Here is a 115,343-nt window from a genome sequence, read left to right on the forward strand (position 1 = left end):
GCCTTCGACGATCACTTTGTTCTGATCATCCTCGGAGATTTGCAACATATGCTCATTGAGCAGCGGCTTGCTGAACAGAATCGACACGTATCCGCTGTAATTACGGTTCTGGCCGACGGCCGGTACGATAAGCGCGAGATACGATTCGCCTTGAACGCCGTGATCGAAAAATTGCAGGTATGGCGTGCTACCTTGGTTTTTTATCGCGTGCAGAATGGACGGGTCGTAGAAATCCTGCGGCGTATAGAGGCTCGCTTCGGAGGAGGAGTAAATTTGATCGATATTGAAGTTGAACAGGCAGATGCTTTGGATGAAAGGCTCGCTGCTCACGAATTCCCGCACGCTCATGGCCGCCTTGTACAACGTCATGGGGGAGTAGTCGTCCTGGTTCATGTTCAGCCAAAGCGCGATATTTTCTTCCGAATAAACCCTTAACGCATACTGGCGTAATTTCTGCAGCGTAAATTCCGACGTTTGCACGGCCTGCCGTAATTTATCCTGATTGGCTGCATGGATTTCCTCCATCGCGCTTTGCACGAACAGACGGCTTAAATACATCGTGAACACTATAGTAAGCAGGCACACTGCTAGGGAGGAGTATAAAAATAGACGGGCATACATCTTCCTCGGCCTCATCCGGCTCCACATTCCCCTCCCCCCTTCCCGCGTTCCGTTTGTTAGGAATAAATCTAGTTTCTCGACTTGTCCAGTATAAAATTTTATTCCTATCCTACGGCTGCTAGTACAGACCACGCTGACCGTCATGCGGCCGATGGTTCTCATATGCGGGCATGCGACCGTCACGTTCATTCCGAATTGAAATTCTGAATAAACAATAACGACAAAAAGCCATGCGTCATGATGCACGCACGGCTTTTGCAAGCTCCCCAATCGCTATACAGCCTTTTTTAAAACGGCTTAGTTTCGAGCGGCGCTCCTCATCGATGTCCGTTGTCGGTCATACCTCGCGCGTCCGAGGAAAAGCCCTCCCAAGGCAATGACAACCGATAGCCAGATTCCAGCCTGACTCGTCGCGATAAAGGAAGGAAATAATATATTCAGTGCGACCTTGACAGCAACAAGCAATACAATAGTTCCTACGATATAGACGATCCTCTTACCCGATCCGATTCTTCCCTGTTCTTTCTGGTCGATTGCCCACCCTTGGATAAATCCTGCCACAATGCCAATGACGATTCCCACGAATAATAACAGCCACGCAGTCGTCCCCATGTGCTTCGTCGCAATCGCCCATACGATGCCCGCGATGAGCAGAAAAGCTCCAATGAAAAATAAATGATTCTTTTTTTGCACGAATGCTCAGTCCTTTCTTAATTGAAATGAATAATCTTTCTTCGACAGTTCAATTTCGCAATATTGTGTATACCGTATATGCACAATATATCACCGAAGATACGTTAACGTCAACCGCTCGTTGGAAAATAGAGATCGACTTGCCTCCATGCCAGCGATAACGCAAACCAACGGCGCCAAGTTTTCGACCGCACCTTAAACAGCCGTTGCCTTTATTAGTTATTAACGGCGCAGTAATAGCAAAAAAGCCCGCGGTTTCCGCGGACTTACAAATTGTAGAGAAACCGACCGCTTCTCGAAACGGTTGAATGTTGAGTTTACTGGTTCAACTTTGGGAGGTCGGAGTATGCTTTGCATTCAGCAGGCGGAATAACTGCAAATCTGCACTTATTTCTGCACGCTTACCTGAATGAATCGAAAATAACTGCCAGAAATAAATGTATGTTTACACTTATTTATGCTGGGGGGATCATGAAGAAAAACTTGCCGCTCGCAGGAACGGCATTACGTAGTTGCAGGTTCTGCCGATACGCCTTCAGATCTTTTACCGCTTCGTATGGCGAGAAGGAACGTAGCCAGAGCAAGCACGGCTATAATGACGGACATCAGCCCGATCGCGGTGCTGAAGCCTAGCGCGGTAGAGGCAACTCCCCCGCCGTACGCGCTGGAGCCTTGGAACAAGTAGGCGCCGACTAGAACGGCCGACAGAAACTGAACGCGGGTTTGGGCGGTCGAATGGATCGCGGCGATGCCGATGCCGCCGGATGCGGAGAACCCGTACGCAAGTCCGCCCAGAATGGACGAGCTCATGAAGATCGCGAAAGAATGGGTCTCTGCCGCCGTAAAGAGCAGGATAGCTGCCAGAACGATCATGGCCATGCCGATGCGAATCGACAGGATTGGTCTTAGTCGTCCGGCGATCGTGGCGCTGACCGACGCCAGCAGATACGAGATGGACAGTACCGTGCCAATGACAAGGATGTCCTGCGTACCGATTACGTCGCGAGCGATTTGAGCGCCCAGCGACAACAATAACGCCCCGTTCGCGAAGCCCGTTCCTATGGCTAAAGCCGCCAATACATAAATGCCCCATTGCCCTTTCGGAATTTTGACCCCTTGAAGTCTAAGCTTAAATGCCGCCTTAGGCGCGGACGCGGATCGTGCAGGCAGAAATAAGCAGAGGACGATGCTTGCAAGCACGAGGACGGCCAATACCCAATAGCTGAAATATAGCGGTGCCGGTGCATACTTGATTAATGCCGCTCCGACGATCGTCGCCAGGAACAGGCCGAACGCTTGCGTGATGGTGTTGATGGATCCCGGCAGTTTCTTGTTAGAAGAAGGATTATATTCCACGAGCGCCGCCGCTCCCGAGCCCGCGGTTAATCCAACCCCTAGACCTTGGAATATGCGGCCGACGAACAGCCAGATAACGTTCTGGGCGGTTGCGAATACCACCGCTCCGATAAGCAGGAAGATGAGTCCGGACAGCAGCGCATTCCTGCGGCCGATGTAATCCGAAATGTTGCCTAACAGGAATAGAACCAGAATCAGGACGATGGGATAAATCGAGAAGATGCCTGTCGTTACCGACTTGGACAGATGCCACTGCAGCGCATAGACAGGGAATACGATCGACGGTGCCGTGCTTGACCACAAGCTGACGGTAAGAACCCAGGCAACGATCCAGAACGATGCTTTCGATGAAATAGTTCTCATTGGTTTGGGACCCCTCTCCGTTCGTTATAGGATGACCGAAAATGACTATTGCAATTAAGGAATGATCATTCTTTAATAATTAAAAAAAATCCACGTTCCTTTCGATTCATATTGAAATCCAATAACCGAACAACATTGGCCGATCTAATGGTTATTCCATTTCGGAATGTTCATTCTTAAACTAACGTGCGCCATCGCTGCTTCCTTATAAGAGTATATTCATTTAAGAACGATTAGTCAAGAATGAAGATAACCAAGTCAGACAACGATCGACATGGCTACCTTCGCGGCATCCTCCAGCACGCTGCGGTCCGTTGCGATTTTGGCCATCACATATAGACCGTTACGCGTATTCAATAGGAATCTGGCTGCCTCCAACACCGTATGTTTGGTTTTCAATTCTCCCCGCTGTTGGGCGCGCATCAGAAATTTCTTAAAGTACGTTTCCATATCGAGCGTATGCGCTTCGATACGGAAAGCCACGACGGGATCCAGCTTGCCCATTTCCATTGCAGTATTCGCGATCAAGCACCCGCGGCGCCCGTTCTCGTCGCTCATCGCCACCTCGATTAGCCTTTGAAAATAGCGCCATAATACGTCTTTAGCCGGTCCGTCTTCCTCCAGAATCGCGTAAGCATGCCCCCTGTTCCCTTCACGGAACCGATCCAGGCAGGTTAAGAAGAACTGACTCTTATCCCCGAACGTATCGTATAAGCTGCCTCGATGCACGCCGGTATGCTCGACCAGATCTTGAATCGATGTCCGTTCATACCCTTTCTCCCAGAACAATTCCATTGCCTTCTGCAGTACGGCATCTTGGTCAAATTCACGCGGTCTCGCCATGTTCATTCCTCCCTTATGCTATATCATAGCTGTTTAAGAACGGTCAGTAAAGAATTATCGTGTTGAATCCTTTTCTGTCGAGGTTACCCAAGACACCGGATTGACATCCATCTTCGTAACTTCATTCATAACGGGATTGGCAATATCCACCATGTCTTCGGGAGGATGAAGGAAACGGAGCTCTATGGCGGCCCGCTTCCGTTCATCCGGTCGGCATGTCCCTCAATTCCGTGCTTCATAACAGCGAATCGATAACGTTTGTCTTAAAGGGGTGACGCTATTAATCGTCAACCGGAGCACATCCGGATTCGGCTTTTCATTGCGCATCACGACCTCCCGATGCTTCTTCTCTCCCGGTCCGATCGCGATGCAATCCCCTCCGTGCTCGTAGACGGCATACCCTTGTACGAGCTGCTGTAACCCCGGAAAGTCCGTCGACCGTACCCCATCGCCGTCGATCTTGCCTTTCGGATCGAATTGGAACACATGCTGGAAGTAGATACCGGGCAAGTTATCGGACATAAGCATGATAGTCAAACCGTCGTCCAGCAGTTCGAACTCCACCGCGGCCTGTAGCTTCGAGACATGGGTCTTCGTCCGCTCCTGATTAGGCATATCGACAAAAGATCCGTTCAAGCCTTGCACCTTCTCTTGCGGCAGATAATCGAAATAACAGCCTTCCAGCTCGATTTCCATGCGGTAGCGATAATCCCCGACCTGTTTGATCGAGGGAAAGGTCACGTTCGCAATCCCGAACCAGCCGAGCCCGAGCTTATAACCCACCATCCGGGAATGGCCGTATTGAATATAGAGCAGTTCAGGCTGCCCCGACATGACCGTCACGCTGAGCTTTCCGCGACGATGCCGCACGAGCGGTGCGCCATAGGGATGTTTTCTAATCCGATTTCCGTAGGGAACGTCGACAGGAACGCTCACTCGGTTTCCTTCGCCGAGCAATACCGTATAGTTCTCGGACATGCGTTTAATCTTACCTTCCGGCAACGCCATCTTCTTGGGGTATAACATCCAATACATCAACGCATTGGACCCGACCTGCGCGGTCTCTTGCGCTAGCGCGGCCATGGCGAGAAGCACGGGATTGCCGTCCTTCGTCGCCATCAGATGCAGGGATGTATAATACCAGTCATTCATCGTAGCGAGCTGACCCAGATCCTGCCGCCCGGAATACTCGGTCACAATATGGTGATCCGGATGGAACATGTATTGCATCATGAGTAAATTACGTCGAACGGCTTCGTACGAAGGCGCATGCTCGAACACTTCGGCGACGTCAATCAAGTGAATGGCAAGCGCAGAATTATACACCGCGTTACTGCGTTCCGTCCATTCACCGTAATCCGTGATGTCGAGACCCTCTTCGAGGAACTGGAAGGCACGGCGTTTGAAGGCTTCGTCGCCGAAAATTTCATACATGTTGGCCAAGGCGCCGCACATCACCCAGCGATGATTCGGCGTATGGATGCCACCGGTCAGCAAACAAGGCTTCGCCCGTTCCAGAAACAACATAATCCCCTCGATCGCAACTGACAGCTCAGGGAAACCGCTTCGCTCCAATACGTGAAGCGCGATCGCTGTGCCGTGCACTTGAAAAGCCGTGTCGGGCGGCGAGTCGATGTTGCAATTCACCAACGAGATGCATCCGCTGTCCAATTGATCCTTCAGAAGGCATTCCACGCCCTGTTCGATCCAAGGAAGCAGCGCCGCATCTCTGTAATAATTGGATTCGGAATGGCAGTAGAGAGGCGACAATAGATTGATTAACCCTCTTGTGACCAGAGCTTCCTTCTCCAATTCATCATCGGCCCGTTCGATTTTGCTCAAGTGCTGCTCCCAATGGTCTTCCACCATGCGGAGGATCCGCAAAACCTCGCTCATCTTCTTCATCTCCTATCCATTGGCGTACTTTCAGTCCGATCCATGATGATCGATTCGGTTCCTGAGTTCATTAAACCAAGGATTGAAAACGTATTCCATGCGAAAAAATAAACAATATATTAGAAATTTTGTCATTCCAAATTCGACGAGGAAGTGCCGCAAGTCCTTGTCTCCTTGTATCCCTGACCGTCGGCCCCCGACACATAGCCGCTTGAAAAAAATAATCATGAACCGAACCTTTTTTCGATCGAGAGACAATATAGGGTGTACGCTGCTTAGGAGGGCCCTCTGAATGCAAAATGAAGATATGTACCACCTACTCAAAAAAATGAAAGATGGTGATCAACAGGCGTTTCATGCGATGTACGATGCCACCTATCAAGACATCTACCGGACTGTCTCCTTTCTGGTGGATCACCCGCAGGATCGGGAAGATGTCATGAATGAGATCTATATGCAAATGTGGACCTCGCTTGCTAACTACGATACGAACCGTCCTTTCCACTTCTGGCTGCACGGCTTGGTCATTCGTCAAGCGCAGCGATTTCGGGTCAAGAGCTGGAGGAGATTCCGAATTTTCGAACGTATCTGTGCCTTCGCTCGGGAAGAGTCTCATTGGGATCAACCTGCTGCAATCATGGATGAGACGAACCAAATGGTTTCGCAGTCCATACGCAAGCTAACCGACAAACAGCGGACGGTGATTATCTTTCGCTTTTTCCACGACTACACGCTTGAGGAAATCGCGACTTTGCTCGATATTCCGCTGGGTACGGTCAAGTCCAGGTATCACGCTGGTCTCCAGGCGCTTCGAAAAATTCATGGCATCTCCGCTCCGGAAAGGATGGAAAAAATCAATGACTATTGAACGAAAAATTCGCGAACAACTGCGCAAAGAAGCAGAAACGATGGAATGTCCCCCGGCCATTTCCAAACGCATCGAACATTCCTATGCTCAATATACGCAATCCAAAAGGAGCGAAAAAAACATGAAAAAACGATTAATCGGCGGAATAGTTGCCGCTGCGCTTTTGATTCCAACCGCCGCATTTGCGGCCCCTACCCTGCTTGATATGCTTACTAGAACACCGATGACTGCTGAACAGGTCAAAGCGGATCAGGTTGGCCATGCAACGCTTCAGAAGATTTACAGCGCATTTCCCGAAACGAAATCGTTTGAGATTATCGATGCCAGCAGCGTTCAAGGCGTTCAAACGAGCATCATCCTGCAGGAAAAAGGAGGCTCCGGCAAAAAGCTCACCCTACATACAAACAGCGTTACGGGTGAAATTGAACACGTGATTCAAGAAAATTGGGAGCCTAAGGCGAAGCCGCTCATTGGTTTAAGCGATCAGGAAATCAAGGCCAAGGCAGATGATCTCATTGATAATTTGTATGGCCCAGTCGACGAGTACGAGTTTGCCATGGAGCAGATGGAGAATCCGGATCAAAAAACGCTGCTGTTGAATTACGCCAAAAAGGGATCACAAACGCCGTTCTACCAGGTATTCGTTCAGGGCAATACGATCAGTCTTGATCGGATCGGGGGAGAGCCTTCACCTTCCGACGACAAAGTAGAAGGTTTATTCTCGCGGGACGGTAAGCCGGATTATTTTGCCGATGCCTATTTGAATGACGCCAACCTGCTTTCTTTGCTTGAAGTGAGCCCTACCGAATTAAAAGCAGAATTAGCCCAAGGTAAATCTGTCGCGGAGATTGCAGCATCCAAAAATATCTCCAAACAACAAGTGATCGATGTCATTGCTAAAACACAAGCTGAATTACAAAGCGGACATAATGATGCTCCTAAAAACAATCTATCGACCGAGCAACTGTCAAAAGCGGTTGAACCCAAAGTACTGCAAGTTATCGAACACAAGACGGAAACGCCATTGAAGAAATAACAAGTCAAGGCGAGGCGCATGAGGTTGGTTGCTGCACTCGAAAAGGACAAGGAAACAACGAAACGGTTTTATTAGACCAATGTCGAGCATTAATTTGAACAGCCTGCCGGAACACGCCGGCAGGCTGTTTAATTAAGGGCGTCCCCCGTAATAACGGAACACCTTGTTGGTGCGACTATTTCTCCAACTCATAGCGGGTCGCGATAACGCCCGACTCGAGCGTGCGGCTGGACAGCAGCTTGAGCCTGATTTTCTCGGCACCGTCGAATACCGATTTTCCGCTGCCCAGGACGACCGGACAAATCGTCAGCAGGAATTCGTCGATCAGGCCGAGCTCAAGCAGCGTCTTCGCAGCCCCCGGGCTCCCGAAGATCACGAGATCTTTGCCAGGCTGCTCTTTGAGCGCCTTGATTTCCTCCGCGATTTTCTCCTTGATCAGCATCGTATTGTTCCACTCCGCCTTGTCCATCGTGCCGGAAATGACGATCTTCTTCACGTCCTGCACCCATTGCGCATGCTCCATATCGTGCTTCGACGCATTCGGATCATCCAGTATTGTGGGCCAGTAGCTCTCCATCAACTGATACGTCGCGCGTCCGTATACGGGAGAGCCGACTTCGGCCACGACCTGGTCGGCGTAGTTCTGTAATTCCTCGTTGTACGGAATCCAACCCAGTCCTCCGTTCGAATCTGACGCATACCCGTCCAGCGACACATGCATGAACAATACGAGTTTTCTCATGTCCGTTATTCCTCCGGTTTCGAATTTATCTTGTCCGTTTTTTTGGCGTTGTCCTGTGTGTTTTGTTGCCCTGCTGATGTATTCACTATAATTCATTACGTTACGTAAGGGTCAAGGGGGAAAGCCGATTTTTTTTCAAGCGAGTCCGCGACGCCCGACTGGTTCTTCACTTCGAAATGAAATCGGGACGCTCTGGCGATTGCTCTCTCAGTAGGTTTAGTAGAAATTGTCATTCACGATGCGCTAATAATCCGAGCACGCGATGAGTAATCTAACTTTTATTGCACGCCTGTTTGGTGCTCTTCTTACACAAGACCTTGGGGCGGCGCCGTCAGGACCGCCTCTCTTTATTTGCCGGCACTGCCCTATTCATTCACCGAGGAGATGGATTATGAACGAAGGTATCAATAACAAGGTCGTGCTGATTACGGGTGGCGGCACCGGTATCGGAGCGGAGGCTGCGCGCCTTCTCGCATCCAAAGGGGCGATCGTAGCCGTGTCCGCGCGCCGAAAGGACAAACTCGACGAAGTGGTTGCTCAGATCACGGAGGCTGGCGGCAAGGGAAAAGCTTACCCGCTCGATGTAACCGACAAGGTTCAATTCAAAGCTGTCGTCGATACGGTCATTGCCGATTTCGGCAAACTGGACGTGCTCGTCAATAACGCCGGCCTTATGCCGATCAGACCCATGGCCGAGGTAAACACCGACGAGTGGGACGCGATGATCGACATCAACATCAAAGGGGTATTGTATGGCATAGCCTCTGCCTTGCCGGGCTTCCTTGCACAGGAAAGCGGGCACTTCATCAACATCAGCTCGGTTGCCGGAATTAAGGTCTTCTCGCCGGGCGGCACCGTGTATTCGGGCACGAAATTCGCGGTGCGCGCGATTTCCGAAGGGCTGCGTCATGAAGTAGGCAGCAAGGTGCGCGTGACGTCCATCGAACCCGGAGCCGTGGAAAGCGACTTGAAGTTCAACACTACGGGCACGGCGCAGTCCACCGTGTTGGAATTCTACAAATCCGCCATTCCCGCGGACTCGGTGGCGCGGGCTATCGCTTTTGCCATCGAGCAGCCGGTGCAGGTCGATATCAACGAAATCGTGCTGCGACCGACCTCGCAGGAGTTCTGATCGCGCCAAGCACGCGGAACAATAAGTCCAGGAAGCCGAGACGACCTTATCTAGGTCTTACATTGGCTTCCTTTTCTTGCGTAATGAAACGACCTTATGGATTGGAAATAAAGTCGATTAACTGTTTGTTTACGGATACATCCCGCGATATCGCCGAGATTTGGCGAGTCAGCCCAAAATCCGAAATGCGAATCGTTTTTATCGCGTCGTTCATCTGGTAGAAGAAAATGGCGGGAAGAATGGATATGCCCAAATTTGCGTGGATGAAACCAAGAATGCTTTGTCCCAGCTCGATTTCTAACGCAACATTCAGCTTTTCTCCCCTTGCGATAAACTCCTCTTCAACCAAACTCCGCGCATCGCAGCCTTCGGACAGCATAACAAAAGTTTCGTTCCTTATTTCATCGAACGTTACTTCCGTCTTGTTTCCGAAAACATGGTGATAGACGTTAACAAACAGGAAGAATTCTTCCGTAAACGCAGGAATCGTGTAGTAAGCGTGATTCACGCTTCTGTCATCGAAGAACACCGCATCCAGCGTGCCGTTCTCCAGATTCGTCAATAACTCGGAATAACAATAAAAAACGCGAATTTTTATCGCTATTTTTTTGGTTTTGGCCTGCTGATTCTCTGCTATGAGTCTGGGGAGATAGATGGTTGCAACGCTGGGCCAAGAACCTATCGTCAGATCGATATTTCCATCATCTTGAAGAAGCGCGATCTCCCGTCGCATCGCATTTAATTCGATTTCTATATTTTTGCTGCTCTTAAGCAAAATTTGCCCAGCCGGCGTTAGCGTGACTCCGACGGATGAACGCATCAATAATTGCGCGCCCAATTCGGTTTCCAAATTGCGAATTTGTTTGCTTAACGCAGGTTGACTGATATGCAGGGTTTCGCTGGCTTTCGTTAAACTCTTTAGCTCCGCCGTTTGCCGAAAGGCATCCAGCCATTCCGTCCTCATGCTTTCCCCTCCTGTCGTTCGAATGAATTGAAAAAAATGACCGGTTAGAACCGGTCATTTTTTTGGATAAGCGTATGCAAATGGTTATACGGCTAAGTCCACATAAAAAGGCGGAGCAACGCCAAGCATGCGGGCATAAACATAGAGCTGGCCTTTGTGATGTGCCTCGTGTCCGACTAGACGATGAAGAACTTCGACGATCGGTTCCGTGACTTTAAACGATTCGATGGTGGCATGCTTTTGCAAATCCGCTTCCGTATACGAAGCAAGCTTTTTTTCGTGTTCATCGGTCAGCTGGATAAGAAGCTCGCGGGCTTCGGATACCGTGGACGGAACAGGCGGAATAATCATATCTCGAGCCTCGATTGCGGAAAAGAAGAAGTCGGGCGTCCAGGCAAGGTGGTGCACCAGTTCGTTCGTTGTAAATGCACCCTCCCAAGGACGGTATTCTCCGCTTGTTTCAGGTAATATCGCAGCTAGCTCAAGCAACGCGTTACGATGCATTTTCCAGCGTTTCAGCACTTGTTGCACGGTAGTCAATTCAGCAAGTTCAGTAGTCATTGATTTTGGCCTCCTAAGTTTGTTCGAATCGCATATAATGGAAAATCATAAGTTTCATGATTAATTGAATTGTCGGATGACTGCTTCGGCCGCGCTTTCCGCCGATTGCGGATTCTGACCCGTTATAAGATTCCCGTCCACTTGAACATTATTCGCCCAGTTAGGAGCCGATACGACATTCGCTCCTATTTCGCGAAGCCGCGTTTCCAATAGGAAAGGCATGAATTTGTCTAAGGTTGTTTCTCTTTCTTCCTGGTCGGTAAAGGCGGCTACTTTCTTCCCGGCTACCAAATAACTGCCGTCGGACAGTTTCACATCAACGAGTGCTGCGGGTCCGTGACAGACGGCCGCGACTACTTTCCCGGCTTCGTACAGGGTACGGATCATGGATTGAAGCCATTCGTTGCCGGGCAAATCAAACATGGTTCCGTGCCCGCCAGGAATAAAAATGGCGTCATACGCGCTGATATCGGTCACCGCGTCGAGTTTCACGGTATGCTCTAAATACGGCGCGGTGTCGAGCATTTTCTGAGGCGCGCCATTCAAGCTCCTATGATCTACCGGCACTTGTCCTCCCAAAATACTTGCGATCGTAAGATCGTATCCCTGCTTCGTAAAGGCGGTGAAAGGTTCGCCGAATTCGGATAACCATATTCCCGTTTGCTCATTTTCAGTTATTTTATCAGCGCTCGTATTCACCATCAGAATGCGTTTCGTCATTCCCTTACCTCCAGAAAGTGGATTTCAAATCTTAAAACCCATGCCGTAAACGCCTGGAATCTGAGTATCCTGACCAAGCTTTGTCGCAGCTTCCAACGCCCAATAGGGATTGCGCAGCATGCCCCTGCCCACGGCAACCAGATCGGCGTCCTCATTGCCGACGACAGCATCGGCGAGCTTAGGTTCGTCCAATCTTCCGACTGCAATGACGGGGACGTGCAAAGCTTCCTTGATAGCCCGTGCCATCGGTACCTGATAGGCTACGTGCGTACCCGGCTTTCCATGCGCAAGAATCGGCCCTTCACCGCCTGAACTGACGTGGAACATGTCCACGCCGGCCGCCTGATACGTTTTTGAGAAAGCGATGCTTTCTTCGATGTCATAGCCGCCATCGACGTACTCTTTCGCCGTAATCCGCAAGATCAGCGGCATTTCCTCAGGCATAACTCCTTTTACGGCATGAATGACTTCCTTGCCAAACAACGTCAGGTCTTTCCCGTATTCATCCGTACGTTTGTTCGTATAGGAGGATTGGAACTGATGAATCAAATAACCGTGAGCTGCGTGAATCTCGATCGTGTCGACGCCTGCTTTAATCGCGCGTTCAGCGGCTTTACGGAATTTTTCCACGATGGACTTGATCTCTTCCGTCGACAACGCTTTTGGCGTTTTTGATCGTTCATCGAAAGGTATCGCGGAAGGCGCAACCGGCGCGTTGGCATGCTCGGCTTTTCGGCCGGCATGGGCGATTTGAATGCCTACTTTGGCGCCGTATTGATGACAAGCGTCTACGATTCGTTTTAGCGGAGCGATTTGATCGTCCGACCATAGTCCCAGATCAAAGTCCGTAATGCGGCCATCCGGTTCTATGTCCGTCATCTCGATAATAATCAGCCCCGCCCCGCCGATTGCGCGAGCGACATAGTGCATGTAATGCCACTCCGTTGCGATACCGTCTCTGTTCGTGACCGCATATTGACACATAGGCGGCATAACGACACGGTTTTTTAGATCCAAGGCTTTTATTTTAAACGAATCAAACAAATGCATGCTCTGCTATCTCCTTTGCGATTGCTGGAATGTCGTTTTGTGCATGTCCATACAGTAACATCACGAAGCCGCGGTTTGAATTCGCTTTTTATTAGGAGGGGGATAACCATTCGTTATGATGGTGAGGCTGCGAGCGATTTGCCTCGAATCAGACTAACGAGCAGGAAAACAATCGGTAACCCGACGATGAAAATAGGGAAAATGTAGGTAATCCAGACGAGATTCGCATAATCCAGCATCCCGAAGACGTTTGCGGGGATCAAAGAAATCGCGAAAATGACGGGAGCGGTCAACGCGATCATTCGCCGCCAGTTCTTGACGCCGAACAGTTGAGCCGTCCCATAGCTGTTGATGAACATATAAATGGCCAATTTCACGAATACGCTAAAGATCCAGATGAACATGATCCAAACATCCATGTTTTGAATGAACTCCAAGTAATTAATGAATCGCACCATCGTAAAATACGGAAAAAACAGCGACGATCCGATATTGTTCCCAAAGGTCGAAATCACCATAACGGTCACCGCGACCGCGAGCACGGATGGAACGCAAATGGCCAATAGCACAGGCTTGAGCAGCTTTTGCGGCTTCGCGATGAAAGGCGTCAGCATCATGATCATCATGGATTCCCCGAGAAAGGACGCATTGACGAGCGATCCCTTCAATATGGCGATGGCGCCGGAGTCCGCATATACGGGCAGAAGGAGCGAAGGTTGCAAATTGGGAATGTTCAATCCGAACGTAATGAGGATGCCTAGCAACAGCAACGGCCCCGCCATTTCGCTGAAGCGGGCAATGGCTTCGACGCTTCCCGCGTAGTTGATATACACCATTGCCGCGACCATCAGGGCGGCGATGATCCAGATCGGCGTATCATGGAACAGATATTGCTTTATAAATAATGAAAATATGCGCAATATATCAGACGAAACCGAAAACCATACCGCGATATACAACGCCCCGATCAGTTTTCCGATCCACTTTCCAAACAGCTTCTGGGTAAATTCAACCAGCGTTTGCGACGAATGCCGCTGACTGACGATGACTAAAATCAGCGTGACGGCAAGTCCGATGACGCCTGCCACCGCAATGGAAAGCCAGGCGTCCTGTCTGGCGATTTCGATCGTCGGCGATATGGTCAGCCATATGCTCATCGATATCTCCAACGTCGTGAACATCCAAAACAATTGCCAAACCGATATTTTCATCTTGAGTCCCCTATTCCCGGAATGCGCTTGCCGATATCGCCTGTATTTTGGATTCTTAATTTAACCGTGACCGCTACTTCCACGGTCGGGAATAGTTGATCCCATTTGCTTCGCAATTCCTTCCATTTGTATGGATGCTCTCGGTGAAACTCTTCTCCGATTCCGAATGCGTCTTGTCCGTATTTCTGTTGAAGCTTCTTGATCGTGGCTTCGACTTGCTTGGCTTTCATCGCATTCAGTTTGCGTTCCAACGTGACGCGCTCGGACGAAGAGGAAATATCGGCATTCGTGTTGTTCTCAAGCACTCTCCCGCTTCCCTCCAGCTTCACGTAGGCTTTAAGATGATTTCCGACGATTTCGGTCCGGATGGATTTCTTCAAGCTGGATTCATACAAGGATACGGTGCCTTCTTCCGTTTCTTCCGTAATGAATAGATTTTGCAGCACGCCTTTGACCCAGAACAATTCCAAGGACTCTCTGCCGCTCACTTCGCCGACCATCTGCAAATGTTTATTAAAGATCGCGGCGGACCTCACGTCGAACACCTGATGCTTCTCTTGCTTGTTCCTTGGTGAAATTTCAACCATCGGCATCGAAGGTCGAACGCCGTCCCGTCCGACGTCGAGCAAGAGATCCCGCAATGCCGTATCCCCCAGGCGACAAAACCGATCTTGATCGACGGCCACGATCGACGAGAATTGATTGAACGGGCTGTTGACGTCCAATACGTCCTTTCCTTCCCCGTTGTTCACGACAAAGATATCCGTGCGCATCCGCGTATCCGAATTTCGCGTGAATTGATCCATGATATCGGCTATTCCCTTGCGTGCCAGCTTCTCGCCGATGAAGATCGATCTGCGATGTCCGAGAAACACCTTGCGCGGCAGCTTGTCCTGAACTTTCTGCGTCAAATTAATGATCGACGAACCGGTTACGGATACGACGATGTTCGCCCTTTGCTGGCCGCCTCCCCCTCCTCCGTTCATGCCCTTGAAGCCGGCGGGAACCGCGATTTGAGCGCTCTTCTGCAACTGTCCGTCCTCGGTCAAGTCTAACGCGTCTCCGATCCAGAACGCATAATCGTTGATTTCATTTCTGTCCCAGCATCCGGAGAGCATTAGCGCCTGCAGCGTAAGCAGGACAACACAACCGATTTTCTTCATTGTTTTCGCAGAGCCGATATGTATCGTTTATTCATGCGTATTAGCGAATCCTTCCAGAAATTCACCCCGATGGGAGCAACCGGTTTTAAATACGGCATCCCGAAAGACTTGAGCGTCACCAAATGAATCATGATGAACATGATTCCGATCGCAACGCCGTACAAACCGAGAACGCCGCCCATTATCAGAAGCGGAAACCGCAATATTCGAAACGGCAATGCCAGGCTATAGCTGGGAAAGGCGAACGACGCAATCCCGGTGCCGGCTACGATCATCACGATGGGAGCCGAGATGAACCCGGCTTGGACGGCGGCTTCCCCGATGACCAGCGCGCCGACGATGCTCACGGCCGATCCGATCGCTTTCGGCAGCCGCAGGCCGGCTTCCCGCAATCCTTCGAACATCAGCTCCATCAGCAGCGTTTCGATGACGGTCGGGAACGGAATGCCTTCTCTGGATGCCGAAATGCTCAGCATCAGCGCAAGCGGGATCATCTGAGGATGGAAAGTCGTGAGCGCGACATAGATGGAAGGAAGCAGACAGGACATCACGGCCAGCAGAAGCCGCAATATTCGGACGGACGAGACGTAGATGAAGCGTTCGTAATGGTCTTCCGCCGCTTGGAATCCAGACCAGAACGTCATGGGCAGCAATAGGGCATTCGGGGACCCGTCGACGATAATGGCCACTCTTCCGGCCAATAAACTTGCGGACACGGTGTCCGGACGCTCCGTATTTTGAATTTGCGGAAACAGGGATAAGGATTTGTCCTCGATAAATTCCTCGATATAGCCCGAATCCAGCAGTTGGTTCGTCTGAAAGGCTTGAAGTCTTCGCTTTACTTCTTCCAGCAATTCTGGTTTGGCTTTATCTTCTATGTACGCGACGACGAACGTCGTATTCGTCAGCTCGCCGGCTTGATGATTTTCGAATTTAAGCTTCGGGCTGCTAATGATTCTTCGAATCATGCTTAGATTCGTTTTGAGATCTTCGGTGAATCCTTCCCGCGGACCGCGGATGGATGCCTCGTTCGAAGGTTCGTTGATTGCTCGTTGTTTGAAATCCGCAAGCTCCGCCAAATAAGCGAACGGCTTGCCGTCCATGAAGACGGCCGTACTTCCCTTCAGGACCTTTGCCACGATTTCCGAGAAGCGGCTCGCGATCTTATACTGCGTCAGCCGGTCGAAATCGCCGCCTATCATGCAGGCCGATATAATCTGCTCCAATTTATTCGAATCCGTTAATTCCTCAATATAAACGAGAAGAAGGCTCGAGCGATCCGATAGTTTCAACGGTCTGTACACGACATCGGCACAATTACGAAAAATGTCCTGCATCGCGTTTTGATTGACCGTTAAGCTCTCGCTCACATCCACTGGATTGCTCGATACCATGCCGCTCCCGCCTTTTCCCTGAAATTCATCGCCTATTATTTGCGGAGGCGGGCTTTATTATTCGATTGAACAGGGTGAGAGATACTTTTGTGGAAGGTTATTCCTTGTCCGATGGCTATTTGCATCCTAGAAACTTGGCATCAAAATAGGCGCGGACGAAAGCGAGCGGGATAGGACCCTCCGTATTTACAAAAATAAGGAAGCATGTTATATTTTCACTTATTGGATCTATTTTTGAAACCTTGTTTTGTACAATGAAACATTGAGGAGTGATGAAATGGACAAAAAGGAACAGGTGAAAGCCCAATTTGGAGCTAATGCTGCTAAGTATGTTGCTAGCCCACGTCATGCATCCGGGCAAGATTTGAACCAATTAATCGAGTGGTCCCAAGCAGAGAATGCCGCGCAGGCGCTCGATATCGCTACCGGAGGCGGACATTGCGCCTTGGCGTTGTCCTCCTGTGTCGATGAAGTGACCACGCTGGATATTACGGCCGAGATGCTGGAAGAAGCGGAAGCTTTTCTTGCCGGGAAGGGATGCCTGAATATCAAGTACGTTGTTGGGGACGCGGAGAACCTTCCTTTTGCCCAAGAACAATTCGATCTGGTCACGTGCCGCATCGCCGCTCATCACTTTCCTGATCCCGACCGGTTCGTACAGGAATCATGGCGCGTATTGAAGCGCGGCGGATGCTTTATTCTGATGGACAACATCGCCCCGGAAGCGGATCGGATCGACAACCTCTATAATGATATCGAACAACGACGGGACCCCAGCCACTTCCGCGCTTGGAAGAAAACGGAGTGGATACGCCGGATCGAACTGGCCGGCTTCCGGGTGGAACAGCTGCTGCAGACCGGCAAACCGTTCGAGTTTGCTGCCTGGTGTGCCCGAATGAATGTATCCGAGCAGATTCAGCAAGAGTTAGAGACGGATATGCTGAACTGGCCCAATGCGGATCAGCAGCAGCTTAAGGTCCGCAGCGAGAACGGCAAGCTGCTCAGCTTCGAGGGAAGTTACATGATGTTGAAGGCGCGGAGAACATAACGCATAGGCAGTCGGACATTCCGGCTGCAATAAAAAATGGCGATGCCGGGAGCGTTCCCGGTGCATCGCCATTCTATCTTAAAACCTGCCGATAACCGATTATTTCTTCGCCACCGTCAGGCTAACGTCGTCGAAATAAAGAGTCGAAATCCCTTCGAATCCGGAATCGGTACCGATCAACAGGAAGAGCTCGCCTTTGGCGTTCGTCTTCGCGGCAGCTTTATATTCGAACTTGACGGGCTGATAGCCCGGTTTGCCCGAATCCGGTTTTGCGACATTCCCGACGATTTTGGCGTCGGCCCCTTCGGTTGCCTGGTTACCTTTGTCGATGTTCATGCGGAAGAATTCCGAGCCCGCATCGCCTGTTTTTACCGCTTGAGGTTCTGTTCCGGTAATCCCCGCCTTAACGTACACGGACTCCGCGGGAGCCCCGCCGACGCCCATGCCGCCGCCGTCTTGGTCGGTGTACATCGTGAACGTAAAGTTCCCGCTGTATGCCGTATTCGGCTCGAGCCCCTCCACTTTCTTCGTCAGGAACATGAACAAGTCGTCGCTGCGGTTGCTGCCGTGGAGTTTCAATCCATAATTCGTCTTGTTCGTGCCATCTTGGAGAGGCAGCAATTCGCGGGCGTATTTCAATTCGTAAATAGCCGGATCGTAATCGACCGGAAGATCGGCGAAGCCGCCCTTCCATCCATCTTCACCTTGGCTAAAGTCGTATCGGAAGGTTTGTCCGAGATTCTTGTGCGAGAGCGTAACCGTGTGCGAAGCGTTATTCCATTCGACCGCGGCTCCCATCTGGCCGGCGATGGTTCTGACCGGAACGAACAATACGCCGCCTTTGTTCTCGAACGAGGAGATCGTGAGCGTCCCGAACGGAGAACCCGTCACCGTGGCCGTATGCTTCGCCTGGTTCCAGACGACGCCGGCGGATAACGATTCCGCGAGGGCCCGAAGGGGAACCATCGTCAAACCGCCTGCATTCACGTAAGGCGCCGTCGCCAGAGCGTGTTTGCCTGCGTGATCGGTATAAAATTTTGATCCAAGCTGGAATTGAACGCTCGTTTGCGCCGAAGGAGCCGGAGTCTCCGCGTGCGCCTGAGCCAATGGAAGGGCGGGAACGAGCGTTAATGCCGCAAGGAGTCCCGTCCGGATATGTTTGTGTCGTATCATCGTATTAACACCGTCCTATTGTAATTTGGTAGCGTACGATAGAATAGACGCATGTGCCGCTTGATAGGTTGCAGCAGCCCTTTGCGTCATAAAAGGCCAACGGAAATCGGGATCATGCCCGATTTCCGTTGGCCTTTATTTTGCATCGGCGCTGGTTTCGACGATTAACGGGATCCGGTTAGAACGCCGCGGCTACCGCGGCAGTCTCCTTCAAGCCGTTCTCGATAATATCCTTCGCGCGATCCGCATACTGCGCGTGACCTTCGATGACGACGACCTCCGGCTGATGGACTCCCCAGAATCGAAGGATCGTTTGCATGTAATTTTGTGCCATTTCGAGCGATTGCATGGCCTCCGACGAATAATCGCCGCCGCGGGCGGTGAGCAGTACGACTTTTTTGTCGCCGACCAAGCCGACCGGGCCATCCGACGTGTACTTGAACGTTTTCCCAGCCTGCGAGAGATAAGATACGTAGTTGATCAATGGAGCCGGAACCGTGAAATTCCATAGCGGGAACGCGAATACGATTTTATCCGAACTCAGGAACTGATTCATATAGGCATTAGCGGCATCCACGGCGATTCTTTCTTCGTCCGTCACTTCGATCCCTTTGGACTCTTTATACAGTCCCGTTAATACAACGTTTCCGAAATAAGGAAGGTTCTTCTCGAACAAATCCAATTCCGTGATGGTATCGTTCGGGTTCGCTGCTTGATAGCTGGTCAGAAACTGATGATACATTTGGTTGCTGATTGCTACGTCAGACGGGCGATCGTTCGATTTTACAAATAATACGTTAGCCATGTTAGTTGCCTCCGAAGTGTGTTGGTATTCGGCGGAATAAGCGGCATTCGGCCATTCCGGAATGACCGATCCAGCTTTTCCGCCAGTAAGTAGTGTTTTGGTCGGACACTGCAAGGAGTGTCTACATGAAGTATAAGTTCGAATCCGTTCGTCGTGAAGACGTTACATTTTTATAGACTAAGTCACTTTTAGGTAACCTTTGGCGTTAAAAACAAGAAAGCTGTCTTGATGCGCCTTCGCGGCGTCAAGACAGCTTCTATGACAAAAGTGTTCGCTATTTCGCTATTAGGATGGCTTGACGACTTCCCTGCTCCGTTTGCGCCTCAAGTGCTCTTCGTGTTTTTTTCCCCATTGATGCATCGATTCGAGAATCGGGTCCAGACTTTGACCGGCTTCGGTAAGCGAATATTCCACTCGCGGCGGAACGCTGGGATACACGATGCGCTGAATAATATCTTGCTCCTCCAGATCACGCAAATGTGAAATCAACATTTTTTTCGTTACGCCGGGAATGCTTTTTTGCAGCTCGCTGAATCGCTTGGTGCCTTGAAACAATGCAAAGAGAATGGAAGTTTTCCATTTGCCGAAGAGCACGTCCAGCGCGGAATCAACTGCGCAAGCTTCATGATTTGGATCCGTGGTCATCATCTAACTCCTTCCATGGGGTATCCATAAAGTGTGGTTGACACTCGAGAGTGTCTCCTTCCCCCATTCAAACGTGTACTTATAATAGCATATGTAACGACATTAAGCTTTTCCGGAAGGGAGAATGTTCCGGTCAGCTTATCATAGATCAGGTCTATAGCAAATCTAAAATATATGAATTACATGTATAGAACCTTTTCGTATTATAGTGTAACTATCGGAACACGATGTTTCAAGCGAAGGAGAGAATCAGCATGGAATATAACTATAAAAAAGCCCACATTTTTTGGGATGACGTCATTGAATCGGTAGTCATTCGTTGGCATTCCTTTGCCAAAGGGGATGAACTCCGCGAACCTTTGGATAAATTGATCGAATTAGCCGTCATCAAGAAGGCGAAGAAGGCTTTGTTCGATAATAGTCATATCTTGGTTTTGGATCAAGACATGAAGTGGTTGTCCGAAGAGTGGCTTCCTAGATTATTGAATGCGGGCATTCAATACTCGGCTACCGTTAATTCTAAGAGCTCGGCTGCCAACAACGATTTGCATAGAGAAGCTAGTGAAGAAAAGGTCACGCAAATGCAGCATTACGAATTCGACGGCATTCACAATGCGGTTGTATGGTTATCCGAAATAGCTGCTTGATCACCTGAAGAAGAAATCCCGCCTTCCGGCGAAACTGAAACGAAAACAGCGCGCACCGATTGAATATCGATGCACGCCGTTTTCGTTGTTCATTTCCACTTACAAATATGCTACATTCAATCCTTTAGCATAAAAAGCCGAGTAAAAACGTGGCCTTTTATGTTCGGCTATGAAAGTTTTCCTTATTTCCTCAGCGGTTGTAATGCTCCGGACCAAGCTACCACCTGTTCCAACATGCTGTCCACGGTCGCTTCGTGATACGGTGACGGTTTGAACACGCTGTAATTCTCGAAATCATCGCGAAGTGAAAGAGCGACTTGCGCGCGAACGTCCGCGATCTGCAGCTCTCCCATAATAAGCCGTAAGTTTTCTACTGCCCGAGCTCCCCCAAGACTGCCGTACCCGACGAAACCCGCCGCTTTATTGTTCCATTCCTGAAATAAGAAATCGATCGCGTTTTTGAGCGCTCCCGATGTGGCATGGTTGTATTCGGGAGTTACGAATACGTAGCCATCGAACGAGGCAATTTTTTCCGACCAGGCTTTTGTATGTTGTTTTGAATACGGTTGCCCCATAGCCGGTGGAATCGGCTCATCGTAAATCGGTAAATTGAAGTCGGCGATATCCACCAGTTCATACTCGGCGTCATTTCTCTTTTTAGCGATATCGTAAGTCCAGCGAGCTACCGCCTCTCCGTTGCGGCCGGGACGCGTGCTTCCAATAATAATGCCAATTTTAATCATAACAATAGTTCCTCCATCTTCTGGTTATTTCTAAACTAAGATGCGCGATGTTCATCTTAATTATTCCCGGAGCACGGAGCACTTAATATTCCGGGTCCTGTGATACACGTTTTGTATAAGCAAAACCGGATTTATGAGAAAACAAAAACGACCGCTTCCCGGTAGAATACCGAGAAGCAGTCGCAGCTTATTGAGCTATCTTAAGAAAGACTGGGTGGTTCGATGTGCGTTCCTGTTCACGACGAAGCGTAGTCTGATGCCAGCAACGCCAACAGCTCGTCGAGTCGATTCACGATCGCATCGGGCGTATCCGGTCCGTCCGGAATCGGCTGATCGCGCGCATCGCCTTGCCGGATAAGGATCGCCCGCATGCCTAATCGTTTGGCCGGAACGATATCATTATCGATGCGATCGCCGATCATGACCGCCTGCTCCGGCTTGCAGCCGGCCTGCTCCAACGCGAGTTGGAAAAAGCGCGGATCCGGCTTCGCCAATCCCGCCTCGGCCGACGCACAGCAGACGTCGATGAACGGAGCGAAGCCGTACGAGTCGATTCTTTCGCGCGTTCCAGGTCCTTGATTGGCGATAATGCCGAGCCGATATCGGGAGGCAAGCGTCCGAAGGAGCGGAATAGCTCCGGCATACGGACGTTCCAGCTCCTTGCGGTATTTCATGCTTTTCCAGATCTGGGAGCGCTGGACGTCATCCGGCACCCACTGTTCCATGAGTACCCGCATCGGAGACGCCTCGAACCGGCGATAACCGTCTCGAATGGCTTGGCGCACTTGTTCTGGCGCAAAGCGCAGCCCAACTGCTTCCGCCCCCTTCACGAACTGGCCGATAATGTCGCGCATGGCTTCCGACTCGTCGATCAGCGTCTCGCCGAGATCCAAAAATAGCCAACGAATTCCGTTGGCCCAAGACTTCATGGCTGTCATGATGACCCTTCCTTTCCCGCGTTTTCAATCCATCAGCCTCCCGGCCGCGCGGTCGACTCTCTAACTGCGAGCTCGGGCAGCAACCGAATGCGCTGCTTCGACATGTCGCCGCCGTCGATACGGCGAATCAATAGCTCCATGACCCGGTTCCCCAGCTCCTTCGTCGGCATCGAGACCGACGTAAGCTTCGGTTCCATGATCTCGCACAGAATCGTATTGTCATACCCGATGACCGACAGCTCCGCAGGCATGCGGATGCCGCGCGTTCTTGCCGCCAGCATGGAGCCTACGGCGGAGACATCGTTGTAGCCGAAGATCGCCGTCGGGCGCTCCGCCCGGTCGAGCAGGATGCCGGCCTGCACGGCCGCCCCGTCGATCGTATGGCCGCCGACGCGGATGAGGCTATTATCTACATGGAAGCCGCGGTCTTGCAGCGCCTGCCTGTAGCCTCGAATTCGCTCGTGGCTGCTGAGCGTGTCTTCGCCCACCATGCCGATGCGAACGTGACCCAGTTCCAGCAAATATTCGGTAGCCCGGTAGCCGCCCAGATAGTCGTCGGCGGTCACGCTGTCCACGGAGAGCTCGTCGCGCTCATGGGCGAAGAGGACGACCGGCACGCCGTCTTCGGTCAGCTCCTGCAAGAGACCGATATTGTTGAAACGCGCCGCGATAATGTAACCGTCCACCTTGCGCCGGAGCAGGGAGATATGGCGCTCCTCTTTCTCGGAATCCCGCTCCGTAGTCGCCATGACGATCGTATAGCCCAGCTCGTGGCCCCTCGCTTCGATTCGCTTCAAATATTCGGCATAGACCGGGTTGTCGATGTCCGGAATAATCAGCGCGATCGTGCGCGTCCCCTTACCCTTCATGGCGGATGCCATCACGCTCGGTTCATAGCGCTGCTCGTTCATGATTTGTTTGATCTTATTTCGCGTCTTCTCGCTGATTTTACCTTTATCGTTGATCACCTTGGATACGGTGGCCGTCGATACGCCCGCCGCTCTGGCAATATCGTAAATCGTCGATTTCATCGCAGCACGCTCTCATCTCTTCTCGTTTTGTCCAGTATAGCGAATCGGCCGAGATATGGGAAGGACGCCAAGCCGTTCGCCCGCCTGGCGTCCCCTCCTTATCCTATTGCGTTCGCTGCCTTGTCTTCAGCATGTTTACGATAGAACGACGGACGCTCCGGCATCGAAATCGGCACGATGGCGCCCGAGTCGCGCGCTTCCAGGCAGGCGTCGGAAGCGATGGCCGCCGCGTAGCCGTCCCAGGCAGACGGACCGTTCATTTCCCCGCGCAAAGTCGAGTCGATCCAGTCCTGGAGCTCAATATCGTACGCTTCGATGAAACGTTCCTTCCAATCGGTCAGCAGGCCGGTGGACAGCTTCGCTCCGCTGCGCATCGTCACGCTCATCGGCTCGGGCAGGCTGGCGATGCCCGTTTCGCCGACGAGCTGGCATTGGATGTCGTAGCCGTAGTTGCAGTTGACGAAGATCTCGCCGTTGATCCGGACGCCCTTTGCCGTCTCCATGTAGACGAGCAGCGGGTCTTGCAGATGGCTGCCCGCCAGACGCGACTGGCGAGGCCGAACCACTTGGACGGATACGTAATCGTCGTCCAACAGCCACCGGTGAACATCCAGCTCGTGGATGAACGTATCGACGATGGACATATCCCGCGTATAGAATTCCGGCACCGACACGTTGCGATGCGCGCAGTTCAGAATGAGCGGCTCGCCGATCGCGCCGCTGACCAGCGTCTCTTTCAACGCGCGGTAACCCCGGTCGTAACGGCGCATGTAGCCCACCTGCACCAGCTGCCTGCCGCACGCCGCTTCCGCTTCGACGATGGACCTGCAGCCTTCCGCCGTCAAGGCCAACGGCTTCTCGCAGAACACCGGTTTGCCCGCCGCGATCGACGCCAGCACGAATTCCTCGTGCGTCGCTCCCCAGGACGTAACCATGACCGCGTCCACGTCTTGCGCGCGGATCAGCTCCTGCCCGTTCTCATAGACGGCGGCCCGCAGCTTTAATGTATCCACGACATCTTGCACCTGTGCCGCGTTGACGTCCGTCACGGCGACAACCTCCGCTCCCTTCAACACCTGCGTCATTCGGCGAATATGCTCCCGGCCGATCGCGCCGGTTCCGATTACGCCTACCCGTAATGTCATATGTCCTTATGCTCCCCTCGAATCGTCTGTCGTGCCTCGCGCTACCAGCGTGCCGTCACCATTTTCTTCCGCGTATAAAATTCCACGCCGTCCGATCCGCAGGCATGAAGATCGCCGTAGAACGATTTCTTCCAACCGGAGAACGGGAAGAACGCCATCGGCGCCGGAACGCCCAGGTTGACGCCCAGCATGCCGGCATCGATCTCTTCGCGGAACTTGCGCACGTTACTGCCATCCTGCGTGAAGATACAAGCGCCGTTCGCGAATTCGGATCGATTGGCCATGGCGATCGCATCGTCTAGCGAGGCTGCTTGAGCAATGGACAATACCGGAGCGAAAATCTCGTCCTTCCAAATTTTCATCTCCGTCGTGACCTGGTCGAAGATCGTCGGACCGACAAAATAGCCCTTGCCGTTCACCGCCGAATCCGAGCGGCCGTCTCGAACCAGAAGCGCGCCTTCCTTCTCGCCGGTCTCGATGTAGCTCAGCGTTCGCTCCTTGTGCGGGCCGCGGATGACCGGACCTAGAAACACGTCATCGTCCAGGCCGTCTCCGATCTTGATGGCGTCGGCCGCTTCTCGGAGCTTCGCCAAGAACGGTGCATGCGCTTCGCCGACGGCCACGACGACCGAAGCGGCCATGCAGCGTTCGCCCGCGGAGCCGAATGCCGCGTTCAGCACCTGATTCACGGCGTAATCGAGATCGGCGTCGGGCATGACGATCGTGTGATTCTTGGCGCCGGCAAGCGCCTGCACGCGCTTGTCATGCGACGTACCTTTCCGGTACACGTACTCCGCTACAGGCTGGGAGCCGACGAACGAAATCGCCTTGACGTCCTTGTGCTCCAGCAGTCCGTTGACGACGTCATGCGCGCCGTGCACGATATTCAGGACGCCGTCCGGCAGGCCTGCATCCTTCATCAGCTGGCCGAGCCGGTTCGCCAGCTGCGGCGTGCGCTCCGAAGGTTTCAAGATGAAGGCGTTGCCGCAGGCGATGGCGAGCGGGAACATCCAGCACGGGCACATCATCGGGAAATTGAACGGCGTGATTCCGCCGACGACGCCGATCGGATAACGGTACATGCCCGATTCCAGGTTGGTGGCTATGTCCGGCAGCTGCTTGCCCATCATGAGCGTAGGCGCGCCGGCCGCGAATTCCACGCATTCGATGCCGCGCTGCACTTCGCCGTATGCTTCTTTATAGCTCTTGCCGTTCTCGAGCGTAATGAGGCGCGCCAGCTCTTCCCAATGCTCCACCAGCAGCTGCTGGTAACGGAATAGAACGCGTGCACGGCGAGGCACTGCCGTCGCGCTCCAGGATTTGAACGCTTCGCTCGCCGTCCGGACGGCCACATCCAGATCTTCGCGGCTGGACAACGGAACGCGGGCCAGGATCTCTTCGGTTGCCGGATTGTACACGGGCTCCGATTTATCCGACGTGGAAGCGACCCACTGGCCGCCAATGAAATTGGGGAGCGTCTGTACTTCGATTGCTGTCATCTGTGTACCTCCTTGGATTATGACCGACTCACGAACCGACCGCTTTTGCACAGCTCGATGTAAGCTTCGATGGCCGCCAGCGTCGGCATCGCGTCCGAGCAGCTATGGCTCGAAATGACGATCGAGGCGGCCGCGGCGCCGTATTCCATCGACTTGGCGACGTTCCAGCCTTTCATCAGGCCGTGAATGAAGCCCGCCGCGTAAGAATCGCCAGCTCCGAACGTTTTGACCACGTTGGCCGGGAATATCGCGCCTTCGACCCGCTCGCCTTCCTTCGTAAACGCGAACGAGCCGTCTTTGCCGTGCTTGATGACGACGATGCTCGCATTACGCGCGAACCACTTGCCGGCCGTATACGCGTCGTCCCGTCCCGCGTTTCGTTCAAACGTCTCCATGGCGTCGAACTCTTCGCGCGTGCCGATGATGACGTCGCATTGCGAGGCAGCGAGGTTATAATAGACTGCCGTCTCCTCGGGCGAAGCCCACGTATAGGGCCGGTAGTCGAGGTCGAACAGCACGACGGTGCCATGCTTGCGCGCGTAGTCGAGGGCGACGAATACCGCCTCCCTCGAGGGGCTCTTCGCCAATGCCGTACCCGAGATCAGCAAGGCCTTGGCCTTCGCGATGTATTCCTCCTTGACGTCGTGCGGCTCAAGCTTCAGATCGGCCGCATTGTCGCGGTACATGAGGATGCTGCAGTCGGTCGGGCTCATGATCTCCGTGAAAGCGAGCCCGGTCACGCTCCCCGACCGGTCCGTTATCATGCCGGAAGTATCGATGCCGTTGCGCTCGAAATAGCGGACGATGAATCGGCCCATTTGGTCGTCGGACACCCGACCGATGAAGCCGGCCCGCATCCCGAGCCTCGCCATGCCGATCGTGATATTGGCCGGCGAGCCGCCTACGTATTTGGTGAACGTGACCGTGTCCTCCATGGGACGGTGAATTTCATTGGCGTTCAGATCGACGCATGCGCGCCCCAGCGCGACGAAATCCAACTCCCTGCCCTCCGAGAACGAAAGGTTGTTCATGCCTGCTTCACTCCCTCCTCGCTGTTTTCGGCAAGCGCCGCCTCCGCCAGTTTGCGCTCCATGACCCAAGCATGGTTCGGATCGTTATGGAACACCCATGTTCGGACCGGACCGGCCATCACGTTAAGGTAATAGACCTCATAACCGGGCGGAGCCGACACCGGGTGATAACCCTCAGGCACCAGCACCGCATCGCCATCCTTTACGACCATCGTCTCGTTCAGCGAACCCTCGTCGTTGTACACGCGCTGGAGCGCAAAGCCATGCCCCGGGTTGACCCGGTGATAGTACGTTTCTTCGAGATAAGACTCGTGGGGCAGATTATCGTTGTCGTGCTTGTGCGGCGGATAGCTGGACCAATGGCCCTCCGGCGTAAATACCTCCACCACGAGCAGGCTGTCTGCTTCCTTCTGCTCCGGGAGAATGTTGTGAATCCGACGTCCGACATTGCCCGCCCCTCTTTGCTCGATGCCGACGTCTTCCGGCCCGATCAGGCGGGCGGGATAATTTCCCTTTCCCGGTGCCAGGCATACGGCCAATTCCAACGGGGTCAGCGCTTCCACCTCGAATGAATCGCCGTTCGGCACGTAGACCGAATAAGGCGGGATGTGCTCGAACACGCTCATCCGCTCTCCGATATCGTCCCACTTGGCATGCCGCGTGCCGACCGTCGCCCTGCCCGACAGCAGGACGAGGCAAGCTTCCCGGTCTCCCGTCTCCCGTTTCAGCGACTGGCCGGGGTCCAGCCGATACACCTCGAAACCTACGTACGTCCAGCCTGCCGTCGCGGGCGAAATGCTCAGTACTTTTCCATTTTGATCCGGCGCTTGCGAAGGAACGATTAAATCCGCCATGCCGTTCTTCCCTCCTCTTGATCGTCTGCGGAGTACCGGTTTACAAGCCGGTCTGCTCGCGGATGTAGCGGCGGGCTTTCACCGCGTATTCGAACGGGTTCGCTTCGGCGGGATCCTGCTCGGCCTCCACGACGAACCAGCCTGCGTAGTTCATGTCGTCAAGCTTGGCAAACACCGGCGGGAAGTCCACCGCGCCGTCGCCGGGCACCGTGAACGCGCCCGCCTTGACCGCCTGCAAGAAGCTCAGCCGCTCCCGCCGGACCTGCTCGACCACGTCCGCCCGGATATCCTTCAGATGCACATGCTTGACGCGATCTGCATGTTTCGCAAGAATCGCTTGCGGATCTTCGCCGGAGAAGGACAGATGCCCGGTATCGAACAGCAGCGAGACGAGTGCCGGATCCGTGAGTTCCATCAGCTTGTCGATCTCCTCTGCCGTCTGTACGCCCGTGCCCATATGGTGGTGATAGACGACGTCCATTCCCTTCTCTTGCGCCAGCTCGCCCAGCCGATGAAGGCCGAACGCGAGCGATTGCCACTCTTCCTCCGCGAACGTCGGCTTGCCGTCGAAGACCGGCACATCCTGCATGCCTTGAATGCTATGTCCCTGTTCCGCGACCACGATGACCTTCGCGCCTATGGCATGGAGAAAATCGCGGTGCCGGATGAAGGCGTCCTCAGTCTCCTGCAGCGGCTTCGTCACGAGGAACGCGCTGAACCACGCGCTCGCGATCGACAGGCCGCGCGCCTCGAGGTAGTTTCGCAGCACATCCGGATCCCGCGGGTATTTGTTGCCGACCTCGCTGCCTTCGAAGCCGGCGAGCGCCATTTCGCTGATGCATTGCTCGAACGTATTTTCACCGCCCAGCTCCGGCAGATCGTCGTTCGTCCATGCGATGGGAGCGATGCCTAGCTTGATTTTCGATCGATTCAGCATGCTGATTCCTCCTAGGGATGTTGTGGGATCAATACCGCCGGGCTTCTTTCCTCGCCTCTTCCTTCCTCGCGTAAGCCTGCTCGGTCGCCGGACTTCCCGAAACCTCCGCGACGCCGAAATGCCACCACTGGTCGTAATCGTGCGTCATCGTCTTCGGCAGCACCTTGATGTCGATCAGCGTGGAAACCGTCTGTTTCTTCGCGTCGGCGAGCGCCTCCCGAAGCTGCTCCAGCGTGTGGACGGCATACGTCTTCACCCCGTAGCCCGCCGCGCTCTGCGCAAAGTCGATCCGCATCAGCTCGCCGTCCAGCCGGCCGGTGTCCGGATTCCGGTAACGGAACTCCGTGCCGAAGCTTCCCATGCCATTGCCCATCTGCAGGTTGTTGATGCAGCCGAACGCCGCGTTGTCGAACAGAAGAACGTTGATTTTCTTCCGCTCCTGCAGGCTAGTCACCAGCTCCGAGTGCAGCATCAAATAGCTGCCGTCGCCGGTCATCGCATAGACTTCCTTGCCCGGCTCAGCGAGCTTCACGCCAAGCGCGCCGGAAACCTCGTACCCCATGCAGGAGTAACCGTACTCCATGTGGTAGGTTTCCGGCCGTCTGTTCTTCCACATCCGCTGCAGGTCGCCGGGCAGGCTTCCCGACGCGCCGATGACGATCGCGTCCTCGTCGACGAGCCGATTCACCTCGCCGATGACGCTCGTCTGCGTCAGGCCGGTCTCGAACCGGCCGCTGAATTCGGGCAGCACGTGATCGAGGTGGCCCGGCACCTCCGGCACGAACGGAGCCCCTTCGCGGTAACCGGTGCCGATCAGCCGTTCGAGCTCCGCGTTCCAGTCCGCCTTCGCAGCTGCGATTTCGCCGTCGTACGCGGCGCGATACCCGGCTGCAGAGAGCTCGCGCTCCAGCGCTTCGAGCGCCAGCTTCGCGTCGGCCGTCAGCTTGACCGCGTCGAGCTTGTAGCCGTCGTGCACCGAGACGTTGATCGTCAGTACGTCGGCTTGCGCGTGCCGGAACAGCCATTTCGACGCCGTCGTGAAATCGGTGTAGCGCGTGCCGACGCCGATAATCAGGTCTGCCTCCTGCGCCAGCCGGTTGGCCGCGAGGTTGCCCGTTACGCCGATGCCGCCAAGGTTATACGGATGGTCGCTCTCGACAGCGCTTTTGCCCGCCTGCGTCTCCGCGAACGGAATATGGAAGCGCTCGGCGAAACGCTTCAGCGCCTCCGCCGCTTCCGAATAACGGACGCCTCCGCCGCATATAATCAGCGGTTTGCGTTTGCTGCCGATCAGCGCCGCGGCTTCCGTCAGCTCCTCCGCGTTCGGGATGCGCCGTTCGATGCGATGGACGCGCTCCTTGAAGAAGGCGACCGGAAAGCCGTACGCTTCGGTCTGCACGTCCTGCGGCAGCGCGATCGTCACGGCCCCCGTGTTCGCCGGATCGGTCAACACGCGCATGGCGTGAATGAGGGATGACATCAGCTGTTCCGGCCGATTGATCCGGTCCCAGAATTTGCTCACGGCACGGAAGGCGTCGTTGGTCGTCAACGTCAGGTCGTACGGCTGCTCGATCTGCTGCAGCACCGGATCCGGCTGCCGGGTTGCGAACGTATCGCCGACGAGCAATAGCACGGGAATTTGATTGGCGGACGCGGTCGCCGCAGCCGTGATCATGTTGGCCGAACCCGGTCCGACCGACGTCGTGCAAGCCATGATTTGTTTGCGTCGCTTCTGCTTCGCGAACGCGACGGCGGCGTGAGCCATCCCTTGCTCGCTGCGTCCCTGGTACACTTCGAGGCCGCCCGCTTCAGCCTCCAGCGCCTGACCGATGCCAAGCACGTTGCCGTGGCCGAAGATGGTGAATACGCCTTTGATCAGCCGCTGCCGCGCGCCGTCGAATTCAACGAACTGACTGTTCAAGAATCGAATAAGTGCCTGTGCCGTCGTCAAACGGACCGTTTCCATCGTTCTACATCACTCCTCTTGAGTTAGGGATAACGATTACCCTATATCGATAAAAAATGGATGATATGTTGCTCATATCATCCCACTCATCTTCAGGGTAATCGGTTTCCTTAATAATTCGAGTATAAGGAATTTCTCTCGGTATGACAACGCTTTCTTTGTTAAAGAATCGTAACATCCGATATTGTGCTCGATACGAGATTCCTCTGATCGTCGCTCGCTCTGCCACCCTTCGTTCGTTAACTCTACGTTTGCGCTAACTCTTCCAGCCAGCGAAGCATAGCGAAGAAAATCGAGGAACAGCGATCCATAAATCAACAAACCTTATTCTGCCTGTTCAATGCGCAATCCTTGCCCTGCATCGACGCGAAGCTCTTCGATCGCCGTTGCATGCGCGAATACGATCGGGGCTGGCGTTCCTTCGACAGCGATGGAATTATCGGCGATCGTCACCTCACTGCAGGCGGTCAGCCGGATAAGGCTTGCCGCCCTTCTCGAATGATGCAGGCTGCCATGGCTTTCGTCTCCTGAAGCGGAGACGATCGTATTATTCGCGAAGCGGAGTCCCCGAACGCTCTTGGCATCCAGCGCCGCCGCTTCGGACGTCTCGATCCGATTGCCTTCGATAACGATTCCGCCGTGCACGGGTTTCCCGGCATCGACGAGGCGATTCTCGGGCGCGACGTATATGACCGGATGCTCGGCGTTCCCGCAAGCGATAAACCGGTTGCCGCGAATCGTCAGGTCGCGGACCGGACCGGATTCGAACCAGCTCTCCGCATCGTCGGCCACGAATACGCCACTCATCGTCATGCCGTCGAACACGTTCTGCTCGATAATCGCTTTGCGGCGGGTCGTGACCAGCACGCCGCGCGTCGGAATGCGGGCGAAATAATTGCCGCGGACATGAAGTTCCGGCGTCCAAGTCACGTTCTCGATCGCGTGACCCACAGCGGCGCCATGAGGCACGTCTTCTTCCAACGTAAGCAGGCACTCGCGCGGACTGAGCGCTCGCACGGTCTTTACTTTGCCCGATCCGTACGCGATCAGCGACGCGCTCTCCACGAATTCCACCTCGTCGCCGGGGAAGTATGCCTCGAAACCGTACGTTTGCGGATGCATGAACCGCAGACGCACTTGATTCGGTGCCGGGATATCCACGATTTGCAAATGAGTCCCGTGCACGTTGATCGGATCGTCATGGCCGCCGACGAACCGGCAGTCTTGGATAGCAATCTTCCCGCGGCAGCCTGACAGATGGATGAAATCAGCGAATGCCGTTACCGTTCTGCCCGTCTCGGGTCGCGGCGTCAAGTCCAAGCCGGCGAAGAGCAAGTCCTCGCTGTATTGGCAGACGATGCCGAGGCCGTGCATGAAATGAACGCCGGACCGGATCCATCGCACGTTCCGGCTTCGGTGGATAAAGGCGCCCACTTGGTCGCGAATGCCGTCGCGCACCTGCAGTACCCTGCCTGGCGGCTGTTCCGCTGCGCCGTCCAGATGGAAGCGAAGCCGCTTCGGGGCAAGCTCTTCGACCCGGACCGCCCGCTCGCCCAAGTTATCGATGCGCCAGGTGCGATTCCGAACCGGATCGAAGGCCTGCATCGGCCCGGCGTGAAAGCACCAGCCGTCGCCGATCCAATAAACGCGGCCGTCACGCAGCTCGTACCGGGAATCGGGATGCACGAGCGCATCGAAATAATCGGCACCGACGGCGGCGATCGTCATTTCCGCCACCGTCGGCCGGACATAATCCAGATGCAGGTTGCGGATCTCGATATCGTCGCAGCCATCCAAGACGAGCATGGTCATGCGGCCGTGAATCAGAAACAGCGACCCGTTGCCCTCAAGCGTCAATCTTGCTGCCTGCTTGAACAGGATGGCGATCGTCTTCGTGACGTCGGGATTCTCTTCCTCGCTCGCCGTGTTCGTGATGGAATACTTCGACCGCGCTGCCGTTTCCGGATAGAAATCGTAGCTGCCGTTCGGGCATTCCAGCACGACGGGACCGGACGCGAGAGATGCCGCTTCAATCGCGCGGCGCATGGCCGGCAGCGCATCGCGCCCGGAATTCGGCTCGGCGCCGTAATCCGTCAACAAGATACGGACCGGCGCGTCTGCGGCAGTTCGTTCGGAATTCATTCGCATCCTCCTCGTCGCAACCATTGTTCTTGCTGCATGGATGCAGCGTCAAACCCACCATACTTCGAATTTGCCGCCGGTACAAGACCTCAACGAATCGCAGCGCGCCTTTATTGACCCATCTTCGCCATCTCTGCCGTAACTTCGGTGATGGCATCCTGCAATCCTTTGCCGTTGTATCCCTTTTGCGCGTCATGCAGCATCTTGACCGGATCGTCCTTGCCCAGGATGATGCGGGTAAAATCCTCGTCGAAGTTGATCGTCGACAATTTGTCCTTCGCAGGCGTGGACATCGAGAAGATATCGAATGCCGTCGGAATCGGTTTGGCATTGTCCATCTGCCACTTCAGCTCGTTCTGAATGAAGTCGACGACCGAGTCGCCAAGCGCCGCGCGGTTAGCCGGGCTGTCCTCCAGCGAGCTTGCGTTGCGCCATGCCGCCAGCTGCGCGACGATGTCCATCGACGGATATTCTTTCTTCAGGTCGATGAAGGCGTCGCCTTCCTTCGGACGGGTGATCGTAATCGCGCCGCTTGCGTCTTTCGTGTAATCCGTGCCTTCGATGCCGTAGTCGAACATTTCCTTCGCTTCCGGCGACAGCAGCCAATCGTAAATGCTCAGGATGCGGTTGAATTTCGCGTCGTCGACTTCCGCGTTGAACATCGTCTCGGACCAGAACGACTGCGTCGTATGACGGTAGACCGTTCCGTCGGCCGACGGCCACAGGTGAAGGATTTCCACGTTGTCGAAGAAGTTCTTGCCGGGATTATTTTTCTCCCACTCCGCTTTGACCCCGCCGGAACCGCTGACGGAATTGGAAGCGAACGCCAGCGCGCCGGCCTTGCCTTGATAGAATTTCTGGTTCGCCTCGCCTGCCTTCTCGACCGCGAAGTCCGGATCGAGCGCGCCGTCGGCATACAGCTGCCGCGCTTGTACCATGACTTGGTCCATCTGCTTCGAAGCGTAGAACGGCATCCATTTGCCGTCTTCCTTCAGCCAGCTGGAATTGTCGAACTGCGGGAACGTCGGCATGAAGACGGCTTTGAAGTACCCGAGCGTGTTCATGACGATGCCCGTCGTATCCTTCTTGCCGTTGCCGTCGGGATCCTTCTCGGCGAACGCTTTCATCATTGCATCGAATTCCTCGAAGTTTTGCGGATCCTTCAAGCCGAGCTTATCCATCCAATCCTTGCGAACGAAGATCGCGCGGTCGACCGCCCACATATCCGTGTTCGGGTACGTCATCCGCGGAATGGCGTAGAGCTTGCCGTCGCGATAGACGCCTTTCACGTCCGGCGCCGTTGCCACTTTCTCCAGGTTCGGATACTTGCTCAAGTCTTCCGGCAGCGCCCGAACCAAGCCTTGGCTGACCCATTGATTGTACGTCGCAGGATTGTCGTTCACGATGCTGTTCGTGATAATGTCCGGCAGCTGGCCGGCCGCGGACCATACCTGGTTCTTCTCTTTATAGTTGTCCCAGCCGATGTCAACGGGTTTCAGCGTCACGTTGAAATCCTTCTCGATCTTCTGGATCAGCCCGTCATGCTGCTGGAAACCGACGCCGATGCCCCACCAGGAGAGCGAGATGTCCAGATGATCCTTGTACGGATTATCGTCGGCCGCGGCCGGCGCGTTCGCGGCCGCATTGTTGCCGCCCCCGTTGTCCGACGCCGCCGGAGCGTTGGCCCCGTTGTTCGAGCCGTTCGCGTCATTGCCATTGCCGCAACCGGATACCACTACGATGAGCGCCGCTGCGAGGAGACTGTTCAAGCCCATTCGTTTTGCTTTGTTCATATGCACTTATCCCCTTAACTAGATGATTTTATAATAAAAGCATGTTGCTCTTACTATCCCTTGATCGACCCGATCATAACGCCTTTGGCGAAATATTTTTGCAGGAACGGGTATAGGCAGGCGATCGGCAGCGTACTGACGACGAGCACCGCCATCTTGAGCATCTCCGGCTGCAAATCCGAATTCTGAACGCTGACGCTGTTCGTAATGCTCGAGAGCACCTGCTGGTAGTTGGTCAACAGCTCCCTCAGCAGTGCCTGCAGCGGGAGCAAATTGACGTTCGTCATGAAGAGGACGCCGTACCACCATTCATTCCAGCGGTCCACCGCGTAGAACAGCATAATCGTCGCGATCATCGGCATGGAGATGGGAACGACGACTTTGTACAAGACCTGGACGTCGTTGGCTCCGTCGATCTTGGCCGACTCTTCCAAGCCTGCCGGTAGCGAGCGGAAGAACGCGATGCAGATGATCAGATAGAACGTGTTGACGGCGACCGGAAGCACCATGACGAGCAGATTGTTGATGAGATGGAAATTTTTCATCGTCAGGTAGAACGGGATCAAGCCCCCGTTGAAGAACATCGTGAAGATAATGCCCCCCATGACGATCTTCCTTCCCGGAAAGCCGGTCTTCGACAATACGAACGCGCCGGTAACCGTCACGAGCATGTTGACCGCGGTCCCGGCGCCCGTGACGAAGAGCGTGACCATCAGCGCTTTCAAGAAACGCGGCTCGTGCAGGATGTAGCTGTACGCCGACAGATCGAACACGGTTGGGATGAGATAGACCATTTGCTTCGAGACGGCGACCGTATTGCTGAACGACATCAGTACGACGTTATAGAACGGCAGCAAAGTTGCCACTGTCAAAAGAATCAGAATCAGGTGAATGACCGCGTCGGCCATGTTTAGTTTACCGCGCTTCCCCCGCGTTTGCCGTACAGGGGCGCTTGCGGCTTTCGTCATGCTTGCCATTATACGAGTCCCTCCCCGCCAAGTCGTTTTACGATGAAGTTGGCCAGATACAGCAGCGAGAAGTTCAGTACGGCCTTGAACAATCCGACCGCCGTCGTGACGCCGAAGCTGAGGCCGTCCGAGAACGCCGACCGGTAAGCGTACGTATCGATGATATCGCCCGTCGAATAGACGCCCGGGTTGTACAGGTTGAAAATCTGGTCGAAGCCGCCGTTCATCGCGTTGCCGACCGCCAGGATGAGCAGGATCGCCGCCGTGCCGCGAATCGAAGGCCAAGTGATCGCTTTCAGCTGCTGGAAACGACCGGCGCCGTCCACGTAAGCGGCTTCGTACAACTCGGGGTTGATGCCGGCAATGGCAGCCAGATAGATGATCGCGCTCCACCCGACTTCCTTCCAAATGTTCGAGACGAACACGATCGTCCGAAACAGTCCGGGGTCGGTCATGAACGCCGCTTTGTGAAATCCGAGCGAGGCGATGATCTGATTCAAGACGCCGGCGTTGCCGAGGAAATTGAACATGATGCCGCTGATGATGACCCAGGAGATGAAGTGCGGGAACGTGTACACGGTTTGATAGAACTTCTTCATCTTCTCCCGCGCCACTTCGTTGATCAGCAGCGCTAGAATGATGGCGACCGGATATTCGAACACCAGCCGCCCGCAGCTGATATACAGCGTGTTCCAGAAGGCCCGCCAAAAATCGCTTTGCCCTACCAGGTCCTTGAAATTGTCCAGCCCTACCCACGGCCCGCTCAAGATGCCGCCATGATAGCGGAATTCCTTGAAGGCCAGCAGCACCCCGTACATCGGCACGTATTGAAACATGACGTAAAAGAGCACGGTAGGAAGGAGAAGCAGATATAAATACCTGTGTTTGATCAGATCCTTCCTTAACGTTTTTCCCATGTCTTACCTCCTCGTAAGCGTTACCAACAATATGGTTCCATTATCGCTTTCATCGCGGGCTTCGGGTATGCACGCGTTTTATCGAATGTAACCGCTTCACGGGCCGGAAAATAAAAATAGAAAACCTTCGAGCGAAGGTTTTCTAAATCGCGTCCATATGATTGCTAAAATCCGTCCATGCCCAACGCCTTCACGTGCTTTCGCTGCGATATTGCGACGGCGTTTTGCCCGTCATTTTCTTGAACAGCCTCGTAAAATAAAAATAGTCCCGGTAACCGATCTTCTCGGCGATCTCTTGAATCGAATCGCCGTCGCCCTTCAGCAATTCCTGAGCCTGCTGGATCCGCAGCCTGGCGATGTAGCCGGTCAGCGTCTCTCCGACTTCCTTGCGGAAGAGCTGGCTGATGTAGCTCGGATTCAAGTAAAATTGCTCCGATAAGCCTTGCAGCGACAGCTCCTCGCGGAAATGGTCCGTGACGAACTGCAGGATGCTGTTGAAGCTGCGATTCTTCGTCTCGATCGATAGCGCCGGCTCCGCGGGGGACAAGTCCCGGGCGGCGAGCGATTCCAGCGCGGCAAGCATGTCGAACACGTTCCGATACGAATGGAGCAGCTGTTCATAGCTGTACAAGGTCTCCTCCGTCTGCCCCAGCTTGAATAAGAAAGAGACCGTGAAATTATACACTTGGAACGCGTGCCGAATCGAGAGCGCGCCGATGCTGAAGAGCTCCCGTATGCTCTTGAAAGCCTGCTCGATCGCCGGCCCGGACTTGCCGGCGATGGCTTCGCTCATATCCGCCAAGCAGCGGTTCAGCTCTTCTTGCCGGAACGAACGCGCCGCGTAGGCTCCGTTCTCGCGCGTCACGAAGAATTGATGCGCGAGCGCGTCCGCGGCGTCGATGCCGGCCCTGACTTCGCCGAGGTCCTTGATTACGCCGCCAAAGCCGATGCCGGATAATCCTTGCGGGATCTCGATACTCAGCTCCTTCTCTAGCGCATTCGCCTGCTCGGCGGGAAGCAGATAGACCGTTTTGGTGGCGCCGGTCTTCAATCGCACGTAAGGCCCACGAGGTTCCAGCTCGCCAGAACCGACGGCCGCGACCGGGACGATGCCATCCTTGTTCCAATCCCCGAAGCCCGCGCGTTCCAACTCGTCCAGCAGCTTCAGCCGGCCGTCCTCCCCGGACTCCACCAGGAATTGCAGCAGCGCCGACGACGATACATGCTTGGTTTTGGTCTTGGTCAACATGCCGTCCAGCTTATGCAGCACGCCGGATATTTCCATGTCGTCGAACGGCTTCAGGCAATAGGCGATCGCGCCGTACGCGATCGCCTTCTGCGCATAAGCGAACTCGGCATACCCGCTGACGACGACGAACAGGCTCGGATGCGCCAGACCTCGCCCTCGTTGAATCAGTTCGAGCCCGCTCATCTCCGGCATCCGGATGTCGGTAAAGACGACATCCGGCTTGAGCTCCTTCATCAGCGCCAGCGCATCCGCTCCGTTATATGCTTGGCCGATGATCTCGAAGCCAAGTCGATTCCAATCGACCAAGTCCTTCAGACTCTCTACGACCCAGCTTTCGTCATCGACGATCAATGCCTTATGCATCCAGCCCGCTCCTTTCGTGAACCCTCATTTCGATCGTCGTGCCAACACCAGCGGTACTCTCGATCCGCAGGCCGCTCCCCGCGCCGAACATTAACCGTAGCCGGTTATGCACGTTGACGAGCCCGATGCTGCGCTGCTCCTCGGGCTCGTGCAAGCCCGAAGGCACGGCGCCCAGCATGCGCTGAATCTCCTCCAGCACGTTCGGCTGAATCCCAACGCCGTTGTCCTCGATGCGCACGACGAGCGCTCCTTCCGCATCGACGTACCCCCGAATCCATAACTCGCCCTGACGAAGCGTCGGCTCGAAGCCATGGTAGACCGCATTCTCCACGAGCGGCTGCAGGATCATTTTCGGAACGCGGTAGGCAAGCGCCTGCTCCGTCAGTTCATAACGGACGGCGAAGCGGTCCGCGAACCGGATCAGCTGAATCCGAATGAACGATTCGATCATGCGGATTTCCTCGCTCAGCGTCGCTTCGCTGGATCCCTTGACGCTGTAGCGGAAAATGCTCGACAACGAGCGGGTCATCGACTTGATCCGGTCCTGCCCTTCGACGACGGCTATGCCCGTAATCGCTTCCAACGTATTGTACAGGAAATGCGGATTGATCTGGCTGCGGAGGAAAGCAAGCTCCGATTTCTTCTTCTCCAGCTCGATGCCGTACAGCCGCGTATTCGTATCCAGGAGGCTCAGCGTCAACCGGTCGATTTCGTCGAGCATGCTGTTCAGTTCAGTCGCCACGATGCTGATTTCCATATAGCCGTGCAGCGCGATCCGCTTCTTGAATTTCAACGGATCTCCGCGCCTGATCGTCGTGATGAAGAAGATCAGCCGCTTCAGCGGACGAAGGATATTATTCATGATGAACATGAACGGGATCGCCAATATCAGGAGCGCGATGCCGAGAATGATCAGCTCCTGCCTGCGGATATCGAGCAGGTCCCGCAGAAGCTCGTTCTCGGGCACCATGCTCAAGATCGTGCCGTCGATGTCCGGCAAGGGCTCCGTCTCGACGACGTAGCGGCTGTTCTTCCAGTGAATGATGCGGTTGCTTACATTCGCGGCGCCGAAGTCGAAGTCTTTGAAATCGCTTCCCGTTGTCATCGACGACGAGCTGGCGATCACCTGATGCGAGCGGTCCAGCAAATAGAGCTGGGTGCCGGTTTCCTTCGACGAATAATCCTGCTCGTTTACGAGCGCGTCGGCGTCGACGATGAAGAACGCCGTGCCGATATTGCGGTTGAAGAGCGCTCCCTGCTGGCTATAGGTGATCGAGGTGGCAAAGATGAGCTTCTTGTCGGGACCGTACAACGTATCGAATTGCTGCATGCCTGCATAATAACCGTTGACCTTGCTGTTCGACAGCTGCTTTCGCAGCGGAATCACATAGCGGTTGCCGCCGTACAAATCGATCCAAGTGCCGTTGTTGCCCGATATGATGATGTCTTCTATGCCTTCCTTCAGTTCCTTCTGCCCGTTCAGGTATTTGTTCAGCTTCGTGAACTTGTCGTACCGGACCAGCTTGTCCGTCTCTACCAGATAATCCTGCACGTCTTGATTGTACGAGATATCCTGCATGATGCGATAGATGACGTCATGGTTGGAGGCGACGTTCTTCTTGATCTCGGTTACGGTCTGTTTGACGTATTCCTCGTGGCTGCGGGTGATCATCCCGGACATCATCGCGTACGTATGCAAAATGACGATGAGGATGACGATGATCGTGCAAGCGGCCAGGATGAGCAGCTGCGAACGAATGGATAATTTTCTCAGGAAAGCCACCGCGCTTAATCCCGCCTTCGTACGGTCGAATTGTCTATGGCTTATTATTGCTTCTTCCCGCCGGGATAGTCAATGCCGGGAGCTTCGCGGTTACAACTGCTGGCTTACCAAATAATAATAGAGTCCCTTGGCCTGCAGCAGCTCATCGTGGGTTCCGCTCTCCGCGACCGTGCCCTTAAGGTTCCTTGATGAACAAAAAACTCGACCCCTGAAGGTCGAGTTTTTGTTCTGTCTGTTTCGAAGACAACTTCCCTCATTCACTTGTCCCAAACCGGCCCGGTCCGCTTCGTCTTGCTCGGAATCCGGTCTTTGATCGTCGGCCAACCGTCGACCCATTTAATCGGATCGATCATTAGCGGTCGGCGGGTCGCGTCGTTCGGCAACAACGGGTCGGACGCGTCGATCGCATGATAGACGATCCAATCCGTACCAGCGTCGTCCTGGATAATGGCATTGTGCCCGGGGCCGACGAATCTCTTCTCTTCTTCCCCAACTCCATTCCCTTTCCCATCCCCATTACCGTCCAAGCTCCTCTCAGGAGCGACCTCACCATGCAAGATCATCGTACCCGTGCCTTCCTTGATGTCTCTGCCGTCGGCATCGAGATAAGGCCCCTTTAACGATTCCGAGCGTCCTACGCTAACCAAGTATATGCTGTCCTTGCCTTCGCAGCATGAACCTACCGAGCCGAAGAAGTAGTAATAGTGTCCGCGCTTAATAATATATGGACCTTCGAAGTCCTTACCCGCGATCTGGAACTTCTCGCCCGCGACGGACAATCCGTCCGCGCTAAGCTGAATGCCGTAGATGCCGTTGAAGCTGCCCCAGAACAGATACGGAATGCCGTTCCCGTCGACGAACATCATCGGGTCGATGGAGTTTCTCACCCCGCTGCCGAAGCTGTCGAGCAGCATGCCCTTGTCCTCGAAAGGACCGGCAGGGCTATCCGAGACCGCGATCCCGATGCCCGGATTCGCGTCGCCCCATTCGGAGATCGAGTAATAGAGGTAATACTTGCCGTTGAAGCGGTGAATATCCAGCGCCCATATGCCGCCGTCCTTCTTCCATTCGGGACGGGACGCGAAAGCATCTCCGACGTAATCCCAATGCACGAGGTCGGGCGACTTCACGATCGGTCCGAGCTTTGCCTTCTCGCCTGTCTTCCACTCGTCTTCCGTTCCGTACGCATAGAAGAAGCCGTCTGCGGCCCGAATGACAGACGGGTCCGCCAATACGGGCTCGAACACGGGATTGACGTAAGCGTTCTTGTAGTTGTGAAAAACGTGCTGATTAATGAAATTCCAGGGGAACAGCATGCCGCAGAGCAGCAGGAGCACAATCACGATTGGAGCGATGATTCTTTTGCGATAGATCGACATAGGGGTTCACGTATCCTTATCCTGTGGTGTAGGAGCGATAATCCGCCTATCTTCTATTATAGAGCGTGGATCCTAGGCCTAATAGGTTGAAAAATACAGGTAATTGGCGCATATTTTATCGGGAATACAGGTTTGGCCGATATTCTTAACCCTATTAAATAACATAGGGAGTTCGGTATTTGCGTTCGGCAAAGCCGACAACTATGATGGAGCTTAAGCAACCTATCCTTAGGCAAGGAGGATTTCGCATGATCAAAGTAGTGCTGATCCGTCACGGACAGAGCGAATGGAATCTCGAGAACCGGTTTACGGGCTGGACGGACGTAGACTTGTCTACGAACGGTCTCGATGAAGCAAGACAAGCCGGAATCATCCTGAGAAAGCAGGGATTCGACTTCGACGAAGCGCATACATCCGTTCTGAAGCGCGCGATTCGAACGATGTGGATCATTCTTCAAGAAATGGATTTGACGTGGATTCCCGAATTCAAAAGCTGGATGCTGAACGAGCGTCATTACGGCGCCCTGCAAGGATTGAACAAAGCCGAGACGGCCGAGAAATACGGCGAAGAACAAGTTCACTTGTGGCGCAGATCGGTCGACGTTCGCCCGCCTGCGCTGGATAAAAACGATCCTAGATACGAAGCATCCGCCCCGCGCTACCGGAACTTAAAAGAAGGGGAATTTCCGTTAACGGAAAATCTAGACGATACGGAGCGCAGAGTGTTGACGTACTGGGAGGAGACAATCGCTCCCGATCTCTCTTCCGGCAAGCATATTCTCATCGCGGCACACGGCAATACGTTACGGGCTCTAAGGAAGCATTTGGATCGGATCCCGGCCGACGGCATCGCCGATCTGAACATCCCGACCGGTATCCCGCTCGTGTACGAATTGAACGAACGATTATCGCCGATCCGGCATTATTACTTAGGCATTGACGGCGAAATACCGGACGGAACGATTCCTGCCAACATGCCCCCCGCGAATTAATTTTCTCGTACATGTCCGGTTGCTAACAAAAAGACCGGCTTCCTTGGACGGAAGCACGGTCTCTAATTGAATAATCGCGCAAGGTTGATTTACGACAAACGTTTAGCTGATTTAACCCCTACTCCCTATCGCGCCAGCAATAACAACGGCACATGCATGATCGTCGGACGTCCCGCCTGCGTAATCTCCAGGACGAGCCTGTTCTGGTGAGACGTCAGCTCGCCTGCCTGCACCTCGAATATGGCTTCCATATCGGGCATGAACGCCAGCGGCGAGAATAGATTGCGGACCGGGGAAGCCACCGTCAACGCGTCGTTCCCGTACCAGCGCAGGTGCAGGTTCGCTTGGAGCTTGTACGTATTGCGAATCACGATGCGGACCGATTTGATCTCGTGGGAGGAGATGTACGCGTCCTCGCCATAGTCGACGTAGACTTCGAAGAAGTCGTATTGATAGACCGGACCGTTCACTCGGCGGAAATGTTCCAGCAGCTCCGGCTTCGCGAATAAGCTGGCACTATCGAAGGCGCTCGTATCCGTCGCTTCGGCGGCGGAGAGCGAGAGAGGCAGGCCGAGCTCTTGCTCGACGCGGCGTGCGACGCGCACGACGCGATCCGTCAGGACGTCGACGTTCGCGGGAATCGTGTCTCCATAATAGCCGAGCTCGCCCATATTCAGGCATGCCGTCTTGATCGACCTTCCGATCGGCGCGATCCAGCGCTCCGGAATGGCGTCGATGCCTTGCATGATGCCGATAATCGCGCCGACGGTTGCCGCGGTGCAGTCGGTATCTTCCCCGCAATTGACCGCCAGGCAAACCGAGCGTTCGAAATCTCCTTCGCCGTAGAGCAGGCCGATAATCAACATCGCGATATTGCTCGGAACGTCCCAGCCGAGCGGTCCGTCCTCGTAGCCCTTGGCCTTGTCCTCTTCCGAGATGCCCCCGCAGTAGTCCGATACGACGCCCATCGCGCGGCCGCGGAAATCGCGCAAGATCGCCTCCCGCGCCTCTTCCCACGGCTGGCCCGAACGATACGAATCGATTGCGCAGCGAACTGCCCTGGCTACGCCGCAATTCTGCGGGATATACGATAAGCCGATGTTGATCAGCGTATGGACGTCGTTAACGACGAATGCGGCACTCTCGAGCGCGGCGCAGAACACCTCGGCGTGAACGCCTTCTCCGTTGCCATGATCGATGACCGCGTCTTCGAACGCGTATTTGGCCGCCAATTCCGGATGGCCCGGGGCAATGCATGCCCAGATCTCCGAGCGAATGTACGCGCCGCAGCTGTCCTTGTACGGATTATTGGCCGTACCGCTCAGCGGGGGCTGCAATCCGGCACGCATGTTGATTTTGCAGATCCCGTATTCCGACCAGTGCGGCGTCACGTACAGCAGCCAATATTCGCCGAGAATTTTGGCATCGAGTCGCACCCCCTTCTCTTCGAGCGCGATCAGCCAGAGCAGCTGAATGTCCAAGTCGTCGTTCGGCAGCGGGTTGCCATCCAGTTGCTGCACGTAGAAAGAGACGTTGTTCTTCTGGCGTTTCCATTCGAACGGCGCGCCGACCGTTCCGCCGATGTTTTTGCCCATCCAGCAGCCGAGCACTTTGTTGCGGTATTCCTGTTCGTTTAACACGATCTTCGTCATCGACGGATAGCCTCCTTATGCGTTAAGCAAGCCGCATTTCTATCTCTAGCATAATGGAGGCGTTTGCAGAAATCAGTGGGCGAAAACGTTTATTTGGTAGGCGCTTTGTCCGTCATTGCCGCTTGTGCTTTGCGCATTTGGAGCGGCGTCTGGCCGAATGTTTCTTTGAACCGCTTATAGAAGCGTTTCTTGTCCTGGAAGCCGACCCGTCTGCCGATGAGATCGACCGAATCGGAAGTCGTTTGCACCAGCACGGCGGCTTCTTTCATACGCAGCTCTTGCACGTATTCCGTAACGGAGACGCCATAGCATTCTTTGAAAATCCGTCCCAGATACGTCGAGGAATAGAAACTCTTGGCGGCCAAATCGTTCAGCGTGATGCGTTCGGTGTAATTCGCTTTCAAGTATGCGAGAATATCCGTTGCCGCCCGGTGCATCTCGGGATACCACTGCTCGTCATCGCGCGCGCGCATGAGGCGGAATGCCTCCGTCAGCAGAATTTGCACGCAGCCATGAAGAACCGTGCGATAGCCCGGCCGCTTGCGTTCGAACTCGGTTACCATTCTCTCGATCAGTTCGTTCGTCTCTAGCAGCGTCTTCCCGCGAAAACGAACGCACGGCGTCGTCACCAGCCCGTTGAAATCGCCGAAGAGCCGCAACGAGAAGAAATCCGTGGCGTTATCCGAATTGACTAGACTTTCGCTGATGAAAGACGGCTCGAGCAGGACGTTGACGATCCCCATTGCACCCGTCGACCGGAAGGCATGACGATCGCCCGGCTGAAGAAACAGCAAGTCCCCCTTCTCGACTTCGATCGGCACGTCATTCACGACATGGATGCCGAAGCCCGTCCAAATAAAGACCAATTCGATAAATTCGTGAACATGCTCCTCTTCCCGTTCATGGGCAAGCATTTTGAGTACCGCGATGTTCTCGTGTTCCTTAATATATTCGCTGGAGGAATAACGAATCATAGAGGCGTTCCCTTCGTGTGCGCTTGATTGGAATGGTGCTTGATTACACTAAGCATATTTCATATTTGGGGAAAATTCCATTTCAACATACGCGACGGCCCGCCTAGCCTATCTAACAATCTAATGAACAGTGATTTCTTTCCAATCGTATTCCATGCCTCTTGCCGTTTCTAGCGCCCTATTCCTTCCAAATATCTTCTCCACTACGTATAATGACATGTCGATACCCGCACTTATTCCAGCGGATATTATGATTTTTCCATTATCAATATACCGCTTATTTCTTTCGACCGTTGTCGACGATGGTACAATGGTTTCTAACAAGTCCAACACGTTATGATGTGTCGTCACCTGAAGTCCTTCAAGGAGATCGGCTTTAGCTAATAGCAAAGCTCCAGAACATACCGATAACAGTTGTTCAACTTCAGTATGCATGCCCTTGATCCACGCTACTAAACGATGATTCTCCATCTCTCTCCTTGTTCCAATTCCGCCGGGGAGGAGTAAAATGTCGGGCTTTGGACAGTTGGAAAAACAGTAGCTGGGATTAATGCTTAGGTTGCCACTGGTAGATATGGGTTTTAATTCCTCCGACACTGTAAAGATATTGATATCGTTACCTCGATTGGCTTGACTAAAAACTTCAAAAGGACCAGTGAAGTCAAGTACGGTAATATCGTCGAATAGTAATATAGCTATGTTTTTCATAAGTAATCCCCTCATCGCTTTTTCATAAAAGTCTATCAATCGAAAAGGGTTCTATCCATGGATTTCCAGTGTGATCTAATGTACTTTCACGCTATTCTCCCCCTTTCAGCCCGTTAATGGAGCAAGGTAGCCAAACGTTCGGTTCGGCAGCCAAGTTATTTTTCGAAATTTACGCTTCCGAATCCATGAGACCGATGAATTCCCGGATCGGCTGCCGTCTATATAAACGAAGGCTTTTATGAACATAAACAAATTTAACGAAGAGGTGTTTTGAAAATGGCATTAACGTCCGCATTCACGAGCTTCAACCTGCCTGTAAAAAACGTAGAACATTCCAAATCTTACTTCACCGGACTCGGATTCGAGCTCAACCCGCAATTCCCCGAGAACGAGATTTCGGCAGCCATCCTGATCGGCGAGAACCTGCAGGTCATGCTGATCAACCAAGCATTCTTTACTACGCTCACGGAGAGGGAATCCGTCGATACGAGCAAGTATGCGCAGATGACGATCGCATTGGCCTTCGAGAGCCGGGAAAAGGTCGATGAAATCGTCAATACCGCGGTCTCTTTGGGCGGAAAATTGCACGCTGAACCTGAATATCATGGGATCATGTATCATTGGGGCTTCGTGGACTTGGACGGCCATCTGTGGGCCATTAACTGCATGAACATGGATGCGGCACAAGGTTAAGGCTAACGGAGAGCATGGTCGTACTTGGGTTCAAAAAGAAAGACGCCGGGCATCTTGCCCGGCGTCTTCTTTGCGATGATTAGTATTGTTTGGTATAGGCTTTGCAATTGTCCATGATCGCTTGCCAGCCTGCTTGCTGAAACTCGACGGGATTGGAGCAATCCATCCCGTAAAAGTGAAAATTAGGCCGTGATTTGAGCAGCGATGCCGTTCAATTCAGCTACGTCTTCGGCGGAAAGCTCCAAGTTGGACGCACCCGCGCAGTTAACGATGTTCACTGCTTTGCTGGCGCCGGGAATCGGCAAAATGACGGGCGACAATCGAAGCAGCCATGCAATCGCGATCTGCTGCGGCGATGCATCATGACTTCTGGCGATCCGCGAAAGCGTCTCGTTGCTGCCGATGCCTTGCGCGTTGCCCATGCCGTTTAGAGGGCTATAAGGCAGGAAGGCAATACCGAGCTCTTCACAGCGCTTCAACACGTCCATGGATGAATGGTCAAACAAGTTCATGCGGTTTTGAACAGACGAGACCGTTACGATTTTACGGGCTTCTTCCAGCTGTGCAACGGAAACATTCGACAGTCCCACGTTAACGATCTTCCCTTCCCGCTGCAATTCCGCGACTGTTTCCACGGATTCCGCAAACGGAACCTTTGGATCCGGACGGTGGAATTGGTAGAGCGTGATTGCTTCTACGCCGAGCGCACGCAAACTGTCCTCGCACGCTTGACGCAAGTGTTCAGGACGGCCATCGGTTTCCCAGCGTCCATCCGGACGAATGTGGCCTCCTTTTGTCGCGATGACCGCTTCGGGACGGTTATGTAAAGCTTTGGCGAGCAGACGTTCGTTATGACCGTTTTCGGTCGAATTCAAGCAGTACGAATCGGCTGTATCGAACAGCGTAATGCCTTGCTCCAATGCGGCATGTACCGCTCTGATGCCGTCTTCCTCCGAAGGGCGTCCGTTAACGGAGAGCGGCATTCCGCCCATCCCGATTTCCCCCACGATTATCCCCGTCGAACCTAGCTTGCGTTGTGGCATTGTCATCTTACATCCTCCTTAGCGTTAGTTATGAAGCTTCCAAGAGTAGTGACGAAAAATTCCATTTTCAAGTATACCAGTTCTGCTTTTTCACTAGTAGTACTGAAAAAAAGTTCACCTAGTTACTCTGATGTAAGTAAGGCTCGATTTCGTGCTAAAATTACCGATGGCCGTTAGTTTGGAAACAACATAGCGACTCCGGACTTGACGCCAGCAGAGCTCAGTTTCATCTTGGTGAATGTTCGATACAATCGGCACTATTGGGACATCGCGAGGATAAAGCAAGCCATGGACGCCAACGAAGCGATCGTCCGTACATGATTCCAGGCCGTCCAGCGGGACAAATAATTCTGCCAGACCCTCGCACCTTCGGAGCTTGAGGGATTTACGGCTGCCAGCGTGTCGTTGAGCGGAACGTTAAAGAAGATCGTCACCAGGAAGGAGCCGACAAAATAGAGCAGGCTGCCTGTCAGAACATAGAACGTACCAGGTGTGCCAAGCTTTAAGAAAGAACCAATACCGAGCAGCACCGTAAACAGGGCCGTCCCCATAAATACGAAGCTGAACAGCGTATTCAAAATGGTGGCATTGATCGATTGCATCGCGGTGATGCCCTTCTCCGATGGAATGCGGGCCAGCGAAACCATAACGAAGGCCGAAAAGGCGAAGAAAATGCCCGCGATCAAACCGGACCCGAGCGCGGAGACGAAGTTCAAGCCGAGCATCCATTTACTCATGTTCATCCTCCTTCCATGCGCCCGCAACGGCGGCAACCTCGGCGAAGGCCGCAAAAAGGCTCCAATCCCAGTCGTAGATTCATTATGCGCCTCCCCTATACTATCGTGTTTTCCGCCCCACTATTTTACCACATATTGTAACTAGCCTACCCGTTCGTATTAGCGTAATTTGCCCGAGCTATACAGCCCGTGATCTGCTTTTCAACCTTAGAATGAAGGTACCCAAAAAGGAAGCCCCAAGTGCTGCAATTGTACCGAGGACGTAGTAGTTCCAAGTGTATGGACCACAGAACATTGGCAATTCCTCACAAAGCACAGCCTGTCCGCTCGAGGGGAAATTGCGCCCGTACCATGGGTATCCTGTTCCTAACAGGGTCCCAAGATAGACAAAAGACACCCTTCTCCAGTAGAAAGCCTATCGCAGTCGAATGTAATGCCAAAATGAGCGGCCACCGTCTGACATGCGAATACAGTAAAGCTCCCATCGGGAGATAAGGCAGTACCGAGAAAAAAACACCGTAATAGATGGAGGAGAACGCTCGGGATTGATCCACGGGTTCGAAGGAGAATTGGTTATAGCTTGTCGCTGTGATCAAGCCTGTAATGAAATAGCAAACAACGAACAAAAAGCATGACATGAAGGTAACGCTCCACCATGGATAGCGATTTTCCAAACGCTCACCTCGAATTACTTAAGTACTTTCTGGGCTCTAATGGCTCTAATCAGCTTTCATTTCATCAAATTTCGAATCCCTGGATCAATGTGTTATTCGTCCTCACCGCAAGCGTTTCCTTTATTTGTAACTAGGCTACCCGTAGACGTAATTATTATGAGCACCTGCCGCCGCTTACCGCTTTCGCGTTCAATTCAGCATTGACAAGGCAAGAACCCGGTGCTAGTATAATCCTACTAAACTACTGTGTTTTATATGATTTATACATACTAGGAGGTCGTCAATCATGTCCATTCGTCTTTCCGTACGCAACAGGGTTCTCCTTACCGCCGCTTTATCCGCGGCTTTGCTGGCTTCCGCCCAGTCTGCCGCCTTTGCTTCCCCGGCAACGGTCGCGGTTTCCGCTTCCGCCATCACGTCCTCGCCTGTCCAGGCGGAAGAGATTTCTTCCGCGGAATACGCCGCGTTCCTGAAGGACAAATTCGGCCTAACGTTCTCCGCCAACGTGACTCGCGGCGAGTTCTTCGCCGATGCGGTCCGTTCGCTGCAGCTGGCCAAAGCGGACAAGCCCGTGACCTTCAAGGACTTGAGCGCGTCGAGCCCTTATTACGATGCCGCCGCGGCGCTGTATCAGATCGGACTGCTGTCGTCCGACAGCGCGAACGCTTCGGCGCCTCTAAAAGCGGTCAACGCCGTACAGCTCGCGCTTCGATTGGCCGGCCTTAAGGAACTGGCCTACACGTATCCCGTAGCGAAAGCGGAGCTAGCGATCGCCAAGCTGCCGGTCAAGTCGTCTTCGCTGGACCTGCAAACCAAGCAAGAGCTGGCCGCTGCAGTCGATACCGGCTTGCTGCCAGCCTCCTATTTCAAACAGCTCATTCCTAACGCGCCAGTCACTGCGGACTTGGCGAATCTGTTGATAGGCAAGGCGCTCGTCTTCAACGGTCAGTACAAGCATTACATCGGCACTACCGGCGACTCCGACATCTATGCTAAACTTACGGACGCCTACAACGGTTCGGTCATCATCAAGGACGACCAACTGCAGAAAATCGTCGATGCCGCGCTGGAGCAGGGATTGGTCACGGGCTATAACCTGAAAGACAGCCATTACGAGCCGAATTTCATCGAATCCTTGTCGCTCGTCTACGGCCATTCCGACCTCAAGCACGCCATTCAGCTGATCGGCCTGCTGCGAAGCGAAGGCATCGAAGCCAAAGTCCAATTCGAACCGAAGACCTCCGCTTTCGTCTATCTGAAAGAATGGGGCGAGCCGGGCGTCTCGGACCAATACGAAGTACGTCAAATCGCCAACGGCAATTATATCGAATACGCGAAAGAATACGATATCGCCTTCGAATTCAAGAATGCCGCCGACAAACAGCGCTTTAACGCCGTTATCAATGCCTACGCCAAGAAAAACAAAGACGATCAGCTCGGACTGATCGCAAGCTCGTGGTGGCAGCCGCTGTATTACTCGCTGACGCCGCTGGCTGACTATAAGGAAATCACGAACAACAAAATCCAGCTCGGCCGCTACTATGCGCAATCTTTCTCGCTGAAAGAACAGTCCAAAGCAGTCGTCGACGGGTTCAAGCACGTGGACCCTGCGGTCGACGTCCAAAGCTACGATTTTTGGACCGACGTACCGTTCTACAATTATTTGAACGGCGAACCGCTGTAAGCATCACATTCAGCAACAGCTCCGGCCACGGAAGAATGTCTTGATACCTGATATGCTCCCCTTGGAGCATGCCTTCATTGCGAGTGCCGTCTCTTCGGCCAGCTGATCATAAAGAAAGCCGTCGGCGTTCGAGCGCCGACGGCTTTCTTGCATTTGATTTCATTATTGGAATACGCGGACATAATCGACAAACATATCGACTTGATTGTTGTATCTTGCAAGATCGATCGGCCATCCGCCGCCAAGTGCAAGGTTGATCATGAAGTACAACGGCGTCTTCGCTTGATCAAACGTCGCATGGCGCCATACCTCAACGTTATCGATATAGTAGATGGTATCGGACGGCGTTACTTTCGTGCCATAAATATGCCAAGTGGATGCATTGTCGCCGAACGTGAAGTTCGAGGACGAGCAATGCGTCTCGTGCATTTCCGGACTGCCTGCCCACCAGTGCTTCGACTGGCAAGCGCCGTACGGGTCTTGACCGTAAGCTTCGACTGTATCCAGCTCCGCTGTCGACGGCACGCTCTGCGAAATGCTGTTCTGCGACATGAGCCAGAACGCCGGCCATGCTCCTTTGCCCGCAGGCATGAGAATCCGTGCTTCGAAGTAGCCATACGTCGCAGCGACGCCAGTCCCGTCCGTGCGTACCGAGGACAGCAGCCCGCCCGTATATTGCCGATTCCAGCCCATGGGATCGACGGTTCCGGTAGGCGCCTTGCTGGCGCGAATTCGCAAGTAATTGCTGCCGAGGATGGCGAATGGATTGTTCGCACCGCTGTTATTGCCGAATATCGCTTCGCCAAATTCGGTACCGCCCGGCGCGTCAGGCTTCGCAGTTGCGTAAGTAGCTCCCGCTCCCGTACGAGTTGCCGACAGCGTGCCCGTGAAATCATCCTGGAACAGCACGCTCATGCCCGATGCTTGAGCTGGCGCGGACGGGATGCCCTGCTTCCACGTGATGCCGCCTTCATTGTAAAGCTGCAGGTAGCAGTTGTCCGCGTGCGTATAGTTCGGGTTGCCATCCGGCGTATCCCATGCACTTAAGATGACCGTAATCGGTCCGTGCGGGAATTGATTCGCCGGGAACGTCACTTCCCCATAGCCGTTCGAATCCGGCGTCACGCGCGCGAACCAGGAATCGTAGCCGTTCGCGTTCGGATTCGCTGTATCCGGCTGATGCCAGGATCTTGCCCATACGTTCTGCATGCCCGGCGCGTAGAACTTGATCGTAACGGAGCCGTTAATTGAAGCGCCGTAGGATGGCGAGACAACGCTCACCTGATAGTTTGGATACGTGCCTGGGTTTGTTGGCGGATCCGTTGGCGGCGTCGTCCCGCCCCCATTGCCAAAGTATTTGATCTCTGTAGCGCCGGCAGCCGAGCCGGCTTGCGGCGTGAAGACGACTCTCATCTTGGTCGTCGTAACGGGCGTGAACGTAACCGTATTCACTTGACCGCCGACCGGCGCTGCCGGGGACTTGGATTGGTTCGCCGCGCTCGCCCATGCCGTGCCGTCCCAGTACTGTACGTTATACGAGGCAGGGGCTTTAACGCCGCCGCCGTCATTGTACAGATACAGTTCAGCTTTCGCAACGGCGCTGCTCGCGCTCAGTTGTTTCTGCACCCAGTCCGTCGCGTTTGGCGATTGGTAACTGGTCCAGCGATTATGCGGCGAGTCGGCGAAGGAGATCGTGCCATCATCGACATCGCCTACTGCATCCATATAGAACGTATAGGATGCGGTGGAAGTTCCCGCGAGCGGCGTCGATGATGGCGGGTCCGTCGGCGGATCTGTCGGCGGAGCGGATGTTTCCGTCCCGTACGCAATTTCGGTTACGCCGGATTTGGCACCGGATTGGTGCGTAAACGCAATTCTGAACTTACTTGACGACACGGATGCGAAGATTACCCGGTTGAGCTGGTTGCCTGTCGGGGATGCCGGAGATTTCACTTGCCCTGCAGCATCCGTCCATGCGCTTCCGTTCCAATATTGCACCTTATAAGAGCTCGGGACTTTCACGCCGCCACCGTCGTCGTATAAGTAAACGTCGGCGCTGCTTCTCGTAACTGCCGAACCGAAGTCCGTCTGAACCCAGTCGCTCGGGTTCGGCGACTCGTACGATGTCCAACGGTTATGCGGCGAGTCATCATACGATAGGATCCCATCGTTGACTTGGCTCGTCGAATCCATGAAGAACGTGTAAGATGCCGTGACGGTTGCCCCCGTATCGTAGCCGAAGGCTTGCAGGCCTGGAAAAAATGCCGAAAAGAATACGCTTACAATTACGAGTAGCACCGATGTCTTTTTGTGCCTGACGTTCCTCTTTCTCATAAATGAATCACTTCCTTTTTCTCGAAATTTTGACCTCGTCCTTCATTATCCATCATATCGGAACAGCCGACCCTGCCGTAGGGGGGAATCGTCCGATTTTGTACGGCATTCATCTGCTTTTATCCAGCTCATGGCGTAAGCGGCTTAATGAAAAATGGAGCAGCTGCCGCCGGCAAACTGCTCCAAAATGCGTTAAACTATCGTTCCTCGTTTACGTAACGAGACTGAACCACTTGTTTCATTTACCAGTTGTTTCATTTAACAATGGTTTCATTTCATGTAGCGATACTTCAGGAGATTCTTCAAATTCGCTATTCGCTGCAGCAACTTCTCCCCGACATTGGTTTCCCTCACCAGCTTCCGCTCCAGTTCTTTGTCCACCAGTCGTTTTACGGACAATACGTCGGCTCCGTTGCATAACACATCTTCTTTGGAATTGAATTTCTGATGGGCAACGAGCTGCATGCCGAAGGAATTATACAACAAGGTGTATCCGGCGATGCCCGTCGTGGATTGATAGGCTTTGGAAAAACCGCCGTCAATGACAACCATTTTCCCGTATGCTTTGACGGGGTTCTCGCCACGAATTTCTTTCACCGGCGTATGGCCGTTAATGATATGCCCATGATCCGGATTCATATCAAACTCCAGCAGGATTTTCCGGCAGATCTCTTCATTTTCTCGCAAATGATAATAAGGATTCTTTCTCTCCTTATAGGATGCTTTGTCTTGGATAAAATACCGTTCAAACGTGGTCATTTCTCTCTTTCCGAAGAGCGAGGAACATTCCCCCGTCCAGATGTACCATACCATATCCGTAGCCAGATCTTCCGTCTCTTCCGGATGCGCGAAGGCGTAACGTAAATAAGATTCAAAAACATCGAGCAGCTGACGGCCCGAATACGTCTTGTCTTCAATTTGCATCTCTTCCATGTTTCCTTCTTCATCCAAAGGAATACAGCCGTGAAATAATAAATTCCCGTTGTATCTCAAATAAAGGCTGCCCTTTTTCATGAGAAAATTCATATGTCTGGCCAGCTTCTCGGAATGCTGAACGGAGAACAGGAGCTTCTCCAACACCTGCTGTTCTTCCTCCAGCAATCGTTCAGGCTGCTGCGGATTAACGGTTGCGAAACAGGCGTTTTCCAGCGGGTACGTTTTTCCGTTGATCTTGATTTCGGTTTTGTCGTAATCGATCTTCTCAAGCAGAAGCCTTTCGGACATATTAAAGTACGGGCGTCGTTTGATAATCGGAATTTCAAGCTTAAACTGAATCATGGCAATAGCTTGATGGATTTTCGTAATCTGCACGATTTCCTGCTCCGAACCGTTATGGTCGGTCTGCAGCTTCGGCCTAAAGGCCGGATTGTCGGCATAATATTTCTCAGCCAAGTTCAGCAGCGGGCGAAGATTGATTCCGTATACGTCTTCGATGATGTCCAGATTGTCGTATCTGGCGCAAATCCGGATAATATTCGCCAGGCAGACCAAGGAACCCGCATAAGCGCCTATCCACAAGACATCATGGTTCCCCCACTGGATGTCTACGGAATGGTAGTTGATCAGCGTGTCCATAATTTTATCGGGGTCCGGCCCGCGATCATAGATATCACCGACCACATGAAGATGGTCGACCACCAGGCGCTGGGTCGTATAAGCAAGGCCGATAATGAGCTTGTCCGCCTGGCCCAGCGAAATAATTTGCCGGTAGATTTCCTCATAATAAGGGTCCTTATTGTTCGTCGAATCCGTCTTATATAGAAGCTCTTCTACGATATATACGAACTGCTCCGGCAGCGCATTGCGCAATTTCGAGCGCGTATATTTGGATGAGGCATACGAAATGAGCATAAGCATGCGTTCGATCGTTTGTCTGTACCATCGGTTCAAGACTTGTTTATTGCACAGGTCTTCTTTGACCAGCTGAATTTTTTCTTCCGGGTAGTACACCAAAACCGTAAAATCATCGATCTCATGATCCGTCCAAACCTCACGGAACAAGGCTTTGATTTTCTCTTTTACCGTACCCGAACCGTTTCTGAGCACATGCTGAAATGCCTGAAACTCCCCATGCAAATCGCTGACAAAATGCTCCGTCCCCTTGGGAAGATTGGAGATCGCTTCCAGGTTGATGATTTCGGTTACGACTTTATCTTCCGTATCATATCGCTGGGCCAATAAATCGAGATACTGCGCATCCATGCCGATGTCCCCCTTCTAGGAAATATGGTACATGCAAAGAAACCTCCGCTATCATTTGGAGTAGTTTACCATGCCTCCGATTGAATTATTCTGCCCGGGAGCGCAATGAAAAAAGGAACAGCTGCCACACGGCAACTGCTCCTTGTTGCACTGCAAATCGATTAATCGTTATTTCCGCCCAGGTGTCTGGCGAGAAATCTCTCGGCCGCTTCATAGAACGCCAGTCGGTTCTCGGGCTTGGCGAAACCGTGCCCTTCGTCCGGGAAGAGCAAGTACTCGTAATCCAATCCCCTCGCTCTGAGCACGTCGACGATCTGCTCGGATTCGCTCTGCTTGACTCGCGGGTCATTGGCACCCTGGGCGATCAGCAGCGGAATTTGGATCTTATCGGCTTTAAACAACGGAGACCGGGATTGCAGAAACTCTTCTTCTAGATCCGGGTTTCCCACCCTTTCGTGAAGCATGGCAAGCATCGGCGCCCAGTACGGCGGAATGGAGCGGATTAGCGTGACCAAGTTGCTTGGGCCAACCACGTCCACTGCGCAGCAGAACAGGTCCGGCGTAAACGTCGCGCCGACCAGCGCCGCGAATCCGCCATAAGATGCTCCGTAGATGGCCACGCGATTCGGAGTCGCATAACCCCTTTGCACTGCCCATTCGACGGCATCTACGAGGTCGTCATGCATGGCGCCTGCCCATTCTTTGTTGCCTGCGTTGAGAAATTCTTTACCGTATCCCGTCGATCCCCTGAAGTTGACCGAAAGGCAGGCGTAGCCCCGGTTTGCCAGCCATTGATGCTCCGAATGAAAACCCCAGCGATCCCTCCCCCACGGCCCGCCGTGCACGTTAAGAACCATCGGCACTCCCTCCCGCTGTCCTGGCGGGAACGTGATGTAGCCGTGAATCGTTAGTCCGTCGCGCGATGTAAAGGATATCGGCTCCATTGGCGCCAGTTCGAACTCCGCAAGAACCGGATCGGCATGAAACAAGAACGTTCCCGTACGGGAATGTCTGTCGTAAGTGTAGTAAACGGACGATTCCTTGTCGGACTGGAAGGTGATCAACCACATACGGTCTTCAAGGTCCCGGCTGCTTATCTGGAATTCTCCATCATGCAGGCTGCGAATCACCGCAAAATCCTCTTCAATCTCCGCATCCAGCACTACCCATTGTTTTCTTTCCTTGAAGAACGCAACTGCCTGAACCTCGTATGTATCGGGATCGAGCATCGCTTCTCCGATGTCGTATTGCGAGTCCTCCGCTAGTAAGCGATATGACCCATCCTGCGTATTCATGCGTACAAGACGGCCCGAGTTCGAATTTCTCGAGTCGATAACGAACAGCTCTTTGCCATCTTTGGCGAAGCCGACTGGTCCGCTTGACATGGCGTCCTCGCTGTCCCATGACACGATTGTTCGCCATTCGGAGCTCTCGTCATCGCGGACCAAGAGGTCCAATCCGCCTTCTGGCGTGGCGGCGCAGGCCCCTCGCGCTTTCAGATCGGCGTCTACCACCCAGCTGAGTATGTTGCCGGGGTTTTTGGCGACAAGCGACAACGCTCCGTTTGATATCGTAAGACGATAGACGTCGTGCGCGGCTTCGTTTTCTTTATTCAACGCGACAAGGAGCTCGCCAGGATGAGTCTTGCTGGTGTGGACGACATGCGCCTGGACGTTCTCGAACGGCGTCAGGTCCCGTATTTCTTTGCTCTCCAGATTTACGGAATAGAGACGCCAATTCTCGTTGCCCCCGGCATCTTGCAGGTAGAGGATGTGCTTGCTGTCGTAACCCCAGAAATACCATCGGATGCCTCGGTCGCGGTCATGAGTGATGGGCTCTCGCGTATGCCCGCCGATATGTCCGATCCAGATGTTAAGAACACCTTCATCCGGCGCCAGATACGACATGTATTCGCCATCTGGAGATAGCTGCGCTTGCGTTTTGTCCGGATTGCCGAAAAGGATCTCCCTAGGGATCAACCGGACTGCCGATGCGGAATCGCTCATGGATACCTACTCCTTTAACGTAAATGAGTTCTCATCCGGTAGGAATCCTGCTGTCTTCTATCAGAATAGACCAATTTTCCAGATAGAGGAAGAGTTGAAATTAACCGACACCTATCCGGAGTCGGCTTCTTCCTACTCACTCCGCGTTATCCCATGCCGGATTCCAGACTACCTCCCACAAGTGGCCGTCGGGATCGAGGAAGTGTCCCGAGTACCCTCCCCAGAAAGCGTCATGCGCGGGATCCGTAACGACAGCACCTGCCCGCACGGCTTGATCCATGATGGCATCCACTTCTTGTTTGCTGCCGACATTATGTCCGATTGTCATTTCGGATGAGCTCGGCCGAGAGAGTGGCACTTTCGTCTCATGAGCGAGATCGCTGCGGCTCCAAAGCGCGAGCTTCACGCCTGCCTGCAAGTCAAAAAAAGCCACCGCGCCGTGCTCGAACTCTCTTCCCACGATCCCCTCGGTCGGAAACCCTAATCCGTCCCGATAGAATCTCAACGATCTTTCCAAATCATCTACTCCGAGTGTGAGTACGGAAATGCGTGGTTTCATCATTTGTCCTCCTTTGTAATCCTGCTATTAATTGTTGCAACGCATAAGGTTATTATCTCTCTACTAATAGGTTCTCGGCTTGTAAAAAACGGACAGCTTCAAACCCGAATCTGATTTGGCGTCACTCCGTATAGGCGCTTAAAGCTGCGAATAAAGTGAGATTGATCGTAGTACCCGTACTTCACCAGATGGACCAGATCATGCTCAGCATAGGTATCCCAATATCTACCAACATGCACGCCGTCGGAAAATATGTTTAAATATAGACCAAAGGAGCGTGAATACTGTGGACATCCAGTCGTTTCTCTTCCCCAAGCACGAAGTTTCTTACTTGACAACATCTGCCACAATGAAGGACGCCTTAGATAAACTAGAAGTTTGCCATTATACTGCAATTCCAATCCTAAGCGAAGAAGGCTTATATTACGGAACATTGTCCGAAGGTGATCTATTATGGAAGATGCGTGCGACACCGGGCCTCGACTTCGATACGATGCGCGAAATTCCCATCATCTCAATCAAGAAACGAATGAAAGTCGAATGCGTAGCGATCGGCGCCGAACTGGATGATATGCTTGCTCTCGCCGCCGATCAGAACTTCGTACCGGTGGTGGACGACGATCGCGTCTTCCTTGGCATTATTCGCCGTAAAGATATTATTGAATATTATACCCGGACCATTACCGACTAGCTTAAGGCCCATTCGATTTCAGGAAAATTGAGCAGAATTAAACTCTCCCTCTTAAGTGCGCGATCCCCACAGTTATCACAGTAGCCTGCCAGCGATGGCAGGCTACTTTCCTCACCTTTATTTACGCATACCCTCTTTACTTCATCAATTATTCGACTGGTTCATCGGTAACAACGCCTCTAATCTGTACTCGAATCTTCTCATCCGATGGCGGACGACGAAGACTTAAGTCCCCAGGTTCGGGTATGTATTCAAAATTCCTTAGTCTTGATTCAAAATAATCTTTCTTGACGGTTTCAATCGACTTTACCATTTCCACAAAAGATGCGCCGAACGCGTGACAACCTGGCAGTTCTTCAATAAGACCAAAATAATAGTCAGAAGTATTGATGCCCTTCGGAACAAACTCAGCTATTAGGTTGTAATCTGAAGTCATGTAATAAGAAATATCTTTTAGCAAGTCTCCACCACCTTCGAGATTATGATTCGTCAAATTCAATTCCTGATATTGCGCAATAAGGTATGTGAGGGTAGGAATAAAGTCCTGCGTTGCGCATTCTCTTACTCACAATCTCATTAATGCTCTCCGCTCAGCTTGTGGCTTACACGGCATACAAACACCGACAACTCTGCCCTGTTCGTCAGAATAGAAGGATAGTTTCTTTCCTTTTTTGCTGCAAAACGAACAAGCTTGTTTATTCGCACTTGTAAAGTCGTTACGACGTTTCGACATGTTAACAACGTTATTCGTCTCGGCCTTATTTCTCATTTTCAGTACAACTTTATACGCTGCAAAAAGAACAAGAATTACAAATAGCAGAAGCACAACCCATCGCATGTTTCCAACCTCCTTCTATTAATACTGATGTGCCCTATGCGCTCAATTGCATTTACAAATTATTAAAAATCGATTTGCGAAACCTTTCCTGCTAGGTCGCGTTTAACCTCGCTGGAGGTGATAACCATGAAAAACAAACTCGTCAAAAAACTGACCCTCACTGCCGTCGTTCTCGCATTAGCGATTCTAGGAACGGCGTGCGGTAGCAGCAACAACAATGCCGATGATAATACTGCGGTGAACGCATCGACAAATGCTGCCGGTGACAACACAGGTGGCAACTCGGCCGCCGCGAACAACGAAGCGGTTTCGGAAGAAAATGCGCCTACCGATGTATCCGCCGTATTCAACGGAATCAATGCGGACAAGTCCGTTGAAGTCGAAACCGGCGTTGGTCCCGTTACCTACAAAGTCAGCGCCGAGATTGCCGACAAAGTATCGAAATGGGAAAAAGGCACGAAAGTAAAGTATCAGTATAAAGAAGACACCATCACGGCAATCGATAAAGAGTAAGAATGTAGATGATTATGCATCGCAAATCCCTAAGGACGACTTGATTAGAGTCATCCTTAGGGATTTTTTGTCCTGCTGCTGGCAAATACCGCAAATAAACTCGCGACAGCGCCCCCAACCGGCCAGCAAATACGCGAAATGTTCTGCCCGTTCACAACCTTCAAAGTGACTTCCCCTTATCGTGTCTCCTCCACCCCATATCGTATTGCCGCTTCGAGTGTATCCATGTTTATATCTTTTAGCGCTTTGAATTTCATGCAATATCCGCTCACATTCGCCTTGCCTATTGTTTGTCCATATGTCTGGGTTAAGTATTTCTTATCTTTTATGCCAAGGATATAGACAGAGATTCCGGTTTTGTTTGCGCTTAATCCAATTTGATAAAATTCTCTCGTCTTTCCATCAGCATATTTTATGGTGTGATATCCGTATCCGATATTAGGATTGGCAACCGTTATATTTTCATTGTTCTTGCCGTCTAAGAACCATAATTTACATGCTGGCATTACTCGCAGAATGATGCGGTGCAGCTCTTGCATGTCACTGCGTTTTGGTTCAGGTTGGCTGGTAATATACGTTTCGATTTGTTCTCGTACGTTCATGTGAAATGCCCCCCTTATACAGCTTAATGATGATTCTGGGTCAGATGCGATCCAATCGACTTGACCCTAGCTCGTCGAATGTTTATCGTCCAAACGCCCAAGCCACCATCATAGGGAACTCTTCTCGCCACATGACATCGTCGTGCGACGCGACCCGCTCTCTCATCTCAACTTCCGCACCCGCACCGCGCATCGCAGATGCCCACCGGGTCGCGTTCTCGAGGAAGAACGGCTCCAGTGTCCCGGCTACGAGGTATGTGCGGGGCAATGGGCTTGGCATTATGGCAGGCGGTCGGTAGCCCCCGCCTGGCGATGCGGAGAAGACCGTACCGTAAATGTCCGGATGCCGAAGCCCTAAGGCGAGCGATAGCTCTCCACTCGCCGACACGCCGCACGCCGCGGTGCGATTGGCGGGCAGCGCGACGTTGAAGCGCGATCGCACCCATCGGCGGACGTCCTGGGCGAAGAACTTCTCGTGCGCCGCGAACCGTTCCTGGTCGAACGGCGGTGAGTACTCATGAATGCGCACCATCTCATCCTCATCGGACGTTCGGTGAACACCAACGATCATCGTGGACGGTACGTCGGCTGTCTCGAGGTACCCGCCCCACTGCGAGATCAGCTGACCGTCACCGGCGAACACGATTGCCTGGGGTGGATCCGGAGGGACGTACACTGTAACTTGCCGACCACCATCATATGCTAGTGTCTCTGTGACTAACTCTCCAGCGATCTTCATATCTCGCCTCTCCTTTGTCTCTCATCGCTCAACAGCTGCCTTAGCAAACTGCTCCGAAATGTATAGATCGAACGTTTGCGGTTCACTTCATAGCTGCTTGTCTTTCTAGAAGCCTTCAATGTCGAAATAATGGTCGCGTTACTATTCCATTTTATCACAATCTCAACATGCAACTGCCTGTCACATCTATGAAAAAGATGAGCAAACTGCCGCGGCAACTCTACTGACATACTGTTGTCAGTCGAGCTTGTTTATAATCGGAGTATGCAAGCGTAAAGAAGTGTTAGCTGAATGCGAAGTCGTTTGGTTCAAAATGCTACGATACGGTATTGTAACTTTTATTATTGGAAGGATGGTATCTCGTGAATTTCGCCTCAGTACGCATCATTACCGACGACGTGGATCGTCTCGTCGAGTTTTATGAGAAAGTCATGGCTGTTTCGGCGGAACGCCTCGCGCCCGTCTTTGCGGAACTCGTCGTGCCATCGTGCACCCTGGCGATCGGCCACTCCCAGACGGTGCAACTGTTCGGCGCCGGTTCCGCAGTGGCGGCCAGCAATCGCACCGTCATCCTCGAGTTCCGCGTCCACGATGTGGATGCCGAATACGAGCGCTTGAAGCCGTTTGTGGATGAGTGGGTAAAGGAACCAACCACGATGCCGTGGGGGAACCGAGCTGTGCTGTTTCGCGATCCCGACGGCAACCTGGTTAACCTCTTCGCGCCGGTGACCGAGGAAGCGATCAAACGGTTCAGCGACAGATAATGTCCATAGCAACAAGTCATCCGGCGCAAAACGCAGTCCCCAACGCCAAACAGCAGCCGGTTTAAGCGCCAGCTGCTGTCTTGTCGATTTGAACGATCGTTCCCCAATCGTTAATTAATCGCTACCTTACTATTTTGATCTTTATCTTGGTTCGGCAACCTTCCATAACGTTCAACCTAAGGTTCCAAAAGCTCCAACGCATTCAACAGTCCTTGCATATAGCCCACGGCATGCGCACGCGCTCGATGGCCCCACGCGGAATCGTTAATGACGCCCGGCACGTGGTCGTCCATTAAGAAGCCTGTAAAACCCGATTGTTTCAGTTCCCGCAAAACTTCCGCTGGATGAAAGTTCCCTTCACCTAGGAAACACTCTTGAAACTTCGGCATCGTGCCCTGTACATCACGAAAATGCACATAACAGATTTTATCTTTCGGCCCGAAATAACGAATCATCTCCATAACATTCGCTGCTCCATAGACCATCTCCGAACAGCAGCCCAGGCACAAATTCAATCCCCACGCATCGCTATTCGCTAGAGCCTCTGCTTTCTTGAAGTTCTCCACTTTATAAAAAATTCTAGCCGTTCCGTCAAGCATGGCAACTGGCGGGTCATCAGGATGCAGAGCAAGCCGTACACCCGATTGTTCGGCTACCGGAAGCACCGCCTTTAAGAAATAAGCGTAGTTGTCCCACATGACCGATTCGTCAGAAACTTTCACTTCTCGGTTAGAAGCATACTTAACCTGATTGATGCCGCTGGCTGCAGCATCAAGATCGAAAGCCGTGCACAAAGCACCGCCCCGGCCCGGCTCCGAGGATGTCCTCCAAACAAAGTTCGGCATGAAATGGTGACCGAGTATCGGAATCCCGACATTCCCCATTTGACGGATGATGGTGCAATAGTTTTCGATTTGTTCGTCCCTGCCGGGCAAACCGAGCATAATTTTATCATAGAAGCGAATGGGAACGTTTTCAATGGATTCCAAGAACAATCCGTTGTCATCGCAAGTTTTCTTTAAGCCATGCAAATCTTCGTAAGCCCAGCAGTGTTCTCCTGGAAGCTTCGGGGTGTTGAGCTGGATACTCGTTACGCCCAATTGCTTGGCAAAAGTCATGGTTTCCTGAGTCAGCTCTTGCATTTGACCTAAGGCAATCCTCATGTTCTTCTTCACGCTTCTTCACCGTCCAAATCCGAATTTGGAATTCCGATTGATGTGTCAGCAGCCTGTTGAGCTAGTGGTAGAGTTGAAGGATCGTGTCCTGTTCGTTTAATTACCGATCAACCACAATTACTGTTGAATATACAGGGAACTCCTTGGTTCGCCATTAATCCTCCATTATCCTGCCTGTTGCTTCAATGAAAAGGACAGCTGACCATCAAGCCAGCTGCCGTCATATTGTATTGGAGCTATCGCTCCCAATTAGCGCAGTAAATTTTCCTGTGTTAACAGAATCCGCTGGAGTAAGTCATCATAATCCAAACTGTGCGGTGTTGTTGTGTTGATTCTAAGGACAGTACCGCCAATAGGAAGCGGCGTAAGATTCTCGTGTAAGAGTCGTTCTTTGTTGTCTTCTTGCTGAATCCATTCGAGATCACGATGACCGATGTGTCGTTCTGTTGTTCCTATGCGAGCAAGAAACCGCTCCAAAAGGACTTCTCCATCCACGTTGCACATAATTTGAAAGGGCTCGTAATCGTAAGCTTCTTTCAATTTAAGAAACTCTGCGCCTCTTAGTTCTGGTCGACCAAAAAAGCCTTCGATGATCAAGGAATTTCCGGCAGATAGTAAGGAACCAGCGATTGCGTATAAGAGGGTAAATGTTGCAGGCGCTATCATCGGCGGACACCCATTCTCTTGACATTCTAAGGCATCGTACAGGGTCTCATAGAGACCGTCTCGGGAGAATACCGGTAACCGAACGTCTTTTGAAAGTCGCTTTGCGAATGTTGTCTTTCCGGAGCCAGGAAGTCCATTGACAATAATTAATACTGGTTTTTCCATAAAAGTAGTATGACCTCCCCTATGCATCGACTTGAAATTTCTTGTTCTGCAGCCGGAAAAGGAGCCCCCGAGAGGACCCCTTGCTTCCGATTGCGATTTCAAACATCAGCCTTTGATGCCCGAAAGCGTTACGCCCTCGATAATGTACCGCTGCCCGATGACATAGACGATGAGCACCGGGATAAGCGCGATCGCCGCTCCCGCCATCATCAGGGTCCAATCCGTCGCGTACATGCCCCGGTACAGGTTGAGCATCATCGGAACGGTGAACTTATCCGGGCTGTTGAGGAAAATCAACGGATTAAAGAAGTTGTTCCACATGCCGAGGAAGGTGAATATTCCCAGCGCCGATAATGCCGGCTTGATCAAAGGCAGCATTATCCGCGCGTAAATCGTCCATCGGTTGGCCCCGTCCACGATAGCCGCCTCTTCCATCTCCTTGGGAATGCCTTTGAAGAACTGGCGGAGCAGAAACACCCCGAAGGCATTCAGCAAAGCAGAGGGAACAATGATCGACAGATGGGAATCCAGCCAGCCGATGTTCTTCATAATGAGATACAGCGGAATAATCGTAACCTGTCCGGGAACCATCATGGTGGCCAGAAACATCAGAAACAGCGGCTCACGCATGGGAAAACGGATCTTTGCGAACGCATAAGCAGCCATGGAACAGGTTAGCAGCTGCGACAGAACGACGATCACATTAATATAGAAGCTGTTGAAGTATGCCCGGCCAAACGGCAGCGCCGTCAGAGAGTCCTTGAAGTTGGACCAAACGAAGGGGCTTGGAATCCACTTCGGCGGCACGATGAATACCTGCGATAAATCCTTCAGCGCGCTAAGCACCATCCAGACGAAAGGGAGTGCCATTACGCAAGCCCCCAGAATCAGCACAAGATGGAGCGCCAGGGTGGAAATACGGAAGCCTTTTAGCTGCATATCGCTGCTCCTCCTTACCGAATCTATTAGTCCTCGTAATGCACCCAGCGTTTGGATATGCCCATTTGAACCAGTGTCAGCGACAAAATGATCAGAAACAGGATGACCGCCGCCGCCGTACTTTTGCCAAATGTAAAATCTACGAACGCGGTCTCGTAAATATGGAACACAATGGTATAGCTGGCCTTGGCCGGCCCTCCCGAGGTCATGACGAAGGACTGGTCGAATACCTGAAAGGAACCGATGATCGACATGATGGTGACAAAAAAGGTGGTCGGCGAAATCAAAGGGATGGTAATATGGCGCAGCTGCTGCCACTTGCTTGCTCCGTCAATCTGGGAAGCTTCGTAATAGCTTGCCGATATGCCCTGCAGACCCGCAAGAAACAGCACCATATTGCCGCCAAGCCCCATCCAGATGCTGAGCATCGCGATGGACGGCATGACAAAACGCGTATCCGTCAGCCACATCGGTCCTTTGATCCCGAACCATTCCTTCAAATACAGATTGATGAGCCCAAAATCCGCGTTGAACAACCACATGAATACGACGGCTACCGCAACCGACATCGTGATGTTCGGCATGAAAAAGATCAGCCGGTAGATCACCTTCCCCCTTACCCGGTTGAGCCCGATCGCGACGAGCAGAGCCAGCAGAATGCCGGTCGGCACCGTAAGCAGGGTGTAATAAAGCGTATTGACAATGGCGATTCGGAATTCTTCATCCTTGAATTGGGCGATAAAGTTATCCAATCCGACGAATGACCGCTCTCCGAAGCCATCCCAATTCATCAAACTCAGCACGAATGCCATAATGAGCGGAAGCAGCGAGAAACAGAGCAGCCCGACGAATTGCGGGAAAATGAAGAAGTATCCCCAGAAGCGGTCCGTTGTCTTGTTGTTCAAGGGCTGCCGTTGCGGGCCGATTTCCGGGCTTAAGGTGCCTGCTGCCTGTGTTTGCCTGGTATTCACATCCATCGTCATCCCAACTTTCTTTTGCTGGCCTTATTTCTTCTTATACTCGTCGATTTTTTTGTTGGCCAGATCCTGAATCTCCTGCATGGCCGTATCCAGATCCTCATTTTTGAGCCATAGCGCTTCAAAGCGGGAGTTAATGTCCGCGCTGAGTCCTGGAATGCCGGCTTCGGCAGGCGTAAGCGCATAACCGACTTCCCGGGCATCGAGGAACAGCTTCGCATGCTCCGGCAGATTGCCTTCCAGCACTACGTCGTCCGCTCCTTTGACGGACGGAACGGCGTTGCCGCCGCCCTGCAGGCGATAAATCTGGCCTTCTTTACTGACGAACTCCGTCAAGAACTTGTAGGAGGCTTCTTTTTGCTTGGAAGCTTTATTCAATACCATATAAGCAGTGGGGATGCCGGCTGGCTCGATTTTGTTGCCCGTATTGGTCGGCCAGGTTACCACGTCATATTCGAGAGTGGCATTTTTCTTGAACAGCGGGAGGTACCAGCGTCCGGCGCCGACGAATCCGACCTGATTCGACATGAACATGGCATCGCCGCCTTGACCTTTGGGAAGCGTACCCGAGAACGTAATATTTTTGGCCTTCACATTGTCATAGAGGAACTGGAAGGCTTCCTTCGCCTTGGGATCGGAGTTGCCGACATAGGCTCCGGTCTCGTCATATACTTTACCGCCGTTTGCGGTTACCCAGCTGTGGGTGCTGTTCCAGGAATTATCCAGCACGTAGCCGTATTTGCCGGTCGTGCGGATTTTCTCGGTCATCAGCTTGAATGCGTCCCACGTCCATTCGCCCTTCTCCTGAAGATCCGCAGGCATATCCGTGACTCCCGCATCCTTCAGTACCTTCTTGTTGTACCAGAGAACCATCGGATTACAGTCCACCATGATGCCGTAAATTTTGTTGTCGCGCTGCGCTGCGCCCCACAGTCCTTCGTAGTAATCGTCCTTCTTCAGCGTGCTGCCCGACACTTCCATCAAGGGCGTCAGCTCTTCAATGCTGCCATTTTCGATCAGCTTCACGATGAAGGCATCGCCCGCATAAAAGATATCCGGCGCTTTGCCGCCCGTAAGCTGCGTAAGTATTTTCTGATCGTATTCGCCGGGAATCGGAATGAGTTCGGCTTCAATATCGGGATGCTTGGCGTTAAAATCCTTGGTAAATTCCTGAAATCTCGTCAATTCGCCAGGATTTCCCCATGTCGCCCAGGTGATTTTCACTTTCTCCCCTTTGGATGGCGCTGCATTTCCCCCTTCTGTCTGCCCTTCTTCATTGCCAGACGAACAAGCCTGCAGCAGAATCGTTAGAGTAAGAACAAGAGCCAGCAGCGACCATTTTTGCTTTTTCATTACGAATTCCTCCTTTAAATTGTCCACCCATGCTCCACCTCTAATGGAAGCGCTTTTATTATAAAACACGAAATTTTTCAACTAAACGGCTTTTGTTCCGATAATGTGTCTTGTTTTCCGCTGTTTGCTTCTTCTCCCGGTTTATGGGGCTGTCCGTGATATTCACCCGGCGAGAGGCCGACAATTTTCTTGAACTGCTTGCTGAAATGCTTGACGTCGTTGAAGCCCGACTGTTCCGCGACCTCATAGACCCTCAGCGTTGACTCCGTGAGCAGCTCCTTGGCCCTGTTGACCCGCAGGGCAATCAGATAATCGATAAAGTTCTTCCCCGTCACCTTCTTGAACATTTCGCTGAAATAATTCCGGCTGACATTGACTTCATCCGCCACCTGCTGAAGGGAAATCGCCTCGGTAAAACGTTCCGTCATGAACTGCACCGCCTGCATCACGATCCGCCCGTGAAGCGTGGTGTCCGGAATTCCGGCGTCGTCCGGCACCGGCCTGCTGCTAAAGCAAGTCTCCACATGCTCCGCAATATCCGCCGCAAAATCAAGTTTGCTAAGCTTGCGGATATGATGCACCATCGCCGTATTGTTATGCTTGCTTAACGTGAGCAGGCTGAGCATCTGCTCGGCTTCAACAACGACCTGCTGCTTCGTCTTGAATTCGCGGCTCCAATGGCCGGTGATCCGCTTCAGTTGGAGCAAGGCTTCGGAATAATTCTCCACAGCCAGCGCTTCCTTGAGCAGATGCAAGACGTCGCCATGATCGGGAAGAGGCTGGCGCTCCGGCTGAGGCCTTTCCTCCGCCAGCACGATGCTGCCCGGACCGTAAAAGAATGTATCCTCGAGCGCCTGCTGCGCTTCTGCAAAAGCAGCCTGAAGTTCCCGCAAATCCCCGTGCAGCCTGCTGATTCCAGCCGCATACACATCATCGGCCAGCTCCCCGCCCCGGACGGCTTGGCCGACAACCTCCTCCGCCTGCCCTGCTGACAATACCCGTTCGGGAATAACCGCTATCAGCAGATCCGGGTGGATTGCGGCGGCAGCAGGAGCTTCCAGCCTTTCGTACAAAAGGGTCTTCATGGATTCAATCCCCCGGCCCAGCCGGACTTCAGACGCCAGAGAATGCGGCTTGTTGCCATGAACCTGAAGAACGGCCATGCCGTAACGATGCGGAATATCCGTCAGATTCACGATCAGCGAAGCGCAGGCTTCCTCATTGCCGCGAACGGCCTCAATCAACAGTTTCTCCAGCTCTTCCTGCTGCTCGGCAAGCTGTTTGTCCCGATACTTCTCGAGCAGCTCCCGGTTCGCCTGCTCCTCCCGGAGCTTCACCCGCATCTGGTCCAGAATCGTCTTGAGCGAATCGGCGTTCAATGTCGGTTTCAAGATATAATCGGACGCGCCCAGCCTGATCCCTTCCCGCACATAGTCGAAATCGCTATGGCAGCTGAGCAGCAAAACCTTGACCCAGGGACACAGATCCCGCGCTCGGCGCGTCAGCTCCAGTCCGTCCATCACCGGCATGGCGATATCCGTAATCAGAATATCCACTTCCCCGTTCTCGAGCCACTTCATCGCACGAACGCCGTTTGCGGCTTCGCCCACCAGCAGGTAGCCGTTTCCCTCCCAATCGAACGTTTCGCGAAGTCCGGCTCTGGCCATGAATTCATCGTCAACGAGCAGCACTCTGCACATATTTGTCCTCCTTTCTCCGCGAGAACGTGATCAGCACCGAAGTGCCTTCCCCTTCTGAGCTGGCCACTTTTACCCCGTAGGCATTCCCGTAATACAGCTTGATCGTTTGATCCACATGCCGCAGCCCGATGCTGGTCATCCCTTTCGTCGTACGCTCCTTGCTGCTGATCAGCAGCTGGCCGATTAGCTCCTTATCAATGCCGACTCCGTCATCCTTGATCCGGATAAGCAGATCCTCCCCCAGCTGCCGTACCTGGATGGCAATCGTCCCCTTCTCATCCTTGGGAGCAATCCCGTGGAAGATGGCATTCTCCACGATCGGCTGCAGCAGCATGCGGGGGATCGGAATGTCGAGCAGCTCTTCCGGACAGTCGGTATACAGCTCTATTTTGTTCTCGTACCGGTATTCCTGGATCATCATATATTTCTCCAGAAGCTCAAGCTCGCCGCCGATGGTGCCGAATACGCCTCCCCGTTCCAGACTCCCTTCCAGCAGCTGAACAAGCGTCGTAACGGCGCTATCCACATCATTCGTGCGGTTGAGCTTGGCCATCCAGCGAATGGAGTTCAGCGTATTGTACAAGAAATGGGGATTGATCTGGTAGCGCAGTGCGCGGATTTCAGCCTTCTTCTTCTCCGATTCCTCTTCCGAGATGCGCTCAATCAAGAGCGCGATCTGTCCGATCATTTTGTTGAAGCTGCGCCCCAACTGACCGATTTCGTTTCGTCCGATGTGACCGCTTCTGACCGTCAGATCCCCGGCTTCGCCTTTCTTCATCAGCCGGCTTAGGTTGACGAGCGGATTGCCGATTTTGCGGATTCCGAAGATCCCCATGCCGACAGCAAGCACGATGGAGCCCAAAGCGATCCATAGCGTAAAATTGCGGATACTAGCGGAGTCCGCGGTCAGCTCCTTCAGCGGAACAACACCGACCACATGCCAACCGTTATCCAGTTTCTCGGGAATAACCAGCGTTTTCTTCTTATCGCTATCGCTCTGCCGCATCTTCTCCGGCAGCTCGATCCTTGAGGCTTGTCCGTATTCCGCCGGGTCGGGGTGATAGAAATAACGGTTCTCGTCATTGGTCACATAGATATAGCCGGTATCTCCGAACTGCACGCGATCAAGCTCGTCAATGAGCAGATCGGCCATGATTTCATAGAACATCACGCCGATGATCTCCCCCGTCTCCCAGCTGCGGATGGCGCGGCCCAACCCGAATACGGGAAAGCCCATTTCCGTTTTCTTCAGGTACGAGGTTTGCGATATTCCGAACCAGACCGTATTGCCGTTCGCCTTCAGAATGGCTTCATACCAATCCGAATCCCATTGATCGGGGACGGACATAAGAGAATCTCCGCTGAACACGGAATTGTTGCGTTTGACATCGAAGATGTAGATGTCGAGAATTTCCGAGGAATTGATCATAATGGAGGTTAGCTGCTCTTTGCTGTTCTTCACCATCTCATTGAGTTCGTAAGGGGTGGTCTCCGACTTTTGCTCCAATACCTCCTGAATGAGCTTGCTGTTGAGCACCATCATGGAGGAGTCGTCAAGCTTCTTGAAGAACAGATTCAGTTTGTCGCTGACCTGCGTGATGGTTAGGGACGCGACCTTGCTAACCTGCTCCTCCACAATAGCCGAAGATTTGTTATAGGACAGGAAGCCCATCACAAGTACCGGAAGCGTCATGCCGATAAAACAAAACAAAAACAGCTGATTAACGATCGAATGCAGATGCCGAAACCGCATGAGGATTTATCCTTTCTTTCCTGCCAGATTTGATGATCCGCTTACCGCTTTGAAACTTTACCTCCCTTCTGTGATAGCTGGGCGATTGGGACAAAATACATCCCCTCACCATTCATTGCTAAGGATTGACCCCTTAAATTCGCCAATAGCGGGATTTCCCCTTCTTTGTTTTCCATTTACAGTAAAACTGGAGGTACAAGGTTCGGCGTTTTGAAGGGGGAAAACCCTATCCATACCGGATAACATTCATAAAAAAAGAAACAGGATACCTTTCGGTGTCCTGTTTCTTTTTCAAATCGATCCTGCATCAAGCAACTGCTATTATAGGGCTTCAGGGCTATTAACAATCGTCGATCCATCCTCTTGGCCAGCAGTCTTCACCGCACAGGGCGACCGCGCCGAGAGATGATCTTCTCGTTTCGAAAATGGATATATCAGTGGTATCCGAAATGTAATCTGCCCATTCGTTGAGACAAGACAAGGGAGCATATTGACCCCCAACATCAAAGAAAAGACGGTAGACATTCGAGAATGTCTACCGTCCATATCTTCACGTCAACGTTCTTCGGCAGAACAATTGACTTCCATATTATCTCCATCTCGAAAGGCTAATTATACATTGTTATTATGTCGATTCTGAATAGTGCAGTTTCAAATTTCACCCAGTGATCCTATGGAATCCTATTCTTTAGATCAATATTTATAAACTTATCCCAGCCTACTGACATCAATTCTCTATCAGTTGCGTCGATACTCTCACCTCGTTTAAAGCGTTCGTATTGTCCATTATTCATATATTCATCAGGATTATTCCATTCAGCTTCACATTCGTTACAGTAAGGATAAAGCATATTACTTGCTAATTCCTTTAGGATAACAACCCAGCCTTGAGAACAAATACTGCATTGTGCTATTGGTTGTCTATGAAAATACATTTCTATCATGCTCCTATGGACTCCAGTTTAATTAGTTGGCCATGTAGCCTCCATTTTCATTGAACGATCGTTCCCATTCAACTTAACGCCTCTACTTGAATAATACCGGATGATTCAACCACTCATCCACGTCTACGCTGCCCTGAACGCGAAGCAGCCGATAGAAGAATCGGTAAGGCAATCTGTATCGTTCGAGATCCGGCAGAGTTAGGAGTTGGGCATACGCTTGTTTGAAATATTTCGCAGAGAGCTCGTCCAAGACGAACTCCAAGCCGATAAATTCCATTTCTCTCGGTGCCAATGCATAAACTTCTGTATCTACGAGGCCAGTCAATTCTTCACCGTTTGTCAGAAACTGAGTGGGATCCATATCGATTAAGACGAAAGTAATGTGGCTTGGAACAGGCAATTCTTTGACCAATGCGATCATCGACGGGAGCAGTTGCCGGATGCGTTGATGTTCGGGGTAGTAGTTATTAACCAACTCGACCATAGTATGGATAAGCGCATCATGAAAATCCGTTCGTGGCGTTCGATGGCTGCCGGATATCGTCCCCGCGCAGTCGGATCGAAACCGATGAAGACTGGCGATTCCCGTTCCCAAACCGACGAGTGCGGCGGACGGCAGACCGATAAACGAACGGCAAGTCGAGCCTTGCAACTTCTCGACGACCAGATAGTCGCGGCCGTTCGACGACCCTTGTCGTATCACTTCCGGCACTGGTATCGAAGTGAACGGCCTTAGCGTGCGATTGATCGCCACTACCTCGTCAATCTGCCGCGGATCTACTCCGAACAATCGCCTGCATCCAAACCAGAAATCGTTATCGGGCAGCTCTTGCATCCTAGTCGAGCGCACGACGACTTCTTCTGTTTCCGTCTGAACGAGCCAAACATCGCTGGCATGATCGTCATATCCGGGATTAAGCTCCGTTTGCCGGAGGATGGGTTCTTGAAATAGAATTTGCAAATCATCCATAGACCTGTCCTCGTTTCCTCAGTATGATACCGCTTATGACTGCTTGCAGTACACCATGGTAATTACGGCTTTTCCTGATGACCTTCAACGCCTCACACTACCGCTTGGCGAACGCCAGTCGTGGAGGCTGCGCGTATGACGTCCATCAGGCGGTGCATTCGCACTGCCTGCGCGAAGTCGGGGAGCTCCACCTCACCTCCGGCGAGCCGCTCCGCGAACAAGGCATAGAGATGGGCGACATTATAACCCGGCCCTGGTGACGCATCTCCTGCGATCGAGGCGTAGACGTCCGGCGTTTCAATCGTCTTTGTATCACCGGACGGTCGGACAATGCTAATGCTTAGTCGGTCCATCTGGAACATCAGCCCATCTCGAGGCGTAACAACCAGCTCACCCTCAGTTCCGATAATCCGCAACTTAAAGTCAGGTGTTCAGGCGTTGATGAATTGAGCCGAAACGACCGCGTCCTGAATCAGCTTACCGGCGACAAGCACGTGATCTGGTGCATTCGCCCTCACGGTCTTGCCAGTCTCAATAACGTTCACCACAGGATATTGCGTGGTCAGTGTCGCGGATACCTCGGCAAACGGGGCCACCATATATTCAATCGTATCAAGAATATGCGCCGCCCCGCTAGGATGCGGCCAACGGTTCCCTTCACGAGCAACTCATGGATATAGCGGACGGTTGGGTTGGCACGCGCCTGAAGTCCAACGACGTGCTTTACCCCCCGTTCCTCTGCAAGCGCAAGAAGTGCCTCCGCCTCCGTAGTGGTCCGCGCGAGCGGCCATTCGCTGTTAGTCTTTCATTTGATAGGTAACTTTTACAGAATTATGACAAGATCGGTATCGCCTCCGCTAGGTGATGTCTGGTCTCTTTTGTTTTCTACCTATTCTTAATACTTGCTCAAGATTTTGTTTAATAGATATTCATTTTACGGTCAGTGGTCCAGCCAGATTTCGCTATGCCTTCGATTGCTACCGCGAATGAAATGATTCTTCCGAAATCGCTATAAGATTAAATAATAAACAGGGCCGTGACGATCCATCGTCATGGCCCTGTTGCTGGTGTTGCGCACTGCTCCTGGACATCCAGCTTTGGCGGCAGTCCATACATCCGGGTATATTCCCGGCTGAACTGGGAGGGGCTTTCATATCCAACGCGGAAGGCAGCTTCGGAGGCTTGAACCGTTTCGGTAAGCATCAAGCGTCTAGCTTCCTGTAAGCGCAGCGTTTTCTGATATTGAAGCGGGCTCAACGCCGTGACACGCTTGAAATGTTTGTGAAAAGCCGATGTGCTAAGGTTTACTGACTTTGCTAACTGCTCGACTGCGAGCGGATGATCGTATTGCTGGTTAATTATCTGAATCGCTTGAGCAATGCGGTGCGAATGGCTGCCGATGATCGCAAACGGAAGGAGAAGCTCGCCATGCTCGCCTTGAAGCACGCGGTACAAAATCTCACGAATAATGAGCGGAGCAAGAATCCGAATGTCCTTCGGCTTGTTCAGCAATTGCAGAAGCCGTATGGCGGCCTCAAGCAATTCCGGTGAGATCCGATTCATCGTTATTCCGCGTGAAGCCTCCGAGGAAACCAGGGGACTGCTCTCTTTTACAATATCCAGAATCACATCGGGGTCGAAGCTCAGCTTCATGCTTAAATACGGAATGTCAGGTGTTGCCTCTACAATTTTGCTGATGATCGGCAGATCAGCGGCAATGACCACATAAGACATAGGGTCGTACCTATAAGTTTCATTTCCTAATGTAGCTGTCTTTGCTCCCTGCGCTACCAGGCAGATGGAAGGCTTATATACGGATTCCAGCGGCTCTGGCAATTGCGCAGCATGCATCAGGGACAAGTTAGGAACAGAAGTAGGAAACGTGCCGCTCGTTGGAGCGTGGCATTGTATCAAATCCGCCATTTGCTGCAACGCCTGCTCCAAACGCTGAGTTTCATCCATGGAACGTGAATTCCTTTCTTAAAGAGTAGTTTATGTTATTGTAGCTGGATGAAAGAGAATTAGGCAAGGAACGAACGGTTATGTTCTACCGGTTGTAATCCTGTACTTTATATAATCTATGTTGTAGACAGTCACTTGGAATCATCTAATAGAACATCAGAATGAACTTAGAAAGGAGAGATTTAAAATGAGTTTACAAGGAAAAGTCGCAATCGTTACTGGAGCATCGAGAGGAATTGGCCGTCAAATCGCCATTCAATTGGGGCAAGCAGGCGCAAAAGTTGTCATTAACTATTCCTCCAATCAAGATAAAGCAAATGAAGTTGTAAAGCTGATTGAGCAAGCAGGCGGTGAAGCAGCGGCCATTCGCGGCGATATCAGCAAGTTGAGCGAGGTCGAAGCCTTGTTCTCGGAGTCGCTTGGACAATTTGGACGCGTAGATATCTTAGTAAATAATGCAGGTGTTTTGGAAACGACGCCGATTACGGATGTGACGGAAGAGATGTTTGACCGGCAGTTCAATATTAATGTCAAAGGGACCTACTTTGCTTGTCAGCAAGCGATGAGACATATGGCAGGCGGCGGAACGATCATCAATTTCTCGACATCCGTATCCGGTGCCATGCTCCCGACCTATAGTGTTTATGCCGCAACAAAAGGAGCGGTTGAGCAGTTAACCCGTCAACTGGCCAAAGAATTTGCTCCAAAGAATATCATTATCAATTGTATAGCACCTGGTCAGGTTTCGACCGAGTTGTTCCTGAACGGCAAATCCGAGGAGCTTGTTGATTCGTTCCGCCGGATGAATGCGTTTGGACGCCTTGGGGAACCAGAAGATATAGCTAATGCTGTAGATCTGCTTGTAAGCGACAAAGCTCGTTGGATTACTGGACAGACGATTCGCGTGAACGGCGGGTTTAATTAATTCTAAAAAAGATCGCCTGCACCTGCTTGATTGGTGCATTGCGATCTCTTTCTCATTGTTTCACCTGAACTCCCGGTTGGCGGACCTATATCGAACTAACGTTCCTCATTTGGATAGTTTAGTTTGTTCTTGAATATGTTAGCGTATTGAAGCCGCCAGTCGTGAAGGCAGCTTCTCCATAGTCTTATGTTCAATTCCTCGTTAGTGAAGTACTATGAGTTACTCGTTCACGCGGATGACAACAAGCAGCTTAAGATCGGTCGGTCCTCACCAGCTCAAGCATTCGCAGGATGACAAGAAGCACGGAGTATCGGGAGACATTACGCAAAAGGGCTCGGACCCGTTCCGTTAGAAAAACCGACCTCCACCTCTTAGCTAGATGTGACGAAGGATTGAAAGGGCGATGACCCGTTGAGACATGGGAGCGAGAATCGCTAAGACGAAGTGGAGACGTGCGTAAATGGAACAATGTGGGTGAGCATTCCTCACCTTTATTTACGCATGCCCTTTTCACTTCAACCCAGCAGCAAGCTCCGGCCTATCTTCTTCTTCTATCAGTATCCAACTGTGAAATCCTACGAATTCATGAGTCAGAGTGAGGAAACCGAATCATTTCGAGGTAACACTGTGGATTATAATAAAACCTCTAAGTCCTTAACATACACAGCATTTCCCGTAATTTCTATGACATAACCGTTTGTTACCGTTACTCGGATTCTGCCATCCCTTCCGATTTCCTGACCTTGTTCAATTAAAAGGCTAAGTGAAGCAGATTCCTTATTTATATATCTTGCATAATAAGCCCCCATTACCCCAGAGGCAGTGCCAGTTACTGGGTCTTCAATTGTACCCGAAAACGGAGATGAAAAATGACGTGCATGCATATGAGCATTTGTATCGTATGTTTCTAGACAAAAAGGATGGATAGATACTCTAGGCATTTCCCTTAAAATGTTCGGAAAGAGCTTGTTCTTAGGCTTCATTCGTTTAAAAACTGCAAGTGTTTTAATTGGAATTAACAATGTCCACGTTCCCGTGCTACCATACAAGGTTCGTAGTTCTGTCTCAATATCGCTCTCTTCTATTCCCATAGAAAAAGCCAATTCTTGAAATGAGCCATTAAATTCTTGAAATTGGGGAATAGCTTGCCTCATTGTTATATAAAGTCCGTCACTTGAATTAAGTCTAATTGGCAATATCCCTGCGTTTGTTTCAATTGTAAAATCAGTTTTATCACCCAACAAACCTCTCGTTTTTAACGCATAAATAGTTGCCATTGTTGCGTGACCACAAAGATTTATTTCATGACCTGGAGTAAAGAAACGAATTCTTAAATCTGCTTTAATGGATTTAAGTGGGAAGGCCGTTTCGTTAAATCCTACTTTTTGAGCCACTTCGCGCATTTGCTCTTCAGTAAGATTTTCGCCATCCAATACTACCCCCGCTGGGTTTCCCATGTTAGGAATATTACTGAATGCGTCATAATGAATAACTTTTATTTTCACATGAACACCCCCAACTTAATAACCACAATATTCGCGAAAACAATTGAGCAATCCTGCCCGTTAGTTGAGCATATTCAGCCTTGCGGGTTGCAGTTTCTTTGGGTTTTTTATTTGGGTTCATTCAATGCCATACTTTTGTTCAAACTCTTTTATCAGTTCATCTCTTTTATCTTTTCCCACAAGAATCCAGGTTTCATCTTGAAATCGAGTTGACATTAGCCTTTCAGCGGCATTAATTCTTAGGTTTTTACCAGGCGGTGTTAATGCGAACGAAAATATAAGAACTAACAGTATTGCGATTACTACAATTATTCGTATTATTTTCATGTCTCTTCCTCCTGGCCTTTCTTTATATTACAACGAACGCAGGAAGGAATTGTTGCGTTAATCTACCCGTTAGCTCAGCGGCGGCCAAACGTTTGCCGGAAATGCCGTCGTGTCAAAAGCGTTTCAATAGTATAAAGACTACTTAATTGCCACCTTTAAAAACCATGATTTTATATAGCTATCTCACCTGTAGTCCAACCTTTAATGAATTCCCTAAGTGATGAAGCTACTTTCGTTCTGCTGCCTTCTTCATGGCCTCCAACATAAATTCCATCTTGGACAACCCCATTTTTTATAATATAACCGAAGTAATCACCATTTCCTGCATCTGAGAATAGCAGCATGTCATCGTAGGATAGTCCCATTTCCTTGTTGTCTTCAGAAGTCCTCTCTTCTATATTTCTATCTACAATTTGTAACGTTGAATAAATCAAGGGATAACCTAACTCATGATCAATTCCGTTTGTTTGAAGGAGTAACCATGTCAGTTCTTCAGGACACACAACACCTAGTTTCTCGTTTATCTGAGCTATTTCATTTTCATTAGCTGGGGGATTGAATCTGTACTCTTGCGTAAACGTATTTATATAATCTTTCCACATAGACGAACCATCCTTTTCAATTGCGTTATCGTTCATACCATATTTTTTGCTTTCGGAACTTCCAGAGGCTATTAAAATAAAAGGAGGAGAGAAGTAAGGTAAGACATCTTTATAGATCTCAAAGTTGTTCCTTCTTTCAAGGCATTTGCAATCAGTATAGGGTTAGTTAAATAAGGTGATTACATTTCGTACTCACCATATTCGTCATGCAGCTAACGTTCTCCGATAGCTGAGTGTTCGTCATTTGCATAACGTCCAAGTATCCAGTCGCTTAAACTCAAAAGATATTACCCTAGTTTTTAACCATTCAATGACCTGGAGAACGAGAGGGGAGGAATTATTAGCTGTCATTTCATTAAGTGGTATCCATAATGCGCCTAGAGAGTCTTGTCCATCAAAATTTTCAGGAAATCGCGTGAGTGTACCATCAATAATTTGAACCAAATAAAATACAGCAACATGATGAATGTGGGATGTACCCCTCTTGGGCAAATTGTACGGAACCAAATAATCACAAGCCCCAACATTTTCATTAATTTCTACAATGAGCCCTGTTTCTTCAACAAACTCCCTTTGTACAGCAGCTGATAATGACTCATTAGCTTCAATAGTGCCACCAGGTAGGTCATATCGTCCGAAGTAGGGGCCGCCTCCTTTTTGAATAACTAACAGCTTATCATCATTCAAACAGATCCCATATGCCCCCAAATGGCGATGCCATTGCTCATTTTGGCTCAATAACGACACTCCTCTTAAAGTACATTTTCTCCACTAAACTTCTTCAAATATTTCTCATTATCCTTCATTTTAGCTTAATGAAAAAGGAGCAGCTGCCACTGGCAAACTGCTCCAAGATTCATTGAACTATCGTCTCCCGCTAGCTTAGCAAAAAAATCGCTTACACCATTACAGCAGCCAATTCCCAACACCGTTTCGGCTTGCTGAAGCGGTGCAGCTCCGTCTCTCTCACGGCTTCAATTTTCCAATCCGCAAACAGCAGGCGCAATTCGCCCTCATCGAAAAACCGTTTACGCCGTTCATCATGCTCATAATAGTTCGGCTCCAGCTCAACCCCAAGTCCGGCGCCATAGTGAATGTCATCCACCGAGTTAAAGCGAGCCAGCAACACGCCTCGCGGCTTCAGTACCCGGGCGATATCCTTGAGGATCGTAACGGTATCCTGCCAAGCGAAATAATGAAGCGACAAATCGACCACTACCGCTCCGGCGCTTCCGTCCGCGAATGGCAAGCCTGCTGTCAGATCAACCTGCCTCGTCTCGGCTTCCGGTATGTGTTCGGCTACACGGCTTAGCGCCTTTTCCGAGAAGTCGCAAGCTATAACGCGGTAACCGCGCTCCGTCAAATAAAGCGTATCACAGCCGTAGCCGCAGCCTAGATCGATAATGGCGTCATTCTTCGCTCCAGCCAACAACGGTTCATAGGCATCGAGCCATAAATCGTAGACTGGCTTGCCAAGGTTTGATCGGTTATACACTTGATTCCAATGCAATTGATCAGACGCATTCGAACGTTTCGCCATCATACGACCTCCTCACGTTTTAAAGTCAACCAGGTGATCGTTCCATTTGTCTATGCCCTGGTCGCCTGAAGTCCGCACGCGCATGTTCAACGCTTGTTCTTATGGTGCAATCCTCAACATGATCATTAATCAGTCCCATTGCTTGCATGAAAGCATGCATAGTAGTTGGGCCGACGAATTTCCATCCTCGTTTTTTCAGCTCTTTCGATAGTGCTTGGGATGCTTCGGTGATTGTGGCCGTTTGCGGTTTCGTTAGCTGGTCGATGGTTGGTTCGTAACGCCAGACGAAAGCTGCCAGCGAGCCTTCTGATTGGATGAGTTCCTGAGCTCGCTGCGCATTGTTGATGACCGCTTCAATTTTGCCGCGATGGCGTATGATGCCTTTATCGTTGAGTAGACGATCGACATCTTGCTGGGTATAACCGGCGATCGTGTCGAAATCGAATTGTTGGAATGCGGCGCGAAAATTCTCGCGTTTGGCAAGAATGGTACGCCAGCTCAGTCCGGATTGAAAACCCTCCAGGCTTAATTTCTCGAATAAACGTTGATCATCACGAACGGGAAAACCCCATTCTTGATCATGATAGGCGATTAACTCCGGTACTTCACCACACCAGCGGCACCGTGCTTTCCCATCCGTCCCTACAATCGTCATACTCATTTAACTTCTCCTTCTTTCGATCACAACTTCGAATGCTGCATGCCGACCGTAGACCAGTTGTCTCTCTAATATCGTTATATCATATCCTAATGACTCTACCTGCATACGTCAATTCGCTAGAATGGATACGCCAAAAAGCGCCTCCCGCGAAGGAAGCACCTGTGCCGCTGCTTCTATTTTCACTGACCAGATAACGGAATAATCAGCTCCGCCTCAGGCGATTCGGACGTGATAGTTAATTGTCGGCCTTCCGGCCAGTGATAGCGAACAGACCTGGATAAGGGATCGATCTCGACCGTGTACAGCGTGCCGAAAGAATCCGCGAACCGCCTGTTATACAAAGCTTCTTACAGAAAATCCGCCGGAGCTACGTTGCCAGCCATTTGATAAAGATGTTCAAACCGTTCCAATGTACGGATCTCTCCGTGCCCGGCTTCCTGCATCTCTCGTTGATGGTTCGTGCAGCAGATAAGTCCGTGATCCACCGTCACTCCTTCCGGAGAGGTATACACGACCGCGTAATGTCCCTCGAGGTCTAGAAGGGAGATATTCTGAGCAAGGCGATGCGGTATGGAGCGGAGCCGCTTCACGGCTTCCGCAACGGTGATCGAAGTCGCCAGGAGGTAACGGACGATCAGAGGAATGCTAAAACCGTCGCCAACCTGATAACTTCCGCCGAAGGTGATCGCCGCAGCAAGCCCATGATGGTTCATTCCGTCCAAGTAGCCCCAGCCGTATTCCGCGGAGCCCATAATCCATCCTCCATCAGACAGCGGTTCATAACGGATGACACCACTGAATTCATTGATGCCAAAGTCGTAATTGCGAATCAACGTTGGATGACCCAGCCGCAGAGATATGGAGTTGCTGCAACCCGAGAAGAAAGGCGGTAGATTATACATGGCGAGCATTTGGGCCAGACCCGGTCGGTCCGGCAAGGCGGATCGCAGAGATTCAAAATCGGGCAGCAATTCAGGCATATATTGCTCGAGCAGTTGCCCTGCCTCATGAATCCCAATAGGTTGCCGAGGACGGAAGTGATCGAGATTCCAATGCTGCGTGATGTGAGAATTCCAATCATCTGCATGCTGTCTTAGTACAGGCAAGCGTCTGAACCAATACTTCTTCATTAAGCTGCTCATCTCCGACACTCCTTCTCGCCAAACCCTTTTGCATTAACCTTACCTAAACATAATCAGTTTTGCTTGATCATTTTTGCTATTATCAATCGTCCCCTCCAGGTTGTTTGAAACTACATTCGAAGCGTTTCTGAATGGTTTCCGCTTCATGAATCATTCGTTTCATCAGTTCGGACACAAGGGGAACATCATGAATGAAGCCCGTCCCCTGACCGGCCCAGCCAAACCCTTCTTCTTCCAAACCGTCATGAATCCAGCGTTTGTTGGCTTCGCCGCTAATCAGGTGCCTGAGTGCTTCATAACCGGGAGTATGGCTTTCAACGTCTAGAATATGCTCAGCAAAAGCATTTCGCAGGACCCTTGCCGGAAAACCGATGGATGCTTTTATAATCGCGGTATCTAGCTCCGAACTTCTAACCAAAGCCCTTTTATAAGCATCAGACGCATGAACGCATTCCTGTGTCGCGATAAAACGGGTACCCATCAGAATACCCTCTGCACCGAGCGCATGAGCAGCCATCCAGCCGCGCCCATCCGCGATTCCGCCTGCAGCAATCACTGGAATCCGAACCGCATCGACGATGCTAGGAACCAGAACCATGGTACCCACGCCGTCACGTCCGAGGTGTCCTCCGCCTTCATGGCCAACCGCGATGACTGCCGACGCGCCGAGCCGTTCGGCCTTCTGTGCTTGTCTACGTGAGGAGACGAGTACTAACGTTTTCATATCCGTTGGCGCCAGCCTATTCAGGATCATTGTCGGATCCCCGCCTGTGATGGATACCACGGGGACCTTCTCCTCAACGAGGATCTTCAGTCGATCTTCAATGTCAGTACCATGCATGCCTAAAGCCAAATTGACTCCGAATGGCCTGTCCGTCATGGTGCGCGCGCGATTAATCTCCATCCGCAGCATACTAGCATTGGGAAGGCTCATCGCTGTAATCTGTCCCAGCCCTCCAGCATTGGATACGGCCGCCGCAAGATCGGCATACCCCAAGTAGGCAAGCCCGCCTTGAATAATAGGGTAGTTGATATGCAATAATTCAGTCATTCTCGTGTTCCAATTCATATCCATCTTCTCCCCATAGACGGATCGTCTACTATTCCATCCATTTTGTGCTTACTAGAATCTTGGTAACCGGACTTCGTCACTCCGATCTTTCCACGTCTTGAAAAATGCCTCAGGATCACTCATCGACCAGGCTCTTGAAGGCTTATGCCACTGCGTCGCCATGGAACCGTTGATCCCAAATATCTCTCCTGTCAAAGTCAAATCCTCATCGGACCGTTTCAGAAGTATGTTAATGAAGCGTGCAACATCATCCGAATCGCCGATGTCCCAATAGGCCGGCAAGGGTTCGTTACGGCGGGCATATTTTTCGTTCAGATGCGCAATCACGGGACGGGTCATATCCGTTAAAGCAGCAGGGGCAATGGCATTGATTCGGATGCGACGATGCCGCAGCTCCTCCGCGAGCGTCCACACCATGCCCAGGATTCCGGCTTTGGCAGCACTATAGTTCACTTGTCCGACAGAACCATTCAACCCGGCTGTTGAAGTAATCAATAGGATATCGCCGCCTCGATCAGGAATGCAGGGCAGCACCCGCCGGATGCAATAAAAAGCACCGTTCAAGTGTACGTCAATTACAGATCTCCATTCTTCGTCCGTCATCTGCATACATTTGCGATCCTGCAAATGACCGGCATTATGAATCAGAGTATCAATCGAACCGTATTTCGCGACGATCGCTTCAATCATCGCCGTGACCTGGGCCGGGTCAGCGACGTTTGCGCAAAAACCGGATGCTTCTCCTCCATGCTGACGGATTTCTTCAACAACACGGTCAATGCTGGCTTGCTGCGTTCCGTTAACAGCCACCCGATAGCCGCTAGTTGCAAGCTGCAGCGCTATGCTGCGCCCAATTCCTCTGCTGGCACCGGTAATGAGAACGGTTTTATTCACTGTTCAAACCTCCCTCCGCCGAGAAATATCCACTGGCTACGACTTCATCATGCTCGCCCACAACCGTAACGTGAATCTCATCGTGCATGGTCTCAAATTCAACGTACACCGCCGTTTCCGACAATAACGGACTTAGAAAAGTCATCCGAGCGGTTCGGATCCAGTGCGTTGGATTCTTATGCAGATACATGGACTGAGCTAAGCCCATGATATACATGCCTTGGGCAATTGGGCGCTTGAACCCGGCTTTCATTGCGGCTTCGGAATCGATATGGAAAGCAGCCTGGTCATTGGAAGCATCGGCGTATTGCTGGATGGCTTCACCCGTTATTTTTTTTTTCATGATGGACCACCTCGGGATATCAATACCGTTTCCGCTGTCACGATCGGTTCACCTTTGCACATGCATGTAAGCATATGGGTATACAAAATCAAATCTCCGCTTCTGCCTGCCTTCTTTTCCATTTTCGTTAGCGACAACTCGCAAACAAGATGCGAACCTGCTTTCAGCGGGGCTTCGTAAGTAAATGACTGCCTGCCATGAATGAATGTCTGTTCCTTGTCCAGCCATGGAACATCGGCGATTGTCCAAAACGTAATCGGCATCGTGGATGGGGCAATCAATACATCGCCCATCTTCTGTAAGGGGGCCTCGATGCTGCGTGAATAGGCTATAATAGACGCTGCTGTAAGAGGATACTTAAAAGTAAAACTATTCATTCGACTGCCTCGACCAAGGTTGCAAGACCCATCCCCCCGCCGATCCCGAGTGCAGCTGCTCCGCGTGCAAAGGGTTTCCGCAGCATTTCCGCGTATAAACGCGTAATCAAGATCGCGCCCGATGCACCATATGGATGGCCTAGCGCGATTGCTCCTCCGCCGATATTGACCTTGTCCGGTGAAATCTGAAGCTCCTGCAACGAGGCCAGCACCTGCGAAGCGAAAGCTTCGTTAAATTCCACGATATCCAGATCGTCTACCGTCAGTTGGTGACGATAGAATAGGCTGCGAATAGCCGGAACAGGGCCTAAGCCTAAATAATGGGGATCTACTCCTGCCGCTCGTGCATCTACAAACCGCAGCACGGCTTGCAGATTCAGTTCCTTGCATTTCTCATGCGACATGATGAGGACAAGCGCAGCTCCATCGTTAAGGGGACATGCATTGCCGGCCGTTACGGTACCTTGCTCGAGAAAAACAGGCTGCAGCCTTTGCAGTTTCTCCAAGCTGGTATCCGCTCTTGGGCATTCATCCTCGCTGACCCAGATTCCATCCGCTTGAACAGGGACGATTTCCTGTCGAAATCGTCCTGTCATCCGGGAACGCACAGCCTTCTGATGACTGCCTAACGCATAAAGATCCTGTGCCTCTCTTGAGATGGCAAAGGCCTGAGCCACATTCTCAGCGGCCATTCCCATATCGGGATCCCCGTAGGAGCTTGGCGTAAAGCGGGCACGCGTATACAACTGCGGGGTTCCCATCAGATTTTGCGGCTTGAGTATCCTCCATGGTGCACGGCTTGTGCTCTCGACCCCGCCTGCGAGATAGATCTCGCCGGCCCCGCTTTGAATGAGTCGAGCGGCAATGTTGATTGCTTCCAAGCCCGAACCGCACTGCCGGTCAACGGTTACGCCCGGTACAGTGACGGGAAGCCCTGCTTCAAGGGCCGCGATGCGTGCGATGTTCCCTCCCGGTCCCACAACATTTCCGATGATCACATCATCAATCATGTCGTGGGCCAGGTTCGTTTCCGATAGCATATGCCGAATAAGCGGCGCGAGCAGCGCCTCAGGTTCATAATTGCGCAACACTCCCCCGATTCTGCCAATCGGCGTTCGTTTCGCCATGACAATGACCGCATCTGTCATAACGTCACTCTTTTCGCATAATCCTTCATGGATTGCCGTGCAACTTTACCGCTGTTGGTATAAATGAATTCTTCCACGGTGATGAGTTCTTTGGGTGTCTTATAACTGGCCAGATGCGCAATGCAATATCGTTTGACTTCGTCTAACGTCAACTGTTCACCGTGCCATTGAATAATGGCCGTGACTTGCTCGCCCCAATGATCATGAGGCATGCCAACAACCATGACCTCCCGAACATGCGGAATGCGCTGCAATACAGCCTCCACTTCCTCCGGAAACACTTTCAGACCGCCTGTTTTGATCATATTTTGTGAACGCCCCGCCAGATAAAGATAATCGTCGCGATCGCTATACATGTAGTCTCCTGTCCTCAGCCAGCCATCCCGAAAAACTGCCTCCGTCTCTTCAGGCGCTTGATAGTAGCCAATGAAAACCATATCGCTCCGAACGTACAGTTGACCGATCGTACCTGCAGGCACCTCCAGAAAATGTTCATCGCGAATCGAAATTTCCACCCCGTCAAAGGGTCGGCCCAATGAACCGGACTTTTCTCCCGCACTGACATCCCTATAGCTAATATAGCTCGCCTCTGAAGAGCCATAATATTCATACAGCTTAGCTCCGGCAAATATCTGCCGGCACTTTTGCTTCGATGATTCGGACCATGCTCCGCCTGAACTGATTAACGCCTGAATGGACGTTTTGCCGGCATCGGGTAGTTGCAATAACGAATCTATCATGGTAGGAACTACGAATAGAATCGTATCCGGTACCGCGGAGCACAGCTTTAGTACTTCAGCAGCCTCAAACTCCTGTAAAATATGAAAGGTTGCGCCGCTGTATAGGGTCTGTACCAGCGCGAATAACGATAAGGAATGCACGAAAGGCCCTGGGGCCAATACATGCTCCATCCTATCCAGATGGAAAGCCGCATGTGTTGCCTCAAGACTTCTAAGCCAGGAGAGATGTGATCGTAGATACCCTTTCGGACTTCCCGTTGTTCCAGATGTAAAGCCTATGAACAATGTTGAATGGGTTCGATCTTCAAGAACTTCGGGCTCGATGGAGGTTGCCCACTGATCATAGCTGCCAGGCTGTTCATTAGAGAAGGTCACCTGCTGGATGTGGCTGTGTTCTCCCGATAGGATAGGGGCAAGTTCTTGTTCGCAAAAAATCATACTTGGCTGACAGTGTCGGATAACGCTGTTCACTTCGAGCGGATTCCATTTGGGATCCAGCAGAACGGGAACATACCCTGCATAAACGGCACTGATAAAAACCTCCACGAACTCTATTCGATTCTTGGACAGGATCGCGATTTTATCACGATCAGAGCCGCATTGCTGGAATCCATAAGCAATTCTATTAACCCGCTCCAAGAGTTGGGAATAGGTAAGCTGCCTCTGCCCATGCGAAATAGCGACTCGGTCCGTTTCCTGTGATACACGGTTTCGTATAGACGCTACCAGATTCATTTTGAGTCACGCCCTAATTAGAATGTTTATTTCGGCAAGCCCATAAAGAGGCAAAAGGATAAGGAAGTCGACGTCTAATGGTTTGAATTATAATTCGGCGGCTTTGAATTGTAAACCAAAATAAATATTGCAGGTTAACAATTAATCATCCTTCGGCCAGTATCGAGGCTGAACAGAAAAAAACGACCGCTCCTCAGTAGAATACCGAGAAGCAGTCGCAGCTTCGTAAGCTTAATACTCCGAATTTGACAAATGAACGAGCGAATTTACTGAACCTGCCATTTTGCGCATCGAAAGGCTTCGTTAACACCGGCTTCCTTGATGCGGGTTATTTCTTGCCAATCAAAATTTTAAAGTCCATCGTGACTTGTTTCAGATTCATCTGTAGAACTTTTTCTATGCGCTCCTCGGAAGTCCCCCAAGATAACGGCGTCATGCCGAGCAAGGGTTCAATCAAGGGTTCGCCGAGATTAACTTGATATCGAATGCTTGCAACATCCAATAACTTGAAGTGCTCGTTGAAGCGGTTAGTTGAAAGTGAATTTGAATACACCTGTTTATTTGACCCCTGGTAAAAGCGTTCTCGCAATTCGATTAGATAATCCTGATCCGGGACGACTTTAATCACCAAACCGTGATCACCGCTAATCAATCTGTGGAATTCCGAATAATTTGCCGGCGAAAGAATGTTTAAAATGAATTGGAATCGCCGACTTGCAAATGGACAGTTTGCAAGGTCCGCGACACACCAAATCGCATTTGAATATCCAGATGCAGCCATACTGATTCCCTCTTTTGAAATATCGATGCCTACGGCCGATAGAGGGTTGATTTTATTTCGATTGATTTCGACTTGGATGTGATTTAAGTGGGACCCCTCTCCACAACCCGCATCCAGTATGCTTATCGGTTCATTGCCCCGGAATTGATTCATCATCATTTCGCTTAGCGCAGCATGCAAGGGATTAAATAAACCGCTATGGCTGATGATCCTCCGATAGTCGAAGATTTTTTTATCGTACTTCGTACTGCCGGCTCGGGACATGAGGTTTATATATCCTTGTTTCGCGATATCAAAACTGTGCCGGTTGCGACAAACGAAACGTTGAAAATGGATCACTTGCATCTGTGCTTCGCATAAAGGGCATCTGAATATCTCTTGAACCTGTTCAATTTTCTCGGCGCTCATCAACTTTTTACTTTTTTCAAACACAAAAAAGCACCCTTTCATTCGTATTCGGTGAATGAAAAAAGGCACAGTCAAATAAACCCAAGCAAATTGCTTAAAAAGCCGGGTTATGTGAGCTGCGCCTTACATTACCTTAAACGAATGAATTTGATGACCATGGTTTAACTCTCCCTCATTGCAATCCCTTAAAACACTCTTATAGTAGCATGGTTCGCTTAACTTTGTATCGTGTATGCCGACTTCTACGTCTTTGCTAATAATCACAAGCATTATCCTTTGCCCATACAATGGAATAGGCATGAGATGATAACGAGGAAGGCGGAGCCGACATGGATTTCGAACCGACTTTACGGTCGAATATAATTGCTGCAGCCAAGGAATTGAGCGGCAACGGAGTGGATTTCGCGACGTTTCGGAAGTCGTTTTGCAATCGGGACTACTGGATTTTGACGAGTAGCGGAGGATTTCAGCTGAAGGATAGCGTGACGCCGGCAGATGGCATCGGGGACATTTTCTCGAATGGGAAAAAGTACGGCTTCGAGTGCGCGACGGCCGTCATCATTATTATGTACAAGGGCGTTCTGGATACGCTCGGAGAATCGCGGTTCAACCAACTGTTTCCGAACCTGTACCTGTACTCCTGGGAGCATGACAGCGACCTTGGGCTGATTACGGAACACGCTCCCGGCGCTTACGCGCGGCCAGGGGACATATTGTACTTCAAAAACCCGCAAGTCAATCCGGAGAAAACGGAATGGCGAGGCGAAAATGTCATCAAAATGAGCGACGATCTCTATTTCGGACACGGAATCGGCATCAAGAACGCGGAAGGCATCATTTCGTCACTGAACAAGCACCGCGTTGCGGAAGCAACGGAAACTGCCTACCTCGAAGATCAGTTTATCTATCCCGATTTTGCGTATTTGTCTCAATACGCGCCGGCCAACGTTCGCCGGTATACCAATAAAGCCGGACGTTCAAACCCGAACGCGGTGAGCGCGAGCATCGGTGCTCGGAGATATATCCGGCATTAGTCAAGTAGACGTTTCATCTATTACAAGTATTTCAAGAAATCAAGGCCATCTTTAGGGGATGGCCTTATTCCACGTCCCCTGTTTTCGCATCGTCGCCCAGCTCGTTCGTCTCTGTCCGTAAATAGTCGCCATGCTCCTGCGTCCATGCCCACATCGCGGCGAAAATGGGCTGCAATCCCTTCCCCGAGACCGTTAAATCATATTCGACATGAAGCGGAACGCCGGGGTACAACGTGCGCGTGACGAGTCCTTTTTCCTCCAACAGGCGCAGCCGATCCGTCAATGTTTTCGGGCTTATCGGATACAGCTTGCGACGCAGCTCCCCGAACCTCCGGTTACCGTTAAACAACTCGAATAAGAGCGGGAGCATCCACTTGCTATCCAGGATTTCAAGAATCGGCTCGACTTTGCCCGGGCAGGATGTATCCATTTCCATCCGCTATTCCTCCATAGTTCATTTTTTGAAACTATTGCACTTAAATGTAACTACTTTTCAAATGTACCACATCCCCCTTATGATGTGAATCAAGGAAAGGAAAATACATGTAAAAGCAAAGAGGATCGTCCGGATCGGGTGGCGGCTTCCATTCGAAGAATCATCGATAGCACACAAGGAGGAATTATTTCATGAAAACCATTTTATGGGCAACTCTAACCGCTAACGGCAATTACGCGCAATCCGGCCCTGCAAACCCGCCGAGAAAAGAAGCGCAGGATGACTTCATCGCACACGCCAAAGCCGCAGGCAATTTCATTGTCGGACGTCGGACCTTCGAAGGAATGCGCGGCAATGGCGGACCTGGGCCTTTCGCGGATATGGATATCGTCGTCGTTTCCAACAGCGTCCGGGAGCTTCCCGGCGTGAAGGTCGTAAGGTCTCCGGAAGAAGCCTTGGCTTATCTGGAGGAAAAAGGTCACCGGAGCGCTCTGATCAGCGGCGGCGCGGAAATCCACAATTCATTCCTGGGCCGCGGACTTGTAGACGAAGTGATATTCAACGTGACGCCCGTGTTGGAAGGCAAAGGACTGAATCTCTTGATCGACAGCGATCATTATCGAGTCAAGTCCGTGCAGTTGTTGGAGTGCAAACCACTCGGCGGCGACGTCATTCATCTGCGTTATGCACTGGATCGATGAGTGTCTAGCCCCCGCATGGACTGAATAACCTTGGCATACTTTGATCCATTTCCATAACGCAAAAAAGCCGCCATAAAGGCGGCTCTTGTATCGGAAGGGTCTTGTCCCTTCCTATTGCCAACGCTTGAATTGTTGCCGCATGTTTTCCCTGTTCAGTTTCCACTTCTGTAACATCGGGGTTGGCACCATGCTGTTGTACTTGGCGATCTTGGCGTTAATCTCGTCAATCGCAGACTCCGGGCTAACGGAAGAATCGGTTTCGAGAAGCTTCTGAAGTTGATCCCGAATTTCATGCTGCAGCGTAAGCCAGGCCGGTAAGAAGTTCGCCTCCTTCAGGATACTGGACGTTACGTCGCCTGACGGGACATCGAGCAGCTTGCCTTTGCCTGATAAATGCTCGAAAGCCCCTTTCCGTTCCTGCTCCCGATACATCTCGCTCATCCAATCCTGCGCGGAAATGCCGGAGTTCCAGTACTGACTGGATGATACGGCAGCGTCTTTGGCGGCCTTCTCTTCCGCCATTGTTAGGGGAGATGTTTCGTTTGAGTCGGATGATGCCGGTGCTGCCTCTGCATTTGTTCGTGCTTTGTTCTTACTGAACCAATAACCCATTACACTCACCGCCTCTTCAGGTTAGAAGATCGGAAAAGCTTTACGGTATTATTGTACCTCGCACTGCTTCATCGCGTGCTTGCGGCCTTTGGCAATTTAATGAACAAAATGGAAATACATGCTAATCCCGAGGTGACTTCGAATTCCTCGTCTCCGCATTTCCTTTTATCCATTTGATTCCGATATGACTACGAAATCCTTATCCTGTTGGGAGTTTTCAATTGCTAGCCGGAATGAATGGTGATCGTCAGTTCTTCTTTGAACCCAACCCGTTGATAAACCTTTCGTCCCATCGGGGTAGCATGGATTACCGCCAGTTTCACGCCTTTTTGTTGTACGATTCCCAATGCATGCGCCAGCACCGTTTGAGCCAGTCCTCTGGAACGATAGGCTTCTACCGTTGCGATGCTATAGATTCCTGCGACATCGCCCTCGATAAAGGTACTCAGCGTGGTCACGGGCACGCCGTACAAGTAAGCAATATAATGTTGAATGTTGGATGAAGCCTGCAGGGGGCCATCTACGAACACTTTGCAATACATGTCAGTCATCGGCTTCGGTATGTCAAATCCTTCCAGGATGGTCTTTCTATAATCCTCCACCTCCTGCGGTTCGCGCACAGGCCGAACTTCCAAACCCGGTATTCCCGGTAAATTCAATTGCCATCCATCCAGATGAAGTCCCAAACCGACTAGCACATCGCGCTGCTTCACATCATTAGCCGCAAGTGCTTGATTAATGTCTTCTTCAGGCTTGTGAGAGTAAGTCAACCAACGCATTTTCTGGCCGCGGTTATGGTACGACGACTTAATGGTCTTGATTTCTTCTTTGAGGTCGATCCCTTCAGCATATTCATAGGCAACTACGCTATTGAATAATTCAAAAGGAACATCGGATTCAAAGCGTTGCGTGCGATCCGTCTTAATCAAGGTGAGCATCTGACTGAGTTCGCCGAGTCTTTCATAAGCGCGAATCAAGTTATTAACGATTAGATTCTGCATGGATTGTAAAATGTATAAAATGGAAACTAGACCTTCGCTACCATGACTCTGCCCCCACTACAAACAAAAAAATGGCTGCTGAAAAATCAGCAGCCATTTGTGCTATAGAATGAATTCAGACTATTTTCGCTTAATGCAGCGCTCTTTCGGCGGCGTCATTGTAAATCTTCAGCACTTTGTCGATGTCGCCCATGCCTTTGACCGTATTCATGAATTTCGACCAATCTTCAAAGCTTTCCTTGCCGGTAACGAAGTTCGATTCCTCGGTTTGGATGTACGTTTTGATCGGCGTCATCACTTCCGAGATCTGCTGACTCTCGTCCGGCGTGAACTGAATAGCCGGCGCCGTATAAGAAGAAGGCACGTAATCGTTGTTCGGCATCGGCAGGCTTCTCAGGTAAGGGGACTTCTCGATCGGCGTTTCTTCATACTTGCCATCGAAGTATGTGTAGTCCATTGCCGCGAAATCGACGAACGCCTTGGAATCGGCCGACATCTCCAGACCCGGCGAATAATGCCTGCTCGAACGAATGCCGTATTTGTCTCCGACGACCCAAGGATCGGCCGCATTCTTGAATTCGTCCGTGAAGGTAGGCTGCCCGTCCACGATTGTGTAGGTTTGACCCTCGATCCCCCAGGTGAGCAGACGGATGACTTCCGGATCATACTGCAGGTCTACGAACTTGGCGATATCTTCGGGATTTTTCGCCTTGGAGCTGATGCTGTACTGTCCCCAGCCGAGATCCGGCGTATTGCCGTTGGCTACGTTCTGCCATGACTTCCCGTACTTCGGGTTGTCCGGATACAGCGACACGGCGAATATTTTGCCGTTATTGGCTTCTCTCGTATAGTTCGCCGGATCCGTGAACCATTGGGCCAGCCAAATAAAGTTCTTGTCGTTCAGCGCTTTCTGCTTCAACGTGTCGTCCGTATCCGTCAGATACTCCGGATCCAGCAGCTTGTCTGCGTACAGCTTATTGGCAAACTGCAGCGCTTCCTGGTATCCCGGTTCAAAGATGCCGTATACGAACTTGCTTCCATCCCAGTAGATGTCGTTGACGACATGATTGGCTTGATAGAGGGAGCGCAGGTCGTTCCATCTTGTATTGATCGGATATTCTTTCGGATACAGCTGCTTGAGCTGTTTAGCCGCATCATAGACTTCGTCAAGCGTTGTCGGCATCTTGATGTTGTTCTTCTGGAACACGTCATATCGGTATGCGGATACATTCTGAATCAGCATGCCTTTGTCTTTTTCGAATCTCGGAAAAGACGTTTCTTTGAAGGTGAACATTTGACCGTTCGCATTGGTGACGTTGGTCATGCCGTTCTTCACCTGGCTCAAGTAATTCATATAGTTGGGCATATCGTCTTTGTATTTCATCAAATCGATGATCTGTCCATTCTTGGCCATATCGGAGGTATCGTAAAAGAGCGGCGTCATGAAGAAATCCGTCAAGTCGTTGCTTGCGATCATCAGCTTCACTTTTTGGTCGTAATCGGAAGAAGGAATGTAGTTCCATTTAATGTCGACGTTCCTGCCCATCTTCGTTTCCATCAGCTTCATCCATTCTTTCTGGATCATGCTCGTGGAGTTATCGACCCCGTTGGAAGGAAGCGTGACGGAAAAACTGATCGGATCGGTGCTAGCAGTATCCGCAGGCGCGTTAGCGCTGTTCGCATTGCCGTTCGCATTGCTCTTCGTATTGCTGTTCGTCGCATTGGCGTTATTGTTTGAATTAGAGTTGGAGCAGCCTGCTGCCGAAAAGACAAAAATGGCTGCCGCTGCAATCAGGCCGATTGACTTTGCATGTTTGCTCATCCATATCCCCCGCTTTAGATAAATGTTGTGAGACTATGATAAAGATGCCGAAGAACAATAGGCGCGCGTTCCCAACGTTTCTTAAACATCTCATATCCGAAGCGATTCGCTAGCCTTTGATCGAGCCGACAAACATCCCTTGCGTGAAATATTTCTGAAAGAACGGGTAGATCACCATAATCGGGAACATGGTAATGACGATGACGCCCATTCGTACGGATTTCGGGTCCAGCGAAGATCCGGGCGAGTTAATGGCTGCATTGCCGGCCCCCACTCTGCCTTGGATCGCGTTATTATCGAGCGTGAAGAGATAATTTCGCAGGATCAGCTGCAGCGGATACTTCGCCTGGTCTTGCAGATAGATCAGCGCTTCAAACCAGCTGTTCCAGCTGCCGACGATACCGAATAAGGCAAATGTCGCAAGCAGAGGCTTGGACAACGGCAGAATGACTTTAAACAGAACCACGACTTCATTCGCCCCGTCAATATGCGCCGCATCCTTCAATTCGGAAGGAATGTTCATAAAGAACGTTCTGAACAGGAATACGTTGTACGCGCCTACCGCGCCCGGAATAATCATGACCCACAGCGTGTCCAGCAAATGCAAATTGCGAATAAGCAAATACGTAGGAATCATCCCGCCGCTGAAAAACATCGTGATCATCAGAAATATCGTCAAAAACTTTTTGCCGACAAACCCAGATACCGTGAGCGGGTAAGCAAACAAGGACGTAAACAAGAGCATGATTCCCGTAGAACCGAGCGAATATAGAATGGAATTCAAGTAACCCGTATAGATGAAACGGTCTTTGAATATGCCTTCGTACGCTCGCAGATTGAAGCTTTTGGGCCAAATCGTAACGCTGCCCATGGATACGTCGCGGGAGCCGCTTAAGGAAATGGAAATAATATTCAGCACGGGATACAGCACGACAACCAGGATGAAGAGCATAATCATGACGTTAACCATGTCAAACGCTCTGGAGCCCAACGTTTCTTTCCTCAAGATTCTCCCTCCTTAGAACAAGCTCGTCTCCGATACTTTGCGGCTGATTAAATTCACGATGTACAAAATGACAAAGGAAATGACGGACATGAACAGGCCGATTGCGGTTGTATACGAATATTGCGCACCCATGATGCCTTGCCGATATACATAGGAACCGATGACATCCGACACCTGATACGTTGCGGGATTGTAAAGCAGAATGACTTTCTGGAAGTCCGTCCCCAAAATACCCCCCATGGCAAATATGAGCAAGATGACCGTTGTCGGCCGAATGGATGGCCACGTCACGTGAAGAACCTTCTTCCATCTGCCGGCACCGTCCACTTCCGCCACATCGTATAGCGTCGTATCGATCCCGCTCATTGCGGCAAGGTAGATAATCGCTCCGAATCCGACGCCCTGCCAGATGCCCGAAGAGATGAATATCGTTCTGAACCAGCTCGGATCAAGAAGCAAAGAAGTAGGCTCGCCGCCGAAGAAGGTGATGATATCGCTGATGAAGCCGTCCCGGGACGTATAAATCTGAATCAAGCCCGCGACGATGACGATGGATATGAAGTGCGGGAAGTACGATACCGTCTGCGCGATCTTTTTAAAACGCTTACTTTTTAACTCGTTGAACAGCAAGGCCAGAATAATAGGAGCCGGGAAAGACCATAGCAAGGAATACACGCCAAGAAGCAAGGTGTTCTTCAACACGCCGCTGGCCATCGGATCGTGAAGAAACGTTTTAAAGTATTTCATGCCGACCCATGGACTTCCCCAGATGCCCTGGACGGCGTTAAAATTTTTAAAAGCGATAAGAATTCCGTAGATCGGGAAGTAACAAAAAATAAGGACAGTAAGGAACCCGGGCAGGACCATGAAATAAAGATAGCGGTGCCGCCAAATTTTGCTCAACGTATTTCGATTTGTTGCGTGCAATGAGAACCCCCCTCTTCTAAAAATGAGAAGCATAGTATACTAACTTATTCAAGGAAAGCATACATATGAAAATAGATTCCTTACTTAACAGTTTATTAACAGCGCTTTCAAAAATGGGATTTAACTTATTTGAGTAACAAACGGGTGAAGTTCATACCTTTAAGCGTGCTTATGTACGAGATTTGCCATTCACCTCTTCCGACTTATTATACTATGCCCAAAATTTAACACATAATTTTTAAGAGGTCAAACGAAAGTTCATATGAATATCGATGAAGTTAGTATACTTTATAAACATTTTATCTTATAGTAGTGCTAGAGGTCATTTACAGGTGGGAGGCGAAGCGGCATGAGTGAATCAATATCGCCGAAGTATCAGCAGGTCAAGGAATACGTGCTCATGCAAATCGAGAACAACGAGCTCGGAAAGGACGGACGGCTTTCGAGCGAATCCGAGTATTCCAAGCTCCTCTCTGTCAGTTCGATCACAGTCCGGAAGGCATTGAATGATTTGGTTAATGAGCGAATCATTTATCGGATCAGGGGAAAAGGCAGCTTTGTTTCGAATCTTAAAGCGTCTGCGGCCGAACGTACCTTCAGCTACGTGACCTTTATAATTGCAGTAGGCAATGCTATGTACGACAGCTCCCACATGCAAATCATCAAGGGCATCCAGTCTTATTTAAGCCAGAAGGATTGCAAGCTGATCATCGAATTTGTCGAGAATGATTTCGAGAAAGAGCTGGAGCTTGTCGGCAAGCTGATTCAGTCGGATAATCGGGGGCTGCTCATCTATTCCGGGAATCCGAATGCCGCGAAGGCCTATCTGAAGGAATTGCGAAAGAACGCGATCCCGTTCGTGATGCTCGACCGCATTCCCTCCGGATACTCGGTCGACAGCGTGACGTGCAATAATTATGACGGCGTCTATGAAGCCGTTCAGCATCTCATTGCCAACGGCCACCGGAACATCGGCTTTGCCGCTTACGATTTTCATCTCAGCACGGAAATCGAACGCTACAACGGTTATCGCCGCGCCATGTACGACGCCAAGCTGGATTTCAAAGAAGAGCTTTTGTTTTTTCAGCATGATTTAGACTACGACGTGCTTATCGATGAAATCGAGAAAGGGAATCTTACCGCCCTTTTCTGCGCGAATGATCGGCGCGCGCTGGAAGTGATGGATCGATTAACCCTTTCCGGGATTCGAATCCCCGAACAAATTTCGGTCATGGGCTTTGACGACTTCGAAAACTCCAAATTCGCGAAAGTACCCTTGAGTACGGTCAAGCAAAATTTCGAGGCGCTGGGCCATGAAGGCGCGAAGCTTCTGTTCGAAATGGGCAAGCATCCATCCCGCATACACAAAAAGATATCGATTTCAACGGAACTTGTACTGCGAGATTCCGTCATAGAACGATAATAAGCGCATGAAAAAAGCCCTCGATTAACGATTCGAGGGCGTAGCTTGCGTTATGAAGCGAGGCGTCGTTCCGCCGTCAGATCTTTATCCTGCATGACGCTGCACCAATTCCACGGCCAGCACGTTCTCGACCGCGAACACTCTCGGCCCGTTCGACTTGAAACAATGAGCCCGGATCCGTCCGTCGACGACCGCCTTAATTTCAATCTTGCGCTGGGTAATCCGGTTACTCCGGTCAATATAAACGATTGTGACGATGCAGCCGACATACTTTGCGAGCGTCATATGCAATCCCTCCGATACGAACGTATGATCTTATTATAACACGAACACTCGTTCGTTATGCAAGAGGTTCATATTTCCTTTTCCTCGTTCGGAGCACCTACGTTTCATTGCTGCCGGAGACTTCCGTTAGACTACGAAATTTACGCCGGTTAATTGTTCGCTCAACGCCCACAGCCGCTCTGCGTCCTCGGCATTCACTGCCCGTTCGAATACGCCGGGCGTGAATGCTTCGGAAGTGAAGTCCGCGATGTCTCCATTCTCGCAATAAACGCCGCCCTTTCCGTCAAGCTGAGGGTGAACCGCACACCAGACGAAAGTGGCCGCGCCTTCTTCGATCGTCTTGAATTCATCGTTGTACTCCGATAAGACGCGCACCCCCTGCTCGTTCACCGCGCTAATTGCGCCTAATTCGTCATCGGTCATATAGCGGCTCAAATTCGTGATGATCGTGCCCGGATGAACGGAAAAGGTCCGTACGCCATATGCTGCTCCGCGCTTATCCATAGCCACGGCAAACAGGATGTTCGCCGTCTTCGATTGTCCGTACGCAGTCCACCTCTCGTAGTCGCGCATATCGAAGTTGGGATCTTCAAAATCAAAGCCGCCGAGCTGATGCGCGCGCGACGATACGGATACGATTCTTGCGCCTTTCGCTTTCTTAAGCGCCGGCCATAATCGCGCGGTTAGCTGGAAATGACCCAAATGATTGGTGGCAAGCTGGCTTTCGAATCCGCGCGAATCGCGAGCCAGCGGAGTCGCCATGATGCCTGCGGAATTGATAAGGATATGCAAAGGCCGGCCGCTAGCGAGGAAACGCTCGGCAAACGCATCGATGGAGGCGGGATCCATAAGTTCCAATCGTTCCAGTTCCACGCCCGGAACCGCGCTTAAGGCTGCCCGCGCTTTCTCCGGCGTGCGGGCGGGCACGATAACCGTTGCTCCGGCAGCGGCAAGCACCTTGACCGCTTCCAGACCAAGCCCGGCATAACCGCCCGTAACGATGGCGATCTTGCCGGTCAGGTCCTGGCCGCCCAACGCTTCCTTGGCGGTCGTTCTAGGCCCGAAGCCTGATTGAAGCGGGGTTTGAAGCGCATTATGATTTCGATCCGTCATGTGTGAAACCTCCTAAGATGATTGCGCATGAGCACGAATTCACTATACTTTAGTAAGAACCTTCAAACAAGTTAGTTTGTTAAACTACGTAAAATCTTAACTTTCTTCGTGGTACTGTTTTGAATCTTTGATTGGATCGTCGAAGAAAGCTTCAAGACTATCTCTTCAAAATCGCCCTTGCTGAACTATCCAAGGCGTACTCGAAGTCACGGGTTGCGATCGGTAAAATCCAAACGTCCTGCCCGTTCGGTAACGAAAATGGAGCAGCTGCCGCCAGCAGACTGCTCCAGGATGTTAAAATAACGAGTCTCGTAAGTTAACCGAGAACATTCACGGGCGATCCGTTCAGGAACGCCTCAATATCCTCTACGATACCGCGGAAAAACCCGCGGTAGGCCGCTTCGGTAACATAGCCGATATGCGGCGTGGCAAGCACATTGGGCAGCTTGCGCAGCGGATCGTCCGCCGGCAGCGGCTCCGTCTCGAACACGTCCAGCCCGGCTCCGGCAATCGTGCCGCCGCGAAGCGCCGCAAGGAGCGCTTCCCGGTCGACGATGGGAGCACGCGAGGTATTGATCAGGTAAGCGGAAGGCTTCATTAGCTCGAGCTCTCTGGCCCCGAGCAGTCCCCGCGTACGATCGCCGAGCACGAGATGAATCGAAACAAAGTCACTGCTCTCCAGCAGTTCTTCTTTCGAGGCGGCCAGTCTTACGCCTGCGGCGGATGCTTTGTCCGCGGTCAAATTTTGGCTCCAAGCTGCCACTTCCATACCGAATGCCTGTCCGATCCGCGCCACATTGCCACCGATATGGCCGAGTCCAAGCAGACCGAGACGTTTGCCGAACAAATCTACGCCGATCGTGTTCTGCCAAGACCCCCCGTTCCGCAGCGCTTCATTTTCTTGGACAAGCTTTCGCGCCAGTCCCAAAATAAGCGCCCAAGTCAGCTCGGTCGTGCCTTCTCCTCCTCCGCGCGTTCCGCATACGACGACGCCGCATTCCGCCGCGGCGGTCAAATCGATGGAAGCGTTGCGCATCCCTGTCGTAATGAGCAGCTTCAAGCGAGGAAGCCGCTGGAAGAGCGTTCTCCGAAACGGCGTCCGTTCCCGCATAATAACGACAATCTCGCAATCCTCGACCGCGGCAGCCACTTCGTCCTCGTTGTCGAAATGGGTATTGAATGTCTTCACCTCAACACGATTCGCAACGCCCGACCAGTCTGCCATCGACAGAGCGACCTGCTGATAATCGTCCAGCACAGCACATTTCACCATATGTAACCCCTCCACTCACCGGATATGCTCTCATAATCGCATACGGCTTGTTATTTGCCAAGAACGCTGACATCCAGGACACGCGGTGAGAATGCTGAACGCGGGGAAAGATGGCCCGCGGCGGAAACCGTCGCCGAGAAGACAAAATAAAAGCCGTGCGCTAACACGGCCCTCCTTCATGGAAGCCCGATTCCGGGCTCTATTCAGTACCAAGCTAAAACGTATTATATACATTTTCGCATTCTGCACCGGTCGGTTCATAGAAACAATGCTTCTTCCACCTTCCCGCGAACGGTTGATCGTACCAGGTTGGCGGACATGGTCCTGGATTGTCGAACGATCCCGGCCGGAAATACCACAGCGAGAATTTGGCCGGCCAATTCCGTTCCCCGTTTACGGCCCGTTGGGCCAGACGGCGTTCCCTCTCTCTTGCGCCTTGATAGTACAAACCATGCTGCAGCGCTTCGAACGCATGCGGTTGGTTGATCATTTGGGGGATTGTCCGAATATTTTTAAAATCGGAGCAATTCCCTCTTATCCGGTTAATGCCGACATTTCCGACAAGGAGCATGCCCATCTCGCCTTCGGTCTCCGCTTCGGCTCGAAGCAACCTTGCCAGCATGTCGATATCCTGTTTCCTGGCTTTTACGACTGCCATTGGCTCACCTCTTTAGATTTCTAGACTCATCATATTGTAGAGGAAGCGGATGTGTGACTCTAGCCTAAGAGAGAGCGACGATAAGAATCAGTTCGCGAGAACAATTCATCCGGAAAAAGCCAACGTAATTCATATATAACCCATCTACTTAACCTTGCCTCTGGCGGCAATCATCCACGTCTCCCGTACCAGGCCGTCTTCCACCACGTTCAGCTCGTCGAGCATATTGACGACGCCGCAGCAGTGCACGGGCACGATCTCGAGCTTGTCGCCGATCCGAAGCTCCTTCCCCGAGGGCGGCAGCGACAGGACGCCATGCTCTTCGTTGAACCAAGCTACGGTAATATCCGGACGGCCGACGACATAGCCGCGCCCCGTCCCGATCGCGGAATTCTCTCCGTCCGAAGTGAACACCTTCGTTCCGGCATCTATGATCGCCCGATCCGGCGCCGGTCTGCTGACGACAGTGGCCAGCACGGTCAGCGCGCACTGTTCGAGCTCGAGCGCGCGGGCCTTGACCATCATCAAATCTCCGAATACGTACGTGCCAGGCCGAATCTCCGTCACGCCGTTCGTTGCTGCCGCCGCGGCGAAGCGGCCGACAGGCGAAGAGCCCGCGCTGATCGACTCCACCGGAAAGCCGGAGCCGCGAAGAACCGCGGCCGCATCGCGCGCGACCGCCGCCTCGAGCGACGCAATCCGCTCCCGCCCTTCATCGTCCGCCGCGTCGTACGAATGCCCCGCGAATACGAGCACGCCGCATACGCGAATACCTTTCAACGGAACGAGCGCCGCCGCCAGGCTTTCCAGATCGGGTCCCGGCCGCACGCCGGCTCTGCCGTAACCGGGATCGATCTCGACCCGCACGTCGAGGACGAGTCCCGCCGCCAGCGCGGCGTCGGAGATTCCCTTCGCCGCCTCGAAGCTGTCGCAGGCAACCGTCATCTTCGCCCGCTGCGCCAGCCGGATCAGCCGCTCCAGCTTCGCGCCGCCGACGATCGGATACGCGACGACGATGTCTTGTATGCCGCCGTCCGCCATCGTCTCCGCTTCGCCGAGCTTCGCGACGGTTACCCCGACCGCTCCGGCCTCGACCTGCAGCCGAGCGATCTGCGGCGTCTTGTGCGTCTTCGCATGCGGACGCAGCCCGATGCCCGCCGCGTCGGCAAATCCTTGATAGCGCCGGATATTATCCAGCAGCTTGACCCGGTCCACAAGAATGCAAGGTGTATCCAGTTCGTATTTATGCAAGCGATCGCCTCCCTTCCTTCACTCTATGCGAGCTGCCCGCCGTCAACCACCATGCAGGCTCCATGGATAAAGGCGGCATCGTCCGATGCGAGGAAGGCGAACACGCCCGAGATATCCGACGGCTCGCCGGTGCGGCCCAGCGGGATCTTCTGCTCGATATACCGGCTGACGAATGCTGGATCGTCGATCGCCTCGGACATCTGCGTCCGGATATAGCCGGGGCATACGGCGTTCACGCGAATGCCGTATGCCCCGAGTTCCATCGCCATCGTCTTCGTTAGCAGCACGACGCCGCCTTTGGACGCGTTGTAATGGGCGTATTGCGCTTCGCCCGCCAGGCCGTTGGTGGAAGCCATATTAATGATCACGCCGCCGCCCCTCTGCTTCATCGACCGGGCTGTGCGCTGGGCGACGTAAAACATGCCGTTCAGATTCACGTCGATCATCCGTCGCCAATGTTCGTCCCGAATATCGAGGAACGGCTCCTCGCGGGCGATGCCCGCATTGTTGGCCAGAATGTCGATGCCGCCGCGCTCGCGAACGACGCCGCCGACCGCCTCCTCGACTTGGTCAGGATCGGATACATCCAGCACCCGGCAGGATACCGACCGCCCTGCGCTCTTCAGCGCGGCTGCCGCCCGGAGCAGCGGCTCCTCATTGGTATCCGCCATGACGACATGGGCGCCTTCCGCCGCGAACCGCTCCGCGATCGCGTACCCGATTCCTTGCGCGGCTCCGGTTACAAACGCGACGCGGCCGACAAAACGCTGCATAAGGCATTCTCCCTCCATCCCGTTAATCCGCTCTGCATACGATGGCGTCCACTTCCACCTTGATGCCGTCCAATCCCGCCTCCACGCAGCTGCGCGCCGGGTAGGGCGGATTGAAGTACGTCCGGTAGACCGCATTGAACCGTTCGAAATCCGCCATGCTCGCCAAATACACCCCGACCTGCACGACATCGTCCATCGTATGCCCGCCGGCTTCCACGATCGCCCGGATATTGTCCAATGTCAGTCTCGTCTCGGCCTCGATATCTCCACTGACGACTTGGCCCGCCGCATCCAGTGGCCCCTGTCCGGAGATGAACAGCAAAGGTCCCGCCGCGATACCCTGCGAATAAGGTCCGCCGCCTGGCGAAGCCTGCGGGGTTGTAATCGCTTTTCTCATGATAATTCCTCCAATCGCTATCGTGGTCCCGTTCCATCCACGCCTTCGACAGTTGACTGACCGCACCAGCGCAGCATTGCAGCGGCATAGATCTCCACCAGGATATACAGACTGTCCAGGTCCACGAATTCCCCCGGCGCGTGAGCGAAGCCGCCCGCCGGGCCTAGAATCAGCGCAGGCGACGAACCGTATTCGTTGAAGACGAACGCGTCGCACGCGTAGGGCGCTCCGGTAACCTCCGCTCGCTGTCGCGTAGCCGCTTCGATCTCTTCGGCAAGCAGAGCGATGAGCGGCTCCTCCGGCGCGACCGCGCAGCCCGGCAGGAAGCGGATCAATCGGGCGAATTCGGGCGGCGCGAGCCCGTCAATGTAATCAAGGCCGCAATAACGCGCATACCCGGCCGACAACTCCTCGCGCAGCTGTTCCTCGGTAATGCCGGGATAGCATTCGGCCCAGATATCGACATGGCATTCGACGGGTCCTACGTCGCACAGTGGCGCCTCCGGATCCCCGGCCGCAAGCCGCGTCACGATAATCGGCAGCGACGGCCCGCCGCTCGCCGAATACCAGGGAGCAGGGCCGGGGGCTTCCGCGCGCTCCCGCTCGTACGCTTCCAGGAAGAGAATGAACCGGGCGGCATCCAACGCCGGATTGCGCATCGTCTCGCCGCTGAACGAAAGTCCGGTGGTGCCCCGAAAGGTCACGCGCCACAGGGCGCCTCCCCTCGTCGCAGGGTACAGCGCGAGATTCGTCGGTTCGGGGATGATGACCCCGTCCGCGTCGATGCCGCGGGCGCGTCCCGCCACCGTACCGTTCGCGCCGCCGAATTCCTCGTCCACGACGGACTCGATCCATACGTCTCCCTGCAGCCGGATGCCCAGATCCATCAGGCATCGTACCGCCATGACGGACGCGGCCAGCCCGCCCTTCATGTCGTAGGAGCCGATCCCGTACAGCCTGCCGTCCGCGACGATCGGCTCGAAGGGATCGGAATCCCAGCCCGGCGCGACGGCCGCCGTATCGATGTGGCTGGAGAACAGCAGCGATTGCCCACCGCCACCCGTCCCTCTCCATATTGCCGCCACGTTCGGCCTGTCGCCGTAGTCTTTGCCCGGATAATAAGCCGGATGTTCATGGAACCCTGGCGTCTCTTCCGGATTATACAGTTCGGCAGCAAGGCCGAGCGCCTGCAATTGCGCGCACAGCATCTCCTGACAGGCCTTCTCCGTCCCGAACGTTACGCGGTTCACGGTGTCGTACCGGACGAGCGCCGCCACCAGCGCGATTATTCGTTCGCGGTTGGCCTTGATCCACTCGCGTATCCGTTCCTGCGCGCCGTCATACCTTTCGCTGTCGCTCATTCCTGATCCCACCTCTTCGTGATCCTGCCTCTTCCTGATCCTACCTCTACAACGACCTGACCTCCCTGTTGTCAGAACTTCCGTCAAGCCATTCACGGTTCGACGAGAATCGCCCGGCATGGAGCGGCGCACGCTTCGGGGACGCTAAGCGGCAGCGCCACGAGCGTCCACGGTCCCCGGCCCGCCTCGCGCAGCCGCACGAGAGGGGCGGCCATCAGCCGGTCCTTGGCATAGTAGCGTCTTAGCAAGGCCATGTCGGCCGCAGGCTTGCGCGGATCTTCGATCGAGGTGATGTCCAGTCCGAGCAGGCCGACATCGCGCGCGATCACCCAGTCCATCGCATCGTCCGCGAAGTAGGGACTGTTCTCGATAAAGCCTGGCCTGTGCCAGTACGCATCCCAACCGGTCGCGATCAGCAGCGCATCCCCCGGAGCGAGCACCGAACCGACGGCCCGCTCCAGCTCATCCGCCGTAATCGTATCTAGCGGCTCCTTATCCGGCAGCTGCGCGACCCAGGCTCTCGTCATCAGGCGCGCAAGGCCGACGTCGCCGAGCCGTTCGCGGTCCGCGAACAGGTGGCTGGCCGTCTCCAGATAAGTGCCGGCCAAGGAATGAAGCCGGAACGCATGACCCTCGTAGCCGTGCGTGGCCAGATCGGCGACCGCCTCGATCGCGACGTCGGGAAACGGCGGCCCGCAGCTCCACATGCCGCCGCGCAGCTCGCCGGTCAGGTCCAGCCGCTTCGTCATTGCGACTGCCGGGCCAAGCCGCCGAGGCCGTATCGATAGCCGAGCAGCGTCTCGCTCACGCGTTTCGCGTCGGAAGGCAGCAGCGGCAGGCGCGTCTCCTCGCTCTTGAACAGCCCGAGATGCCGGAACAGCGCCTTCGTCGTCGGAATTTCGTCGCCGGGACCGAACATATGCACGAAGGGAAGAATCGTCCTCGCGAATACCGCGAAGCTCTCCTCTCGCTTCCCGGCCCGATGCAGTTCCCAGCCCGCTTTGAACGCCTCCGGGAATATTAGGGGAGCGATGATCATGTTTCCGTCCACGCCAGCCTCAATCGCCCGGTAGCAGACGATGTCGTCGCCGCCGAAGACGGCGAGCGACGTGCGCTGCTTCAGCGCGACGATTTTCCCCATGTTGTGGTCGGTCATCTTGATCGCTTCGATCGCGGGCACGGCTTCGGCGAGCTCGATCAGATCGCCGGTCGTATACGACGTGCCGGTCGTGACGGGGTTGTCGTAAAACACGATCCCGAGTCCCGTCTCTTTGGCTAAACGCCCAACGTATGCCTTCACCATCGCCAGCGAATTCGGAAAATAGTAGGGACTCGGCACGAGCGCCGAACGAATCCCGGCGGCGGCGGCGACCCGGCCGATCCGGATCGCTTCCTCCAGATTGGTATGACCGAGTCCGATGACCAGCTGCTTATCCGGCAGACGATCCGCGAAGAAAGCGGCCATCTCGATGCGCTCCTCCGCGGATAGGGCGGGCGCCTCCCCGGTGCTGCCTCCAATTACATAACCTTCTACATAATCGGCCGTATGGCGAATCAGATTCTCGAACCCTTCATAGTCGATCTTCCCCTTGACGAACGGCGTCGGAATGACGGGAATATTCCCTTTCATGCTGCACTCCTCCTTGATTACCATCTTGTTCATGAATGCCAGGACTCCTGTTGATAATCCGGATAGCTGTCGTTGTCCAGATACAGCCGGACGGACGCGGCGAGCCTCAGCCCGGAGGCGGGGCAGCCGGAGTCGATCGGACCGTGAAGCGCCTGTCGGACCGCCGCTCGCTTACGGACGCCCGGCACGCAGCAGAATAGGCGCGGAGCGGACAAAATCGTCGGAATCGTGAGCGTTAACGCTTCGGTCGGCACGCGTTCCAGCGTCTCGAAACACCCGTCGTTCACCTGCTGCTCGCGGCTCCGCTCCTCCAGCCTCACGACCCTGACCGCCTGAGGATCGTCGAAAGCCGCGAAAGGCGGATCGTTGAAAGCGAGATGCCCGTTCTCCCCGATTCCGATGCAGGCGATATCGAGCGGGTGCTCGCGAAGCAGCTCGCCGTACCGACGGCATTCGTCGGACGGGTCGTTCAAGCCGTCCAGGACATAGAACTGTTTCGGCCGACGCGCACTGAACAGTCTTTCGCGCAAATAAGAGGAAAAGCTCTGCGGCTCCTCCGCCGCCAGGCCGATATACTCGTCCAGATGGAAGCAGACGACGCGATCCCATTCGATATTCGCATCGGCCCGAAGGGCATCCAGAAACTCGTTCTGGGAAGGGGCCGAAGCGAATGCGATCGAGACGGCTTCCTGCCGGGCAAGCAGCACCCGCAAGCAGTCCGCCACGTCCCGGGCGGCGGCCTTGCCAAGCTCCTTACGCGAGTCGAAGCGAAGCACTTCCATTCGGCTTACAATCGTTTCGCTCATGTCGACCTCCTGCGGGGCGTCCGAAACGTTCGGAAACGTTCCGAATCGCCTATAGTTTTTTGATTCGGCCTGTAATCCGCTCCATGTGACGGCGGTTCCATTCATCCCCGCCGGGCGCGTTGCCGCTCATCCAGATCGGGGGCTCGATCTCCTCGGCGACGAGCAGTCCGATCGTCTCCGCGACCAGCGCGTTCAGCAGATAAGCGTTCGCGAACGTCGACATCGCGCCGACGCGCTGCGCCAGCCCGTCGATGTCGAGCACGGCGTCGCCCACGCCGATTCCGCAATCCAGCACGACGTCGACGAGCTCGTGCAGATTGCGCTTGGAGGGGTGACGGGCCGGGTGGCTCTCCGGCGTGTTGCTTGCATGGGCGGCCGAGGTGACGCCGATCGTGCGAACACCGCGCCTCTTCGCTTCCAGCGCCGCGTCGATCGTCGCCGCGTTAATGCCGTAAGCGTTAATGATAATGAGCAGGTCGCCGGCCTCAAGGGCGTAGTCATCAAGCACGATCACGGCATAGCCGGGCGTGCGCTCGATCGCCATTGAGCGCAGTGCACCCCCGCTGAGAAGCGTCCCCTCGTCGAGAATGGCGCTGATGTGCATCAACCCGCCGGCCCGGAAAAAAATCTCCTGCGAACCCAGGTTGGAATGTCCGCCCGGGCCGTAGGCGTATACGATCTTGTCTGCTTTGATCTGTTCCGCGACCATGCGGGCCGCTTGCAGAATCGACGCTTGCTGCCCGTCGTGCAGCTTGTGCAAATGCTCCGTGACGAGCGTCAAATAGCGGGTCATCGGGGATATCGACATGTACGGTCCTCTTTCCGATTCTTGAATGGGATACAACCTTTTCACTCGTCCGGCGAATAGCGGAGCCACAATAATCGATGAGACTAGAAACGACGCGATTAATGCAACGAGCCTGGAATCGAGGCGAGCTCCACGCCGCGCTTCCAAACATTAACGACATTAAATATCGGATTCTGCCCCGGCCGCCACGCGACCGCGACCAGGTCCGCCGCACTCCCTGCCCTCAGATTCCCCAGCTCCGGCCGCCCGAGCAGGCGCGCCGGTATATCCGCGGCCCTGTTCCAAGCCTCCGCCATGCCGCAGCCCGTGGAGCGCATGAAACCTTCGACGCATTCGATCAGCGAAGCGGAGGAGCCTGCGAGCAGCCGGGGGTCGGAGGCGAGATGGAGACGGCCGTCCGGACGAAGGCAGACCCGGCCGCCGATCGGCGTGTCGTACACGCCCGGCGTCATTCCCGCCAGATGGACGGCATCGCTCACAAGGAACAGCCGATCGCCCTTGGCGCGCGCCATCGCCTTGACGACGGAAGGACTCAGATGATGACCGTCGGCGATGAGGCTCGCCCACAGATCGTCCTCTGCCAGCTGCTCCCAGATATAGTTGGGGTGTCGAGGCAGTACGGCATGCGCACCGTTGCCCAGATGCGTCGAGAGCGTCGCGCCGGCTCCGACAGCCTGGCTAATCCGCTCGCCCGATGCAGCCGTATGGCCGATCGCAACCCGGATGCCGGCCGCCGCGAGGCGAGCGATCAGCTCGAGCGCCCCGCTGCGCTCGGGCGCAAGCGTCACGATGCGGATACGGCCTCCGGCCGCCTCCTGCAGTGCCAGCCATTCGTCCCAATCGGGGTCCCGAACCGCCTCCTTCGGGTGCGCGCCGCGCGGACCGTCCTCGGACGAGATCCAAGGTCCTTCCAGATGGATGCCGGCCACGCATTCATCGATCAGCTCATCGCGCTCGCAAGCTAGCCGAATACCTGTCATGGCGCGATGCATTCGTTCGAACGAGCCGGTGATCACGGTCGCGCAGTAGGTCGTCGTTCCCCGCCGCAGCAAGGCCAGCGTCATCCGGCGGACCGCTTCCGCCATCCGGCCGGAATCGGCATATTCCTTGTTCAGATCCTCGCCCTCAAACCCGTTCACCTGAAGATCGACGAGGCCCGGCAAGATCAAGCAAGGCGGCTCGGAACCAAATTCTGCAGGCTCTCCGCATTCAGGCGTCCTTCCCCTATCCGACATTTCCGCTTCGTCCATTTCCTCCAATGACTCGATCTTCCCGCCGCTCAGGCGGAGCCGGACGAGCCTGCCCGATTCGAAGTGACTGCCGCGGATCTCTTGCCCATTCATAGATCCTCCGCCGTCAATCCGTACCCGTACGGGTACTTGTCGCTCACGGCAACCGGCAGCTTCCCCGCAGCGGGGAGCTGGCCGTACAGCACCTTTAGCGCGGCATTGATCGAATGGATGCAATCGCCGTAAGCGCAGATGCAGTTCGCATAAGGCGCCATCGAGCGCAGCACGTACGGACTGCCGAAGAGGAGCAGAGCGGCCTCGCCGTGTTTCTCCCGTATAGATTCGATGAGCCCGAGCTGGGAGGCGGGCACGGTACCGCTCCCCTCCTTGTAGGACAGCACCCGCACGAACGTCGCATACACGACATGCTCATAGCGGTCGTCCGCCAGCGCTCGCTCGACATTCGCACCATCCTCGGCGGTCGGATGTTCGTTCACGACCAGGCAGTCGAGATCATCCGCATATTCGGCGCACCGCGCGCGGATGTAGTCCGCTTTGCCCGTGACGACGTAGCCGAGGTCCTCGGCTTCCTTCCCTTCCTCCTCGCCCTTGGTGACGATCAGCAGCGTCTTCCCGCGCGTGAACGGAAGGTTTCTCTCCTCGAGCAAGGTAACGGATCGTTCGGCAATCTCCCTCGCGATCGCGGCATGCTCGGGCGAGCCGACGATGCGCCGGGCCTCCTCAAGCCCGATCGGCGTCCGGTCGAGCAGGCCCAGCTTCTCCCTCGCCGCACGGATTCTGCTTACGGACTCGTCGATGCGCGACTCCGGGATGTCCCCGGCGCGGACGGCTTCGACAAGCGCCCGGTGCGTCGTCTCCGGATCGGACTCATAATCCTGCAAAATCATATCGTGGCCCGCCTGCACGGCCATGACGGCCGATCGCTCGATGCCGTACGGCGACTTGACGGCCCGCATCGTCAAGCTGTCGGACACGAGCAGCCCCTCGAAGCCGAGCTCATCGCGCAAGAGTCCCGTCATAATCGTCGGCGACAGCGTCGCCGGTATCCGGTCTTCGCCGGGGGCGAGCAGCGCGGGGTATAGAACATGGGCCGTCATGATGCCCATCAGCCCCCGCGGAATCAGCTCCCGGTACGGTTTCAAGTCTACGTCGAGCAGGTAATCCTTGTCGCGGTCGACCGTCGGCATCGACACATGCGAGTCCTCGCGCGTATCGCCGTGCCCGGGGAAGTGCTTGGCCGTCGGAATTACGCCAGCCTCCTGCATCCCCCGCACGAGCTCGGACGCCAGCTCGACGATCAGGCTTGCGCGGTCGGCGATCGCCCGCGTATTGATAATCGGGTTGTCGGGATTCGAATTCACGTCCACGGTCGGATTGCTGACGATGCCGAAGCCGACGGCCCTCGCCTCGCTGGCAATGCAGGCGCCCATCCGGTAAGCCAGCTCGGGGGAACGCGCCGCGCCGAGCGCCATCAGGGACGGGAACGAAGTGCCGAAGCGGAACGTCTCGGCCAGCCCGTGCTCCGCATCCAGGTAGAACAGGACGGGCTCGGGCGCGGCCGCCTGGAATTCGTTCACACAAGCGACGACGTCCGCAAGCTCCCGCGAACCCTTCGTAGTCAGCAGGACGGCGCCGATCGCGCCGATTTTGCCTTCGGCGTTCATCCGCTTGGCTTGCTCCATGTAATCGTGTCCTCTTACGACGATCATCTGGGCGATTTTCTGCTCCAGCGTCAATTTCTTCAGCCATTGCTCCGAGCTCTCGGCCATAGGTACCCTTCCCGTCATTGATTATCGTCCTTCATGCGAAGCTCAAGCTCCGCCCCTGCGATCCGTCCGATGATGATGTCCTCGACCTCCGGCACGAACGTCCCCCTGAAGCTGCCGAACAAATAATTGCCGTCCGCCTCGTAGCCTCCCTCGGCGATCATTTTGCTCGTCGGCACGTAGAAGTAGTTGCCATTGCTGTAACCCAGCACGATCGTGCGGCCGCCAGGGTACATCCCCTTGAGCCGAAGGGCATAGCCGCTGGCGACCTCGCCCTCCATCGCAATCAGCCGGGTCTCCTCGTCGAGCTGCCAGATGCTGATATAGAGCCGCGCGCGATCCCGTGCCGTGCCTTCCTTGATGAGCCGCAGCGTACGATGCGCGCCTTTCCTGCGATAATCGCCGAGCAGCGGATCCCGAAGCATGCGCTCGTAATATTCGGGCTCGGTCTGTTCGGTATAGAGCAGCGGCTCCGTCAGGAAGGTGCGGAAGCTGCAGCGGACCGGACTGAAACCGCCTCCGTCGATCAAGCGGATGATATCCGCGGCCAGTTCGGCGCCCGCCTCCTCCATCTCGGCATAGCTGCAATTTTTGAACGCCCCTCCCTCCGCGCTCTTGAGCGGCTTCAGCTCCGCGCAGCATCCCTGCAGGAACAAGGCGGTCGCACCGGGGTAGGCCTCCTCCAGGCGGCGGTTCGTCGCACCGACGAAGTCGTTGGAGAACAGGTAGTTGTCCGGACCCATCGAGGTCGGATGGCAGCCGTAGTTGTAGAGGATCGCCTTCCGTTCGTTCGACCGGTCGACCAGCTGCAGCACGAACAGATCGTCGTCGTACGCCGCCTCCGGATACGGCGCCCATTTGATGCCATTCCCGGTCGGCTTCCTGCGGCTGACCGCGAATCGGGAGCTTCCTCTTCCGAGCAGCAGCTCCCCCTCCTCCAGGCGCTCATAGCAATCGCTCGTCAACCGAAGCAGCGTATCGCGCAAGAAAACGTAGTAGACTTCGTCTTCGGGAAGCTCGGCAGAACCTCGATTGAAGTCCACGCCGTCCGCCATGCTGTAGAGCGTGTCGCGCTTCGATTTGTCCGGGCCCGTCAATTTGATAGAGGCGTGCGTGTGCGAGAAGTTGATAAGCACCTCGTCGTGTTTCAGGCCGAATGCCTCCTCCAGCGCGTCCTTCACGCCGACGATGAAGCTGCGGTCCGATCCGACGGCGTCGAGCGTCACGATGAGCAGCGTCTTGTTCGCCTGCAGCAGCGCCGTCTTGGCATAGACGGGATCGTGGACGCCCTCGCTCTTGCGGATCCTGTCCCCGAAGCCCGCAAGCCATACCGGCTGACTTGGCGTGATATCCGCCGCGGCAATGCCGAATTTCATTTTACATCGCCCTCCTATTCCTTGATCGCGCCGATCATGACGCCTTTGACGAAGAAACGCTGCAAATACGGATACAGAATCAGGATCGGACCCGTGGCGACGATGATCGTCGCGTACTTGATCGTCATGGCGATCTGCAGCTTGTCGCCGCCCGAATCGGCCGTCATGCTGTCGGTGCTGTTGCTGATCAGAATTTCACGCAGAATAAGCTGCAGCGGGTATCGGTCGCGGTCCCGCAAATAGATGAGCGCGTTAAACCAGGAATTCCAATGCGCCACGCCGTAGAACAGAATCATGACGGCGACGACGGGCATGGACAGCGGCAATACGATTCTGAATAGAATGGTCATGTCGTTGGCTCCGTCCAGCCGCGCCGATTCCTCCAGGCTGACGGGGACGGACTGGAAGGCCGTTCGCATGATAATCAAATTGAAGGTGTTCATCGCCACGGGGAAGATCAGCGCCCATAAGCTGTCCAGCATCCCCAGCCCGTTCACGAGCATATAGTTCGGGATAAGTCCGCCGTTGAAAAACATCGTGAAGACGATCAATAGCATGATCGGATTTTTCATCATAAAGTGCTTGCGGGACAGCACATAGGCGCCTAACGCCGTCATCGCCATGTTCACGAACGTCCCGACGGTCACGACGAACAGCGTATTCAAGTACCCGCTCTTGATAATGGGGTTGTTGAATACGGCCTTGTAGGAATCCAGATTGATGCCGCGGGGCAGCCAGAGCATGCCCCTCGTCCGGGCGATCCATGCCGGGTCGCTGAAGGAAGCGACGAGCACGTACCAGAACGGATAGAGGCAGACGAACATCAGCAGCACCATAAATACGTAATTGCAGCCGTCAAACAGCCGTTCCCGGGCCATTCCTCGGTCCATCGGACGATCGCCTCCCCTTACCAAAGCTTGGTCTCCGATACTCGCCTGCTTAGCGCGTTGGCCGCGATCAGCAGAATGAAGTTGATGACCGAATTGAACAATCCGATCGCCGCGCTGAAGCTGAAATTCGCCTCCAGAATGCCTTTGCGGTACACGTACGTGCCGATGACGTCGGCGGTGCTGTAGGTCGCCGTATTGTACATCAGAATGATCTTGTCGCTGTTGATGGACATGAGGCCGCCGATTTGGAGAATCAGCAGGATGATAATCGTCGGGCTGATGCCCGGCAGCGTGATGTGCAGATTCTGCTTGAGCCGGCTAGCTCCGTCTACCTTCGCCGCTTCGTACAGGGAGGGATCGATGCCGGCCATCGCGGCCAAGTAGATGATCGTGCCCCAGCCTGCGTTTTGCCAGACGCCCGAGCCGACGAACAGCGTCCTGAACCAACCGGCTTCGCTGAGAAACGCATGCCTGGCAAAGCCGAACTGCTCCAGTATATCGTTGACCAGACCGTCGCGAGCCAGGAAGTCGACCATCAGCCCGACCACGACGACCAACGAAATAAAGTAGGGTAAATAGGCGACCGTCTGAACGATCCGCTTGAACATCGCATTGCGCAGCTCGTTAAGCAGGAACGCCAGCACGATCGGCGCAGCGAACTGGAAGACGAGGTCGTAGCCGCTCAGCAGCAGCGTGTTGCGAATGAGACGTCCGAAGTAGAAGCCGTTGAAAAACTCCTCGAAATAACGAAAGCCCACCCACGGGCTATGCCACATGCCCGTTCCGGGCGAATAATTTTTGAATGCGATCTGAATGCCGTACATCGGCACGTAATGGAAGATTACATAGTAGAGCACGACGGGCAGTATCATGAGATAAAGATAGCGATTCATCCGAATATCCCGCAGCAATCGGTAACGGAACTTGCCGGGGTTGGGTGCGGGCGGCGCGGCGGCGGCGGGTTCGGCCTTGGCGCTAAGCTGAGGCATCGGCAATCCTCCTTGTATTCGCGTAAGGGCAGGCGTGTCGGAAGAATCCGAACGTCGAGAGGCCTGGGCAGGAGCATCCGCTCCGGGGCCACTCGCCCCGGAGCGAACCTTCCGCCGGTTATTTCGCCAGATAACGGTCATAAGCGTCCTGATACAGCTTCACGGCGTCGTCGATTCCGAGCTGCTTCAACGTCTTCTGATAATCGTCGAACTTCGTCAGCGGCTCCTGGCCCATGATGAACTTGTTCATCATCTCGCTGTTATAGGTATTCAGATCGGTCATGATGGACGCGTACTTCGCCTGTTCGTCCGCGTTCAGCAGCGCGCCCGGGAGCTCCTTCGAATGGTCGGCATCGACCCATTTCTCCATGGCGTCCGTCTGCTCCGGATCGGCATGCCACTGCCGGTCGGCGTCCGAATCCGCGGCGAACGGACCGCCCGACGTCTGCAGCGCGTAGGTCGCGAGCACCTCGGCGATGGACAATTTATTCGGGTTGTGCAGAATGAGGTCGGTGTATTTCGGCTTGCCGTCGACCATCGTGTAGCTCTCGCCTTCGACGCCGAAGTTGAAGAGCAGGGAGCCTTCCTTGCCGTAGCCGTAGTCGAGCCAGGCCGCGATTTCTTCCGGATTCTTGGCGGAAGCGGATATCGCAGAACCGTTGCCGGTGATCAATGCGCCTACCTTCGAGAGCGCCTTCTCGCCGGGCTTAAGCGACGGGAACGTCGTGCCCACCAGCTTGAAATTCGGATCCGTTTCCTTCTTCATTTGAATGTAGCTGCCGAGATTGCTTCCCGCCCAGCCGGCCATCGAGCCCAGCTGATCGTCCAGCATTTTGCCGTCCCTGATCTTGGGATCGGACGTTAAGTAGTCCTTGTCGATGAGCCCTTCCGCGTACCACTTGTTCATTAACGTCAGGAAGTCCTTGAAGGCAGGCTGCGACGGACCGAACAGTACCTTCCCGTTCTCCTGGTAGAAGCCGGGCGTAATGCCGTAGGCGCCGATGAAGGGATAGCTGCTCTCCAGATCGGTTTGCCTGTAGAAGAAGGGGATCTCATCCTTCTTGCCGTTGCCGTTCGGGTCGCCGTCGCGGAAGGCGATCAGCGTCTTCTCCCATTCGTCGATCGTGGCCGGCACCGGCAGCTTTAATTTGTCGAGCCAGTCCTTGCGGATCATCAATCCATGGTAGACGTAGATCTGCGGATCGTCGCCGATGAGCGGGAAGGCGTAAATATTGCCTTGGTCGGTAGTGATCGCTTTGCGGACGTAAGGCTTATCCTTCAGCAGCTGGGCCAGGTTAGGCGCGTACTTGTCGATCAGTTCGTTCAGCCGGAGAATTTTGCCGTCCTTGATCGCCTTGTCCGGATAGTTCGCCGCCCAGTTCGTGTAGATCACGTCCGGCAGCTTGCCCGTGGCCATCATCAGGTTGAACTGGTCCTTCGTTTGCGCTTCCCCTGCGGGAGGATGCTGGAACTCGATCTTCGTGCCCGTGATCTTCGTCAATTCCTTGTACAGGCCCATCTCGTTATAATCTTTGATCGTGACGGCGGCGCCTGTATCCATCGGCACCCAGTAGGTCAGAGAAGCCGGATACTTCGGTCCTGCGGTCGTCTGGGCGGTTGTTTCCGCGTTTGCGTTCGATGCGTCCGCATTTGCGTTCGTCCCTCCCGCGTTGGCGTTCGACGCCGGCGGACTGCTGCCCTCGTCCGCCGGCTCGTTGTTGCTGCCGCTGCACGCGGCTGTCAGACCGGCGAGCAGCGCCAGCGACAGCGCGACAGCGCTGCGTTCCTTTCTCCACATCTTGTTCATGTGATACCCTCCCGATTATGTTTTGGCCTCTCTCGGCTTGCCTTCACTATAAGGGCGGTCCAGGGCACTG

At 53.0% G+C, this 115,343-nt stretch carries 110 protein-coding genes (1 of these 110 only partly in view); 15 read left to right on the plus strand and 95 right to left on the minus strand.

Going from position 1 to position 115,343, the window contains the following annotated elements; all coding sequences use genetic code 11:
• The 5 genes from AC0YNU_RS05655 to AC0YNU_RS05675 form a co-directional block, all read right to left on the minus strand.
• Positions 1 to 558 carry the 5' end (the start) of a helix-turn-helix domain-containing protein gene (locus tag AC0YNU_RS05655; protein ID WP_475754104.1) on the minus strand. 1,635 nt of this gene lie to the left of the window's left edge, so 558 of the gene's 2,193 nt are visible here — the first part of the coding sequence; the start codon lies at positions 556 to 558; its stop codon lies beyond the left edge, outside the window.
• A 360-nt stretch (positions 559 to 918) separates the two neighbouring features.
• The gene (locus tag AC0YNU_RS05660) at positions 919 to 1,314 is read right to left on the minus strand and encodes a DUF1129 domain-containing protein (protein ID WP_475754106.1); all 396 of its coding nucleotides are present in this window, start codon (positions 1,312 to 1,314) and stop codon (positions 919 to 921) included.
• A gap of 504 nt (positions 1,315 to 1,818) precedes the next feature.
• Complete coding sequence (locus tag AC0YNU_RS05665) at positions 1,819 to 3,033, minus strand: MFS transporter (RefSeq protein WP_475754108.1); 1,215 nt, start codon at positions 3,031 to 3,033, stop codon at positions 1,819 to 1,821.
• Positions 3,034 to 3,291: 258 nt separating this feature from the next.
• Positions 3,292 to 3,876: a TetR/AcrR family transcriptional regulator gene (locus tag AC0YNU_RS05670; protein ID WP_475754110.1), complete on the minus strand. Its 585-nt coding sequence runs from the start codon at positions 3,874 to 3,876 to the stop codon at positions 3,292 to 3,294.
• 222 nt (positions 3,877 to 4,098) lie between these two features.
• Entirely contained in the window at positions 4,099 to 5,772 is a 1,674-nt protein-coding gene (locus AC0YNU_RS05675; protein ID WP_475754112.1) for a prenyltransferase/squalene oxidase repeat-containing protein, read from the minus strand.
• A gap of 292 nt (positions 5,773 to 6,064) precedes the next feature.
• Between AC0YNU_RS05675 and AC0YNU_RS05680 the strand changes: the two genes are divergently transcribed.
• Both AC0YNU_RS05680 and AC0YNU_RS05685 read left to right on the plus strand, forming a co-directional pair.
• Positions 6,065 to 6,640: a sigma-70 family RNA polymerase sigma factor gene (locus AC0YNU_RS05680; RefSeq protein ID WP_475754114.1), complete on the plus strand. Its 576-nt coding sequence runs from the start codon at positions 6,065 to 6,067 to the stop codon at positions 6,638 to 6,640.
• Positions 6,630 to 7,676: a hypothetical protein gene (locus tag AC0YNU_RS05685; protein WP_475754116.1), complete on the plus strand. Its 1,047-nt coding sequence runs from the start codon at positions 6,630 to 6,632 to the stop codon at positions 7,674 to 7,676. The genes AC0YNU_RS05680 and AC0YNU_RS05685 overlap by 11 nt, the downstream gene beginning before the upstream one ends.
• 175 nt (positions 7,677 to 7,851) lie before the next feature.
• Here AC0YNU_RS05685 and AC0YNU_RS05690 read toward each other — a convergent pair whose 3' ends face one another.
• Positions 7,852 to 8,418, minus strand: coding sequence for a dihydrofolate reductase family protein (locus AC0YNU_RS05690; protein WP_475754119.1), 567 nt, complete (start codon positions 8,416 to 8,418; stop codon positions 7,852 to 7,854).
• Positions 8,419 to 8,809: 391 nt separating this feature from the next.
• Between AC0YNU_RS05690 and AC0YNU_RS05695 the strand changes: the two genes are divergently transcribed.
• Complete coding sequence (locus tag AC0YNU_RS05695) at positions 8,810 to 9,550, plus strand: SDR family oxidoreductase (protein WP_475754122.1); 741 nt, start codon at positions 8,810 to 8,812, stop codon at positions 9,548 to 9,550.
• A gap of 94 nt (positions 9,551 to 9,644) precedes the next feature.
• Here AC0YNU_RS05695 and AC0YNU_RS05700 read toward each other — a convergent pair whose 3' ends face one another.
• From AC0YNU_RS05700 to AC0YNU_RS05730, 7 genes are all read right to left on the minus strand, one after another.
• On the minus strand, positions 9,645 to 10,514 hold the full coding sequence (locus AC0YNU_RS05700; RefSeq protein ID WP_475754124.1) for a LysR family transcriptional regulator: 870 nt from the start codon (positions 10,512 to 10,514) through the stop codon (positions 9,645 to 9,647).
• 84 nt (positions 10,515 to 10,598) lie between these two features.
• The gene (locus AC0YNU_RS05705) at positions 10,599 to 11,075 is read right to left on the minus strand and encodes a DinB family protein (protein ID WP_475754126.1); all 477 of its coding nucleotides are present in this window, start codon (positions 11,073 to 11,075) and stop codon (positions 10,599 to 10,601) included.
• A gap of 60 nt (positions 11,076 to 11,135) precedes the next feature.
• Positions 11,136 to 11,795 (minus strand): type 1 glutamine amidotransferase domain-containing protein, encoded by a 660-nt coding sequence (locus AC0YNU_RS05710; protein ID WP_475754128.1) that lies wholly within the window; start codon positions 11,793 to 11,795, stop codon positions 11,136 to 11,138.
• Between the two features lie 24 nt (positions 11,796 to 11,819).
• Positions 11,820 to 12,845, minus strand: a complete 1,026-nt coding sequence (locus tag AC0YNU_RS05715; RefSeq protein ID WP_475754130.1) for an NADH:flavin oxidoreductase/NADH oxidase — start codon at positions 12,843 to 12,845, stop codon at positions 11,820 to 11,822.
• Between the two features lie 113 nt (positions 12,846 to 12,958).
• Entirely contained in the window at positions 12,959 to 14,056 is a 1,098-nt protein-coding gene (locus tag AC0YNU_RS05720; protein WP_475754132.1) for a GerAB/ArcD/ProY family transporter, read from the minus strand.
• Positions 14,053 to 15,219, minus strand: coding sequence for a Ger(x)C family spore germination protein (locus AC0YNU_RS05725; RefSeq protein ID WP_475754134.1), 1,167 nt, complete (start codon positions 15,217 to 15,219; stop codon positions 14,053 to 14,055). The genes AC0YNU_RS05720 and AC0YNU_RS05725 overlap by 4 nt, the downstream gene beginning before the upstream one ends.
• Positions 15,216 to 16,613, minus strand: a complete 1,398-nt coding sequence (locus AC0YNU_RS05730) for a spore germination protein (RefSeq protein ID WP_475754137.1) — start codon at positions 16,611 to 16,613, stop codon at positions 15,216 to 15,218. Before AC0YNU_RS05730 ends, AC0YNU_RS05725 begins: the two co-directional genes overlap by 4 nt.
• 247 nt (positions 16,614 to 16,860) lie before the next feature.
• Here AC0YNU_RS05730 and AC0YNU_RS05735 point away from each other — a divergent pair, with 247 nt between their 5' ends.
• A complete protein-coding gene (locus AC0YNU_RS05735; RefSeq protein WP_475754139.1) occupies positions 16,861 to 17,661 on the plus strand; it encodes a class I SAM-dependent methyltransferase in 801 nt (266 codons plus the stop codon).
• A 99-nt stretch (positions 17,662 to 17,760) separates the two neighbouring features.
• Here the strand turns inward: AC0YNU_RS05735 and AC0YNU_RS05740 are convergent, their stop codons facing one another.
• From AC0YNU_RS05740 to AC0YNU_RS05750, 3 genes are all read right to left on the minus strand, one after another.
• Positions 17,761 to 18,834, minus strand: coding sequence for a copper amine oxidase N-terminal domain-containing protein (locus AC0YNU_RS05740; RefSeq protein ID WP_475754141.1), 1,074 nt, complete (start codon positions 18,832 to 18,834; stop codon positions 17,761 to 17,763).
• A 178-nt stretch (positions 18,835 to 19,012) separates the two neighbouring features.
• On the minus strand, positions 19,013 to 19,639 hold the full coding sequence (locus tag AC0YNU_RS05745) for an FMN-dependent NADH-azoreductase (protein ID WP_475754143.1): 627 nt from the start codon (positions 19,637 to 19,639) through the stop codon (positions 19,013 to 19,015).
• A 285-nt stretch (positions 19,640 to 19,924) separates the two neighbouring features.
• Positions 19,925 to 20,284 (minus strand): winged helix-turn-helix transcriptional regulator, encoded by a 360-nt coding sequence (locus AC0YNU_RS05750; RefSeq protein ID WP_475754145.1) that lies wholly within the window; start codon positions 20,282 to 20,284, stop codon positions 19,925 to 19,927.
• A 254-nt stretch (positions 20,285 to 20,538) separates the two neighbouring features.
• Between AC0YNU_RS05750 and AC0YNU_RS05755 the strand changes: the two genes are divergently transcribed.
• Positions 20,539 to 20,931, plus strand: coding sequence for a hypothetical protein (locus AC0YNU_RS05755; RefSeq protein ID WP_475754148.1), 393 nt, complete (start codon positions 20,539 to 20,541; stop codon positions 20,929 to 20,931).
• Positions 20,932 to 21,113: 182 nt separating this feature from the next.
• On the opposite strand, the gene AC0YNU_RS05760 is transcribed toward AC0YNU_RS05755, so the two are convergent.
• The 16 genes from AC0YNU_RS05760 to AC0YNU_RS05835 all read right to left on the minus strand — a co-directional run bounded on the left by AC0YNU_RS05760 (position 21,114) and on the right by AC0YNU_RS05835 (position 41,669).
• Positions 21,114 to 21,674 carry an NADPH-dependent FMN reductase gene (locus tag AC0YNU_RS05760; RefSeq protein ID WP_475754151.1) on the minus strand — a complete coding sequence of 187 codons (561 nt, stop codon included), beginning with the start codon at positions 21,672 to 21,674 and terminating at the stop codon, positions 21,114 to 21,116.
• Between the two features lie 236 nt (positions 21,675 to 21,910).
• Positions 21,911 to 22,612: an HAD family hydrolase gene (locus AC0YNU_RS05765; protein WP_475754153.1), complete on the minus strand. Its 702-nt coding sequence runs from the start codon at positions 22,610 to 22,612 to the stop codon at positions 21,911 to 21,913.
• A 32-nt stretch (positions 22,613 to 22,644) separates the two neighbouring features.
• Positions 22,645 to 23,643, minus strand: coding sequence for a LacI family DNA-binding transcriptional regulator (locus tag AC0YNU_RS05770; RefSeq protein WP_475754155.1), 999 nt, complete (start codon positions 23,641 to 23,643; stop codon positions 22,645 to 22,647).
• 98 nt (positions 23,644 to 23,741) lie between these two features.
• Entirely contained in the window at positions 23,742 to 24,788 is a 1,047-nt protein-coding gene (iolG, locus tag AC0YNU_RS05775; protein WP_475754157.1) for a bifunctional inositol 2-dehydrogenase/D-chiro-inositol 1-dehydrogenase, read from the minus strand.
• A 41-nt stretch (positions 24,789 to 24,829) separates the two neighbouring features.
• Positions 24,830 to 26,287 (minus strand): CoA-acylating methylmalonate-semialdehyde dehydrogenase, encoded by a 1,458-nt coding sequence (locus tag AC0YNU_RS05780; RefSeq protein WP_475754160.1) that lies wholly within the window; start codon positions 26,285 to 26,287, stop codon positions 24,830 to 24,832.
• A 17-nt stretch (positions 26,288 to 26,304) separates the two neighbouring features.
• Positions 26,305 to 27,318 carry a 5-dehydro-2-deoxygluconokinase gene (gene iolC, locus AC0YNU_RS05785; protein ID WP_475754162.1) on the minus strand — a complete coding sequence of 338 codons (1,014 nt, stop codon included), beginning with the start codon at positions 27,316 to 27,318 and terminating at the stop codon, positions 26,305 to 26,307.
• On the minus strand, positions 27,315 to 28,172 hold the full coding sequence (gene iolB / locus AC0YNU_RS05790) for a 5-deoxy-glucuronate isomerase (RefSeq protein WP_475754164.1): 858 nt from the start codon (positions 28,170 to 28,172) through the stop codon (positions 27,315 to 27,317). The genes iolC and iolB overlap by 4 nt, the downstream gene beginning before the upstream one ends.
• A gap of 40 nt (positions 28,173 to 28,212) precedes the next feature.
• Entirely contained in the window at positions 28,213 to 29,109 is an 897-nt protein-coding gene (iolE, locus tag AC0YNU_RS05795; RefSeq protein WP_475754166.1) for a myo-inosose-2 dehydratase, read from the minus strand.
• Positions 29,110 to 29,137: 28 nt separating this feature from the next.
• Positions 29,138 to 31,075, minus strand: a complete 1,938-nt coding sequence (iolD, locus tag AC0YNU_RS05800; protein WP_475754168.1) for a 3D-(3,5/4)-trihydroxycyclohexane-1,2-dione acylhydrolase (decyclizing) — start codon at positions 31,073 to 31,075, stop codon at positions 29,138 to 29,140.
• A 324-nt stretch (positions 31,076 to 31,399) separates the two neighbouring features.
• Complete coding sequence (locus AC0YNU_RS05805) at positions 31,400 to 33,217, minus strand: right-handed parallel beta-helix repeat-containing protein (RefSeq protein WP_475754170.1); 1,818 nt, start codon at positions 33,215 to 33,217, stop codon at positions 31,400 to 31,402.
• A 110-nt stretch (positions 33,218 to 33,327) separates the two neighbouring features.
• On the minus strand, positions 33,328 to 35,010 hold the full coding sequence (locus AC0YNU_RS05810) for a type 2 periplasmic-binding domain-containing protein (RefSeq protein WP_475754172.1): 1,683 nt from the start codon (positions 35,008 to 35,010) through the stop codon (positions 33,328 to 33,330).
• Between the two features lie 53 nt (positions 35,011 to 35,063).
• The gene (locus tag AC0YNU_RS05815) at positions 35,064 to 35,987 is read right to left on the minus strand and encodes a carbohydrate ABC transporter permease (RefSeq protein WP_475754174.1); all 924 of its coding nucleotides are present in this window, start codon (positions 35,985 to 35,987) and stop codon (positions 35,064 to 35,066) included.
• Positions 35,987 to 36,895: an ABC transporter permease gene (locus AC0YNU_RS05820; protein ID WP_475754176.1), complete on the minus strand. Its 909-nt coding sequence runs from the start codon at positions 36,893 to 36,895 to the stop codon at positions 35,987 to 35,989. The genes AC0YNU_RS05815 and AC0YNU_RS05820 overlap by 1 nt, the downstream gene beginning before the upstream one ends.
• A gap of 190 nt (positions 36,896 to 37,085) precedes the next feature.
• A complete protein-coding gene (locus AC0YNU_RS05825; protein WP_475754178.1) occupies positions 37,086 to 38,507 on the minus strand; it encodes a response regulator in 1,422 nt (473 codons plus the stop codon).
• Positions 38,500 to 40,290 (minus strand): sensor histidine kinase, encoded by a 1,791-nt coding sequence (locus AC0YNU_RS05830; RefSeq protein ID WP_475754180.1) that lies wholly within the window; start codon positions 40,288 to 40,290, stop codon positions 38,500 to 38,502. The genes AC0YNU_RS05825 and AC0YNU_RS05830 overlap by 8 nt, the downstream gene beginning before the upstream one ends.
• Before the next feature lie 257 nt (positions 40,291 to 40,547).
• Positions 40,548 to 41,669, minus strand: coding sequence for a family 43 glycosylhydrolase (locus tag AC0YNU_RS05835; RefSeq protein WP_475754182.1), 1,122 nt, complete (start codon positions 41,667 to 41,669; stop codon positions 40,548 to 40,550).
• Positions 41,670 to 41,917: 248 nt separating this feature from the next.
• Here AC0YNU_RS05835 and gpmA point away from each other — a divergent pair, with 248 nt between their 5' ends.
• A complete protein-coding gene (gene gpmA, locus AC0YNU_RS05840) occupies positions 41,918 to 42,661 on the plus strand; it encodes a 2,3-diphosphoglycerate-dependent phosphoglycerate mutase (protein ID WP_475754184.1) in 744 nt (247 codons plus the stop codon).
• Positions 42,662 to 42,786: 125 nt separating this feature from the next.
• On the opposite strand, the gene AC0YNU_RS05845 is transcribed toward gpmA, so the two are convergent.
• The 3 genes from AC0YNU_RS05845 to AC0YNU_RS05855 form a co-directional block, all read right to left on the minus strand.
• Complete coding sequence (locus tag AC0YNU_RS05845; RefSeq protein ID WP_475754186.1) at positions 42,787 to 44,313, minus strand: ADP-ribosylglycohydrolase family protein; 1,527 nt, start codon at positions 44,311 to 44,313, stop codon at positions 42,787 to 42,789.
• A gap of 89 nt (positions 44,314 to 44,402) precedes the next feature.
• The gene (locus tag AC0YNU_RS05850) at positions 44,403 to 45,287 is read right to left on the minus strand and encodes an AraC family transcriptional regulator (RefSeq protein WP_475754188.1); all 885 of its coding nucleotides are present in this window, start codon (positions 45,285 to 45,287) and stop codon (positions 44,403 to 44,405) included.
• 120 nt (positions 45,288 to 45,407) lie between these two features.
• Positions 45,408 to 45,995: a DJ-1/PfpI family protein gene (locus AC0YNU_RS05855; RefSeq protein ID WP_475754190.1), complete on the minus strand. Its 588-nt coding sequence runs from the start codon at positions 45,993 to 45,995 to the stop codon at positions 45,408 to 45,410.
• 276 nt (positions 45,996 to 46,271) lie between these two features.
• On the opposite strand from AC0YNU_RS05855, the gene AC0YNU_RS05860 reads away from it, so the two are divergent.
• Positions 46,272 to 46,688: a VOC family protein gene (locus tag AC0YNU_RS05860; protein ID WP_475754192.1), complete on the plus strand. Its 417-nt coding sequence runs from the start codon at positions 46,272 to 46,274 to the stop codon at positions 46,686 to 46,688.
• Between the two features lie 182 nt (positions 46,689 to 46,870).
• On the opposite strand, the gene AC0YNU_RS05865 is transcribed toward AC0YNU_RS05860, so the two are convergent.
• Positions 46,871 to 47,737 (minus strand): aldo/keto reductase, encoded by an 867-nt coding sequence (locus tag AC0YNU_RS05865; protein ID WP_475754194.1) that lies wholly within the window; start codon positions 47,735 to 47,737, stop codon positions 46,871 to 46,873.
• A 251-nt stretch (positions 47,738 to 47,988) separates the two neighbouring features.
• Complete coding sequence (locus AC0YNU_RS05870) at positions 47,989 to 48,468, minus strand: anthrone oxygenase family protein (RefSeq protein ID WP_475754196.1); 480 nt, start codon at positions 48,466 to 48,468, stop codon at positions 47,989 to 47,991.
• A gap of 960 nt (positions 48,469 to 49,428) precedes the next feature.
• Between AC0YNU_RS05870 and AC0YNU_RS05875 the strand changes: the two genes are divergently transcribed.
• A complete protein-coding gene (locus AC0YNU_RS05875) occupies positions 49,429 to 50,826 on the plus strand; it encodes a hypothetical protein (protein WP_475754198.1) in 1,398 nt (465 codons plus the stop codon).
• A gap of 162 nt (positions 50,827 to 50,988) precedes the next feature.
• On the opposite strand, the gene AC0YNU_RS05880 is transcribed toward AC0YNU_RS05875, so the two are convergent.
• The 5 genes from AC0YNU_RS05880 to AC0YNU_RS05900 all read right to left on the minus strand — a co-directional run bounded on the left by AC0YNU_RS05880 (position 50,989) and on the right by AC0YNU_RS05900 (position 58,268).
• A complete protein-coding gene (locus AC0YNU_RS05880; RefSeq protein WP_475754200.1) occupies positions 50,989 to 53,160 on the minus strand; it encodes a glycoside hydrolase family 16 protein in 2,172 nt (723 codons plus the stop codon).
• 270 nt (positions 53,161 to 53,430) lie between these two features.
• On the minus strand, positions 53,431 to 55,362 hold the full coding sequence (locus tag AC0YNU_RS05885; protein ID WP_475754202.1) for a fructose-1,6-bisphosphatase: 1,932 nt from the start codon (positions 55,360 to 55,362) through the stop codon (positions 53,431 to 53,433).
• A gap of 161 nt (positions 55,363 to 55,523) precedes the next feature.
• Positions 55,524 to 57,368 (minus strand): S9 family peptidase, encoded by a 1,845-nt coding sequence (locus AC0YNU_RS05890; RefSeq protein ID WP_475754204.1) that lies wholly within the window; start codon positions 57,366 to 57,368, stop codon positions 55,524 to 55,526.
• 136 nt (positions 57,369 to 57,504) lie between these two features.
• Entirely contained in the window at positions 57,505 to 57,927 is a 423-nt protein-coding gene (locus tag AC0YNU_RS05895) for a VOC family protein (protein WP_475754206.1), read from the minus strand.
• A 98-nt stretch (positions 57,928 to 58,025) separates the two neighbouring features.
• Positions 58,026 to 58,268: an AraC family transcriptional regulator gene (locus AC0YNU_RS05900; protein ID WP_475756187.1), complete on the minus strand. Its 243-nt coding sequence runs from the start codon at positions 58,266 to 58,268 to the stop codon at positions 58,026 to 58,028.
• Here AC0YNU_RS05900 and AC0YNU_RS05905 point away from each other — a divergent pair.
• Positions 58,214 to 58,618 carry a CBS domain-containing protein gene (locus AC0YNU_RS05905; protein WP_475754208.1) on the plus strand — a complete coding sequence of 135 codons (405 nt, stop codon included), beginning with the start codon at positions 58,214 to 58,216 and terminating at the stop codon, positions 58,616 to 58,618. The genes AC0YNU_RS05900 and AC0YNU_RS05905 overlap by 55 nt on opposite strands.
• 148 nt (positions 58,619 to 58,766) lie before the next feature.
• Here the strand turns inward: AC0YNU_RS05905 and AC0YNU_RS05910 are convergent, their stop codons facing one another.
• Positions 58,767 to 59,078, minus strand: coding sequence for a type II toxin-antitoxin system HicB family antitoxin (locus AC0YNU_RS05910; protein WP_475754210.1), 312 nt, complete (start codon positions 59,076 to 59,078; stop codon positions 58,767 to 58,769).
• 504 nt (positions 59,079 to 59,582) lie between these two features.
• On the opposite strand from AC0YNU_RS05910, the gene AC0YNU_RS05915 reads away from it, so the two are divergent.
• On the plus strand, positions 59,583 to 59,969 hold the full coding sequence (locus AC0YNU_RS05915) for a hypothetical protein (RefSeq protein ID WP_475754212.1): 387 nt from the start codon (positions 59,583 to 59,585) through the stop codon (positions 59,967 to 59,969).
• A 176-nt stretch (positions 59,970 to 60,145) separates the two neighbouring features.
• Here the strand turns inward: AC0YNU_RS05915 and AC0YNU_RS05920 are convergent, their stop codons facing one another.
• Positions 60,146 to 60,571 (minus strand): DUF1801 domain-containing protein, encoded by a 426-nt coding sequence (locus AC0YNU_RS05920; RefSeq protein ID WP_475754214.1) that lies wholly within the window; start codon positions 60,569 to 60,571, stop codon positions 60,146 to 60,148.
• A gap of 82 nt (positions 60,572 to 60,653) precedes the next feature.
• Positions 60,654 to 61,310 (minus strand): alpha/beta hydrolase, encoded by a 657-nt coding sequence (locus tag AC0YNU_RS05925; RefSeq protein WP_475754216.1) that lies wholly within the window; start codon positions 61,308 to 61,310, stop codon positions 60,654 to 60,656.
• Positions 61,311 to 61,672: 362 nt separating this feature from the next.
• Here AC0YNU_RS05925 and AC0YNU_RS05930 point away from each other — a divergent pair, with 362 nt between their 5' ends.
• Positions 61,673 to 62,074: a VOC family protein gene (locus AC0YNU_RS05930; protein ID WP_475754218.1), complete on the plus strand. Its 402-nt coding sequence runs from the start codon at positions 61,673 to 61,675 to the stop codon at positions 62,072 to 62,074.
• A gap of 176 nt (positions 62,075 to 62,250) precedes the next feature.
• Here the strand turns inward: AC0YNU_RS05930 and AC0YNU_RS05935 are convergent, their stop codons facing one another.
• From AC0YNU_RS05935 to AC0YNU_RS05990, 12 genes are all read right to left on the minus strand, one after another.
• Positions 62,251 to 63,249, minus strand: a complete 999-nt coding sequence (locus AC0YNU_RS05935) for a mannonate dehydratase (protein WP_475754220.1) — start codon at positions 63,247 to 63,249, stop codon at positions 62,251 to 62,253.
• Positions 63,250 to 63,498: 249 nt separating this feature from the next.
• A complete protein-coding gene (locus AC0YNU_RS05940; RefSeq protein ID WP_475754222.1) occupies positions 63,499 to 64,080 on the minus strand; it encodes a P-loop nucleotide/nucleoside kinase family protein in 582 nt (193 codons plus the stop codon).
• 105 nt (positions 64,081 to 64,185) lie between these two features.
• On the minus strand, positions 64,186 to 65,019 hold the full coding sequence (locus tag AC0YNU_RS05945) for a carbohydrate ABC transporter permease (RefSeq protein ID WP_475754224.1): 834 nt from the start codon (positions 65,017 to 65,019) through the stop codon (positions 64,186 to 64,188).
• A 26-nt stretch (positions 65,020 to 65,045) separates the two neighbouring features.
• Positions 65,046 to 65,924 carry a carbohydrate ABC transporter permease gene (locus AC0YNU_RS05950; RefSeq protein ID WP_475756189.1) on the minus strand — a complete coding sequence of 293 codons (879 nt, stop codon included), beginning with the start codon at positions 65,922 to 65,924 and terminating at the stop codon, positions 65,046 to 65,048.
• Between the two features lie 99 nt (positions 65,925 to 66,023).
• Entirely contained in the window at positions 66,024 to 67,349 is a 1,326-nt protein-coding gene (locus AC0YNU_RS05955; protein ID WP_475754226.1) for an ABC transporter substrate-binding protein, read from the minus strand.
• Positions 67,350 to 67,426: 77 nt separating this feature from the next.
• Positions 67,427 to 69,049 (minus strand): response regulator, encoded by a 1,623-nt coding sequence (locus AC0YNU_RS05960; protein WP_475754228.1) that lies wholly within the window; start codon positions 69,047 to 69,049, stop codon positions 67,427 to 67,429.
• Positions 69,027 to 70,802, minus strand: coding sequence for a sensor histidine kinase (locus tag AC0YNU_RS05965; protein ID WP_475754230.1), 1,776 nt, complete (start codon positions 70,800 to 70,802; stop codon positions 69,027 to 69,029). Before AC0YNU_RS05965 ends, AC0YNU_RS05960 begins: the two co-directional genes overlap by 23 nt.
• A 671-nt stretch (positions 70,803 to 71,473) precedes the next feature.
• On the minus strand, positions 71,474 to 71,746 hold the full coding sequence (locus tag AC0YNU_RS05970) for a hypothetical protein (protein WP_475754232.1): 273 nt from the start codon (positions 71,744 to 71,746) through the stop codon (positions 71,474 to 71,476).
• 82 nt (positions 71,747 to 71,828) lie between these two features.
• Positions 71,829 to 72,716: a phosphotransferase gene (locus tag AC0YNU_RS05975; RefSeq protein WP_475754234.1), complete on the minus strand. Its 888-nt coding sequence runs from the start codon at positions 72,714 to 72,716 to the stop codon at positions 71,829 to 71,831.
• Between the two features lie 92 nt (positions 72,717 to 72,808).
• Positions 72,809 to 73,069: a hypothetical protein gene (locus tag AC0YNU_RS05980; protein WP_475754236.1), complete on the minus strand. Its 261-nt coding sequence runs from the start codon at positions 73,067 to 73,069 to the stop codon at positions 72,809 to 72,811.
• A gap of 78 nt (positions 73,070 to 73,147) precedes the next feature.
• Positions 73,148 to 73,336, minus strand: coding sequence for a hypothetical protein (locus tag AC0YNU_RS05985; RefSeq protein ID WP_475756191.1), 189 nt, complete (start codon positions 73,334 to 73,336; stop codon positions 73,148 to 73,150).
• A 430-nt stretch (positions 73,337 to 73,766) separates the two neighbouring features.
• Complete coding sequence (locus AC0YNU_RS05990; protein WP_475754238.1) at positions 73,767 to 74,678, minus strand: AraC family transcriptional regulator; 912 nt, start codon at positions 74,676 to 74,678, stop codon at positions 73,767 to 73,769.
• Between the two features lie 187 nt (positions 74,679 to 74,865).
• Between AC0YNU_RS05990 and AC0YNU_RS05995 the strand changes: the two genes are divergently transcribed.
• Positions 74,866 to 75,603: an SDR family oxidoreductase gene (locus tag AC0YNU_RS05995; protein WP_475754240.1), complete on the plus strand. Its 738-nt coding sequence runs from the start codon at positions 74,866 to 74,868 to the stop codon at positions 75,601 to 75,603.
• Positions 75,604 to 76,235: 632 nt separating this feature from the next.
• Here AC0YNU_RS05995 and AC0YNU_RS06000 read toward each other — a convergent pair.
• From AC0YNU_RS06000 to AC0YNU_RS06065, 14 genes are all read right to left on the minus strand, one after another.
• Positions 76,236 to 77,108: a PhzF family phenazine biosynthesis protein gene (locus AC0YNU_RS06000; RefSeq protein ID WP_475754242.1), complete on the minus strand. Its 873-nt coding sequence runs from the start codon at positions 77,106 to 77,108 to the stop codon at positions 76,236 to 76,238.
• A gap of 117 nt (positions 77,109 to 77,225) precedes the next feature.
• The gene (locus AC0YNU_RS06005; RefSeq protein ID WP_475754244.1) at positions 77,226 to 77,435 is read right to left on the minus strand and encodes a hypothetical protein; all 210 of its coding nucleotides are present in this window, start codon (positions 77,433 to 77,435) and stop codon (positions 77,226 to 77,228) included.
• A gap of 170 nt (positions 77,436 to 77,605) precedes the next feature.
• Positions 77,606 to 78,037, minus strand: coding sequence for an SMI1/KNR4 family protein (locus tag AC0YNU_RS06010; protein ID WP_475754246.1), 432 nt, complete (start codon positions 78,035 to 78,037; stop codon positions 77,606 to 77,608).
• A 240-nt stretch (positions 78,038 to 78,277) separates the two neighbouring features.
• Positions 78,278 to 78,775: an NUDIX hydrolase gene (locus AC0YNU_RS06015; RefSeq protein WP_475754248.1), complete on the minus strand. Its 498-nt coding sequence runs from the start codon at positions 78,773 to 78,775 to the stop codon at positions 78,278 to 78,280.
• Positions 78,776 to 78,935: 160 nt separating this feature from the next.
• Positions 78,936 to 79,577, minus strand: coding sequence for a class I SAM-dependent methyltransferase (locus AC0YNU_RS06020; RefSeq protein ID WP_475754250.1), 642 nt, complete (start codon positions 79,575 to 79,577; stop codon positions 78,936 to 78,938).
• A 25-nt stretch (positions 79,578 to 79,602) separates the two neighbouring features.
• On the minus strand, positions 79,603 to 80,238 hold the full coding sequence (locus AC0YNU_RS06025; RefSeq protein WP_475754252.1) for a DNA-3-methyladenine glycosylase I: 636 nt from the start codon (positions 80,236 to 80,238) through the stop codon (positions 79,603 to 79,605).
• 347 nt (positions 80,239 to 80,585) lie between these two features.
• Entirely contained in the window at positions 80,586 to 81,380 is a 795-nt protein-coding gene (locus AC0YNU_RS06030) for a C45 family autoproteolytic acyltransferase/hydolase (RefSeq protein ID WP_475754254.1), read from the minus strand.
• Positions 81,381 to 81,462: 82 nt separating this feature from the next.
• On the minus strand, positions 81,463 to 82,449 hold the full coding sequence (locus tag AC0YNU_RS06035; RefSeq protein ID WP_475754256.1) for an NAD(P)H-dependent flavin oxidoreductase: 987 nt from the start codon (positions 82,447 to 82,449) through the stop codon (positions 81,463 to 81,465).
• 54 nt (positions 82,450 to 82,503) lie between these two features.
• The gene (locus tag AC0YNU_RS06040) at positions 82,504 to 83,346 is read right to left on the minus strand and encodes an SDR family oxidoreductase (RefSeq protein WP_475754258.1); all 843 of its coding nucleotides are present in this window, start codon (positions 83,344 to 83,346) and stop codon (positions 82,504 to 82,506) included.
• Positions 83,339 to 83,689, minus strand: a complete 351-nt coding sequence (locus tag AC0YNU_RS06045; RefSeq protein ID WP_475754260.1) for a MaoC family dehydratase — start codon at positions 83,687 to 83,689, stop codon at positions 83,339 to 83,341. Before AC0YNU_RS06045 ends, AC0YNU_RS06040 begins: the two co-directional genes overlap by 8 nt.
• A complete protein-coding gene (locus tag AC0YNU_RS06050) occupies positions 83,686 to 84,066 on the minus strand; it encodes an FAS1-like dehydratase domain-containing protein (protein ID WP_475754262.1) in 381 nt (126 codons plus the stop codon). The genes AC0YNU_RS06045 and AC0YNU_RS06050 overlap by 4 nt, the downstream gene beginning before the upstream one ends.
• Positions 84,063 to 85,214 (minus strand): thiolase family protein, encoded by a 1,152-nt coding sequence (locus AC0YNU_RS06055; protein WP_475754264.1) that lies wholly within the window; start codon positions 85,212 to 85,214, stop codon positions 84,063 to 84,065. Before AC0YNU_RS06055 ends, AC0YNU_RS06050 begins: the two co-directional genes overlap by 4 nt.
• A complete protein-coding gene (locus tag AC0YNU_RS06060) occupies positions 85,211 to 86,689 on the minus strand; it encodes a class I adenylate-forming enzyme family protein (RefSeq protein ID WP_475754266.1) in 1,479 nt (492 codons plus the stop codon). Before AC0YNU_RS06060 ends, AC0YNU_RS06055 begins: the two co-directional genes overlap by 4 nt.
• A gap of 328 nt (positions 86,690 to 87,017) precedes the next feature.
• Positions 87,018 to 87,902 (minus strand): putative RNA methyltransferase, encoded by an 885-nt coding sequence (locus tag AC0YNU_RS06065; RefSeq protein ID WP_475754268.1) that lies wholly within the window; start codon positions 87,900 to 87,902, stop codon positions 87,018 to 87,020.
• Positions 87,903 to 88,207: 305 nt separating this feature from the next.
• On the opposite strand from AC0YNU_RS06065, the gene AC0YNU_RS06070 reads away from it, so the two are divergent.
• A complete protein-coding gene (locus AC0YNU_RS06070) occupies positions 88,208 to 88,912 on the plus strand; it encodes a protein-glutamine gamma-glutamyltransferase (protein WP_475754270.1) in 705 nt (234 codons plus the stop codon).
• Between the two features lie 64 nt (positions 88,913 to 88,976).
• On the opposite strand, the gene AC0YNU_RS06075 is transcribed toward AC0YNU_RS06070, so the two are convergent.
• Positions 88,977 to 89,348 (minus strand): winged helix-turn-helix transcriptional regulator, encoded by a 372-nt coding sequence (locus AC0YNU_RS06075; protein WP_475754272.1) that lies wholly within the window; start codon positions 89,346 to 89,348, stop codon positions 88,977 to 88,979.
• Between the two features lie 191 nt (positions 89,349 to 89,539).
• Here AC0YNU_RS06075 and AC0YNU_RS06080 point away from each other — a divergent pair, with 191 nt between their 5' ends.
• The gene (locus AC0YNU_RS06080; protein ID WP_475754274.1) at positions 89,540 to 90,049 is read left to right on the plus strand and encodes a dihydrofolate reductase family protein; all 510 of its coding nucleotides are present in this window, start codon (positions 89,540 to 89,542) and stop codon (positions 90,047 to 90,049) included.
• Between the two features lie 111 nt (positions 90,050 to 90,160).
• Here AC0YNU_RS06080 and AC0YNU_RS06085 read toward each other — a convergent pair whose 3' ends face one another.
• The 5 genes from AC0YNU_RS06085 to AC0YNU_RS06105 form a co-directional block, all read right to left on the minus strand.
• Complete coding sequence (locus AC0YNU_RS06085) at positions 90,161 to 90,661, minus strand: DnaJ family domain-containing protein (RefSeq protein WP_475754276.1); 501 nt, start codon at positions 90,659 to 90,661, stop codon at positions 90,161 to 90,163.
• A gap of 224 nt (positions 90,662 to 90,885) precedes the next feature.
• Positions 90,886 to 91,599 (minus strand): GNAT family N-acetyltransferase, encoded by a 714-nt coding sequence (locus AC0YNU_RS06090; RefSeq protein ID WP_475754278.1) that lies wholly within the window; start codon positions 91,597 to 91,599, stop codon positions 90,886 to 90,888.
• Between the two features lie 193 nt (positions 91,600 to 91,792).
• Entirely contained in the window at positions 91,793 to 93,484 is a 1,692-nt protein-coding gene (locus AC0YNU_RS06095; protein WP_475754280.1) for a type 2 periplasmic-binding domain-containing protein, read from the minus strand.
• A 109-nt stretch (positions 93,485 to 93,593) separates the two neighbouring features.
• Positions 93,594 to 94,490, minus strand: a complete 897-nt coding sequence (locus tag AC0YNU_RS06100) for a carbohydrate ABC transporter permease (protein WP_475754283.1) — start codon at positions 94,488 to 94,490, stop codon at positions 93,594 to 93,596.
• A gap of 12 nt (positions 94,491 to 94,502) precedes the next feature.
• The gene (locus tag AC0YNU_RS06105) at positions 94,503 to 95,357 is read right to left on the minus strand and encodes an ABC transporter permease (protein ID WP_475756193.1); all 855 of its coding nucleotides are present in this window, start codon (positions 95,355 to 95,357) and stop codon (positions 94,503 to 94,505) included.
• A gap of 409 nt (positions 95,358 to 95,766) precedes the next feature.
• Here AC0YNU_RS06105 and AC0YNU_RS06110 point away from each other — a divergent pair, with 409 nt between their 5' ends.
• Entirely contained in the window at positions 95,767 to 96,840 is a 1,074-nt protein-coding gene (locus tag AC0YNU_RS06110; RefSeq protein WP_475754285.1) for a substrate-binding domain-containing protein, read from the plus strand.
• A gap of 84 nt (positions 96,841 to 96,924) precedes the next feature.
• On the opposite strand, the gene AC0YNU_RS06115 is transcribed toward AC0YNU_RS06110, so the two are convergent.
• The 18 genes from AC0YNU_RS06115 to AC0YNU_RS06200 form a co-directional block, all read right to left on the minus strand.
• Positions 96,925 to 97,125 (minus strand): hypothetical protein, encoded by a 201-nt coding sequence (locus AC0YNU_RS06115; RefSeq protein WP_475754287.1) that lies wholly within the window; start codon positions 97,123 to 97,125, stop codon positions 96,925 to 96,927.
• Positions 97,126 to 97,251: 126 nt separating this feature from the next.
• Positions 97,252 to 98,238: an SDR family NAD(P)-dependent oxidoreductase gene (locus tag AC0YNU_RS06120; RefSeq protein ID WP_475754290.1), complete on the minus strand. Its 987-nt coding sequence runs from the start codon at positions 98,236 to 98,238 to the stop codon at positions 97,252 to 97,254.
• Positions 98,239 to 98,554: 316 nt separating this feature from the next.
• Positions 98,555 to 99,511 carry a D-2-hydroxyacid dehydrogenase family protein gene (locus tag AC0YNU_RS06125; RefSeq protein WP_475754292.1) on the minus strand — a complete coding sequence of 319 codons (957 nt, stop codon included), beginning with the start codon at positions 99,509 to 99,511 and terminating at the stop codon, positions 98,555 to 98,557.
• Between the two features lie 214 nt (positions 99,512 to 99,725).
• Positions 99,726 to 100,169, minus strand: a complete 444-nt coding sequence (locus tag AC0YNU_RS06130; RefSeq protein ID WP_475754294.1) for a cell wall hydrolase — start codon at positions 100,167 to 100,169, stop codon at positions 99,726 to 99,728.
• 144 nt (positions 100,170 to 100,313) lie between these two features.
• Positions 100,314 to 101,420 carry an alanine racemase gene (locus tag AC0YNU_RS06135; protein ID WP_475754295.1) on the minus strand — a complete coding sequence of 369 codons (1,107 nt, stop codon included), beginning with the start codon at positions 101,418 to 101,420 and terminating at the stop codon, positions 100,314 to 100,316.
• Positions 101,421 to 101,443: 23 nt separating this feature from the next.
• On the minus strand, positions 101,444 to 102,193 hold the full coding sequence (locus tag AC0YNU_RS06140; protein WP_475754297.1) for an SDR family NAD(P)-dependent oxidoreductase: 750 nt from the start codon (positions 102,191 to 102,193) through the stop codon (positions 101,444 to 101,446).
• A gap of 22 nt (positions 102,194 to 102,215) precedes the next feature.
• Positions 102,216 to 102,590, minus strand: coding sequence for a RidA family protein (locus AC0YNU_RS06145; RefSeq protein WP_475754300.1), 375 nt, complete (start codon positions 102,588 to 102,590; stop codon positions 102,216 to 102,218).
• A gap of 17 nt (positions 102,591 to 102,607) precedes the next feature.
• A complete protein-coding gene (locus AC0YNU_RS06150; protein ID WP_475754302.1) occupies positions 102,608 to 103,951 on the minus strand; it encodes a M20 family metallopeptidase in 1,344 nt (447 codons plus the stop codon).
• Positions 103,952 to 104,043: 92 nt separating this feature from the next.
• On the minus strand, positions 104,044 to 104,700 hold the full coding sequence (locus tag AC0YNU_RS06155) for a cyclase family protein (RefSeq protein WP_475754305.1): 657 nt from the start codon (positions 104,698 to 104,700) through the stop codon (positions 104,044 to 104,046).
• Positions 104,697 to 105,614, minus strand: a complete 918-nt coding sequence (locus AC0YNU_RS06160) for a dihydrodipicolinate synthase family protein (protein ID WP_475754307.1) — start codon at positions 105,612 to 105,614, stop codon at positions 104,697 to 104,699. Before AC0YNU_RS06160 ends, AC0YNU_RS06155 begins: the two co-directional genes overlap by 4 nt.
• Positions 105,611 to 106,387, minus strand: a complete 777-nt coding sequence (locus tag AC0YNU_RS06165; protein WP_475754310.1) for a glucosamine-6-phosphate deaminase — start codon at positions 106,385 to 106,387, stop codon at positions 105,611 to 105,613. Before AC0YNU_RS06165 ends, AC0YNU_RS06160 begins: the two co-directional genes overlap by 4 nt.
• Positions 106,388 to 106,436: 49 nt before the next feature.
• Positions 106,437 to 107,195: a sugar isomerase domain-containing protein gene (locus AC0YNU_RS06170; protein ID WP_475754312.1), complete on the minus strand. Its 759-nt coding sequence runs from the start codon at positions 107,193 to 107,195 to the stop codon at positions 106,437 to 106,439.
• 98 nt (positions 107,196 to 107,293) lie between these two features.
• Positions 107,294 to 108,538, minus strand: coding sequence for an N-acetylglucosamine-6-phosphate deacetylase (locus tag AC0YNU_RS06175; RefSeq protein WP_475754314.1), 1,245 nt, complete (start codon positions 108,536 to 108,538; stop codon positions 107,294 to 107,296).
• Positions 108,535 to 110,214 carry a glycoside hydrolase family 3 protein gene (locus tag AC0YNU_RS06180; RefSeq protein WP_475754316.1) on the minus strand — a complete coding sequence of 560 codons (1,680 nt, stop codon included), beginning with the start codon at positions 110,212 to 110,214 and terminating at the stop codon, positions 108,535 to 108,537. The genes AC0YNU_RS06175 and AC0YNU_RS06180 overlap by 4 nt, the downstream gene beginning before the upstream one ends.
• A 14-nt stretch (positions 110,215 to 110,228) precedes the next feature.
• Positions 110,229 to 111,587: a neutral/alkaline non-lysosomal ceramidase N-terminal domain-containing protein gene (locus AC0YNU_RS06185; RefSeq protein WP_475754318.1), complete on the minus strand. Its 1,359-nt coding sequence runs from the start codon at positions 111,585 to 111,587 to the stop codon at positions 110,229 to 110,231.
• A 14-nt stretch (positions 111,588 to 111,601) separates the two neighbouring features.
• Positions 111,602 to 112,477 (minus strand): carbohydrate ABC transporter permease, encoded by an 876-nt coding sequence (locus tag AC0YNU_RS06190; RefSeq protein ID WP_475754320.1) that lies wholly within the window; start codon positions 112,475 to 112,477, stop codon positions 111,602 to 111,604.
• Positions 112,478 to 112,494: 17 nt separating this feature from the next.
• Entirely contained in the window at positions 112,495 to 113,466 is a 972-nt protein-coding gene (locus AC0YNU_RS06195) for an ABC transporter permease (RefSeq protein WP_475754322.1), read from the minus strand.
• A gap of 118 nt (positions 113,467 to 113,584) precedes the next feature.
• A complete protein-coding gene (locus AC0YNU_RS06200; protein ID WP_475754324.1) occupies positions 113,585 to 115,273 on the minus strand; it encodes a type 2 periplasmic-binding domain-containing protein in 1,689 nt (562 codons plus the stop codon).
• Between the last annotated feature and the right edge of the window lie 70 nt (positions 115,274 to 115,343).

It is taken from the genome of Paenibacillus sp. J31P316 (assembly GCF_056269105.1).

Coding starts and splice junctions, on each gene's coding strand:
- AC0YNU_RS05665 (WP_475754108.1), bottom strand. CDS start 3,033: ATGAGAACTATTTCATCGAAAGCATCGTTCTGGATCGTTGCCTGGGTT.
- AC0YNU_RS05670 (WP_475754110.1), bottom strand. CDS start 3,876: ATGGCGAGACCGCGTGAATTTGACCAAGATGCCGTACTGCAGAAGGCA.
- AC0YNU_RS05675 (WP_475754112.1), bottom strand. CDS start 5,772: ATGAGCGAGGTTTTGCGGATCCTCCGCATGGTGGAAGACCATTGGGAG.
- AC0YNU_RS05680 (WP_475754114.1), top strand. CDS start 6,065: ATGCAAAATGAAGATATGTACCACCTACTCAAAAAAATGAAAGATGGT.
- AC0YNU_RS05685 (WP_475754116.1), top strand. CDS start 6,630: ATGACTATTGAACGAAAAATTCGCGAACAACTGCGCAAAGAAGCAGAA.
- AC0YNU_RS05690 (WP_475754119.1), bottom strand. CDS start 8,418: ATGAGAAAACTCGTATTGTTCATGCATGTGTCGCTGGACGGGTATGCG.
- AC0YNU_RS05695 (WP_475754122.1), top strand. CDS start 8,810: ATGAACGAAGGTATCAATAACAAGGTCGTGCTGATTACGGGTGGCGGC.
- AC0YNU_RS05700 (WP_475754124.1), bottom strand. CDS start 10,514: ATGAGGACGGAATGGCTGGATGCCTTTCGGCAAACGGCGGAGCTAAAG.
- AC0YNU_RS05705 (WP_475754126.1), bottom strand. CDS start 11,075: ATGACTACTGAACTTGCTGAATTGACTACCGTGCAACAAGTGCTGAAA.
- AC0YNU_RS05710 (WP_475754128.1), bottom strand. CDS start 11,795: ATGACGAAACGCATTCTGATGGTGAATACGAGCGCTGATAAAATAACT.
- AC0YNU_RS05715 (WP_475754130.1), bottom strand. CDS start 12,845: ATGCATTTGTTTGATTCGTTTAAAATAAAAGCCTTGGATCTAAAAAAC.
- AC0YNU_RS05720 (WP_475754132.1), bottom strand. CDS start 14,056: ATGAAAATATCGGTTTGGCAATTGTTTTGGATGTTCACGACGTTGGAG.
- AC0YNU_RS05725 (WP_475754134.1), bottom strand. CDS start 15,219: ATGAAGAAAATCGGTTGTGTTGTCCTGCTTACGCTGCAGGCGCTAATG.
- AC0YNU_RS05730 (WP_475754137.1), bottom strand. CDS start 16,613: ATGGTATCGAGCAATCCAGTGGATGTGAGCGAGAGCTTAACGGTCAAT.
- AC0YNU_RS05740 (WP_475754141.1), bottom strand. CDS start 18,834: ATGATACGACACAAACATATCCGGACGGGACTCCTTGCGGCATTAACG.
- AC0YNU_RS05745 (WP_475754143.1), bottom strand. CDS start 19,639: ATGGCTAACGTATTATTTGTAAAATCGAACGATCGCCCGTCTGACGTA.
- AC0YNU_RS05750 (WP_475754145.1), bottom strand. CDS start 20,284: ATGACCACGGATCCAAATCATGAAGCTTGCGCAGTTGATTCCGCGCTG.
- AC0YNU_RS05755 (WP_475754148.1), top strand. CDS start 20,539: ATGGAATATAACTATAAAAAAGCCCACATTTTTTGGGATGACGTCATT.
- AC0YNU_RS05760 (WP_475754151.1), bottom strand. CDS start 21,674: ATGATTAAAATTGGCATTATTATTGGAAGCACGCGTCCCGGCCGCAAC.
- AC0YNU_RS05765 (WP_475754153.1), bottom strand. CDS start 22,612: ATGACAGCCATGAAGTCTTGGGCCAACGGAATTCGTTGGCTATTTTTG.
- AC0YNU_RS05770 (WP_475754155.1), bottom strand. CDS start 23,643: ATGAAATCGACGATTTACGATATTGCCAGAGCGGCGGGCGTATCGACG.
- iolG (WP_475754157.1), bottom strand. CDS start 24,788: ATGACATTACGGGTAGGCGTAATCGGAACCGGCGCGATCGGCCGGGAG.
- AC0YNU_RS05780 (WP_475754160.1), bottom strand. CDS start 26,287: ATGACAGCAATCGAAGTACAGACGCTCCCCAATTTCATTGGCGGCCAG.
- iolC (WP_475754162.1), bottom strand. CDS start 27,318: ATGAACAACCTTTCGTTCTCGGAGGGCAGGGAGTTGGATTTCGTCGCG.
- iolB (WP_475754164.1), bottom strand. CDS start 28,172: ATGGCGGATTTAATCGTTCCTTCGCAAGCGCCGGATCAAAATGGAAAA.
- iolE (WP_475754166.1), bottom strand. CDS start 29,109: ATGCTGAATCGATCGAAAATCAAGCTAGGCATCGCTCCCATCGCATGG.
- iolD (WP_475754168.1), bottom strand. CDS start 31,075: ATGGAAACGGTCCGTTTGACGACGGCACAGGCACTTATTCGATTCTTG.
- AC0YNU_RS05805 (WP_475754170.1), bottom strand. CDS start 33,217: ATGAATTCCGAACGAACTGCCGCAGACGCGCCGGTCCGTATCTTGTTG.
- AC0YNU_RS05810 (WP_475754172.1), bottom strand. CDS start 35,010: ATGAACAAAGCAAAACGAATGGGCTTGAACAGTCTCCTCGCAGCGGCG.
- AC0YNU_RS05815 (WP_475754174.1), bottom strand. CDS start 35,987: ATGGCAAGCATGACGAAAGCCGCAAGCGCCCCTGTACGGCAAACGCGG.
- AC0YNU_RS05820 (WP_475754176.1), bottom strand. CDS start 36,895: ATGGGAAAAACGTTAAGGAAGGATCTGATCAAACACAGGTATTTATAT.
- AC0YNU_RS05825 (WP_475754178.1), bottom strand. CDS start 38,507: ATGCATAAGGCATTGATCGTCGATGACGAAAGCTGGGTCGTAGAGAGT.
- AC0YNU_RS05835 (WP_475754182.1), bottom strand. CDS start 41,669: ATGTCGATCTATCGCAAAAGAATCATCGCTCCAATCGTGATTGTGCTC.
- gpmA (WP_475754184.1), top strand. CDS start 41,918: ATGATCAAAGTAGTGCTGATCCGTCACGGACAGAGCGAATGGAATCTC.
- AC0YNU_RS05845 (WP_475754186.1), bottom strand. CDS start 44,313: ATGACGAAGATCGTGTTAAACGAACAGGAATACCGCAACAAAGTGCTC.
- AC0YNU_RS05850 (WP_475754188.1), bottom strand. CDS start 45,287: ATGATTCGTTATTCCTCCAGCGAATATATTAAGGAACACGAGAACATC.
- AC0YNU_RS05855 (WP_475754190.1), bottom strand. CDS start 45,995: ATGAAAAACATAGCTATATTACTATTCGACGATATTACCGTACTTGAC.
- AC0YNU_RS05860 (WP_475754192.1), top strand. CDS start 46,272: ATGGCATTAACGTCCGCATTCACGAGCTTCAACCTGCCTGTAAAAAAC.
- AC0YNU_RS05865 (WP_475754194.1), bottom strand. CDS start 47,737: ATGACAATGCCACAACGCAAGCTAGGTTCGACGGGGATAATCGTGGGG.
- AC0YNU_RS05870 (WP_475754196.1), bottom strand. CDS start 48,468: ATGAGTAAATGGATGCTCGGCTTGAACTTCGTCTCCGCGCTCGGGTCC.
- AC0YNU_RS05875 (WP_475754198.1), top strand. CDS start 49,429: ATGTCCATTCGTCTTTCCGTACGCAACAGGGTTCTCCTTACCGCCGCT.
- AC0YNU_RS05880 (WP_475754200.1), bottom strand. CDS start 53,160: ATGAGAAAGAGGAACGTCAGGCACAAAAAGACATCGGTGCTACTCGTA.
- AC0YNU_RS05885 (WP_475754202.1), bottom strand. CDS start 55,362: ATGGATGCGCAGTATCTCGATTTATTGGCCCAGCGATATGATACGGAA.
- AC0YNU_RS05890 (WP_475754204.1), bottom strand. CDS start 57,368: ATGAGCGATTCCGCATCGGCAGTCCGGTTGATCCCTAGGGAGATCCTT.
- AC0YNU_RS05895 (WP_475754206.1), bottom strand. CDS start 57,927: ATGAAACCACGCATTTCCGTACTCACACTCGGAGTAGATGATTTGGAA.
- AC0YNU_RS05900 (WP_475756187.1), bottom strand. CDS start 58,268: ATGTTGTCAAGTAAGAAACTTCGTGCTTGGGGAAGAGAAACGACTGGA.
- AC0YNU_RS05915 (WP_475754212.1), top strand. CDS start 59,583: ATGAAAAACAAACTCGTCAAAAAACTGACCCTCACTGCCGTCGTTCTC.
- AC0YNU_RS05920 (WP_475754214.1), bottom strand. CDS start 60,571: ATGAACGTACGAGAACAAATCGAAACGTATATTACCAGCCAACCTGAA.
- AC0YNU_RS05925 (WP_475754216.1), bottom strand. CDS start 61,310: ATGAAGATCGCTGGAGAGTTAGTCACAGAGACACTAGCATATGATGGT.
- AC0YNU_RS05940 (WP_475754222.1), bottom strand. CDS start 64,080: ATGGAAAAACCAGTATTAATTATTGTCAATGGACTTCCTGGCTCCGGA.
- AC0YNU_RS05945 (WP_475754224.1), bottom strand. CDS start 65,019: ATGCAGCTAAAAGGCTTCCGTATTTCCACCCTGGCGCTCCATCTTGTG.
- AC0YNU_RS05955 (WP_475754226.1), bottom strand. CDS start 67,349: ATGAAAAAGCAAAAATGGTCGCTGCTGGCTCTTGTTCTTACTCTAACG.
- AC0YNU_RS05960 (WP_475754228.1), bottom strand. CDS start 69,049: ATGTGCAGAGTGCTGCTCGTTGACGATGAATTCATGGCCAGAGCCGGA.
- AC0YNU_RS05965 (WP_475754230.1), bottom strand. CDS start 70,802: ATGCGGTTTCGGCATCTGCATTCGATCGTTAATCAGCTGTTTTTGTTT.
- AC0YNU_RS05970 (WP_475754232.1), bottom strand. CDS start 71,746: ATGATAGAAATGTATTTTCATAGACAACCAATAGCACAATGCAGTATT.
- AC0YNU_RS05975 (WP_475754234.1), bottom strand. CDS start 72,716: ATGGATGATTTGCAAATTCTATTTCAAGAACCCATCCTCCGGCAAACG.
- AC0YNU_RS05980 (WP_475754236.1), bottom strand. CDS start 73,069: ATGGACCGACTAAGCATTAGCATTGTCCGACCGTCCGGTGATACAAAG.
- AC0YNU_RS05990 (WP_475754238.1), bottom strand. CDS start 74,678: ATGGATGAAACTCAGCGTTTGGAGCAGGCGTTGCAGCAAATGGCGGAT.
- AC0YNU_RS05995 (WP_475754240.1), top strand. CDS start 74,866: ATGAGTTTACAAGGAAAAGTCGCAATCGTTACTGGAGCATCGAGAGGA.
- AC0YNU_RS06005 (WP_475754244.1), bottom strand. CDS start 77,435: ATGAAAATAATACGAATAATTGTAGTAATCGCAATACTGTTAGTTCTT.
- AC0YNU_RS06010 (WP_475754246.1), bottom strand. CDS start 78,037: ATGTGGAAAGATTATATAAATACGTTTACGCAAGAGTACAGATTCAAT.
- AC0YNU_RS06020 (WP_475754250.1), bottom strand. CDS start 79,577: ATGGCGAAACGTTCGAATGCGTCTGATCAATTGCATTGGAATCAAGTG.
- AC0YNU_RS06025 (WP_475754252.1), bottom strand. CDS start 80,238: ATGAGTATGACGATTGTAGGGACGGATGGGAAAGCACGGTGCCGCTGG.
- AC0YNU_RS06030 (WP_475754254.1), bottom strand. CDS start 81,380: ATGAGCAGCTTAATGAAGAAGTATTGGTTCAGACGCTTGCCTGTACTA.
- AC0YNU_RS06035 (WP_475754256.1), bottom strand. CDS start 82,449: ATGAATTGGAACACGAGAATGACTGAATTATTGCATATCAACTACCCT.
- AC0YNU_RS06045 (WP_475754260.1), bottom strand. CDS start 83,689: ATGAAAAAAAAAATAACGGGTGAAGCCATCCAGCAATACGCCGATGCT.
- AC0YNU_RS06050 (WP_475754262.1), bottom strand. CDS start 84,066: ATGAATAGTTTTACTTTTAAGTATCCTCTTACAGCAGCGTCTATTATA.
- AC0YNU_RS06055 (WP_475754264.1), bottom strand. CDS start 85,214: ATGACAGATGCGGTCATTGTCATGGCGAAACGAACGCCGATTGGCAGA.
- AC0YNU_RS06060 (WP_475754266.1), bottom strand. CDS start 86,689: ATGAATCTGGTAGCGTCTATACGAAACCGTGTATCACAGGAAACGGAC.
- AC0YNU_RS06070 (WP_475754270.1), top strand. CDS start 88,208: ATGGATTTCGAACCGACTTTACGGTCGAATATAATTGCTGCAGCCAAG.
- AC0YNU_RS06075 (WP_475754272.1), bottom strand. CDS start 89,348: ATGGAAATGGATACATCCTGCCCGGGCAAAGTCGAGCCGATTCTTGAA.
- AC0YNU_RS06080 (WP_475754274.1), top strand. CDS start 89,540: ATGAAAACCATTTTATGGGCAACTCTAACCGCTAACGGCAATTACGCG.
- AC0YNU_RS06085 (WP_475754276.1), bottom strand. CDS start 90,661: ATGGGTTATTGGTTCAGTAAGAACAAAGCACGAACAAATGCAGAGGCA.
- AC0YNU_RS06090 (WP_475754278.1), bottom strand. CDS start 91,599: ATGCTCACCTTGATTAAGACGGATCGCACGCAACGCTTTGAATCCGAT.
- AC0YNU_RS06095 (WP_475754280.1), bottom strand. CDS start 93,484: ATGAGCAAACATGCAAAGTCAATCGGCCTGATTGCAGCGGCAGCCATT.
- AC0YNU_RS06105 (WP_475756193.1), bottom strand. CDS start 95,357: ATGGTCCTGCCCGGGTTCCTTACTGTCCTTATTTTTTGTTACTTCCCG.
- AC0YNU_RS06110 (WP_475754285.1), top strand. CDS start 95,767: ATGAGTGAATCAATATCGCCGAAGTATCAGCAGGTCAAGGAATACGTG.
- AC0YNU_RS06115 (WP_475754287.1), bottom strand. CDS start 97,125: ATGACGCTCGCAAAGTATGTCGGCTGCATCGTCACAATCGTTTATATT.
- AC0YNU_RS06120 (WP_475754290.1), bottom strand. CDS start 98,238: ATGACGGATCGAAATCATAATGCGCTTCAAACCCCGCTTCAATCAGGC.
- AC0YNU_RS06125 (WP_475754292.1), bottom strand. CDS start 99,511: ATGGTGAAATGTGCTGTGCTGGACGATTATCAGCAGGTCGCTCTGTCG.
- AC0YNU_RS06130 (WP_475754294.1), bottom strand. CDS start 100,169: ATGGCAGTCGTAAAAGCCAGGAAACAGGATATCGACATGCTGGCAAGG.
- AC0YNU_RS06140 (WP_475754297.1), bottom strand. CDS start 102,193: ATGCAGCGTTTTGTCGGCCGCGTCGCGTTTGTAACCGGAGCCGCGCAA.
- AC0YNU_RS06145 (WP_475754300.1), bottom strand. CDS start 102,590: ATGAGAAAAGCGATTACAACCCCGCAGGCTTCGCCAGGCGGCGGACCT.
- AC0YNU_RS06150 (WP_475754302.1), bottom strand. CDS start 103,951: ATGAGCGACAGCGAAAGGTATGACGGCGCGCAGGAACGGATACGCGAG.
- AC0YNU_RS06155 (WP_475754305.1), bottom strand. CDS start 104,700: ATGACGAAGCGGCTGGACCTGACCGGCGAGCTGCGCGGCGGCATGTGG.
- AC0YNU_RS06160 (WP_475754307.1), bottom strand. CDS start 105,614: ATGAACAAGATGGTAATCAAGGAGGAGTGCAGCATGAAAGGGAATATT.
- AC0YNU_RS06165 (WP_475754310.1), bottom strand. CDS start 106,387: ATGAGCGAAACGATTGTAAGCCGAATGGAAGTGCTTCGCTTCGACTCG.
- AC0YNU_RS06170 (WP_475754312.1), bottom strand. CDS start 107,195: ATGTCGATATCCCCGATGACCCGCTATTTGACGCTCGTCACGGAGCAT.
- AC0YNU_RS06175 (WP_475754314.1), bottom strand. CDS start 108,538: ATGAATGGGCAAGAGATCCGCGGCAGTCACTTCGAATCGGGCAGGCTC.
- AC0YNU_RS06180 (WP_475754316.1), bottom strand. CDS start 110,214: ATGGCCGAGAGCTCGGAGCAATGGCTGAAGAAATTGACGCTGGAGCAG.
- AC0YNU_RS06185 (WP_475754318.1), bottom strand. CDS start 111,587: ATGAAATTCGGCATTGCCGCGGCGGATATCACGCCAAGTCAGCCGGTA.
- AC0YNU_RS06190 (WP_475754320.1), bottom strand. CDS start 112,477: ATGGACCGAGGAATGGCCCGGGAACGGCTGTTTGACGGCTGCAATTAC.
- AC0YNU_RS06195 (WP_475754322.1), bottom strand. CDS start 113,466: ATGCCTCAGCTTAGCGCCAAGGCCGAACCCGCCGCCGCCGCGCCGCCC.
- AC0YNU_RS06200 (WP_475754324.1), bottom strand. CDS start 115,273: ATGAACAAGATGTGGAGAAAGGAACGCAGCGCTGTCGCGCTGTCGCTG.